Genomic DNA, 111,780 nt, shown 5'->3' with positions numbered 1-111,780 from the left:
GGGGTAGAGACGACGCGCGGCTACATCGGCGCGAAAAAGGTAGGCGTGGCGGTGGCCGGGTCGTCCTCGAAGGTCATGGCACATGCCGGGATGCGCCTGCCGATCGAGTCCCACGTCCTGCAAGCCTTTGTTTCCGAAGGTTTGAAGCCACTGATCGACGGCGTGATGACCTTCGGCGCGGGGCATTTCTACGTCAGCCAGTCCGACAAGGGCGGCCTTGTCTTCGGCGGCGACATCGACGGCTACAACTCTTATGCTCAGCGCGGCAATCTGCCGGTGATCGAGGACGTGGCCGAAGGCGGCATGGCGCTGATGCCGGCCATCGGGCGGGTGCGGCTTTTGCGCACCTGGGGGGGGATCATGGACATGTCGATGGACGGCTCTCCCTTCATCGACAAGACCCACATCGAGGGCCTCTATTTCAACGGTGGCTGGTGCTACGGCGGGTTCAAGGCGACACCCGCCAGCGGCTGGTGCTTCGCACACCTTATGGCAAAGGACGAGCCGCACAAGACCGCGACCGCCTATCGGCTCGACCGTTTCCTGAAGGGCCGGATGATCGACGAAAAGGGCCAGGGTGCCCAGCCGAACCTGCACTGAAGGCATGAACGAATGATCATTCACCATCCGATTCTCGGACCGCGCGACGCGCAGGAATTCGTCTATCTTGGCGACGCATCCCTGATCGACCGCCCCGACGGCATGACGGCAGGCATCGAGGAATTCCACGAATACCTGTACCAGCGCACCAACCCGGCGGGCGAACACCGGGAGCTCTGGTATCACGAACAAGGCGACCGGTCGTGGCTGGTGGTCACGCGCAACACGGTGACGCACGAGATCACGAAGGTCGAACTCGCCCGGGACGTGGCGCGCAGCAGGGGACGGTCGAAATGAGCCAGTCGCATCGCATTCCCGGCGGCCAGATCGACCGGACGAAGACGTTCCGGTTCACCTTTGATGGCTTGCCGTACACGGGCCATCCCGGCGACACCCTGGCTTCGGCGCTGCTGGCCAACGGTGTGCGGCTGATGGGGCGCAGCTTCAAGTATCACCGCCCGCGCGGCCCGATCTCGGCCGGGTCGGAGGAACCCAATGCCCTTGTGGAACTGCGCAGCGGTGCCCGGCAGGAACCGAATACGAGGGCCACGGTGGCAGAGCTGTTCGATGGCCTGACCGCCAACAGCCAGAACCGCTGGCCGTCGCTGCGCTTTGACGCCATGGCGATCAACGACCGGCTGAACGCTTTTTTCGCCGCGGGGTTCTATTACAAGACGTTCATGTGGCCGAAATCCTTCTGGGAAAAGCTGTATGAGCCGATCATCCGCCGCGCGGCCGGCCTTGGCTCGGTCACGCGGGAAGAAGACCCGGATGCCTACGACAAGGGCTTCCTGCACTGTGAGCTGCTGGTGATCGGTGCGGGGCCGGCCGGGCTGATGGCGGCGCTGACAGCGGGGCGCGCCGGCCGCCGGGTGATCCTGGCGGACGAGGATTTCCGCATGGGCGGGCGGCTGAACGCCGAGACTGTCGCGGTGGGCGGCATGCCGGGCGCTGACTGGGCGGCGGCCGTGGTGACCGAGCTGTCAGCGATGCCGAATGTTCGTCTGCTTTCCCGCACGACGGTCATCGGCGCCTTTGATCACGGCATCTACGGCGCGGTCGAGCGGGTGTCGGATCACCTGCCTGTCCCGCCTGCGGGTAAACCGCGACAGATCCTCTGGCGCATCTACACGCGGCGGGCGATCCTTTCCGGTGGGGCCACCGAACGCCCCATTGCCTTTGAAAACAACGACCGCCCCGGCATCATGCTGGCAGGTGCGCTGCGGGCCTATGCCAACCGCTGGGCGGTGAAGGTGGGCGAGAGGGTTGCCGTATTCACCAACAACGACGACGGCCTGCGTACCGCGACGGACCTGCAAGCCCGCGGCGTCGATGTCGTCGCGGTGATCGACAGCCGCGAGGGGGGCGAGATGCTGTCGGGCGTCCGCCACTTGCGCGGGGCGCAGGTGATCGACACCGCTGGCCGGCTGGGGCTGAAGGCGATTACGGTCCGCCAGGCGAATGGCGCGACCGAGACAATCGCGGTCGATGCCTTGGGCGTGTCGGGGGGCTGGAACCCGAACGTGAACATCCATTCGCATCATCGTTCGCGCCCGGTTTGGGATGCCGGGATCGCCGCCTTCATTCCAGGCCCCGAAGGCCCCCCCGGCCTTCTGGTCGCGGGTGCAACGGCAGGGCTTCTGTCCACCCATGCCGCGCTGCGCAGCGGTCGGGATGCGGCGCTGGCTGCGCTGGAGCTTACCTCCGGTCCTGACCTGCCTGAGGCCGAGGATGCCCCGGTGCGGATCACCCCGCTCTGGCACGTCTCCCACGGCAAGGGCCGGGCCTGGATCGACCAGCAGAACGACGTGACGGTGAAGGATGTCAAGCTGGCGAAGCAGGAAAATTTCACCAGCGTCGAACATCTGAAGCGTTACACCACGCTGGGCATGGCGACCGACCAGGGCAAGACTGGCAATGTCATCGGTCTGGCGATCATGGCAGAGCTGACCGGCCGTTCGATCCCCGAAACCGGAACCACGATCTACCGCCCGCCCTATACGCCGGTCGCAATGGGCGCGCTGGCCGGGCGGTCGCGCGGCAAGGAATTCAAACCCTACCGCCTGACCCCCAGCCATCACTGGGCCAGGGAACAGGGCGCGGTCTTCGTCGAGGTCGGCAACTGGCTGCGCACCCAGTGGGTGCCGAAACCGGGCGAGACGGAATGGCGCCAGTCTGTGGACCGCGAGGTTCTCGCCACGCGCCGCTCGGTCGGCATCTGCGATGTGACCACGCTGGGCAAGATCGACATCCAGGGCACCGACGCGGGGGCCTTCCTCGACCGGGTCTATGCCAACACCTTCTCTACCCTGCCCGTCGGCAAATGCCGCTATGGCCTGATGCTGCGCGAGGACGGGATCGTCTTCGACGACGGCACCACCGCGCGGATGGGCGAGCATGAATATGTGATGACCACCACCACGGCCAATGCCGTGACGGTGTTCCGGCACCTGGAATTCTGCCGCCAATGCCTCTGGCCCGAGATGGACGTGCAGCTCATCTCGACCACCGAGGCCTGGGCGCAGTTCTCGGTCGCGGGTCCCAATGCGCGGAAACTCCTGGAGAAAGTCGTCGATCAGGACATCAGCGATGCCGCCTTCCCCTACATGGGCGCGGGCAACATCACCGTCTGCGGCGGCCTGCGCGCACGGCTGTTCCGCATCAGCTTCTCGGGGGAACTGGCCTACGAGATCGCGGTGCCCACCCGCTATGGCGACGCGCTTCTGCGCGAGATGCTGGCGCGCGGGGCAGAATTCGATCCGGTCGTCTACGGCACCGAGGCCCTGGGCGTGATGCGCGTCGAGAAGGGCCATGTCGCGGGCGGCGAGTTGAACGGCCAGTCAACCGCGCTGAACATGGGTCTGGGCAAGATGGTGTCGAGGAAGAAGGACTCCATCGGCATGGTCCTGTCGCAGCGCGAGGGGCTGACCGACCCGGACGGCTACCGCCTGGTGGGCGTCAAGCCGGTGGATCCGAACGGCAAGCTGACCGCAGGCAGCCATTTCCTGGAAAAGGGCGCCGCGGCGGTTGCGGCGAACGACGGGGGATGGCTGACCTCCAAGGTCTATTCGCCGCATCTCGGCCACGATATTGCGCTGGGCTATCTGAAGGCAGGCGACCGCAAGATCGGCCAGCGGATGCGCGCGGTGAACCTGCTGACCGGGCAGGATACCGAGGTCGAGATCGTGAGCCCGCATTTCTTCGATCCTGAGGGAGGACGCCTCCGTGGCTAGTTTGCAGGCAATGACGGCGCTGGGCGCGCGTGAGGCGGCGATGGTGACAGTGGGTTCTGTCACGATCGCCGAACGGGTGGATGTGGCGCTGGCCTCGGTCGCGGCGCGGCGGGGGCATGATCTGCAGCCGGCTGCGAATGCGGCCGGTGTGCCCCTGCCGGGGCCCGCTCGGTACCAGAGTGGCACACCCTACAGCGGCTTCTGGGTCGCGCCCGACATGTGGTTCGTCGAGGCTCCCTTCGCTACGCATGAACTGATCGCAGACCATCTGAAAGCTGCCTTCGGTGCGGCGGCCAGCATCACCGAACAGACGGATGCCTGGGTGGTGTTCGATCTGGCCGCCCCTGACCTGGCGCCCTTGATGGAACGACTGTGCAATGTCGATTTTGCCGGGGTGAGCGATGGCCACGCCACCCGGACGGTGATCGAGCATCTGGGCTGCTACCTGGTCAGGCAATCGCGCGGCAATCTTCGCCTTTACGGGCCGCGATCGTCGGCGCAAAGCCTTCTGCATGCCCTGGAGGCTGCGGCACTATCGGCTTGCTGAGGGTTGCGCTTGATGTGAGGCGTGTTTCCCGGTAGTGAAAAAGCTGTATCAGTAACTTCCGGGAAGTGCCCATGTCAGACGGCAACGCCGGCCCCCCGCTTCCGCGCGGCAAGCCCGCCTTCGATCAGGATCCGCACCGTGTGCGTGAGATCAGCGAGCGCAATCTCGAGGCCGCGATCGGCCGCGAGGTGCGCAACTTCCGCCGTCAGCAGGGGATGACGGTGGCGGATCTGGCAGCCGTTACGGGCCTGTCGATCGGGATGCTGTCGAAGATCGAGAACGGCAATACCTCGCCGTCACTGACCACCCTGCAGGTTTTGAGCCATGCCTTCTCGGTGCCGCTGACTGCCTTCTTCCGCAGTTACGAGGAACGCCGTGACGCCCAGCATGTGAAGGCCGGAGAGCATCTGGAAATCGAGCGTCGCGGCACAAGGGCGGGTCATCAGTATCATCTTCTCGGGCATATCGGGTCGAACTCGTCCGGCGTGGTGGTCGAGCCCTACATCATCACGCTAAGCACGCAAAGCGACGTCTTCCCGACCTTCCAGCATGAGGGGCTGGAACTGCTCTACATGCTGGAAGGTGAAGTCGATTACCGCCACGGTGACCGGGTCTATCCGCTGAAGCCGGGGGACAGCCTGTTCTTCGACGCCGATGCGCCGCACGGCCCGGAGGTTCTGGTGAAACTGCCGGCGCGCTATCTGTCGGTGATCGCCTATCCGCAGGGGTAAGCCTGGTCGGAAGACAGTCCACTGGACTGTCTTCCCTGCAAGCGCCGTGGCAAGCTTGTCGGGGAGGGGGCGGCTTTGGGTGCGAGCACGTCTTGTCCCCGCAGAGCTTCAAGCCGCGACGGTAGCCGAGGTCATCCAGGATCGTTGCGGTGCTGCCAGACCGCATGGCGGATGCGGGCAACCTTGTAGGCATCCAGCACCGCCATCGCCCAGACGAACAGCGCGCCTGACACCTTGCCGACAAAGGATACATCCGGCGCTGCGGTCTTGAGCGTGAAGCCACCCAGAAGCACGGCGAAGCAGACGAAGATCAGCCCCCGCACCGGCTGGCGGTTCAGAACCTGGCCCATGCCGGGCAACAGCAGGGCAACGGCAAGAACGATGTAGGGGTGCAGCGGCGGTTTCATCGGGGCTCTCTCAATGCCAGCACATCTTCCCGGATCGTGGCCAGTCTGTCGAGCACCGGCGCCAGCCGGGCAGCGGGCAGGGGTGTGCGGCCCATCTCGGCCTCACGAAAGATGAGATAGCGGCCGCGGTCGGCCTCTTCCGCAAGGATCACGATACGCAGGCCGTTCGGAGAGATCAGCAGTTCCTTGACGCGCCGATCGTCAAACAGGTCGGCATGGCGACGGATCAGGCTTTCGGGCGGCACCTGGGCTGCGTCGTCGGTGCGGATCGCCACCTCTTTCGCCAGACCTGGCGGTGTCGGTAACGTCTGGGGCAGCGAGGCGAAGCGGGTGAAGGGTTCGTTCCCGGACGGGCGGGCCATCAGATCGATCGTTGCGTTCAACGGCAAAGCCTCGGGCAGGGTGACCATGACCCACAGCGCGGGCAGCTTGCGGAACGTCAGGGTGTCGGGCAGCGCCTGAAGGTCGAAGGTCAGGCCGTCACGGCGGCCGATCAGGCGGGCAAAGCCGGTAGGTTGCAGCTGCACTTGCCCGCCTTGGAACAGGGTTTTCACCGCGTCGAAATAGGCAGCGCGGGCCGAATCGCGGGCCCGGGTTTCGCGTATCAGACGAAGGGCGAGCCACAGGCCGAGGATAGCAAGGGCAATACCGAAAGGGATAAGCGGTGACATCGGAATTGGCCCGTCCCGTGGGGGCGGGCCGCGTCTCTCAGTAACCGCGGGGTTTTGGCCAGGGCATGGTGAATTGCGCCCCCCGGTTCACGAAGCGGTAACGCCAGAAGTGGAACCAGAGCGAAACCACGATGTAAAAGCCGATCATGGCCACCAGCTGCGTCCCGTAACCCAGGAACACCGCGAAGAAGGTCACGCCGCACAGAGTCAGCAGAGTGATGGCGGGGATCGGGTGGAACGGGTGTTCATAGCCGCGCTTGATCGTGTCGAGCGGCCACTTGCGGCGGAACAGGATGATGTTCAGCGGCATGAAGGTATACCCCAGCAGCCCCGACAGGATCGAGAAGGTGATGACCTGATCAAGCGGCGCGCCAAGTGCGAAGATCAGCGCAATCGGCACCAGGAACACGATCGCCCGATAGGGGGTGCGATAGCGTGGATGCACCGCGCCGAACCAGCCTGGCAGATACTTGTCACGGCCCATGGCGAACCAGGCGCGGCTGGCATCGTTGATGCAGCCGTTGGCGCTGGCCAGCGTGGCGAAGAGCGTTCCGAAGCCCAGAAGCCAAACGAGCGCATTGGACCCGGACAGTCGCGCTGCGTCGAACAGAGGCGCCACCGCCCCGTCCACACCATCGCCCAGATATTCCCATGGCAGGATGCCCGAGCAGACATACCAGGTCAGCGTGGCCGCGATCAGCAGCGTCATGATCCCCGCCAGCGTCCCGAACGGCAGCGCGCGGGCAGGCGAGCGGACTTCCTCGGCCGCCTGGGTGGTGCCTTCGATTCCAAGGTAATACCACAGCCCGAAATGCATCGCGGCAAGCACGCCAATCCAGCCATAGGGCAGTTCGTGGCCCTCGAACAGGGCTGCATGTTCCATGATCCCGCCGCCGAGGACGCCCGAGGTGGACAGGAACAATATGATGATGGCCGAGAAGGCGACGGCAGTAATGACCAGGTTGAAGGTCAGCGTCGCAAGAACCCCGCGATAGTTCAGCCAGGCCAGGAACATGATGACCAGGATGATGAAGGGCCGCTGGTCCAGTTCCGCCGCGTGCCCGGTCATCGAGGCCACGACCGAGATCAGGTAGCCTGCGGTGATGGCGTTCGCGGCCTCAAGCATAGTGTAGGCGAAGACGAGGTAGAGGCCGACGTTGAAGGCCATCAACGGCCCGATGATGTGCTTTGCCTGGGTGTATTGGCCGCCTGCCGAAGCGACGGTCGAGGTCACTTCCGAGTCGATCATCGCGACGCAGGAATAGAGGATCCCGGCGAACCAGCAGGCGATCAGCGCCGCGTAGGCACCGCCCTTTCCGACCGAAAAGTTCCAGCCCATGTATTCGCCGACCAGAACGATGCCGACCCCCAGCGCCCAGACATGGGCAGGGCCGAGGACGCGCAGAAGGCCGACCTTGGTGCCGTGCGGGCCCATGCCGTCCATCTTCTGCGAGGTGATGTCGAAATCAGCCATGGCGCGCCTCCCGTGCCTTGTGTTCCTCGGCGATGGCTTCGATCTCGCCCTCGCGGGACGACGTCAGCACATCTTCGGAGTAGGTGCTGTCGGTTCTCAGCCAGTCCACGACCATGTGCAGCGCCAGAAGCGCGGCGAGGCCCCAGGCCCCGTATTCAAGGTAGTTCCACAGGTCCATTGCGGCTCACTCCCCGAACTTTTCGGAAATGACCTCGCGGTATTCCACTTCGGAAAACCGCAGGATCAGGGCGTAGTAAAGGACGATGACCACGATCATCGTCACCAGCGCGCCGATCGAGAAGCTGTAGTCGAACCGGGCCAGGATCAGGTCATGGGCGCTTTCGGGCGTGTGGCCCAGCGCCTCGTATTTTGCGGCCTGGGCGGCATTCTGGCCAAGGGATTCCCAGGTCGGGTTCTCGACCGGAGCCGTGACGGACTTGGTCGCACCCGCAAGGTTGAGCCAGAGCGGCACGAACAGCGCGCCGACCGTCAGGACGACCAGAACGACGACATCGAACAGCTGGCTGGCCTTGCCCTGTCTGGGGGGGTGGTAATGCGCCATGGTCAATTCCTCCGCCCGCGGGCTTCGTCAAGGAACTTGATGTCGATGCCGTACATGAAGTCGCGGTCCTCGCGGTAATGCCGCAGCATCGCCAGGATCGCGGCCGTGTTCAGCACCAGGACAATGACGCCACCGATCAGCAGCAGGGTTCGGGCCTGCCCGTTCGGTGCCAGGGTCCATGTCGCAAAGGCTACGAAGATCACTGCGAACCACAGGCCGATCACGAACGCCCATGCCACGAGCATGTCGCGTTTGTGCATCGCCTCAATCCGCTGATTAAGGTCAACCACGATGTCCTCCCTTTGGGCTGTTGTGCTTGCCGCCCCCCGACGCAGCCCCGACGTCGTTTCCCTGCGCGGCAAAAATGTTTTCCGTAGGGAAAGGCAGCTGCGGCATTCTGTCAAGGAAAACTGAAGCTGCCTAATCCTTGTGCAGCACTTTTCCCGACAGGTGAAAAAAGTTTCTTACCAGTTGATACGCCGAAATCACGGTGCTAGCGTCATGCCAACATCGCAGAGGAGACGAATCCATGTGCGGCATCGTTGGACTGTTCCTGAAGGACCCGAAGCTTGAGCCGAAGCTCGGGGAAATGCTGACGGACATGCTGATCACCATGACCGACCGGGGCCCTGACAGTGCCGGAATCGCGATCTATTCCGGGGCGAAAGACGGGCTGGGCAAGATCACCATCCAGTCGGCCCACCCCGAGAAGGACTTCAAGGATCTGGATGGCGATCTGCACGACGCAATCGGCCAGCCGGTCGTCATGCTGGTGAAATCCACACATGCGGTTCTGGAAGTGCCGCTCGCGCAGATTGATGCGGCGCGCTCGGCTCTGGCGCATCTGCGCCCCGACGTGAAGGTGATGAGCGTCGGCGACTGCATCGAGATCTTCAAGGAGGTCGGCCTGCCGAAGGATGTGGCTGCCCGCTTCGAGTTGTCGAAGATGAAAGGCACCCACGGGATCGGACATACCCGCATGGCAACCGAATCGGCGGTCACGACGATGGGGGCGCATCCGTTCTCGACCGGGCCGGACCAGTGCCTGGTGCACAACGGCAGCCTGTCAAACCACAACGGCCTGCGGCGCGAACTGATGCGCAAGGGCATGACCTTCGAGACCCAGAACGACACCGAGGTCGCCGCCGCCTATGTCAGCCAGAAGCTGAAGGAGGGCGAGGATCTGGGCAAGGCTCTGGAATCGGGGCTGGAGGATCTGGACGGCTTCTACACCTTCGTCGTGGGCACCAAGAACGGCTTCGGTGTGGTGCGTGACCCGATCGCCTGCAAGCCCGCCGTCATGGCCGAGACCGACGACTATGTGGCCTTCGGGTCGGAATACCGGGCGCTGGTCAACCTGCCGGGGATCGAGAATGCCCGCGTCTGGGAACCGGAACCCGCAACCGTCTATTTCTGGGAGCGTTGAGGACATGCAGACCTTCGATCTGGGCAAGGAGGGCCTCAGGGCGCTCAATTCCGCGCTGCACGCGCTGAAGGGCCAGACCAACATGACCGACTGGGAGATCATCAATCCCAGGGGTGCGCATGCGATTGCCGCCGGGGTGGATGCCCCGGTCGACATCACTGTACGCGGATCGACCGGTTACTACTGCGCCGGCATGAACAAGCAGGCGACGATCCGCATCAAGGGTTCGGCCGGCCCCGGCGTGGCCGAAAACATGATGAGCGGCACGGTCATCGTGGATGGCGACGCAAGCCAGTATGCCGGCGCCACCGGGCGCGGCGGTCTTCTGGTCATCAAGGGCAATGCTTCCAGCCGCTGCGGGATTTCGATGAAGGGCATCGACATCGTGGTGCACGGCAACATCGGCCACATGTCTGCCTTCATGGCGCAATCCGGCAATCTGGTGGTCCTGGGCAATGCCGGCGAGGCGCTGGGCGACAGCCTTTACGAGGCACGGATCTTCGTGCGCGGCACGGTGAAGTCGCTGGGCGCAGACTGCATCGAGAAGGAGATGCGCGAGGAACACTACGTCATCCTCGAAGAGCTGCTGCGTCGCGGTGAGGCAGACGCAAAGGCGAAACCCGAGGAATTCCGCCGCTACGGCTCGGCCCGGAAGCTTTACAATTTCAACATCGACAATGCATCGTCGTACTGAGGCACAGGAATGACCGAATTCCCGAAAACCCCGCCCCGCTTCTCGGCCACCTTCACCCCGGCGGTGAATGCCGAAATCCGCCGCGCGGCTGCCTCTGGCATCTACGACATCCGCGGCGGTGGCACCAAGCGGCACCTTCCGCACTTCGACGACCTGCTGTTTCTCGGCGCGTCGATCAGCCGCTATCCGCTGGAAGGCTACCGCGAGAAATGCGCGACCGATGTCTGGCTGGGTACCCGCTTTGCGAAGAAGCCGATCCATCTGGACATCCCTATCACCATCGCCGGGATGAGCTTCGGCGCGCTGTCCGGCCCGGCGAAAGAGGCGCTGGGCCGTGGGGCGACGGCTGCGGGCACCTCGACCACCACCGGCGACGGCGGCATGACCGAGGAAGAGCGCGGCCATTCTAAGACGCTGGTCTATCAGTATCTGCCCAGCCGGTACGGGATGAACCCCGATGACCTGCGCCGGGCCGATGCGATCGAGGTCGTGGTGGGTCAGGGCGCCAAGCCCGGCGGCGGCGGCATGCTTCTGGGCCAGAAGATCAGCGACCGCGTGGCACAGATGCGCAACCTGCCAAAGGGAATCGACCAGCGCAGCGCCTGCCGCCACCCTGACTGGACCGGGCCGGACGACCTGGAGATCAAGATCCTCGAACTGCGCGAGATCACGGATTGGGAGAAGCCGATCTACGTCAAGGTTGGCGGGGCGCGTCCCTACTACGACACGGCGCTTGCGGTGAAGGCCGGGGCCGATGTGGTCGTGGTGGACGGCATGCAGGGCGGCACGGCGGCGACGCAGGACGTGTTCATCGAACATGTCGGCATGCCGATTCTGGCCTGCATTCCCCAGGCGGTGAAGGCGCTGCAGGATCTGGGCATGCACCGCAAGGTGCAGCTGATCGTCTCCGGCGGGATCCGGTCGGGCGCGGATGTGGCCAAGGCACTTGCGCTGGGGGCCGATGCGGTGGCCATCGGCACGGCGGCGCTGATCGCGCTGGGCGACAACGACCCGAAATGGGAAGAGGAATATCAGAAGCTCGGTACCACGGCGGATGCCTATGACGACTGGCACGAAGGCCGCGACCCGGCGGGCATTACCACCCAGGACCCCGAGCTGTACAAGCGGTTCGACCCGATTTTGGGCGGCCGGCGGCTCAAGAACTACCTGAAGGTGATGACGCTCGAGGCGCAGACCATCGCGCGGGCCTGCGGCAAGAGCCATCTGCACAACCTGGAGCCCGAGGATCTGTGTTCGCTGACCATCGAGGCGGCGGCCATGGCGGGGGTTCCGCTTGCGGGCACCAACTGGATACCGGGACGGAACGGCGGCTGGTAAGCCGCCGTTTCCCCATCATCACAAGAAAAGTCTACAGGGAGCGACAGTGATGGCGAAAGACCTTGCCAAATGGGCCAAGGAAAAGGGCGTCAAGTATTTCATGATTTCCTACACCGACCTGTTCGGTGCGCAGCGGGCCAAACTGGTGCCGACGCAGGCGATCAGCGACATGGCGGTGGACGGCGCAGGCTTTGCAGGCTTTGCGACCTGGCTGGATCTTACCCCGGCCCATCCTGACCTGATGGCGGTGCCTGACCCCGACAGCGTGATCCAGCTGCCCTGGAAGAAGGAAGTCGCCTGGGTCGCCGCGCGGGCGACGATGGAAGAGAAGCTGGTCGATCAGGCCCCGCGTAATGTTCTGGAAAGGCTGATCGCCGAAGCCGCGAAGGAGGGGCTTCGGGTCAAGACGGGCGTGGAGCCCGAATTTTTCATCCTGAACGCCGAGGGCACCGCCGCCTCTGACATCTACGACAATGCGGAAAAGCCCTGCTACGACCAGCAGGCGATCATGCGCCGCTATGACGTGATCAGCGAGATCTGCGACTACATGCTGGACATGGGCTGGGAGCCCTACCAGAACGACCACGAGGACGCGATCGGCCAGTTCGAGATGAACTGGAAATACGACGACGTGCTGGCCACGGCCGACAAGCACAGCTTCTTCAAGTTCATGGTCAAGTCGATTGCCGAAAAGCACGGCTTCCGCGCGACCTTCATGCCAAAGCCCTTCAAGGGGCTCACCGGCTCGGGCTGCCATGCCCATATCTCGGTCTGGACGCTGGACGGCAAGAAGAACGCCTTTGCCGACAGTTCGAAGGAGCTGGGTCTGTCCGATCAGGGCCGTCACTTCCTGGGCGGGATCATGAAGCACGCCAGCGCGCTGGCTGCGATCACCAACCCGACGGTGAACAGCTACAAGCGGATCAACGCTCCCCGGACCACCTCCGGTGCCACCTGGGCACCGAACACGGTGACCTGGACGGGCAACAACCGCACCCATATGGTCCGCGTCCCCGGGCCGGGCCGATTCGAGCTGCGCTTGCCGGACGGGGCGGCCAACCCCTATCTGTTGCAGGCGGTGATCCTGGCGGCCGGCCTTGACGGGGTGCGCACCAAGGCCGATCCGGGCAAGCGGCACGACATCGACATGTATGCCGAGGGCTGGAAGGTGAAGGGCGCGCCGAAACTGCCGTTGAACCTGCTGGATGCACTGCGTGAATACGACAAGGACAAGACCCTGAAGGCCATGATGGGCGAGGAGTTCAGCGCCGCCTACCTGAAGCTGAAGCACAAGGAGTGGAACGACTACTGCAGCCACTTCTCGGCCTGGGAAACCCATACGACGCTGGACGTCTGACCACTTACCTCAAGCCCCTGACTGGCCCCGGAGCGATCCGGGGCCCTTGTTCATTCCAGCGGAGTCTCTGCCGCAGAAATGTGGACGGCCAGCAGGCAGCCGGTCGGCGTGTAGGAATTGTGTTCGGTCCCATCGCGGTAAAACACCATGTCGCCCGCACGAAGGATCGTGCCGTCGCTTTCGTGCAGCTCTCCCTCGAGGATCAGGAACTGTTCGTGCCCGTTGTGGCGATGCCCGCGCGTCGTCATTCCCGGCGGCATGCGATAGACATGGAAGCCCTCGCCCGGCGGGCGGCTGTCATCCAACTGCAGGACCTCATCGCCCAGCGCAACCCCGTCAGGGTAGACAAAGGGCGTAAACTTGGCCGTGCGGATGTTTGCGATGCGTCGGTCATTCGGGTGGATCGGCTTCATTGGCGGCTCCGCTGTTTGCCTTTGAGTGAAAGAATTTTGACTCAAGTCAAGGCGACCGGCGTAGCTTCATGCCCTTTTCGGGGGCAAGTCAACGGATCAAAGGGGAGGTCGTGATGACCAAGAAGATACTTTGCCCGGTCGATGGCACCGATCATGCGGAAGTCGGTCTGATGCATGCTGCCGAACTTGCGAAACTGACCGGGGCACATCTGACGATCTGCGCGGTCAACCTGGCGCTCGGCGGCGCTCGTGGCCCGACGATCAACCAGTGGACCGATGAGGAGGCGCAGGCGCTTCTCGATAGGGCAGAGGCTGCGGCAAGGGCCGCGGGTGCCACCGACACCGCAACCGCCGTGCTGATTTCGCGTTCCGCGGCACCGGCGATCATCGCCTATGCCGAAGAAATCGGCGCCGACCAGATCGTGATGGGCACTGGCGACAAGCGCGGCGTCAAGCGGCTGGTGCTGGGTTCGGTTGCGGCCGAGGTCGCGGGGCAGGCCGGCTGCACGGTCACGGTTGCCCGCTGAAGCGGCATCTGCAGGTCTTGCACGCAAAAGTTGCGAATCGGCCCCACGGATGGGGCTTTCCTGGTCAGCGGGTTGTTTACCGGCAGGAAGAAGATTTGACACAGGCGCAACAATGCTTCTAGGCTTCGGCCCAAGACAACGCCGGCGAAGCGTTGCGGAACATGCCAACATCCGGAGGTTTACATGAAGAAAAGAGTAGCCGTCATTGGTGCGGGCCCCTCGGGCCTGGCGCAGCTGCGCGCGTTCCAGTCGGCCAGGCAGAAGGGCGAGGACATCCCTGAAGTGGTCTGCTTCGAGAAGCAGTCCAACTGGGGCGGGCTGTGGAACTACACTTGGCGGACAGGGCTGGATGAACACGGCGAGCCGGTGCATTGCAGCATGTATCGCTATCTGTGGTCGAACGGCCCGAAGGAGGGTCTGGAATTCGCCGACTATTCCTTCGAGGAGCATTTCGGCAAGCAGATCGCCAGTTATCCGCCGCGGGCCGTGCTGTTCGACTACATCGAGGGCCGGGTGAAGAAGGCCGGCGTGCGCGACTGGATCCGGTTCGAGACCACGGTGCGCATGGTCCGCTACAACCCCGAGAAAGGCAATTTCACCGTCACCGCGCATGATCTGAAGAACGACCGGATGTATGACGAGGAGTTCGACAACGTGGTGGTGGCCACCGGTCATTTCAGCGTGCCGAACGTCCCGGAATACCCCGGCTTCGACAAGTTCAACGGCCGCGTCCTGCATGCCCACGATTTCCGCGACGCGCGCGAGTTCGCGGGCAAGGACATTCTGCTCTTGGGCTCCTCCTATTCGGCCGAGGACATCGGCAGCCAGTGCTGGAAGTATGGTGCCAAGTCGGTGACGGTGGCCTATCGCCACGCGCCCATGGGTTTCAAGTGGCCGGACAACTTCAAGGAAGTGCCCAAGCTGGAGCGGGTGGACGAGAACACCGCCTACTTCGCCGATGGCAGCAGCAAGAAGGTCGATGCGATCATCCTGTGCACCGGCTACAAGCACCATTTCCCCTTCCTGCCCGATGATCTGCGGTTGAAGACGGCGAACCGGCTGGCGACGGCCGACCTCTACAAGGGCGTGGTCTGGGTCCACAATCCGAAGCTGTTCTATCTCGGGATGCAGGACCAGTGGTTCACCTTCAACATGTTCGATGCCCAGGCCTGGTGGGTGCGCGACGCGATCATGGGCAAGATCAAGATCCCCGAGGACAAGGCGGTGCTGCTGGCCGATGTCGAGGACCGCGTGGCGCGCGAGGATGCCTGCAAGGATGCCCATGACGCGATCCACTATCAGGGCGACTACGTGAAGGAGCTGATCGCCGAGACGGACTACCCCAGCTTCGACGTCGACGGCGCCTGCGAGGCCTTCTTCGAATGGAAGGAGCACAAGAAGCAGGACATCATGGGCTTCCGCAACAATGCCTATCGTTCGGTGATCACAGGAACGATGGCGCCGGTCCACCACACGCCGTGGAAGGACGCGCTGGAAGATTCGATGGAAAGCTATCTGCGGAACTGATCCGTTGCCCCTGCGCGCGAAGGCCCCGGCAGAGCCGGGGCCATTTTGTTTCTGATCAGGCAAAGATCGATGCGAAGATGGGCGGACTGTCTACCAAGCGCCCAATCAATAATCATTTCGTGTCCCGTTGTGCGTAGTTCCCGAAATAAAATTACCTTCGGCTGAGATTTGGGGCCCGGGCCTTTCGGGGTCGTGCTTAAGTCTTGTGTCAAGCCTCGGGGAAACATCGGGGCGGCGAGACATCTGGGGAGTGCAAGCATGGAAGAACAGATTGCCGCCCTTGCGGCGGAGTTGACCGCGCTGAGGGACGCGACGGCCGGGCTGAACCGGACGACAGCCGAGACCTTCTATTATCTGACGATCCCGCTGATGGTGCTGATCCATGCCGGGTTTCTGTCATACGAGATGGGTGCCTCGCGGGCAAAGAATGCGCTGGCCTCGGGGATCAAGAACATCCTGGCCTTCGCCTTCATCATTCCGACCTTCTACTATGCGGGCTGGTTCATCTACTGGGCCTTCCCGACCGGACTGTCGATGTCGGAGGGCCCGGCCGGAATTTCGGGCTGGGACTACGCAGTGGGTGCGGCCAGCCCGGTAGGTTCGGTCATGGGGCCGAGCGTCGCGGACAGCGCCACGGGCGTATTCTTCGGCGCCTTCGCCATGTTTGCGGCCACGACGGCCAGCATCATGTCGGGCAGCCTGATCGAGCGGATCCAGATCGTCGGGTTCACGATTCTGGCCATCGTGTTGGGCAGCTTCGTCTGGATTCTGGGCGCGGCCTGGGGCTGGCACGCGGACGGATGGCTGGTAACGACACTTGGCTACCACGACTTCGGCGCCTCGGGCGTGGTGCATGCGATTGCAGGCTTCTTCACGCTGGGCGTTCTGATCAACCTTGGCGCGCGGGTCGGCAAGTTCAACCCGGACGGATCGGCCAACTCAATCCCCGGCCATTCGCTTCCGGCGACGCTGGTTGGCCTCATGCTGATCATCGCAGGGTTCTGGGGTTTCCTCATGGCCTGCGTGATCTTCCCTGGCGAGCCGTGGTCCTGGGGGGCGGGCATCTTCGCCACGATCTATGGCACGCCCGTCACCCTGTCGGCGATGACCTTCAACATCCTTATGGGCTTTGCCGGCGGTGCCATTGCGGCATGGGTGGTCACGCATGATCCATTCTGGATGATGTCCGGCGCGCTGGGCGGCATCATCAGCGTTGCAGCGGGGCTGGATCTCTACTGGCCGCCAATGGCCTTCGTCATCGCAATGATCGGGGGCGTGATCATGCCCCTGGCCTCGCGCTTCATCGAGCGTCTGGGCATCGATGACGCAGTGGGTGCTGTGGCGCTGCACGGGGTTGTCGGTCTTTGGGGCGTGATCGCCGTGGGCATCTTCGCCAGCGGCTATCCGGCGCTGACCTCCGAAGGCGCCGCCACCATCTCGCTTGTCGGACAGATCACCGGGGCTGTGGTGATGGCGACGCTGGGCTTTGTGCCGGGCTACGTCGTTTCGCTGATCCTGAAGCAGCTGCGGCTTCTGCGGGTGCCGAAAGAGGCCGAGGTGCTGGGCCTAGACAAGGTGAAGGTTCCGGCAGTCGCCTATCCCGAAATCCTGGGTGAACCGGCGCGTGGGCCGGTGACCCCGGCGCAGTAAGAAAGGATGATGACGATGGTCGGAACCGATATCGCCGACTGGGCCGCGGTCGAAGGCCCGTATTATGCCGGGATGGGCAGCGAGGCCTTCTGGCTGGGCCTGTCGATGGTGCTGTGTGTTGCCGTTCTTGTGCTGGGCGCGCGGCACGAAAAAGCCGCCTACCGCAATACGAAATAGCGCAACAAGGCGGGCCCACCGGTCGGGCGGGCCCGACGCTTCCGGTCCCAAATTTTCTGCTGGAAGAAAAAAATTTCTTCGGGGGCAAAAATTGCTTTGTGACCTGCGCCAACTGCGCCAATCTGTCCGTACGGGCAAAACGCCCGACGTCAGGATGCTGGGTCACGCGGCGATGGTGTCGGGGCACCCGGTTCCTGCGTCAACAACAACGGGAACAGGGAGTATGACATGGAAAGCGAAACGATCGCATTCTATGCGGATCAGGTCAGCCTGAATTCGCTGGTCCAGAACGTCGTCTATGCCTCCGGCACCGTCGGGGCAATCCTCGTCGTTGTCGGACTTCTGCTGATCGACGCAGGCACCACACGGCGGAAGAGCCTCTTCAACTCGACAATCGAAAAGGTGATGGGCTTCTTTCTGGGCTTCACGGTCTATTACGTGATCGGCTTCGGATTCTGGGCCGCGCAATACTACATCATGGTGGACGGCACGCTGACCGACAGCCTGAAGGACTGGTGGATCGGTGGCGCGATGCTGAACGCGCTGGCACAGGAGGTTGACCCGGCGGTCTTCCCGGGGCTGAACTCGTTCCAGATCTTCGTGTTCTTCCTGGCGTGCTTCGCCGGGATCGTGAACATCCTGTTCCATTTCGCCGTGTCCGAACGGATGAAGGCCTCGGCCTACTATGTCATTTCGGTGGTGGCCGCCGTGGCCTCGTCGGTGCTCAGCTGGATCACCTGGGGTTCGGTCGGGCCGCTGACCAACGCGGGTTTCCACGACTTCTTCGGTGTCGGTTTCGTCTACATGTTCCCCGCTGGCATGGCGCTGGTTCTCGTGAACATGCTGCCCGCCCGCCCGGGCGTGTTCGAGGCACATCCCCGGGTGCCGGGCTATTATGCTCCGTCAATCGGGTTGGCGGCGACGGGCCTTCTGACGATCTTCGCCGGCTTGCCGATGATCATCATGTCCTGCCTGTTCTTCTTCGATCCCGAGGCGCTTGCGGTGTCGGTCACCATGGCCACGACCAGCGTCGGCGTGGCGCTGAACAACTACGCGCTGGCTTGGGCCGGGGGCGCGGTGTCGGGCATGATCATCGCCTATGCGACCCGGAAATATGCCTATCTGCTGCTGGGGCCCCTTGCCGGCTATGTTTCGGGGGCTTCGGGCTTTGACGTCTACATGCCGTGGCAGATGTTCCTTGTGTCTCTGGGCGCCCCGGTTGTTGCCTGGCTTGTGTATGAGTTCACGTTCAAGCGCAGGTTCGACGAGCACAAGCTGACGCCCCTGTTCATCGGGGCGGGCAGCTACGGTCTTATCATGCTGGGCATCTTCAAGTCCGGCACGCCGCGCGGAGGATACTTCGGCATCGAAGAGGGTGCCTACGCCTTCCAGCACGGCGAGATCAGCCTGATCATGCAGCTGGCAGGGATCGTCGTCTGCATCGGTGCCGGCGTGGTGACCGGCCTTGTCACGGCAGTCATCCTTAGGGCGACCATCGGACTCAGGGTCTCGGACGAGGACATGGCCGAGGGCCTGGATAGCCTGCGCTGGGGGGTCGAGACCGATGTGGTGACGAAAGAAGACCTGCCCCGCGCCTGACGGGAAGAAATGTGCACGTCCCATCCCCGGGCGCGGGACCAAGCGCCCGGGTGGTGGCAGCAGCCAATGGCCAACCTAGGGCCGACGGCATGCTAGAAGTCGGACGTGGTTTAGCCAGTGCAGCCCATCATTCATCCATGCCTGCGGCCTTGCAGGAGACTTTCAGATGACCTGGCCCAATCCTTTCCTGCTGCCTGTCCGGACCCTTCCGGCCATGCGCGTTGCGGCGATGGTCTGCCGCCGGTTCGGCACCAGCCGCCCGCTGCGTCGAGGTCCGCAGCACCGCAAGCTTGCCCAGCCGCCGCCAGGCAACACTGCCTGACACTGAGCTAGCGAAGAAAATCGAACCGATACGCGGACGCGGCCGGGGTGCATGGATGATTGCAACCTGCCCGTGACGCGGTGCGTGACAACAGGAGTCAAGGAATGACGATGGAAACTGGATCGGGCCAGATGGTCCGGGCGCTGAGCTGGAGGGGGGCCTTCTGGGTTGCCGCCGGCGTGCCGCCCCTGGTGCTGTTCTCGATCGGCGGTATAGCCGGGACGACGGGCAAGCTGGCCTTCGTGGTCTGGATGATCTCGATGGTGATGGGTTTTCTGCAAAGCTTCACCTACGCCGAGATGGCGGGGATGTTCGGCAACAAGTCGGGCGGCACCTCGGTTTATGGTGCGACGGCCTGGCTGCGTTATGGCAAGCTGATCGCGCCCCTGTCGGTCTGGTGCAACTGGTTCGCCTGGACGCCGGTGCTGTCCCTGGGCTGCGCCATTGCCGCGGGCTACATCCTGAATGCGCTGTTCCCGATCCCGCTGGCCGACAGCCAGCCGGTCATGGACTGGATGACGGCGAATCTGGCCAATTACACGGCCGAGACCCCCGCAGTCGCGGATTACATCGCCAATAACGCCGGCGCGACGGTCGAGCAGGCGATCCAGGCGGTCGCTTCTGCCGATGCCGTCTCGGCGCTGACGCCCTGGTTCCGCACCTACGAGGCGTTCCAGATCACCATTCCGGCGCTGGGGACGCTGCATTTCAACACCACCTTCCTGATCGGCGTGATCCTGATGCTGATCATCCTGGCGATTCAGGAAAAGGGCATCGCCAACACCGCGGCGGCGCAGAAGTGGCTGGCGATCATCGTGCTGGTGCCGCTTTTCCTGGTCGGGTTGGTGCCGATCCTGACCGGAGCGATCGACTGGATGAACGTCACCAACCTGGTGCCGCCCACGGCCGCCTATTCCGGCGTGGACGGCGAATGGAACATTGGCGGCTGGACGCTGTTCCTGGGCGGTCTCTACATCGCGGCCTGGTCCACCTACGGCTTTGAAACCGCGGTCTGCTATACGCGCGAACTGAAGGATCCCAAGCGCGACACCTTCCGGGCGATCTTATATTCCGGCCTTCTGTGCATGGTGTTCTTCTTCCTGATCCCGTTCTCGTTCCAGGGGGTGCTGGGCCAGGAAGGCATGCTGCAGCCTGGCATCGTGGACGGCACCGGTGTGGGCGAGGCGCTGGGCAACATGATCGGCGGCGGGCCGGTCGTCACCCAGATCTTCGTCATCCTGATGATCATGGCGCTGTTCCTGGCGATCATGACCGCCATGGCGGGGTCGTCGCGCACGCTCTATCAGGGTTCGCGCGACGGCTGGCTGCCGCGTTACCTCTCGAAGCTGAACGAGCATGGCGTGCCGCGACGCGCGATGTGGACGGATGTGGCCTTCAACATCTTCCTTCTGGCGCTGGCCTCGGACGCGGCGGGGTATTTCTACGTCCTCGCGATCTCCAATGTCGGCTACATCCTGTTCAACTTCCTGAACCTCAACGCCGGCTGGATCCACCGCATCGACAGCGCCCACATGGAGCGGCCCTGGAAGGCACCCTCCTGGCTGATCGGGCTGAACACGCTGCTGGCCTTCGTCAACGCCCTGTTCCTGGGCGCGGGCGCCAAGGTCTGGGGGTACGAGAATGCGCTGTGGTCGGGGCTGCTGTTTGCGGCCCTGATCTTTCCGGTGTTCTGGTATCGCCACTACATCGTGGACAAGGGCAAGTTCCCCAAGGAAGCCTATGACGATCTTGGCCTGCCCTATGGCGAGCTGGGCCAACGCAAGGCCGGGTTCCTGCCCTATCTGGCCCTGATCGCCGGGGCGGCCGTGGTGCTCTGGGCGAACTGGTTCTTCGTCCTGCCAGCCTGAAGTCCCTGATACGTGATGGAAAAGGCCGCCGGTTCGGGCGGCCTTTTTTCCTTGCATCTGTTTTCTGCCAAGAAATTTTGTTGCACTTCATTATTGCTTTCTGGCGGGAATCGCCTGACACTGGGCGAAAATGACAACCCACTGGGAGGGACTGCGCATGACGAATTCCTGGCGTTTCTCGGCACTGATGGACCGGCACCGAGCCCTCGGCTCCAACCTCGAAGACTGGAGCGGGATGGGCACGGCCTGGTCCTATTCCAAGGGCGACCCGAATGCCGAATACATGGCGATCCGCACCAAGGCGGGGCTCATGGATGTGTCGGGCCTGAAGAAGGTGCACATCACCGGCCATGCGGCGTCCCATATCATCGACCGGGCAACGACCCGCGATCCCGAGAAGATCGCACCCGGAAAGTCGCTTTACGCCTGCATGCTGAACGATGCCGGGAAATTCATCGACGACTGCATCATCTACCGCTTCGGGCCGAACACCTATACCGTGGTGCATGGGTCAGGCCAGGGCCATGAGCAGCTGACCATGGCCGCCACGGGGCGCGACGTCTCGATCCGCTTCGACGACAACCTGCACGACCTGTCGCTGCAGGGCCCGCTGGCAGTGGACTATCTGGAAAAGCACATCCCGGGCGTGCGCCAGCTGCCCTACATGGGTCACATGCCGGCGATGCTGTTCGGCAAGCCGATCACCCTTTCGCGCACCGGCTACACCGGCGAGCGGGGGTACGAGATCTTCTGCCGCGGGCAGGACGCGGTGGAAATCTGGGACCGCATCCTAGAGGAAGGCGCCAGCATGGGCATCATCCCCTGCCGCTTCACCACGCTCGACATGCTGCGGGCCGAAAGCTACCTGCTGTTTTACCCCTTCGACAATTCCGAGATGTATCCGTTCGAGAACGAGGGGCCGGGCGACACGCTGTGGGAGCTGGGCCTCGAGTGGACGGTAAGCAAGGGCAAGACCGGCTTCCGTGGTGCGGAAGAGCATTACCGCCTGCAGGGCAAGGAACGCTTCAAGATCTCGGGTCTGAAATTTGCAGACAAGACGAAGGTTCCGGGCAACGCGCCGATCTACAAGGACGGAAAGAAGGTCGGCGTGGTGACGCAGCCGATGTATTCGCCGCTGAACGACTGGGTCGTGGCGATTGCCCGCCTCGATGTGGATTGCGCCAACAACGGCACCGAACTCGAGGTGCGTTGCGGCACGCACGGCCCGCTGAAGGCCGTATCGGCCCCGCTGCCCTTCTACGACGTGGAAAAGAAGCGGCGCACCGCCAAGGATTGAGCTTCCGGGGGCCCGCGCTTCGTCGCGGGCCCCTGCCTGCCCAAGGGAACTGCCCTCGTGAAAGTGGAACTGACCCCGGTAAATGCCCCCTCGATGCGCTCGCGCCCGGTCTATGCGCCGCTCGAGCCGCGGCCCGGAAAGCTGCATGTGATCGTCGCCGACGATGAAGGCGCGAACGCCGTGACCGATATGTTGGCCAAGTCGAACAATCGTTCGGAAATCCTGGCGGACGCCCATGTGATGTATTGCCCGGGGCCGACCGGGACCGATCTTTCTGCTAAGCTCGAAGCCCTGGGTGCGGCCCAGTTCTTCCGTGCCCCGACCATTCCGGCGCTGTTGCCACGGCTCGTGCGGGTGCTGGCCGACGCGCATATGGGCACGCAGTTCTACCTTGCCGGGACCGAGGGCCTGATCGGCCAGGCCGAGCGCGAGATCATGGCGACCGGCTTCCCTCATGCCTCGATCCAGAAGGAACATCGCGGCTCGACCCTGCGCCGGGTGCAATGCGTCCATTGCAAGGGGATCACCGAGAACGTGGCGACGGACCCGTTCAAGTGCAGCCATTGCGGGCTGAACCTGTTCGTCCGCGACCACTATTCCCGGCGGATCGCCGCCTTCCAGGGCGTCAACATCGACGCCGAGGATCCCGGCCAGGTGCCGGAAAGCGTGGTGAGGTTCAAATGAGCGGGGGCGCCAAACTCCTGGTCCGCGTGGCCGAGGTGGTCGAGGTAAACGAGCTGATCAAGCGTTTCCGCTTCGTGTCACGCGACGGGTCGGAATTGCCGGCCTTTTCCGGCGGAGCGCATACCGTGGTCGAGATGGACGATCACGGAACCCGCCGCCTGAATCCCTATTCGCTGATGTCCGACCCGGAGGACCGCTCGGGCTATGAAATCAGCGTGCGGCGCGACGATCAGGGGCGGGGCGGGTCGCTCTACATGCACAGGCACGTCGTGCCGGGGATGGAGATGGTGCTGTCCCACCCCGTCAACCTGTTCCCGCTGGACAATCGGGCGCGGAAGCACCTGATGATCGCGGGTGGGATCGGGATCACGCCCTTCATCGCGCAGATCAAGCAGCTGACTCATTTCGGGGGGCGGTTCGAGCTGCACTATGCCGCACGCTCGAAGGCGCTGGGCGCCTACATGGACGAGCTTACAGCGGCGCATCCCGACAGGGTGCACTGCTATTTCGACGACCAGGGCCAGCAGATCGACCTGGCGCGGGTGCTGGCCAATCAGCCGATCGGCACGCATCTTTATGTCTGCGGGCCGAAGGGCATGATCGGCTGGGTGCTGTCCACCGCCGAGGCCATGGGCTGGCCGAAGCAGGCGCTGCACCACGAGGAATTCCTTGCCCCCGGCACCGGCCTGCCGTTCCAGGTGGAACTGGCCGCCAGCGGCAAGACCATCACCGTCGGCACGACGCAAAGCCTGCTCGAGGCGATGGAGGCCGCCGGGGTGGATGCCCCCTACCTCTGCCGCGGCGGGGCCTGCGGGCAATGCGAAACGACCGTTCTGAAATGCGATGGCACCATCCTGCACCGCGACCACTGGCTGACGCCCGAGGATCAGGCCTCGAACACCAAGATCATGCCCTGCGTCAGCCGCTTCGAGGGCAAGACCCTTGTCATCGACCGATAGGAGACGACCATGAGCCTTGATTTCAAGTTCGCTCCCGACGATTTCGGCGGTTTCTTCCGGGACGAGACCTTCCGCGACACCTTCACCTACCGCAACAGCGACCCGCGTCGATTCCCGTTCCCCTTCGACCGCGACGACTACATGTATTCCGTCAACATGGAGCCGCATGTGCCGGGCCGGAAGGGTACGGCCTTCGAGCACATGCTGGACGTGGACGAACACTACATCGCCGAGATGATCGACCGCGCCAAGGTGCTGGCCGAGGATCCGTTGCGCTGCCAGTCGCTGCCGCACATGACGCTGGCCGGCTGGGACGTGCTGGAACTGATCATGGAGGCGAAGGCGCGCGACTATCCGCAGTGGTTTTCGCTGACCAAGGACGGCAACCGCTGGCACTGGGTGAACCGGCCGCTGGGTATCGAACAATCGTTCACATTCCTGGACGAAAGCACGCTGCCCTATCCGCCCTTCGAATACATCATGCGCCAGACCCAGGGCGACTGGACGCTGCAGGACGAACGCGACGGGACGCTGTGGATGGATGCGGGGATTGCGACCAGCCAGGCCGACTGGTCGGTGGATTTCGACGTGGGCATGAATTTCCACGAATGGCACGCCCCGGTGCCGCTTGCGCATGAAAAGGGCGTGTTCGACCGGGCGCTGAAGTTCCTTCTCAAGCTTCAGCACGGCGCGCCGGTCCGGCGGTTCAACTGGACGATGACGGTGAATCCGCTGCTCGATACCGCGCCCGAGACCTATCCGAAATGGGGCCCGATGCGCACCACCCTGACGCAGGAGAACATGGGGCAGAAGATGCATCTGCGGGTCGAGCTGCAAAGCCTCTATCGCCTGCCCCGGTCGAACGCGATCGCCTTCGACATCCGCTGCTATCTGTGCAGCTTCGAGCAGATCGTCGAGGTGCCGAAATGGGCCCGCCGCCTGCACCGGGTGATCCGCGACCTGCCGGTAGAACTGGCGACCTACAAGGGCTTCATCCGCAACCGCGACGCGATGGTGGAGTGGCTGTCCAAGTATGACGATGGTGCCCCCACCAGCCCCGGCTGGTTCCCCGATGACTGAGCGCGGACCGCTGCGGCTGGGGTTCCTGATGTTCCCCGGCTTTCCGATGGCCTGTCTGACCTCGGCCATCGAACCCTTGCGTGCGGCGAACGAAATCACCGGTCAATGCGAATTCGTGTGGCGCCTGCTTTCCGAGACGGCCGGGCCGGTCCGGTGCAGCGCGGCCATCGGCTTCGATCCCGACGAGACCCTGCAGGAGGCCGAGGGTCTGGATCAGCTTTATCTGATTGCGCCGCCGACGGCCGAATTCGCAGATCCTCGCCGAAGCCCGGCGCGGCTGCGCTGGCTGGACCGGATCGGCGTGACGCTTGGTGCCTTTTCCGGCGGTATCTTCCCGCTTGCCCGCGCCGGGCTTATGGAGGGACGGCCCTGTTCGGTGCACTGGTGTTACGAGGCTGCCTTCAAGGCCGAATTTCCCAATGTGCCGGCCTCTGACAGCACGATCCTGCGCGACCGCCGGCGGAACACCGTCTCTGGCGCCGGGGCTGTCTTCGACCTGATGCTGAAGCTGATCGAGGAACGGTTGGGCCGCGAAGTGATGACCGAGGTTGCCTGCTGGTTCCAGCACCCCTTTGTCCGCGACGAGGCTGCGGCCCAGAAGGTGCCCGTCGCGCGCGGGCAGGGAACCGCCGACGACCTTTCCCCGCCGATCCGCGAGGCGATCCGGCTGTTCGAAACCCACATCGAGGATCCGCTTCGCATTCCCGATGTGGCCCAGGCGGTGGGCCTGTCGGGCCGGCATTTCGAACGCATTTTCAAGCGTGAGACGGGGCAAAGCCCCTTGCGCTATTACCACCACCTGCGGCTGATGAAGGCGCGGCAGCGGGTGCTGTATTCCAACGACTCGCTGCGCGAGATCGCCGCTTCGGTCGGTTACATGACCTCCAGTCCGATGATCCGGCATTATGTGCAGCTGTTCGGGGTATCGCCGCGGGATGAACGGCGGCTTACACAGTCGATGCGACGGTCGGGCCCGCCCCGGGTCGAGGCGGCGGAATAGGGCGGCCCGTCCGCTGCGCGGCGTCAGGCCCCTTGCAGGCCCAGGGTGGCGATCCCTGCAAAGACCGTGGCGATGCCCAGCCATTGAACGGGCCGGACGCGCTCTTTCAGGAACCAGGCTGCCAGCAGGATTGTGGCCACCCCGAACAGGGATGACGTGACTGATGCATATTCCGCCTGCGGCAACCCGCCCGAGGCGGTGACCAGACCCAGCGCTGCCGCGTCAAGGCAACCCATCAGGGCCAGAACGCCAAACTGCCACCGCTGCGGCGCCAGCGAGCCCCGATGCCAAAGAAGCAGGGCCACGATCACTGCCAGAGCCACCACGCGCCCGATCAGAGCCACAGGCAGCTCCGAGCCCTGTCGTGTCGCCTCTTGGCCAAATGCGAAAGTTGCTGCGAAACCGGCAGCCGAAAGCATGGCCCAGCCCATGGCCACCCCGGGTGACGACGCATAGCCTTCGGGTGCGTCGTCCCGCGCAGCGACGGCGACAATACTGATGCCGATGACGATGGCGCTGACGGCCAGCCAGTCTCCGGCTGTCACCGGCCGGCCCTGCGCAACCGCGATCAGCAGGGTAAGCATCGGGTAGGCCCCGATCACGGGCGAGACGACGCGGACCGGCGCCAGGCTGAAGGCCTTGTACAGCGTTCCGATCGCCAGCGCGAAAGCCAGACCCGAGGCAGCGGCCAGGGCAGCCGCCGCCCCGGTCATGGCTTGCCAGTCGCCTGCTGCAAAGGCGATCGGCAGCAGCGCCACGCAACCCGTCCCCACGACAATCGTCAGAAGTGGCAGGATCGCCGCCCCTTGGCTGAGCTTGCGCGCCAGCAGGTCATGAACCGCCCAGATCAGCGCCGCAGTCAGCCCGAAGCTCAATGCCAGCATTGCGCCACCTTCCCCTCACCCCGCGCTTGTGTCACGCTGACCCTGCCGCTATTCTTGTGAATGAACAAGTTTTATCCTTGTTAAACGGGCCCGACCTTGCCGCACCCGGCCCAGATGGGGAAGCCGATGCTCGACACGATCTATCCCGCCGTTATCCCAGGTCCACCGCGCCCAAGCCGGATTCTGACGCCGCACGGCTTTTCGCGACACCACGGACAAGAGCGTCATGTCGTTCCGGGCGGCGGTGCACTGGTTTTGCAAATCATGACAGGCGACCGACTGACCGTGCTGAACGACGAAGGTGGACAGCCGGTGGAGCTGGTTGCGGCCGCGAAAGATGGGCGCATCGACGCGGCAATCCTGGGCCATGCCGCCAATTCCACCGCCGAGGGGCTGAAGGCGCTGCTTGTGTCGGGAGATTCAAGTCTTGATCGGCTGCGCAAGGGGTTGGAGGGGCGCAGCATCGATCTTGCGTCGGCTGGCGCACTGCGCCTGTTCGGGCAGGAAACCCCGGCTGGCACGCGGGCCGACCTGACGGTGCTTGATGACGGCTGGCTGGTCGTGGCCGCACCCGGCCTTCCGATGGCCCCGGACGCGCAGGATACGGCAACGCCCATCACCCTGCTGCTGCAGCGGGCCCGCCCGAGGCTGGTGGGGCACTATGACCTTCCCGATCCGCTGGCCGACCCGATCCTGGACCTTAGGGTGAAATCCGCCACGGCGGAAAGCTATTTCGTGAAGGCGGGCGACTATATCCAGATCCTCGACGTGGACGGCCGGCAATGCACCGATTTCCAGTGCTTCGATGCGCGCAAGCTGGACAGGGGGATCCAGCATCCGCTTGACGTGACGACCAGCCGGACCCTCATGGGCCATGCCTATTCCATGCCCGGTCTGCATTCGAAATACTATGATCAGGATTGGGTGCCGCTGGTCGAGGTCGTGCAGGATACCGTCGGCCGCCATGACGCCTTTGCGATGGCCTGTGCCAGCAAATACTACGACGACATCGGCTATCCCGGTCACGTCAACTGTTCGGACAACTTCAACAAGGCGCTGGCGCCACATGGGGTTGACTCGCGTCCGGGCTGGATGGCGGTGAACCTTTTCTTCAACACCAGCATCGACGCCCACGGCGTGCTGATCAGCGATGAACCCTGGAGCCGGCCCGGCGACTATGTCCTGTTCCGCGCGCTGACCGACATCGTCTGCGTCAATTCTGCCTGCCCGGATGACACGTCGCCCGCGAACGGCTGGTATCTCAGCGACATCCACATCCGCACCTATTCGGGGGCGGAAAAGTTCAGCCGCGCCATTGCCTGGCGCCCAACGCCCGCCTCGGAGCCGAAGATGACCAAGGAAACCGCGTTCCACGACCGGATCAGCCAGAAGACCCGGCACCATGTGGAATACAAGGGCTACTGGCTGCCGCAGGTCTATTCGGCGAATGGCGCGCTGGAAGAATACTGGGCCTGCCGTCAGGCTGCGGTAGTGCTGGATCTGTCACCCCTGCGCAAGTGGGAGGTCACGGGGCCGGACGCCGAAGCCCTGATGCAATGGGTGCTGACGCGCGATGTGAAGAAGCTGAGCCAGGGTCAGGTGGTCTATTCCGCGATGTGCTACGAGCACGGCGGGATGATCGACGACGGCACGCTGTTCCGGCTGGGCCGCGACCAGTTCCGCTGGATCGGCGGCGACGATTATGGCGGCATCTGGATTCGCGAGCAGGCCGAGAAGCTGGGGCTGAAGGTCATGGTGCGGTCCTCGACCGACCAGCTGCACAATCTGGCGGTCCAGGGGCCGAACAGCCGCGAGATCATGAAGCGCATCATCTGGACCGCGCCGCACCAGCCGACGATCGAGGAGTTGGGCTGGTTCCGCTTCACGGTGGGCAGGATCGGCGGACCTGCCGGCGCCCCGGTTGTGGTGTCCCGCACGGGCTACACCGGCGAATTGGGCTACGAGATCTTCTGCCACCCGAAGGATGGCAATGCCGTCTATGATGCTGTCTGGGCCAATGGCGCAGACCTGGGGCTGCGTCCGATGGGGTTGCAGGCGCTGGACATGGTTCGGATCGAGGCCGGGTTGATCTTTGCCGGCTACGATTTCAGCGACCAGACCGACCCGTTCGAGGCCGGGATCGGCTTTACCGTGCCGCTCAAGACCAAGACCGACGATTTCATCGGCCGCGAGGCGCTGATCCGGCGGAAGGAGCATCCGAGCCGGAAGTTCGTGGGCCTGGAGATCGACGCGAATGTCGATGTGGGCCATGGCGACTGCCTGCATGTCGGGCGGGCGCAGGTGGGCGAGGTGACATCCTCGGTCCGCTCGCCGATCCTGGGCAAGAACATCGCGCTGGCGCGGGTGGATGTCGCGCACAGCGAAATCGGCACCGCGCTGGAGGTTGGCAAGCTGGACGGCCAGCAGAAGCGTCTGCCAGCGGTGATTGTGCCCTTGTCGCATTACGACCCGAAGAAGACCCGACCGCAAAGTTGATCGATGCGCGCGGGCGGAATTTTCGGAGATTCCGCACCGGAGCCATCGAAGGCTCCGGTTCCATTCCTTCAAAGAAATCGGTTTTTCCCTGTGGGTGACCGGCGCGTCACTTGGTGGAGGCTGCGATGAAACCGATGATCGACCGGATCGGGGGCGAAAAGCAGGTTCATCTGCTGGTGAACCACTTCTACGATCTGATCGAGACGCTGCCGCAGGGCCGCGCGATCATGGAGATGCATCTGAAGGGCCACGGGCTGGCCCACGTGCGGCCCGAACAGTTCGACTTTCTCTGCGGCTTCTTCGGTGGCCGGCGCTATTATCAGGAACGCCATGGCCACATGAACCTGCGCGAGATCCACGCCCATGTGGAGATTCGCCGTCAGGATGCCGAGGACTGGCTGGAGGTGATGGAGCGCGCGATGGTCGACACGGGCGTGGGCGAAGGCGAGCGGGCCGAGATCATGCAGACCTTCCGCCGGGCCGCGATGATGCTGGTGAACACCGGCTAGAGCTGGCCCTTCCGCAGCGCGTCAACCTTGTCGCGAAGGTGCAGGTCGGCAATCACCACCCGCCCCTGGCGCAGGAGGTCTTCCGCCAGATCCACCGAAAGCACCTGGGTTCGCAGGTAGAAATCGGCAATCTCGGCCGGGCTGGCCTTGCTGAGGAAGGCCTGCAATTCGGGCCTGAACTGATAGGCCCCCTTGGTCAGGCGGAACGGCAGCGCGGCCAGCCAGGCCGCCCGGTCCTGGGCGTGAAAGTGCAGGAGTTTCAACTCGGGGTGCCAGTCAGGCGTCGGCACATGGCTGCCGTCCAGCATCACCGTGTGGATCTTGGGCATGAGCTTCGGCCCCATGGTACGGAAGATCACCTTTCCGACCGTATGGCTGAGCATCCCGTCGCGGATGATCTTGCGGTAGTCGCCAAGCGCCTTGCGGCTGCTGGGCCAGAAGTCATGCCGGAGTGCCCCCCGAAACTGGCGCGCGGTATAGATGTCGTCGGGCAGCAGCGGATCGTGCATCGCCTCGAACGGCTCCAGCTTCATCACAAGGGTCTCGCCCGGCGTATCGTCCAGGATCGCCGCAAGCGGGCGCGGGGTATGGATGAACTCGTCGATGTCGATGTGGACCAGCCACTCCGTCCTCGCGCGCCGAGATGCGTGGCGGGCATTCCGCGTCTGCCGGCTCTGGTGCTGCTCCGGGCGGCTCTTGCCGGCGCTGGCCCAGTGCGCATCGTCGCAAAGCGTAACGCTGACCTTTGGGTGAGCGGCTAGAACGGAAGGTATGGCCGTGTCGGGGTCGTCGAAATAGAGCGCCAAATGGTCGGCGCCAATCGACAGGTGATGTGCGACAAACGCGAGGATCTTGTCCTCGGGTGCCTTGACCGTGGTGACAATGCCCCAACTTGCCATCACAGCTGGTCCAGCAAGGCCCGTGTCGGCCAACCATCTGCCGGCAGCCCGAGGCGGATCTGTTCCTTCTGGACCGCCGCCCGCGTGCCTGCGCCCAGGATGCCGTCGATCCTTCCGACATCATGGCCGCGCGCGGCAAGCCTTTCCTGCAGCGCCATCATCTGCTCCGTCTCAAGCGCGGGGCCTGGCTTCCCTGCCAGATAGGGTTCCGCGCCCTCGATCCGTGTGGCGAAGTAGGCGGCCGTGGTGACATAGACGAAGCTCTTGTTCCATTCGAACAGCACACGATAGTTCGGATAGGCAAGGAAGGCCGGTCCCTTCCGCCCCTGGGGCAGCAGGATCGAGGCCGAAAGGCCCGGCTCCAGCGCCCCCTGCCTCGGCGTGACGCCAAGGGCTGCCCATTCTTCGGTTGACCGTTCGGTTTCCAGCCCGGTCAACGCCCACTCGAAATCTGCGGGCAGGGTGATTTCGGTCAGCCAGGGCTCGTCCGCCCGCCAGCCGTGGTATTGCAGCATTCGCGCGCCCGACAGGATTGCGTCGGCTTCCGAAGACTTCAGCAGGATCAACCCGTCACCGTCGCCATCGACGCCGCGCTCCAGGATGTCCTTCGGCAGCATCTGGACCATGCCGATCTCGCCTGCCCAGGCGCCGGTGGTGTCCAGATCGAATTCACCCAGCGCATGAAGCTGGGCCGCGGCAAGAACCTGCGGCTGGAACAGATCGGGCCGGCGGCAGTCGTGCGCGAGGGTGAGGAGCGCGTTCCGCGTGTTGAAGTCGCCCTGCACCTGGCCGAAATCGGTCTCGAAGGCCCAGAAGGCCAGAAGGATGCCGCGGCTGACACCGTATTCGGCCTCGGCGCGGTCCAAGATTGCGTCGAGGCTTGCCGATTTCGCCCTGGCGGTGGCAAGGCGTTGCTTCGAGATCAGCGACTGCGAGAAGTCGAGAAAGGTCTTGCGGAACACTCCCTGCGAGCGGTCGGCCTTCAGAACCTTTTCGTCGATCCGGGCACCGGCGAAAAACCTGGCCGCGCTGTCGGCGGGTATCCCGCCGGCGATGGCTTCTGCCTGCATTGCGGCCAGGAAGGCGCCGAAATCGCCGCCGCAGGGCGCGGCAGCGGCAGGGGCGGCCAGAACGGCGGCAAGCAGGCTAGCGCGCATGAAGCCTCCTTTGCGCCTAGAAAAGCGCAAGAAGAACGGCAAAGGCAAGTAGCGCGGCCCAGACCCGCCAAAGCGCATCGGCCGCGGCGTCGATGTCGTCCGGTCCGGGGTCGCGGCGCCCTTCCGGCCAGACCCAGGGAAAGTCCTTGCGGACACCATTGTAGCTGCGCGGGCCGGACAGGGCCACGTTCAGTACCGGGGCCAAGGCCGATTCCGGCCAGCCGGCGTTGGGGCTGCGATGCTTGGGGGCGTCGCGCAGAATGGGTTGCGGGTCCACCCAGCCGTGGGTCAGGGCGATCAGCAGTGCGGTCAGCCGGGCGGGAACCAGGTTCAGCAGGTCATCAAGCCGTGCCGCGGCCCAGCCGAAATCGCGATACCGCGGGGTCATGTGGCCGATCATGCTGTCGGCCGTATTGATCAGCTTGTAGGCAACGATGCCCGGCAGGCCCGCGACCAGATACCAGAAGACCGGGGCCACCACCCCGTCCGACAGGTTCTCGGCCGCGCTTTCGATGGCGGCGCGGGCCACATCCGGCCCGGTCATGTCGGCCGTGTCGCGACCTACGATCATGGCAACGGCCCTGCGTCCTTCGGCCACCGAGCGGCGCAACGCCGTGGCGACGGCACGGACATGTTCGACCAGGCTTTTCTGCGCAATCAGGATCGCGACTGTCAGGGTTTCCAGCACACCGAAATCGGGAAGGATGCGAATGATCCAGCCGGACCCGAGGCCTGCGGCAAGCAGCACCACAACGGCAAGGACACCACGGGCCTTGCGCGCCTCTCCTTGGTTCAGATGACGGTCCAGCCAGTCCACCAGACGGCCCATGAGTACCGCGGGATGGGGAACGCGGTCCCAGATGGGCTTCGGTTCCCCGAAGACGGCATCAAGCAGAAGTGCGGCAATCAGCATCATGGCCCGGCTATCGGCGCGACGCAGGCGATTCGCAAGAGAGGTGCGACACTGCGCCAGGATTGCAGGAAGGATCGGTGGAACCGCACGGATTCAACCGGTGCGTGCGGGATTTTCCATGATGAGGTCGCATCCCGGTTACAATCAATCGATATGTTTGAAAAATATTGATTTTCTTCATGTCCGGTACAACAATTCCGTAACTGCTGCCAAAGAGCCCTGCGATGCTTGAGTTTCTGCCGAAAGAGATCCGCGAAGGGCTGGATGCCGCGCGGAAGAAGGATCTGAAGCGTCGCGCGCGACTTCGTGTTCAGGTGGGCGATGCGGTCTTTCCGGTGCTTCGCTTCTGGGACAGCGGCTTTGCCCTGGATGCCGACCTTTCGCCGGGCAAACTGCGTGGGCTGGTCGATGTGTACGATGGCTCTCGCCATGTGTTCCAGTGCCTGATCGTGGCCTCTTTCATCGAAAACGGCGAACTCGTCTGCGATTTCAAGCGGGCTACGGCAGTGCAGGACCGGGCGGCGCTGGACTTCTGGCGCGACGAGAATGCGCCCGTAGGCTATCTGCCACGCGCCTGACTTGCCAGGAATCCATGCTGCCAGTGTGTGATGGTGTGGCGGCGACCGAGGCACAGCCAGGCGTGCCGAAGACATTACCACGCGAATTCGGCTGACGCGCAACGCGGGCTTGGCACACCGGAAGGACCGGTTCAAGCTATCGGGGCTACAGTCAGCAATCGACAGACCGCGGCCGACCGGAAAGGGTGAACAGGCAGCCGGGCCACGGTGCTAGGGGCGGATCTCGACCTTGGTGCCGACCGGCGTGACCTTCCAGATTTCGCGCATCTCGGCGTTCGTCACCGCGATGCAGCCCGCAGTCCAGTCGCCACGCAGCTTGAACCCCTCGGGCAGGGCGTTCGGTTGGCCATGAATGAAGATGTCACCGCCCGGATCCGCCCCTGCTTCGGCTGCCCGTGCCCGATGGGTTCTCTGCGGGTAGTCCAGCCCGAGCGACAGATGGAAGGCGCTTTTTGCATTGCGCCGGTCGATGGTGAACTCTCCTTCCGGGGTTCGCCCGTCGCCCTGCCGTTCCTTGTCACCCTCGGGCGCGAAGCCGAGCGCGATCCGGTAGGTCCGCACCGGCTTGCCATTCTGGATCAGTTGCATGCGACGTGCGGCCTTTTCGATCACGATCCGATCGATCTGGCCCGCAAGCGGCGGGGGTGGGGGAAGGGCAACCTCTTCACGCGGCATGAAGAATGACGCGATCATCACACCGAACAGCGCGATCAGCACAAGCCAGGCAAGAAGGCGGTCAGGGCGGGTCATTGCAGGTCGGCAAAGGCCCTCTGCAGGCGCCGGATCGCCTCGGCCACCTGGGCGCGCGGGCAGGCGAGGTTGAAGCGCAGGAAGCTTGCGCCGCCCTTGCCGAAACTTTCGCCATGGTTCGTCGCAATCTTCGCCTGTTTCTCGACCCGCGCGATGAAATCCGCCGCGGCCATCCCGGTGCCCGAGAAATCGACCCAGGCCAGATAGGTGGCCTCCAGCGGGGTTGAGCGCAGTCCGGGGATCGTTGCGATGCCCTCGTCAAAGAGCCTCCGGTTGCCGTCGAGATAGCGCATCAGGTCATCGACCCAGGCCGCGCCTTCGGGCGAGTAGGCTGCGGTCGCCATGTGCATGCCGAAGGAATTGGGCGATATGCCCATGGCATTGATCGTATTGGCGAAGGTCTTGCGCAGTTTCGGGTCGGCGATGATGACGTTGCCGATATGGGCGCCGGCGATGTTGAAGGTCTTGGTCGTGGCGGTCATCATCACAAGTCGGTCGGCGATTCCGGGCGCGGCCTTTGCCATGACAGTGTGAGTGTGACCGGGATAGACCAGATCGTGGTGGATCTCGTCCGAGACAAGGATCAAGTCGTGCCTTTGGCAGAAGTCCGCCACTGCGCGCAGTTCGTCGCCACTCCACACCCGTCCGCCCGGATTGTGTGGGGAACAGAGGATCACCATCCTTTCGCGCCCGGTCAGCTGCGCCTCCCAGGCGGGGATGTCCAGTTGCGCCTTGCCCTCTGCCAGCGCCAGCGGACATTCCACCACCTCGCGTCCGGCCGCTTTGATGATCCGCGAAAAGGCGTGATACACGGGCGTCATCAGGATGATGCCGTCACCCGGCCGGGTGAAGCTGTGGATGCAAAGCGCGGTGCCGTTCACAAGGCCATGGGTGGTGAATATCCATTCCGGCGCCACGTCCCATCCGTGGCGATAGGCCATCCACCAGCGGATCGCCTCGAGATAGGCCCGGTCATCGCCGAAGTAACCATAGACACCGTGGGCCAGCATCCGCTCCAGCGCCTGCTGCACACAGGCAGGCGGGCGGAATTCCATGTCGGCTACCCACATGGCCAACCCCTCATCCGGGGCAAGGCCGTAGAGCGCCGGCATCATGTCCCATTTGACGCAATGGCTGCCGGTGCGGTCGATGGGGGTGTCGAAGGTCATGTCACCAGTCCTGAGTGGGGGATTTTTGTCCGAATAATGCAAAATTTTAAAAAATCATTCCAAAAAATAACACAAGAGCGAAAATGGATCCGCAGTATACGTTTGAGGCGGGAAAGTGTCCCGATTGTCGCAATGCGCCGCCGCAACCCTGCCGGATCACCCTCCCCTTGCCATGACGCATCGGCTTTCGTAGATCCCTTTCCATGATCCACCCTATCCTGATCCATCCCGATCCGCGCCTCAAGAAGGTCTGCGAGCCGGTGGCCGAAATCACCCCCGAGCTGAGGGCGCTTGCGGCCGACATGCTGGAGACGATGTATGACGCCCCCGGAATCGGTCTGGCTGCGCCGCAGGTCGGCGTAACGAAGCGGCTGATCGTGATGGACTGCATCAAGGACGGTCCACCCGAACCGCTGATCCTGTTCAATCCTCGGATCATCTGGGCTTCGGAGGATGTCTCGACCTTCGAGGAGGGGTGCCTGTCGATCCCTGACCAGTATGCCGAGGTGAAGCGCCCGGCCGAGGTGCAGGTCCGCTGGCTTGACGAGACGGGGACTGAGCAGGAGCGGCAGTTTTCGGGTCTTTGGGCGACCTGTGTGCAGCATGAAATCGACCATCTGGATGGCAAGCTGTTCATCGACTATCTGGGCCCGCTGAAGCGCCAGATGATCACCCGCAAGATGGAAAAGCTGAAGCGCGAGCGCGCCCGCGCAGTCTGATGCGGCTTCGGGCGCAAGATCTGGTCTTATCCTTGGTGCCTGACCATTTGGCCTGGTGATCCGGCAGTCCCGACGACCCGCCGCGGTCATGGACACGCGCCCCATCCTGCCCACAGGCCTTCCGGGGTGACTTTTCCGGCCGGGAAGGCTATGCCGCAGAGCTGACACAGAGGTATCCCGATGCTGCTGCCTATCCTGCGATGGCCAGATGCCCGCCTTTCCCGCCCCTGCGCACCTGCCGTGCCGGACGACGATCTGCGGCGGCTGGCGGCCGACATGCTGGAGACGATGTATGCGGCGCCGGGCCGGGGACTTGCGGCGCCGCAGGTTGGCCATCTCTTGCGGGTTTTCGTGATGGATGTGGGCTGGAAGTCAGGCAAGCCGTCCCCCATGGTCTTCGTGAACCCCGAGCTGCAGCCCTTTGGCGACCGCTTGACCGGGCCGGAGGGGTGCCTGTCGATCCCCGGCCCGGTGATCGAGGTCGAGCGGTACACGCAGGTGCATGTGCGCTGGACAGATCTGGATGGCGCCGCGCGGGAGGCGGCCTTTGACGGCTTTGCCGCGATCTGCATCCAGCACGAACACGACCACCTGGACGGCATCCTGACGCTGGACCGCGTGTCGCCCGAGATGCGCGCAAGGGCAGAGGCAGAGTTGCTGCGATGACCGTTCGCCGCTGTCTGCCGTGGCCGCATCCGGTGCTGCGGTCGCCTGCCTCGGACGTCGAGGCCGTCACCGACCAGATCCGCGCGATCTGGGCCGACATGATCGACACGATGGAGGCCATGCCGGGCTATGGGCTTGCCGCGGTGCAGATCGGCGTGCCCCTGCGGCTGGCGGTAGTGGATTGCTCCGAAACCCGGGGGCAGGCGGTGCGGATGGCCAACCCCGAGGTGCTGCATGCAAGCATTCAGTTGCGCGAACATGAGGAAGCCTCGCCGAATCTGCCGGGGGTGTCGGCGGTCATCGCGCGGCCGCGTGCGGTTACGGTGCGTTTCCTGAATGATCGGGGCGTGGTGGAAGAGCGCGATTTCGTGGGTCTGTGGGCCACCAGCGTGCAGCATCAGATCGACCATCTGGCCGGCAAGATGTATTTCGACCACCTCTCGCCTCTCAAACGGAAAATGCTTATCGCAAGGGCGGAAAAGGTGAGGCGTCAGAAATGAAAATCGTTTTCATGGGAACGCCCGAGTTCTCGGTTCCGGTGCTGGATGCCTTGCATCGGCGGCATGAGATCGCCGCCGTCTATTGCCAGCCGCCGCGACCGGCAGGTCGGGGGCGGGCGAACCGTCCAAGTCCCGTTCAGGCCCGGGCCGAGGCGCTTGGGTTGCCGGTGCGGCACCCGGTTTCGCTGCGCAGCGAGAAAGCCGCGCAGGATTTCGCTGCGCTGGGGGCGGACGTGGCCGTGGTGGTCGCCTACGGCCTTATCCTGCCTCCGCCGATCCTTGATGCGCCGCGCCATGGCTGCCTGAACATCCATGCCTCGCTTCTGCCCCGCTGGCGCGGTGCGGCACCGATTCAGAGGGCCATCATGGCCGGCGATGTCGAGACCGGGGTCTGCATCATGCGTATGGATGCGGGTCTTGATACCGGACCGGTGCTGCTGCGCGAGGCTGTGGCCATCGGCGCCGAGGACACGGCGGCCGACCTGCACGACCGGCTCAGCGCGCTTGGCGCGCGGCTGATCGTCGAGGCCCTGGCCCGGTTGCCGGAGCTGCGCCCCGAACCACAGCCAGAACAGGGTGTGACTTATGCCGCCAAGATCGACAAGTCCGAGGCGCGCGTGGATTTCACCCGCCCCGCAGTCGAGGTGGACCGGCTGATCCGTGGTCTTTCCCCCTTTCCCGGCGCGTGGATAGAGGTGCGGGGCGAGCGGGTGAAGCTGCTGCGGTCCCGCCTTGCCCCGGGCCGGGGGCAGCCGGGTCAGGTGCTTTCGGGCTTTACGGTCGCCTGCGGCGAGGGTGCCGTCGAGATCACCGAGGCACAGCGCGAGGGCAAGCGTCCGATGCCTGCCGCCGAGGTGCTGCGTGGTCTGAATCTTCCTGATCGGCTATAGTATACGGGGCAGGGGGTGCCCATATCACCCGCAGGATACGGGGGAGGGATCACATGCCGCTCATCTGGCTTCTGGTTGTGGGGGTTGCGGCCGGGTTTCTGGCCACCCGGATTCTTCGTGTCGATCTGGATACACCATCAACGATTGCGCTTGGTGTGCTGGGCGCGCTGATCGGCGGGATGGTGTTGCGCGGGTTGGTGATGCTTGTCGGAATGGGTGCCGGTTTCGTCGGTGCGCTGCTTGGGGCGCTTCTGCTGATCTGGGCGTGGAAGACCTGGGCTAGGTAAGCCGCTTGACAGCATCCTTCAGCCGGAATCCGTCATCACCAGCCGCTGCCCATAGGGCCTGTCCCTGCCAGGCGGCGAAAAGCAGTGCAGCGCCCTCTTTCGCCTTGCTGCCCGTCCCCAGACGCAGGGCTAGGGCCGCCTCGACCGTCGCGCGCCAAGCCGCGGCCCGCTGGGCGAGGTCGGGGTCACGCAGGTCCGAGGCGATCGCAGCGATGTCCACCGGCCCGATGGCCTTCAGCAGGGCTTGGGGCCCCTTGTTTGCTGTCGCGCTGATGGCTTCTGTCGTGCGGTTGCCCAGTTCGTCCCAGGCAGCCATGCGAGCCGCGCGCACCATCGCCTCGCGGCTGCCGTAGCGCTGGACCAATGTCGGCGGGGCCAGTCCGGTTGCCGCAGCAACGGTAGCAAAGCTGACTGCCCTTTCGCCGCCCTCGCCAAGCAGATGGCGCACGGCGGCAAGAACCTGACTGTCGGGAATGGTCCGGGTGCGTGGCATGGGACCAGCGTAAACGAATGTTCGTTCATCCGGCAAGCCTAGCGTTTCGGGGCTCCGGGTCTTGGGGGCCGCGACCTGTACACCGGCAGGCGCCATCCGAAGGCGATGGAACCCGCCCGGAGGATGAAGACGATGCCTGCGCAGATCGTCAGAGCCGCACCCGCAGGCAGATCTGCAAGACCGGCCAGCACCGCACCAAGCGCCCCGGCAAAGGCGCAGGTGACGTAAAGTTCGCCCTGCTTCAGCACCAGCGGTACCTCATTGCAGACCACGTCGCGCATCAGCCCGCCCATGCAGCCGGTAATCATTCCCATCACCAGCACGATCGGCCAGTCCTTGCCTTCGGCCAGCGCGACGGCCACGCCGGCAGGCACAGCAACCGCCAGGGCGAAGGCATCGAACCATAGAAGCGCACGGTATCGGCTTTCCAGCCGATGGGCCGTGAAAAAGACCACGATGGCGGCAGCCGAGGCGACCGCGATCACCACCGGATCGGCGACCCAGAAGACTTCGCGGTTCAGAATCACATCGCGGATCGTACCGCCCCCCACGGCGGTGAGGCACGCGATGAAGATGAAGCCCACGATGTCAAGCTGTGAACGGCTGGCCGCCAACGCGCCGGTCAGGGCAAAGATCAGGACCGAGGCATAGTCTAGCGCCGTGAGAAGCGTGAATGCCGGGGTCATGCCGTGGCCTTGAAGGGCGCCATTCCCGCACGGGCCAGTTCGTCGGCCCGTTCGTTCTCCGGGTGGCCCGCATGGCCCCTGATCCAGCGCCAGGTCACCTTGTGACGTGCCTGGGCGGCATCAAGCCTTTGCCAAAGCTCGACGTTCTTGACCGGGGATCCCCCGGCCGTCCGCCAGTTCTTGCGCTTCCAGGCATGAATCCATTCCGTCACCCCGTTCTTGACATAGGCCGAGTCGGTAACGATGACGATCTCTGACGGCCGCGACAGCGCCTCGAGGGCGGAAATCGCCGCCATCAGTTCCATGCGGTTGTTCGTGGTCAACGGCTCGCCGCCGGAGAGTTCGCGTTCCTTGACCACTGTGTTGCCCTCACGCGCCTGCATCAGCACGCCCCAGCCGCCCGGGCCGGGGTTGCCGGAACAGGCGCCGTCGGTAAAGGCGAAAAGTTCGGGCATCAGACTATTCCTGCAACGGGATGGCCAGGCAGGCCAGCACCACGATGGTCAGCATCACCCGCAGCCGCAGCCACCAGCGCGGGGCAAGTCCCCAGGCCGAATACATGGCATCCAGCAGCAACAGCCCCACAAAGCCGGCCGCCAGGAAGATCACCGAGTTCGCCGATGCATCGGTGACCATGAAGAAGACCCACAGCGCAGGGATGACGGACAAGGCGTAGGCGATGCCAGCCTCCGATCCATCTGCCCGGGTGGCAAAGCCCCAGAGCACGCCGGACATGAACGACAGGATGACCGTTCCGTAGGTGATGCCGACATAGGCGCCCAGGAACATTGGCGGCAGCCATTGCCCGGCCCAGGCCAGCAGCCCGGGTGACAGGTGTGTTGCGGCAGACCATAGAAACGGGATCAGCCCGGCAAGGCCAAGCAGCAGGGCAGGGCGGGGGATGCGGCGGTCGTCGGTCATTTGGCTGATCTAGCCCGATGCAGCGGCCAAGACCAGCGGGATCAATCGTCAAGGAAACGGTCGAAGCGGTCCGGGATCGCGGCCCGGATCGCGCGCATCACCCCGGACACGCGGTCCAAGTCGTCCTCGTGCACCTCTGCCGGCAGGTCGATCCGCTGGCCGTCCAGCCAGACCAGACCGCCGGTCATGGCGCCTCCGACCATCACCACCTCTGGCGGGCGCGCCGGTTTGTCGTGCAGGCCGCTGGTCTTGGCCGCTGCACGGATCGCCTCCAGAGCGTCGGCTCCGACCTTCGCCTTGCGGGTCTTGCAGGCCGGACCATCGGTTTCATAGCCCCTGCAGTGCCTCAGCGTCAGCTGCCCGTTGTCGTGGATCGTGACACCGGTTTCCCAGGCAAATTCCGGCGGCAGGCTGCCGTTGTTCGCCCACAGCTCTGCCAGAACAGGCGCGTCCTGGGCCAGTGCCGGGGTGGCAAGCAGGGCAGCAAGGGTCAGGCTGCGTGCCAGGCGGTTCATTCCGGGCCTTCCATGGGTTTCACGATGCGTTTCCGGCAGGTCGGTTCCGCCTGTCCACCGCGATCCCGTGTAGCAGGCCCCGCCACCTTTCGGAAGTAAGGCTTTCCCACGTCACCGGACCCCTGCCAGCTCCCCTCTGGGCGGCCCAGGCCCGAAGGTGCCGGACGGTGCGGGTTGCGCGGTCCGGTGGGGGCACTGCCATACGGCTGCCGCCCGCGAACGGGCGTGTCATGCCGGTTCGCGCAGGATGCGGGGAACCTTGAATTCAATGTCCTCGACGGCGGTTTCGACCTGCTCCACCGTCACGTCGAACCGGACGCGGAAGGCGTCGAGCACCTCGTTCACCAGCACTTCCGGCGCGCTGGCACCGGCGGTCAGGCCGATTGCACGGGCCCCACCCAGCGCGCGCCAGTCGATGTCGGCGGCGCGCTGGATCAGCATGGAATAGCCGCAGCCCGCCGCGGCGCCGACTTCGACCAGCCGTTTCGAGTTCGAGGAGTTCGGCGCCCCGATCACCAGAAGCGCATCAATCTTCGGCGCGATGGCCTTGACTGCCGCCTGCCGGTTCGTGGTGGCATAACAGATGTCGTCGTGTGCGGGTGCGTGGATCAGTGGAAAGCGTTCCTTCAGCGCTGCTGCGATTGCGGCGGTGTCATCGACCGAAAGGGTGGTCTGGGTGATGAAGGCCAGCTTCGCCGGGTCGCGGACCTGAAGCCTTGCCACATCCTCGACGGTTTCCACCAGCAGCACCTCGCCGGGCGGCAACTGGCCCATGGTGCCAACAGTTTCCGGGTGACCCGCATGGCCGATGTAGATCATCTGTACGCCATTTTCGTGGTGCCGCGCGGCCTCGTTGTGGACCTTGGTCACCAGTGGGCAGGTTGCATCGACGGCAATCATCTGCCGGCTTGCGGCCTCGAGCGGCACCGATTTCGGCACGCCATGGGCGGAGAAGACCACGGGCCGGTCGTCGGGGCATTCCGACAGTTCCTCGACGAAAACCACCCCCTTGGCCCGCAGGCCATCGACCACAAAGCGGTTGTGCACGATCTCGTGCCGGACATAGACCGGGGCGCCCCATTTCTCGATCGCCATCTCGACGATGCGGATCGCCCGGTCCACGCCCGCGCAAAAGCCGCGCGGGGCGGCGAGGTATAGGGTCAGGGGCGTTCTTTCGGTCATCTGACATCCTTCGCTTGGCCCAGAGGTAAGCCGCGCCGCGCCGCAGGTCCAGCCCGATCGGCGCTCAGACCAGCGACAGTGCCGTGCCCCCGGCCCAGGCCAGCGCAAGATAGCGCCCGGTCTTGGCGATGATCAGCAGCAGCAGCACCAACGGAAGAGGCGCCCGCAGAAGCCCGGCGACAAAGACGATCAGATCACCCCCGGGCGCCCAAGACAGCAGCAGCGAACACAGACCCCAGCGCGCGAACCAGCCTTCGGCGCGCGCAAGCTGCGCCGGGCGGACCGGAAACCGCGGGTGTTCGTGCAGGCCGCCAAAGCCTCGCCCCAGCGCGTAGGTCAGGCACGACCCCAACACGTTGCCGGACGAGGCGACCAGAACCAGTATCAAGGCCGGCCATCCCGCGGCCTGAAGGCCCAGGAACACGATTTCGGACTGGAAGGGAACCGGAGTTGCGGCCAGGAAGGCCGCAAGGAACAGTCCCGCCAGCGGGATCATCTGGGCGAAGGGGCCGGCGTCACTTTGCCTCGACCGCGATCTCTTCGTTCGTCACCGGGCGCGGCTCGCGTGGCGGGCGTCCGATCACCTCGCGCAGCTCGTCCAGTTCGATGAAGTTGTCGGCCTGACGGCGCAGTTCGTCCGCGATCATCGGCGGCTGGCTGCGGATCGTCGAAACGACCGAAACGCGAACCCCCTGGCGCTGCAGGCTTTCCACCAGCGGGCGGAAGTCGCCATCGCCCGAGAACAGCACCACATGATCCAGGCGCGGCGCAAGTTCCATGGCATCGACGCACAGTTCGATGTCCATGTTCCCCTTGACCTTCCGCCGCCCCTGACTGTCGGTGTATTCCTTTGCCGGCTTTGTCCGCATGGTGAAGCCGTTGTAATGCAGCCAGTCCACCAGCGGGCGGATGGGCGAGTATTCCTCGTTCTCCAGCAGCGCCGTGTAGTAGAAAGCCCGCAGAAGCTTGCCGCGGCGCATGAACTCCATCCGCAGAAGCTTGTAGTCGATGTCGAAGCCCAGAGCCTTGGCGGCTGCGTAAAGGTTCGATCCATCTATGAACAGCGCAAGCCGTTCGTCCTTGTAAAACATTATGGTCCCCTCAAAGCGCTGCGCCGAACGTGCTTTCGTGTCTGGATCACGTGGTGTAGTGAAGCTCGCCGACCAACTGCCCGTGAATATCAGGCCGGCGCGGGCGCGGACAAGTCAACTGTGAGACAATAAACGTGAATGTCGGGAAAAACGGGCAGCTTCTGGTTGCATTCGGCGCAAATCTGCCGTTCGACGGCGCGGGTCCGGCTGAGACGATCCTGAAGTCTGTGGCGGCCTTGTCCGGGGAAGGTCTGCAATTATTTGCACTTAGCCGGTTGTTCGCCACGCCCTGCTTTCCGGCGGGGGCGGGCCCTGACTATGTGAACGCCGCAGCGCTGCTGACTTGCAGCGAAGATGTTGACCTTACGTCAATTCTTGCGCGTCTTCATGCCGTCGAGGCCCGCTTCGGGCGCGAGCGCGCGCAGCGCTGGGGTATGCGGACGCTGGACATCGATCTTCTGGCTGTTGGCGATTCGGTTCTGCCCGATGCCGAAACCCAGGATCGCTGGCGTCTTCTGCCGCCCGAAGCGCAGGTGCGTACCACGCCCGACCGCCTGATCCTGCCGCATCCGCGTCTGCAGGACCGTGCCTTCGTTCTGGTTCCGCTTGCCGATGTCGCGCCCGACTGGGTGCACCCGCGGACGGGGCTCGGCGTGCTGCAGATGCTGGATGCCCTGCCACCGGAAGATCGCGCCGCCGTGAAACCGCTTTGATTTGCAGCGATTCCGCGCTTGTCAAGTCTGTCCGATGGGCATAAAGAGGCGACTTCCAGCGAAGCTTCGGTATGGAGTAGCCCATGGCCCGCGTGACGGTCGAAGATTGCGTTGACAAGGTTCCGAACCGGTTCGAACTGGTGATGCTGGCCGCCCATCGTGCGCGCGAGATCCAGGCCGGATCCCCGATCACCGTTGATCGTGACAACGACAAGAACCCGGTCGTCGCCCTGCGCGAGATCGCCGAGGAGACCCAGTCGGCCGATGCACTGCGCGAACGGATGATCGAAAGCTACCAGACCCAGATCGAGGTTGACGAACCGGAAGAAGACCAGATGGCGCTTCTGATGGGCGGCGAGATGGATCGTCCGGTGGTCGATGACATGTCGGAAGAAAAGCTTCTGCGCGCATTGATGGAAGCCCAGGGCGAGCTCTGAGGGTTACGGCCCGGGTGGGGCGCTGATGATCGACGTCGAAGACCTCATCGCCCTGGTCCGCAACTACAATCCGCGGTGCAACGCCGATCTGATCCGCAAGGCTTACGCTTACGGGCTCAAGATGCATGAGGGGCAGTTCCGCAAGTCGGGCGAGCCCTATTTCACCCACCCGGTCGCCGTTGCAGCCATCCTGACCGAACAGCGGCTGGACGATGCGACGATCATCACGGCGCTTCTGCACGACACGATCGAGGACACCCGTTCCACCTATTCCGAGATTGCCGCCCTGTTCGGCGAAGAAATCGCCGAACTGGTGGACGGGGTGACGAAGCTGACGAATCTGCAGCTTTCCTCGGCCGGCAGCCAGCAGGCGGAAAACTTCCGAAAGCTCTTCATGGCGATGTCCCGCGACTTGCGGGTGATCCTGGTCAAGCTGGGTGACCGTCTGCACAACATGCGGACGATCAAGTCCATGAGTCCGGAAAAGCAGGCCCAGAAGGCGCGCGAGACGATGGAAATCTTTGCGCCGCTCGCGGGCCGGATGGGCATGCAGTGGATGCGCGAGGAGCTGGAGGATCTGGCCTTCAAGGTCCTGAACCCGGAGGCGCGCAATTCCATTATGCGCCGCTTCCTGACGCTGCAACGCGAAACCGGCGATGTGGTCCACAAGATCACCGCCGATATCCGGCACGAACTGGAAAAGGCCCAGATCGAGGCCGATGTCTACGGACGGGCGAAAAAGCCCTATTCGATCTGGCGCAAGATGCAGGAAAAGGACCTGGCGTTCAGCCGGCTCTCCGACATCTACGGCTTTCGCGTCATCTGCGGCACGGTCGCCGACTGCTACCGGATCCTCGGTGTGATTCATCAGCGCTGGCGCGCAGTGCCGGGACGGTTCAAAGATTACATCAGTCAGCCGAAATCGAACGGCTACCGTTCGATCCATACCACCGTGTCGGGCCGCGACGGCAAGCGGGTCGAGGTGCAGATCCGCACGCGCGAGATGCACGAGGTGGCCGAGGCCGGGGTCGCCGCGCACTGGTCCTATCGCGAGGGCGTCCGTGCGGTTAACCCCTTTGCGGTCGATCCGGCCAAGTGGATCGCGACACTGACGGAACGTCTGGACGAGGGCGACACCGACGAGTTTCTGGAAAACGTCAAGCTCGAGATGTATTCCGACCAGGTGTTCTGCTTCACGCCCAAGGGCGACGTGGTGCAGTTGCCCCGGGGGGCGACGCCGCTGGACTTTGCCTATGCGATCCATACGAGGATCGGCAACTCCTGCGTCTCGGCCAAGATAGACGGCATCCGGGTGCCCCTGTGGACCCGGCTGAAGAACGGCCAGTCGGTCGAGATCATCACGGCCGAGGGCCAGCGGCCACAGGCCAGCTGGATCGACATCGTGACCACGGGCCGCGCCAAAGCCGCGATCCGGCGCAGTCTGCGGGAAGAGGACCGGGGGCGGTTCGTCAAGCTTGGCCAGGAACTGGCCCGCGCCGCCTTCGATCACGTCGGCAAGAAGGCGACGGACAAGGCCCTGCGCACGGCGGCAAAGATGCTGGGGCTTTCTGACGAGAACGACCTGCTCGCCCGCCTTGGATCTGCCGAACTGCCCGCGCGTCGCGTGGTCGAGACGCTTTATCCCGAACTTGCCCAGGCTGTGGCGGAAGAGGTGGACGCAAGGCGCCCCGTCGTCGGGTTGACCGCTGACCAGAGCTTTCGGCGCGCCCAGTGCTGTCAGCCCGTGCCTGGCGAGCGCATCGTCGGCATCACCTATCGCGGCCAGGGTGTCGTGGTTCACGCCATCGACTGCCCGGCGCTGGAGGAATTCGAGGACCAGACCTCGCGCTGGGTGGATCTGCACTGGCACTCGGGCCGTCACGCGCCGGTCTACACGGTGTCGCTGGACCTGACCATTTCCAATGACGCGGGCGTTCTGGGCCGGATCTGTACCCTGATCGGCGAGCAGAAGGCCAATATCTCGGATCTGCGATTCACCGACCGCAAGCCGGATTTCTACCGCCTTATCATTGATGTAGACTTGCGCGATGTGGAACACCTGCACATGGTGATGACTGCCCTTGAAGCCGAAACCGATGTTGCGCAGATCGCACGCCATCGCGATTTGACACGGCGTCCTTAAGGCGGCACAGCGGGCAGGCGACCCGGGCAGAGAGGCACGCGAATTGGTCTTCAAGCGCAGGGAACCGTTGGGCTGGAGTGCGTGGCTGCGCGAGCAGGTCTATCCGCGCGGCGGCTTCAAGCGCGCGACCCGGTATGTCGTCCACCGCATGCGCCGCCTGCCGGACCAGCCGCACCGTGTGGCGCGGGGGGTCTTTGCGGGGTCGCTGATCGGCTTCCTGCCCCTGCCCGGCCTGCAATTCCTTGCCGCCTGGGGGGCGGCGCGCCTGGCGCGGGGCAATGTGCTTGCCGCGCTTCTGGCGACCTTCAACACCAATCCCGTCACCACGCCCTTCTTCGCTGTCCTGGCCATGACACTGGGCCACTGGATCCTGGGGATCGAGGCGCCGCTCAATGCCGATTACATCGGTCATGCCTTCGCTGGCGCGGGCAGCGATCTGTGGTTCAACTTCACCTCGATCTTCGGCCCCGAAAAGGCCCGCTGGGACGGTCTGATCCAGTTCTGGCACGAAATCTACCTGCCCTATTTCATCGGTGCCCTTGGGCCGGGGATCGTGATCAGCGCGATTGCCTACTACGTCACGATCCCCCTGGTGGAGGCCTACCAGAAGGCCCGAGCCGCCACTGCGCACGAACGGGGCGAGCGGCGGCGCAAGATGCGGGCCAAGCTGGCCGAGGCCGCCGCCGCAATCTCGCGGCGCGACGAGGTTCCCGGTGACGAAGCGGGTGACGACGGCCCGGGCGCGCCCTAGACTGAACGGATGACAAGCGGGTGAGGACGGAACCATGACATTGCCATTGCGCGCTCCGGGCAGGTTGCGGCTTGGGGTCAACATCGACCATGTGGCCACCGTGCGGAATGCGCGCGGCTCTGCCTGGCCCGATCCGCTGCGCGCGGCGCTCTTGGCCGAAACGGCCGGGGCAGACGGTATCACCGCCCACCTGCGCGAGGATCGCCGCCACATCCGCGATGCCGACATCGAGGCGCTTATGGCGGGGATTGCCATTCCGCTGAACTTCGAATGCGCCGCCACGGCAGAGATGCAGGCGATCGTGCTGCGCCATCGGCCCCATGCCGTCTGCCTGGTGCCGGAAAAGCGCGAGGAACGCACGACCGAAGGCGGGCTGGACGTGGCCGGCGACATTCCGCGCCTGACAGATTACATCGCCCCGCTGCGTGAGGCCGGCTGCCGTGTCAGCATGTTCATCAGCCACGACCCGCGCCAGATCGAGGCCAGCGCGGCCATCGGTGCGGCAGTGGTGGAACTTCACACCGGGCTTTATTCCGACCTGCTGGCGGAAGGCCACGGCGAACTGGCCGAGCGTGAACTGGCCGCGTTGCGCAAGGGCGCGGAACGTGCCGCCGCCCTGGGGCTTGAGGTGCATGCCGGTCACGGGCTGACCTACGACAATGTCGAAGCCATCGCCGCAATTCCGGAACTGACCGAACTGAACATCGGCCATTTCCTGGTGGGCGAGGCGATCTTCCGCGGGTTAGGTCCCGCGATCGAGGAAATGCGCCGTCGCATGGACCTGGCGCGCGGGGTGGCCGCGTGACAGCGGAATCCGGCATGAATTCCGGACCGCAAATCGGCGGCGGCTGTCGGAAGGGCCTCCCTCGATGATCCTGGGCATCGGCACCGATCTTGCAAACATCGACCGGATCGAGGCGACGCTAACCCGGTTTGGCGACCGTTTCCGCGATCGCGTCTTCACCGAACGCGAACAGCGCAAGGCCGAAGGCAGGCCGCGCGCGGTCGCAGCAACCTATGCCAAGCGCTGGGCAGCGAAAGAGGCTTGCTCCAAAGCGCTGGGCACGGGCCTGCGCATGGGCATAGCCTGGAAGGACATGGCGGTGACCAACCTTCGCTCGGGCCAGCCGGTGATGCATGTGACCGGCTGGGCCGCCGACCGCCTGCGCGCAATGACGCCCGAAGGGCATGAGGCAGTGATCCATGTTACCTTGACTGACGACCACCCATGGGCGCAAGCTTTCGTCATCATCGAGGCAAGGCCCATCACCCGGAGGTGAAGCATGTCCCAGCCGCAATACTCGCCCCGGATCGAGGCGCTGGTGGCGGCGGGTGTTGCGGTGGCGGCGCTGGGTGTGGCGGGCTGGCTGGGATGGATGATCGGCTGGCCCGGAAGCTTCGATACCTCCGACCCGGATTTCGTCAATCCGATCTCGATCATGATCCTGGGGCTTCTGGGCGCTGCGGTCTGGTTCGGGATCAAGGCCGTGGGCCACGAACGCCGGCACCGCGCCTTCGGGAATGGTCATCTGAACCTTGATCCACCCGGCCATCTGCGACTGGGCGGGGCGCTCAGCGGCCGGCTGAAGGTGCAGCGGCCGGTTGCTGCCGCCGGACCTTTCCACATGGTGCTGACCTGTTTCGATGTTCACGAATTCGAGGACAACGGGCGCTTCAAGACCGTGGATTTTCCGGTGTGGACCGATGAAAGGACACTGCCACGCGAAACCGATGCCACCCAGGGCCTTGCCTTCCGTTTCGTTCTTCCCGCCTCGGTGGGCCTCGACCCTGTGCCTTCCGGCATCCTGCCAGGGCAAGCGTCGCGTCACCGGCTAACAGTGCATGTCCCGGGAATGAAGCAGGTCGTTGCCAGCAACACCCCGCCCGTGGGGCGCTACTGGAAGCTCGTCGTAACGGCCCCGACGGCGGGCCCTGAGTTCCGTGCCGAGGTCGTCGTTCCGACCGACCGTCCGCGCGGTAACAGCCGGTTGCCTTGACTTCCCCCGACGCTTGCGCGCAAGAAGCGCGAGACCGTGAAAGGGCAAGGGGCAGGGCAGATCATGGCGAAGGCAAAGTCCGACGGCGGTATTGTCGAGACGATCAAGACCGTCTTCTGGGCGCTGGTTATCGCAGGTGTCTTCCGCACGCTGTTCTTTCAGCCCTTCTGGATTCCCTCGGAATCGATGAAGGACACGCTGCTGATCGGCGACTTCCTGTTCGTCAACAAGATGGCCTATGGCTATTCGAAATATTCCTGCCCATTCGCAATGTGCCCCTTCGAAGGCCGCATCTTCGCCAGCGAACCCAAGCGCGGCGATGTCGTGGTGTTCCGCCACCCGGTGAACGGGTCGGATTTCATCAAGCGCCTGATCGGCCTGCCGGGGGACCGGATCCAGATGAAGGACGGGATCCTTTACATCAACGGTGTTGCCGCCCCGCAGGAACCGGCCGGCGTGTTCGAAGAGGTCTATGAACCCCAGGGCCCGATGCGGAACCTGCCGCGCTGTGAGAATGGCGCTGTCGGGGCCGGGGGCATCTGCAAGAAGTCCCGTTTCATCGAAACCCTGCCCGAGGGCCGCCAGCATCATGTCCTGAACATCGACACGAACGGCTTCGGCGACAACACCGATGTCTTCACTGTGCCGGAGGGGCATTACTTCTTCATGGGTGACAACCGCGACAACAGCCAGGACAGCCGCTATGCCCAGGCCGTGGGCGGCGTGGGATTTGTTCCAGCAGAATATCTGATCGGCCGCGCCGACCGTATCATCTTTTCCTCTGCCGGAACCCGGATGCTGTATTTCTGGACCTGGCGGTCCGACCGTTATTTCAAGGCGATCGAGTGAGGCTTTCGGCCGAACTTGTCGCCTTCCAGGCCCGGCTCGGACACCGTTTCCGGCAGCCCGAGCTTCTTCTGCGTGCTGTAACGCATGCCTCGATCGGAACGGCCACCCGACCCGACAACCAGCGTCTGGAGTTCCTGGGCGACCGCGTGCTGGGTCTTGTCATGGCCGAGGCGCTGCTTGCGGCCGACGAAAGCGCGCGCGAGGGCCAGCTTGCCCCCCGCTTCAACGCTCTGGTGCGCAAGGAAACCTGTGCTGCCGTGGCGCGCGAGATCGGTCTTGGCGATGTGCTGAAGCTTGGCCGGTCCGAGATGCTGACCGGCGGGCGCCGGAAAGATGCCCTGCTGGGTGACGCCATGGAGGCGGTGATTGCCGCCGTCTATGTGGACGCAGGCTTCGAGGCCGCGCGCGCGCTGGTCCTGCGGCTGTGGGGCGACCGGATCGCCGCTGTGGAGCCCGACGCGCGCGACGCGAAGACCAGCCTTCAGGAATGGGCGCAGGCGCGCGGCATGCCGCCGCCCGTCTATGAGGAGGCCGGGCGTTCCGGCCCGGACCATGCGCCGGTCTTCACCGTGCGGGTCAAACTGGCCAGCGGCGAGACGGCCGAGGCCTCTGCCGGGTCGAAACGGGTGGCCGAACAGGCCGCGGCCAGAGCACTCCTAGATCGGGTGGCGGACTCGGGGGGCTGAGCAGCCGCTTGTCCAGGATTGCGTGCAATCTTCGCGGGGGCTTGCCCGCACGCGAACGCAGTTCATGATCAGGCCTGCTTGGCGTTGCAGGGAAATCTGGCCTTTTCTGCCGGTTTGGCCTATGGGTTCGGGTCAAGGAAAGGGTGCCATCACATGACCACACGCGCGGGCTTCGTTGCCCTGATCGGCGAGCCGAATGCCGGGAAATCGACGCTTCTGAACCGGATGGTGGGCGCCAAGGTCTCGATCGTCACCCACAAGGTGCAGACGACCAGGACGCGCATCCGCGGGATCGCCATGGCGGGCGACACGCAGATTGTCTTCGTGGACACCCCCGGCATCTTCCGGCCGCGGCGCAGGCTGGACCGCAGCATGGTCAAGGCCGCCTGGGGCGGGGCTTCGGATGCCGATGTGATCGTTCTGCTGATCGAGGCGCACCGCGGGCTGACTGAAGGTGTCATGGCAATCATCGAGCGCCTGCGCGACGAGATGCCCAAGGGCAAGCCCGTGGCGCTGGCGATCAACAAGATCGACCGGGTGAAGGCTGAAACCCTGCTTGCGCTGGCCGAAGAGGCGAACCGGGCCTTCCCCTTTGTCCGCACCTTCATGATCAGCGCAGAGCGAGGACATGGGGTCGATGATCTGCGCGACTGGTTGGGTGCGACCCTGCCTGAGGGCCCGTGGTTCTACCCCGAGGACCAGATCGCCGACCTGTCGATGCGGATGATCGCCGCCGAGATGACGCGCGAGAAGCTGACCCTGCGCCTGCATGAAGAGCTGCCCTACCAGCTGACGGTCGAGACCGAGAAATGGGAGGATAGGCCCGACGGATCGACCCGGATCGACCAGGTGGTCTATGTCGCGCGGGAAGGGCACAAGGGGATCGTGCTGGGCCACAAGGGAGAGACGATCAAGGCCATCGGCCAGGCGGCCCGGGCCGAGATCGCCGAATTCCTGGGCCGGCCGGTTCACCTGTTCCTTCAGGTCAAGGTGCGGCCCAACTGGCTGGACGAACCCGAACGCTATTCGGAAATGGGCCTCGACTTCAGGGATGGCGATGCCTGATCTGTACGGAACGAATCGAAAACTCTGGCGGGGAACCTTCGGGCAACTCCGGTGGCCCGAGGGTAAATGATGGTGCCGCGTCTGGCAACCCACATCTGGGTCTCGGCCTATCTCAAGCGGCTGGAGCTTGCCGGAATCCCCGCCTATGTCACCGCCAGGGGCGATCCAGAGGCCGGGGCGGTGCTGGTCAAGGTTGCGCTCATGGACGGGATGGCGAGGGCGTGGGAGCGGCGGTCGGACATCCTGACCGGAGCTAGGGCGTGGTTCCTGCTGGCCGAGGGGCCGGAAACCGATGTCGATGCTCTGGTAGGCAGGACGCGGGCGCGCGACCCCGACCTATGGGTGATCGAGCTGGAAGACCGGCAGGGGCGCACATTGCTGGACGAGGAAGGCCTTTCGGAGTGAGTTGCACGGCCCGCAGCCGCGAAGGATAGTCGGCGCATGGACTGGCGCGACGAAGGCATCCTTCTGTCCATGCGGCCGCATGGAGAAAGTGCCGCGATCATCGAGGTGCTGACCGCAGTGCATGGCCGTCACGCCGGCGTTGTGCGGGGCGGTGCGTCGCGGAAGATGGCCGCCACGCTGCAACCCGGTACAGGGCTGATGCTGGACTGGCGCGCGCGGCTTGACGATCATCTGGGCAGCTTCACCGTCGAACCCATCCGAAGCCGGGCCCATCTGCTGTCGGACCGTCTGGCACTGGCCGGCCTTCTGTCGGCCTGCGCGTTGCTGCGTATCGCCCTGCCCGAGCGCGAGCCCCAGCCCGGGCTGTGGCCGGTCACACTGGCCCTGTTCGATACGCTGGGGCAGGGGGACTGGACCTCTGCCTATCTGCGCTGGGAACTGCACTTGCTGGAGAGCCTGGGCTACGGTCTGGACCTGTCCAGTTGCGCTGTAACCGGTGCTACTGAGGGACTGGCCTATGTCAGCCCGAAATCCGGCCGGGCAGTGACGGCCGAAGGCGCTGGCGACTGGGCCGACCGGCTCTTGCCGTTGCCCGAGGGGCTGGCAGGCACCGGCCCGCTGAACCGCGAGGCTGTCAACCTTGGGCTGAAGCTGACCGGGCATTTCCTTGACCGGGGCCTGCGCCCGGTTCTGCATGACAAGCCCCTGCCCGAGGCGCGGTCGCGGTTTCTGGACCTTCTGGCCCGCCCGACGTGAAGCGACACCGGATGTCGCGCCCGTGACAGACGGACCCTGGCTTCGGGCATCGAAGTTGGGGCATGGCCACCCGATACCTGCCCCTGGCGCTGAAGCACAGCCCCACGCCCCGCATCGAGCATTTCGCATTGCTGGCCGGCCTTGATGCCGCGATCCGCGGGGTTCTGATCTCGACCATGCCGTTGGTGGTCTATGATGCGCTGAAGGATGCGCAGACCACGTCGGTCGTCTATTTCGTCTCTGGCATCGTGGCGCTGGTCTGGGGGCTGATGGTCCCTTGGGCCACGCGCCGGGTGCCGCGCCGCTGGGCCTATACCGGCGGGGTCGTCCTTTACCTTGTGGGCAATGCGCTGGGCGCGGTCGGAACAGGCTGGTCAGTGCCGCTGGCGCTGGTGTGCAATGCCATGGCGACAGTGACGATCTTCGTCTGTCTGAACGCCTATGTGCTGGATTATGTGGACCGCGCCAACCTCGGGCGCAGCCAGTCGGTGCAGATGGCCTATGCCGCCGCCGCCTGGACGCTGGGGCCGATGGCCGGGGTCTGGCTGTATCATACCTGGGCGCCGCTGCCCTTTGTTGTGGCGGGGGGCTTCGCGCTGGTGTTGCTGGTCAGCTTCTGGGTTCTGCGGCTGGGCAATGGAAAGCAGATTGCGCGGGCCCGGCGGCCGGCAGTGAACCCCCTGGGCTATCTGGGGCGGTTCTTCAGCCAGCCCCGGCTGATCGCTGGCTGGACCTTTGCGGTGATGCGCAGCTGCGGCTGGTGGGTCTATGTTGTCTACTTGCCGATCTTCTGCATCGAGGCGGGCCTGGGCGACAAGGTCGGTGGCATTGCGCTTTCGATCACCAACGCGCTGCTGTTCGCCGCGCCTGCCCTGAACCGGCTGGGCCGACGCCTGTCGGTGCGCCGGTCGGTGCGGCTTGCCTTCGGTGCCTGTGGAGGGCTGTTTGTCGCCGCGGGACTGCTGGCATTCCTGCCCTGGGTCACTGTGGGGCTGATCATGAGCGCTTCGGTCTTTCTGGTGATGCTTGATGTGGTGGGGGGCTTGCCCTTCCTGATGTCGGTCAAGCCCAGCGAGCGCACCGAGATGTCGGCGGTCTATTCCAGTTTCCGCGATGTGTCGGGCATCCTGACGCCAGGGGCGGCCTGGGCGATCCTGCTGGTCGCGCCCTTGCCCGGCATCTTCGCGGCCGCAGGGGTGGGGCTGCTGGTGTCATGGGGCATCGCCGGACGGCTGCATCCCAGGCTGGGGGTCCAGCGCCCGTCGCGCGGGGGTCTGGGGCAGGGCTCGTCGATGATGTCGAACCACGCGCCATGTGAGACATCATCGCGACGAGGAGACGCAGTCGAACGAGGAGCGGTCGCTGTCACCCCCTCGCCGTCGCGTGGCTGACCAGCCACTCTGCCGCAGCGATTGTCGCCGCCTGAGGCGAAATGAGCTGCGTCCCCAGTTCCAGCGCGGCGCGAGCATTCTGCAGACTGTCGGTATGGCCCAGCCGGGGCAGGATCGTGCGTATGTCTTCATCCAACAGCGACAGCTGACGGAGCACCGGCTTCGGCGCCTCGCGCAAATCGACGATTGCCAGCCCCATCGGCGGCACCATCGCACCGCGACCCTTCAGGAAACGCTCCACCAGCCCCAGCGAAGATCCGTGATGTCGGTCCGGCGGCGGGCCCGGGATGAAGCCGGGGCTGATCACCGTCAGGTTCAGGCCGCGTTCCTTGGCAATCTCCCACGCCTTGTGTTCGACCGGGGTCTTCGACTTTTCGCAGGCGGTGGCCAAGGGCTTTGCCGGATCGTATCAGTCCAACGCGTCATGCAGGTGTGTGCCTTTCGACAGGTCCAACACCGCAGCGATCGATGAGGTCAGAACGACCCGCTTCACCCCGGCATTTGCCGCAGCCTCCATCACCCGGCAGGCGCCTTCGACTGCGGGGCGGATCAGATCGGTGGGATCCTTCGGTTGGGCAATCGGTTAGGGTGAGGTGGTTTGGACAACCGCAGCCACCCCGGACATTGCCGCGGACCAGCCGGCATCCGCTTCCCGATCGGTCTCGATCAGACGCGGCCTGCCCGCTCCCCGGGCCAGATGCGCAGCAATGGCGGCGCGCACTTCGTCGGCTGGTCCTGCCGCCGCACCGTGCCGCGCACATCGAACCTTGCATTCGGCAGTTTCAGGACAACGTGTCTGGCGATGAGCCCCCAAAATCTCGTCAGAACTGCAAGCATCATCGCCATCTCCACACCCATCTTTCCACTGCAAGGGTGGGTGTGCGGGGCGGAAGTCAACCTGTCAGTCGAACAGCCGCCGCGCGATGACCTGGGCCTGGATTTCGGCGGCACCCTCGAAGATGTTCAGGATGCGCGCATCGCAAAGGATGCGGCTGATCCGGTATTCCAGCGCAAATCCGTTGCCGCCGTGGATCTGCAGGGCGTTGTCGGCAGCGGCCCAGGCGACGCGGGCACCCAGAAGCTTGGCCATCCCGGCCTCCAGATCGCAGCGCTTGTCGTGATCCTTCTGCCAGGCGCTGAAATAGGTCAGCTGCCGGGCGATCATGATTTCCACAGCCATCATCGCCAGCTTGCCGGCGACCCGGGGAAACTCGATCAGCGACTTGCCGAACTGCTTGCGGTCCTCAGCATATTGCATCCCCGTCTCAAGCGCCGATTGCGCCACGCCCACGGCGCGGGCGGCGGTCTGGATGCGGGCGGATTCAAAGGTCTGCATCAGTTGCTTGAAGCCCTGCCCCTCGACGCCGCCCAGCAGGTTTTCGCCCTTGACCCGGAAATCGTCGAAGTTGACGGTGTATTCCTTCATGCCGCGATAACCCAGCACCTCGATCTCGCCGCCCGACAGGCCGGGATCTACGAAGGGCGTCTCGTCTGTGCCGGGAGTCTTTTCCGCCAGGAACATCGAAAGGCCGCGCCAGTCGGTCGTGCCTTCGACGCTGCGCGCCAGTACCGTCATCACATGGGTCCGCGCGGCATGGGTGATCCAGGTCTTGTTGCCGGTGATGATCCAGTCGTCGCCATCGCGCCGCGCCCGCGTGCGCAAGCTGCCAAGGTCAGACCCCGTGTTCGGTTCGGTGAAGACGGCGGTCGGCAGGATTTCGCCGCTGGCCAGCCCCGGCAGCCATTTCGCCTTCTGCTCCTCGGTGCCGCCGCAGAGGATCAGTTCGGCCGCGATCTCGCTGCGGGTGCCCAGGCTGCCCACGCCGATGTAGCCGCGGCTCAGCTCCTCGGACACCACGACCATCGAGGCCTTCGACAGACCGAATCCACCGTATTCCTCGGGAATCGTCAGGCCGAAGACGCCCATCCCGGCAAGCTCGGTGATGACATCCATCGGGATCAGTTCGTCCTTCAGATGCCAGTCGTGCGCGAACGGGATCACCTTTTCATCGGCGTAGCGGCGGAACTGGTCGCGGATCATCTCCAGTTCCTCGTCAAGGCCTGTCGCGCCAAACGTCGCCCGTCCCTGATTGTCGCGCATCAGCCGCACGAGTGCATCACGCGCCGCCGGCGTGTTTCCGCCCGCGATCAACCGCGCTGCGGCCTCGCCCGGCGTCCAAGCCTGCCCCAGATCGGCGAGCCGTGCCATTTCGCCCTGGCTCATCGGGATGCCGCCCGCGATCTGCGCGAGATATTCACCGAAGCCGATCTGCAGGATCAGCGCCTCCATCTCGCCGAAGCTGCCCGTCGCAGCGAGGCGCCCCGCCCAGGCATCCAGCTGCCGCAGCGCCTCGACATAAGTAGCCAGCCAGGCCAGCGCATGGGCCTGGAACTGACGTTCCTCAAGCGCCGGTCCCGACAACTTGCCCGCCACCGTGACCTGGGCCCGCAGCCCGTCACGCGCAGAGGCAAACAGCGCCTCCACCTCGGGCAGGGCGGCGGTGGTCAGGGCGCGCAGATCGGCAAGGATCGGGGTCTGGGTCATCGGTTGTCCATCATGCGGCATTTCGGGGCTCCGGGCGAGATTCTGCACCTGCGAAGACCTAGCGCCTTCGCAATCGCAGAGCAACAAGATTTCAAATGAAGTTCACTACAAGACTGAAAATGTCGCGATGAACTTATGAGGTCGCGCCGCAGGCCTGGGCGATTTCGGGCAGGGCTTCGGCGGGAACCACCTCGAACTCTGCCGAAAACAGTTGGGTAGCGCCATCCCAGCCCTCGAAGCGCCACGACCCGGGGACAAGCTCTGTATCATGGTCGAAACGGAAGAAATTGACCGAACCGCCCATGTCGCCGAAGGCCGAATCCCAGACCTCCGGCCGGTCGCTGCCGGGCCGCCAGACCCGCATCTCGCCCATGGCGACGAAAGCGCCCGGCACCAGTTGCGCCCTGACGCCGAAGGCGATGCCCAGTTGTGCGGGCACCACCTGGCGGTCGGGCCAGTGAAAGGTGATCTCGCCTTCGGGTACATGGATCCAGCCCGACATGGTGCCCGGCGCAGGGCGCTGGTTCAACGGGTCCAGCGAACAGAAGACGCCGACCTGCAGCCGGGCCACCAGCGGTCCGGCGGCAGGCGGCGCGGGGTCGGCTGCGGCAGCGTCGGCCAGCAGCAGGGCAAGGGCGAGGCGGTGCATCGGTCCCCCATCTTGATGCGGAAGTCACTTCCCCCCACCCTTTCACTGCGCCACAAGGACGGGGAAAGGGCAAGTCATGCATCAATTCGTCCCGGTTGGGTTGAGCCTTGCGGAATTCGCTGTTGCGCTGGCGATCACGCTGTTCGCGGGCTTCGTGAAGGGTGCGGTCGGCTTTGCCATGCCGATGATCCTGATTTCCGGCTTTGCGGTCTTTCTGCCGCAGGACCTGGCCCTTGCGGGGCTTATGCTGCCGACGCTGGTCACCAACCTAAGCCAGGCCTTCCGGCAGGGCATGGGCCCGGCGATCGAGACGGCGTGGACCTACCACAGGTTCCTTGTCGCCACGGTCGTCTGCATCGCGGTCTCAGCCCCCTTTGCAGATACGATCCCGCGCGCGGCCTATCTGCTCTTGCTCGGCATCCCGATCACCGCCTTCGCTGCGCTGCAACTGATGGGCCGCAGCCTTGCGATCCGGCTTGAACACCGCGACCGCGCCGAATGGGCACTGGGGGCGGTCGGCGGGCTGTATGGCGGGGTCTCCGGCATCTGGGGACCGCCGCTTCTGGTTCTTCTTCTGTCCACCGGCGCGGGGAAGCTGCAGATGATCCGCGCCCAGGGTGTCGTCTTCCTGATCGGGGCAGTGGCGCTGATCGGCTCGCATCTGGGCACGGGGCTGGCGAATGCGCAAAGCCTGGGTTTTTCCGCAGCGCTGTGTCTGCCGGCGCTGATCGGGCTTCACGCGGGCTATGCCGTGCAGGACCGGTTGGACCAGAAGCGCTTTCGCCGCTGGACCCAGGCGCTGTTGGTCCTGACCGGCCTGAACATGGTGCGCACGGCACTTTTTTGAGGCAGGATCTTCGTGCTGGCGTCGCCGCCCGCCGGTGTTGCCGACGAGGCGACGACGATGCACGACGAGGCCTCAGCCGATTGCCGCCGCCCTGACGTCGGCATCGATATGCGGTACATACTGGGCGAAGTTCTTCTGGAACATCGCCACCAGTTTCGCCGCCTGCGCGTCATAGGCGTCAGGGTCGTCCCATGTGAAACGCGGATCCAGAAGCGCCGAGTCGACGCCCGGCACCTCGATCGGCACCTCGAAGCCGAAGACCGAATCCTTGCGGAAATCGACACTGTTCAGCGAGCCATCCAGCGCCGCTGCCAACAGCGCCCGCGTCGCCTTGATCGGCATCCGCCGCCCCGTTCCATAGGCCCCCCCCGTCCAGCCAGTATTGACCAGCCAACAGGAAGCGCCGGTCTTGGCAATCTTGGCTTGCAGCAGCTTGCCATAGACTTCGGGCCGACGCGGCATGAATGGGGCACCGAAGCAGGTGGAGAAGGTGGGCTGCGGCTCGGTGATGCCGCGTTCGGTCCCGGCGGCCTTCGAGGTGAAGCCCGACAGGAAGTGATACATCGCCTGCGCGGGTGAAAGCCGCGCGATGGGCGGCAGCACGCCGAAGGCATCGCAGGTCAGCATCACCACATGCCGCGGCGGCCCGCCCAGACCCGTGGCGCTGGCGTTCGAGATCGCCTCGAGCGGATAGGCGCAACGGGTGTTTTCGGTTAGGGAGCGGTCGGAAAAGTCCAGTTCCAGGGTATCGGGGTTGTAGACCATGTTTTCCACCACCGTGCCGAAGCGGTGGGTGGTGGCATAGATCTCGGGTTCGGCCTCGGGCGACAGGTCGATGGTCTTGGCGTAGCAGCCGCCCTCGAAGTTGAAGATGCCGCGATCCGACCAGCCGTGTTCGTCATCCCCGATCAGCGTGCGGTCGGGCGAAGCGGACAGCGTGGTCTTTCCGGTGCCCGACAGGCCGAAGAATACGGCGGCATCGACCGGATTGCCGATGGCGTGGTTGGCGCTGCAATGCATCGGCATGACGCCGCTTTCCGGCAGAAGGTAGTTCAGGACCGTGAAGACCGCCTTCTTGTTTTCCCCGGCATAGGCCGTGTTCGCGATCAGCACGGTCTTTTCATCAAAGTTCAGCACGATCGCGGTTTCGGTCCTGCAGCCGTGGCGGGCCGGGTCGGCCTTGAAGGACGGAAGATTGATGATCGTCCAGTCCGGGGTGAAGCTGTCCAGCTCTTCCCGCGCCGGGCGGCGCAGGAGGTGGCGGATGAACAGGCCATGCCAAGCAAGCTCGGTCACAACGCGCACATCCAGCCGGTGCATCGGATCGGCCCCGGCATAGAGATCCTGAACGAAGACCTCGCGACCTTTCACATGCTCCAGCATGTCGGCCTTCAGCCGGGCATAGGCGTCTGGCGTCATAGCGGCATTGTTTTCCCACCAGATGGTGTTTTCGGTCGTGGCGGTGCGGACAACGAACTTGTCTTTCGGCGACCGGCCGGTGAACTGGCCCGTTGTACACAGAAACGCGCCGCCCTGGCCCAGACGACCTTCGCCACGCGCGACGGCCGCTTCGACCAGTGCCGCCTCGACATAGTTGTAATGGGCGACCGCCACACCCGAAATACCCTGGTGTTCCAGCTGGTGAACCGGGTTCACGCGTCCGCGGGTCGTTCCATCCGTCATCCTGCAAGCTCCGAAAGCCGCGGCACATGGGCGGCGGCAGTTTCCGTTCATGGCATCCGCAAGACCGGATGCCCCGACACCCCCATGAACGGGGAAGCCATGAAAGGGCTATAGCATGACGGTTTCAGCCCAGAATAGCCTATTTTCAATGCGTTAGCGCAATCATCCCGACGTTAGCGCCACCATTTCGGAAAGCCTGCCGGTTCCGGTGCCCTGTGGCAGAACTGTCGGCGAAATTGCCACCCTTTGCCGTAGTTCTGCCAAGGTGATTCGCTTTACTGTTGATTATCCGTGTTCAACGCCTGACAATGTGAGAAAAATATTGATCGGGCAGCAGCAGTTACAGGGAGGTCGAAGATGTCGCGCATCGCCCTTGTGGACGACGACAGAAACATTCTGACTTCGGTCTCGATGACCCTTGAGGCTGAGGGCTTTGAGGTCGAGACCTACAATGACGGCCAGTCCGCGCTTGAGGCGTTCAACCGCCGAATGCCCGACATGGCCGTGCTTGATATCAAGATGCCGCGCATGGACGGCATGGACCTGTTACAGCGCATGCGCCAGAAAAGTTCGATCCCCGTGATCTTCCTGACCTCGAAGGATGACGAGATCGACGAGGTGCTCGGCCTGCGCATGGGTGCGGACGACTATGTGAAGAAGCCGTTCAGTCAGCGCCTACTGGTCGAACGGATCCGTGCCCTGCTGCGCCGTCAGGAGGCAATAAATACCGGAGAAGCCGCGGCGACCGAGGAAACCCGGATGATGGAGCGCGGCAACCTGCGGATGGATCCGCTGCGCCATTCGGTGACCTGGAAGGGAAGGGAGGTCTCTTTGACCGTGACCGAATTCCTTCTGCTGCAGGCGCTGGCCCAGCGGCCGGGGTTCGTGAAATCCCGCGACCAGCTGATGGATGTAGCCTATGACGACCAAGTCTATGTCGATGACCGCACGATCGACAGCCACATCAAGCGGCTGCGCAAGAAGATGCGCTCGGTTGACGAGACATTCTCGGCGATCGAGACGCTCTATGGCATCGGCTATCGCTACAATGAAGAGTGACACTGCCCCAAAATGACCTCGGCCCCGCGCCTGTCCAGCATGGAGGACCAGCCGCCGAAGCGCTCGGGTGATGTGCTTCTGGGCGAAGACTGGGTGTCGCCCGATGCGACCGTAGAACGGCTGAAGGAAGGCCGCGGCGCGCGCAGCATCGTCGCGCTGAACCGCTCGCCCCTGGCCCGCAAGATCGTCGTCTTCAACCTGATGGCGCTGGTCATGCTGGTGGTGGGCATCCTGTTCATGAACCCGTTCCGCGACAGTCTGGCGTTGCAGCGCCAGCAGGCGATGGCGCGCCAGGCAGAGCTGATCGCGCAGATCTACGAAGCCCGGCTTCGCCCCGGCTCTGCCGGTTTCGATTTTCGTCAGCCGCTGGAAGGCATGAACATCGATCCGTTCCTTGAAGTGTTCGTCTTCGATCCGACGGGGCGCATCGTGGCGTCGAAATCCGGCCAGGGAACCGACACGCTGGTGACCGACCCCGGCCGGCCGACCATTCTTGCGGATTTTCTTGAAGGGGTCTGGAACGGGGTGACCGTGCTGCTGCGTCAGGGGCGCGGAGTGCGGACCGAAACGATCGACCCTGCACAACGGGCCCTTGCCGCATTCGAAGGCGCGCGCGCAGGCGACACGTTCAGCCGCACCACGAAGGACAGCGAAGGCAGCCTGCTGTTTTCCGTCGCCTCGCCGATTGTCGTTTCGGGCGAGGTGGTGGGAGCGGTCGCGATCACCTCGACCTCGGCCGAGATCGACCGCCTTGTGCGCTATGAGCGCGAACAGATCCTGCAGATGTTCCTGCTGGCTGTTGTCGTTTCGATCGGACTTAGCCTGATGCTGGCCTCGACAATCTCGAATCCGCTGTCCGACCTGGCCGCGGCTGCCGAAATCGGGCGGGACCGCGACGCCCGCCGGGTTGCACCCAGCCGGGTCCGCATCCCAGACCTTGCTGCCCGACCGGACGAGATCGGTCGGCTTTCGGTCGCGATGCGCGGGATGGTCGCAGCGCTCTACGACCGGATCGACGCCAACGAACAGTTTGCAGCTGATGTGGCGCACGAGATCAAGAACCCGCTGGCCAGTCTTCGGTCGGCAGTAGGCTCGCTGCGCTTCGTGAAGAAGGACGAACAGCGCGAGAAGCTTCTGGATGTCGTGGAACACGATGTCCGCAGACTGGACCGGCTGGTCAGCGACATTTCCAACGCCTCGCGGCTGGACAGCGAACTGGTGAAGGAGGAGGAGGAAGAGTTCAACCTTCTCAAGACCGTATCCAATCTTTGCCAGTATCTGTCGCAGCAGGCAGGTGAGAAGGGGGTCGACTTCATCATCGACCTGCCCTCTGAACCGATCATGATTCACGGACTGGAGGCGCGGCTGGCGCAGGTCTTCGTCAACCTCGTGACCAACGCGATTTCCTTCTGCGAGGAAGGCGATGCCGTGCGGGTCTGGGCACGGCGCCGGGAAAACCGCGTGCTTGTCGTGGTCGAGGATACCGGCCCCGGCATCCCCGAACAGGCGCTGACCAAGGTCTTCAAGAGGTTCTACTCTGAACGGCCAAAGGATGACTTCGGCAACCACTCGGGCCTTGGCCTTGCGATCTCGAAGCAGATCGTCGAGGCCCATGGCGGCGTGATCTGGGCCGAAAACATCCGCCCGACCGCCGCGGACCCGACCTCTGAACCCCTTGGCGCGCGCTTCGTCGTCGGCCTGCCGGTGTGAACGCGACGATCCTGCATGCCTCGTGCATTTCGGTTGACGGGCGAGGACTGCTGATCCTTGGCCCGTCAGGTTCGGGCAAATCCTCCCTCGCGCTGCGGCTTATTGCGCTTGGCGCACGGCTTGTGGCCGATGACAGAACCGAAGTCGTCGCCATCGACAACCGGCTGATTGCCCGCTGCCCTCCTGCGATTCGCGGTCTGGTCGAAGCGCGCGGCGTAGGGCTGCTGCGGGCCGAGGCATCGGGCGAGGTGCCGGTCGTCCTGGTCGCCGATCTTGGCCGGACCGAAGAGCAGCGCCTGCCCCCATATCGTCGGATAACGCTGATGGGATGCGAGCTGGACCTTGTGCTGCATCCGCGAAACGACCATTTTCCCGAAGCGCTGTTGCTCTATCTTCGCAACGGTCGGCAGGCATGATGCCTCCGGAGACCCAGGAATGACCAACGTGTCTGACCACCGCCTGATCCTCGTTACCGGCCCCTCCGGCGCCGGACGGTCGACGGCGATCCGCGCGCTTGAGGATCTGGGTTACGAAGGCATCGATAACATTCCGCTCAACCTTGTGCCCCGCCTGACCGAGGGTCCGCCGCTGGACCGGCCGATTGCGCTGGGCCTTGATGTCCGCAACCGCGATTTCAACGCCACGGCCCTGATCGAACTGATCGAGACCCTTACCCGAAATCCGCGCGTATCCCTTGAAGTTCTCTACCTGGATTGCGAACCCTCGGTCCTGATCCGCCGCTTTTCTGAAACGCGCCGCCGCCATCCGCTGGCCCCCTCTGAAACGCCGACACAGGGCGTCGAGCAGGAAATCGACATCCTGGCCCCGATCAAGGTCAGGGCCGATCATCTGATCGACACGACCGACCTTACCCCGCACGACCTGAAGGCAGAGATTGCCAGCCGTTTCGAGGCCGGTCCCTCTGGTCGCATGTCGGTTTCGGTGCAGAGCTTCAGCTATACCCGCGGCATCCCGCGCGGGGTAGACATGGTCTTCGACTGCCGTTTCCTTGCCAATCCCCATTGGCAACCTGACCTGAGGCCACTGGACGGCCGCGACGCGACCGTTGCGGCCTTCATTCGCAAGGATCCGCGTTTTGCGGAATTCTTTCAGAAATTGTGTGACCTGCTGCTGTTTCTGCTGCCGGCGCATCTGGCCGAGGGAAAGGCGCATCTGGCCATCGGCTTTGGCTGCACCGGCGGGCAACACCGGTCGGTTGCGGTGACCGAACTTGTGGGTAATGCGCTTGCAGAGGCGGGCTGGGCGGTGTCAAAACGACACCGTGAACTGGAACGACGGGCAGCCACCGGGCTGTCCGACGCAGGGAAGGTGGCTCAGGCTTGATCGGGATCGTGATCGTGGCTCATGGCGGTCTTGCGCGCGAGTATCTCTCGGCGGTGGAACATGTCGTGGGCAAGCAGAGCGGGGTCATGGCGATCTCGATCGAGGACGATCATGACCGTTCGGCCAAGCAGGCCGAGATCTGTGCCGCGGCTGATGCGGTGGACACGGGGCAGGGCGTGGTCCTGGTGACCGACATGTTCGGCGGATCGCCGTCGAACCTTTCACTTCCGGCCTGCGCGGCCAGCGGGCGGCGTATCCTTTACGGTGCGAACCTGCCCATGCTGATCAAGCTGGCCAAGTCGCGCGACCTGGCCGTATCCGATGCCGTGGCTGCCGCGCTGGACGCAGGGCGAAAGTACATCAACAGTCTTGATCTTGGGGGCGGAGCCTGAGGGATGGAAATCCGCACGTTGAAGATCGTGAACGAAAAGGGCTTGCATGCCCGGGCCAGCGCGAAATTCGTCGAGGTGGTCGAGGCACATGACGCCGATGCCGAGGTCTCGAAGGACGGCATGACGGTGTCGGGCGACAGCATCATGGGGCTTTTGATGTTGGCAGCCTCGCGCGGAACCACTATTGAGGTCCGAACCTCCGGCGCCGAAGCGGGGAAGCTCGCCGATGCCCTGGAAGCCCTGGTTGCGGCCCGCTTCGGTGAGGAGTATTGAAGCGCGCTGGGGATGAAGGCAGTCGCTTCGTGTCAGAACAGTCGCAGATCGATGGGACGGTTGAGCCGCTGGAGGTCACGCAGATCCGGCGGGCCGAGCGCAAGTATGACATGCGCCGCCTCAGTTATGCGGGCACGTTCAAGAACCCGGTCAAGGCCAACACGATTCGCACCATCGAATGGTTGACCGCTAAGGTCCAGCTTCTGCGGCTGATCCGCCAGTTCGAGAAGTCAGGTGCCCCTTTCGGCCCGCCATTCTGGCCGAAGGCGATCCGCCATATGGGCATCCGCATAGACACCCCAGCCGAGGAAATCGCCCGAATCCCCAGGACCGGCCCCCTGGTCGTGGTGTCGAACCATCCGTCGGGGCTGGTGGACGGCATGGTGCTGGCCGAGATGGTCAACCGGGTCCGTTCCGACTTCAAGATCCTGACCCGTTCGCTTCTGACCGGGATCCCCGAGGTCGAGGAGTTCATGATCCCCGTGCCCTTCCCGCACGAGGACAACGCCCGCGAGCTGGGTCTGCAGATGCGGGAGGAGACGATGAAGCACCTGAAGGCCGGGGGGGTGATCATCCTGTTTCCGGCCGGCAAGGTGGCGATGTCCGAAGGCTGGTGGGGGCCTGCGGTCGAGGGTGAGTGGAATCTCTTCACGCACAAGATCGTGAAGTCCACCGGGGCCACGATCCTGCCGATCTACTTTCCAGGGCAGAACAGCCGCTGGTTCCAGATCGCCAATCAGATCAGCGACACGCTGCGGCAGGGGCTGCTTCTCTATGAAATCAAGCGCTGCCTGTTCAAACCGACGCGCCCCGTGGTCGGCGAGCCGATCCTGCCGGATGAGCTGAAGAACTGGGAAGGCAATCCGCGCGGGTTCCTGGCCTGGCTGAGAGAGCACACGCTGGCCCTGGGGAAGTCGTGACCCCTGAAGGAGCCGGCGTCGCGGTACATGAATATTTAGCCAAAGTCGCGCTAAGCGAACCTGCTTTTCGGGCCCCGCCTCTGGGCGCTATCCTCTGCCTTTGCCCGACGGACGCCGGAGGCATCCGGAAAACCCGATGGCCCGGGAAACCCGGCCTTTGGCGCAAGTGAGGGCCCGGCCCGACCGCCCGGCGCATTGCGGCCCCGTGGCGCATCGTCCGCTCTTCCCATGTCTTTGACCGATCACCAGACAAGACACGACCCACCCGTTGCCGGGCGGGTCGCATTGGATCTTCTTCCGTGAACCGAACGGGTCAGCGGGCGAAGCGCTTGTATTTCACCCGCTTCGGCTCCAGCGCGTCGGGCCCAAGGCGGCGGATCTTGTCGGCCTCATATGCCTCGAAGTTGCCCTCGAACCATTCCACATGCGCGTCGCCCTCGAAGGCAAGGATATGAGTGCAGAGCCGGTCGAGGAAGAAGCGGTCGTGGCTGATGATGATCGCACAGCCGGCGAAGTCTTCGATCGCAGCCTCGAGTGCCTGGAGCGTTTCCACGTCGAGGTCGTTGGTCGGTTCGTCGAGAAGCAACACGTTGCCGCCGGATTTCAGGAGCTTCGCCATGTGCACGCGGTTGCGTTCGCCGCCCGAGAGAAGACCGACCTTCTTCTGCTGGTCGGTGCCCTTGAAGTTGAAGGCGCCGGTATAGACACGGGAGTTCATCTGCATGTCGCCCAGATGGATGATCTCGGCCCCGCCCGAGATTTCCTCCCACACCGTCTTTTCGGGGTCGAGCGCGTCGCGCGACTGGTCCACATAGGCCAGCTTCACCGTCTCGCCGATCCTGATCGTGCCCGCATCGGGCTGTTCCTGGCCTGTGATCATGCGGAAAAGGGTCGATTTTCCGGCCCCGTTCGGCCCGATCACGCCGACGATGGCACCCGGCGGGATGGTGAAGGACAGATCCTCGATCAGAAGCTTGTCGCCCATCGCCTTGCGCAGGCCCTCGACCTCGATCACCCGGTTGCCCAGGCGTTCGCCGTTCGGGATGATGATCTGCGCAGTCGAGGCACGTTCCAGGACGGTCTGGCCGGCCAGTTCGTTGTAGCGCTGGATACGGGCCTTCTGCTTGGCCTGGCGGGCCTTGGCGCCCGAGCGGATCCATTCCAGTTCCTTCTCCAGCGCCTTCTGGCGCGATTTGTCTTCGCGCGCTTCCTGTTCCAGCCGCTTGGCCTTCTGCACCAGCCAGGCCGAATAGTTGCCCTCGTAGGGAATGCCGCGTCCGCGGTCGAGTTCCAGGATCCAGCCGGTTATGTCGTCCAGGAAATAGCGGTCGTGGGTGACGATCAGGATCGTGCCCTTGTAGTCGATCAGGTGCTTTTGCAGCCAAGCGATCGATTCCGCGTCAAGGTGGTTCGTCGGTTCGTCGAGCAGCAGCATATCCGGCTTTTCCAGCAGCAGCCGGCACAGCGCCACCCGGCGCTTTTCGCCGCCCGAAAGCGTGGTCACGTCGGCATCGTCCGGCGGGCAGCGCAGCGCATCCATGGCGACACCCACGGTGGCTTCGAGTTCCCACAGGTTTTCGGCGTCGATCTTGTCCTGCAGGGCGGCCATCTCGTCCGCCGTTTCGTCGGAATAGTTGACGGCAAGTTCGTTGTAGCGGTCCAGGATCGCCTGCTTGTCGGCGACGCCCAGCATGACGTTGCCCTTCACGTCGAGCGTCGGGTCAAGCTGTGGCTCCTGGGGCAGATAGCCTACGCGCACGCCCTTGGCGGCCCAGGCTTCGCCTTTGAAATCCTTGTCGATGCCCGCCATGATCTTCAGCAGCGTGGATTTCCCCGCGCCGTTCACGCCGACGACACCGATCTTCACCCCGGGCAGGAAGTTGAGACTGATGTTCTCGAAGCATTTCTTTCCGCCGGGATAGGTCTTGGAGACATTCTCCATGTGATAGACGTATTGGTAGCTGGCCATGGGTAGGGTTCCTGAATTCGGGGGTTGGCGCGTATGTAGCGGTGAAGGGGCGTCGCTGCAACGGGAAGCGGGTTGTGCAGGCGCAGCGCTTCGGGTTTTCTGGCCGTGAGGGATGGAGAGTGCCGATGCGGGCGGGATTTCCGGTGGCCAGCCGGGGGATGGTGATCGGTCTCTTGGGCGGATCCTTCGATCCGGCACACGAGGGCCACGTCCACATCACCCGAGAGGCATTGAAACGCATGGGGCTGGATCAGGTATGGTGGCTTGTCACGCCGGCAAACCCGCTGAAGGCGCGGCAGCCCGCGCCGATGGCGGACAGGCTGGCGCGGGCCAGAAAGTTGATGCGGCATCCGCGTGTCAGGATCACGGCGCTTGAAGCGGAGTTGGGAACGCGGGCGACAGCGGACACGATTGACCGGCTGCGGGCCATCTATCCCGGTGTCACCTTTGTCTGGCTGATGGGGGCGGACAATCTGGTGCAGTTCCATCACTGGGGACGCTGGCGCGACATCCTTCGCAGCGTTGCGGTGGGGGTGCTGGCGCGGCCGGGGTCCGGCGTTGCCGCTCGGCTCAGCGTCGCGGCCCGGGCCTTCCGGGTGCATCGCGTGGCACGCGGTGAGACGTTGCGGGGGCACAAGCCTCCGGTCTGGGCTTTCGTGAACGTGCCAATGAACGATGCCTCTTCGACCGAGATCCGCGCCCGCGGCGGTTGGAGATCGGGGCGCTGAACGCCTTGTGAACGGCAGCGCAGCATCGTCATGCTGGAGGAATCGCCCGGATCGGCGCTATGAGCGGGGTGATGGAGGATGGATCGGTGCTGACGCGGCGGATGATGCTGGCCGGACTGCTGGCGGGGGCAGCCTTCCCCGGCTGGGGCGAGGTCATGGACAGCTCTCCCCGGCCCGTGCCCCGCGGTGGAAAGGCCGCGGCGGCGGTCGGTGCCTCGGCCGGTGATGCCGCGGCGCTGGTCGCCGCGGCGAAGCTGGGTGGCGAAGTTGCCTATGCGGTAGCCGATGCCCGGACGGGAACGATCCTCGAGTCGCGGCAACCCGATCTGCCTCTGCCGCCCGCGAGTGTCATCAAGGCGGTCACCGCCCTTTATGCGCTGGACCGGCTGGGCGCGGGCCACCGGTTCACGACCCGGGTACTGGCGACAGGGCCGGTTCAGTCGGGAATCGTGCAGGGGGACATCGTGCTTGTCGGGGGCGGCGACCCGACCCTGCAGACAGATCAGCTAGGCGATCTGGTGGCGCGGCTGGCCGGATCCGGCTGCAAGGGCGCGACCGGGCGTTTCCTGTATTGGGACGGCGCGCTGCCCGTCATGAAGGAAATCGCCGAGGATCAGCCGGTGCATGTCGGTTACAACGCTGCTGTCTCGGGGCTGAATCTGAATTTCAACCGCGTGCATTTCGAATGGAAACGTGCCGGAAGCGACTGGCAGGTGGCCGTGGATGCCCGGGGCGAAAGGTTCCGGCCCGAAGTCGGCATGGTGAGCGTGGCCATTGCCCGCCGTGATGCGCCCATTTTTACCTATGCCCCGGGCCTGGTCGAGGAATGGACGGTGGCTTCGGCGGCACTGGGCAAGGATGGCAGCCGCTGGCTGCCCGTTCGAGACCCCGGCCGATATGTGGCCGATGTGTTCAGGACGCTGGCCCTGGCGCAAGGAATCCGGCTGGAGCCGGGGGGTCGCGTCGATGCGCTGCCGGGGGGAACCGAACTCGGCCGCGTGGAAAGTGAGCCGCTTACCGTCGTCTTGCGCGACATGCTGCGCTTTTCCACCAACCTGACAGCGGAATGCGTCGGGCTGGCCGCATCGGGACGACACAATCTTGCATCCTCTGGGCAGGCCATGGCGGATTGGGTGCAGGGCAGCTTCGGTGTTCGGATGGCAATACGCGATCATTCGGGCCTTGGCGGCGCCTCGCGCGTGACGGCCTCGGCGATGATAAGCATACTTGCCCAGGCCGAACGCGAGGGACGCGGGCTGAAGCCGATCCTGCGCGATGTCGGCATGAAGGACGACAAGGGAAAGATGGTCGAACGACACCCAGTGAAGGTGCTTGCCAAGTCGGGAACGCTGAATTTCGTCTCCGGGTTGGCCGGCCATATTGTTCCGCCATCGGGGCGAGAACTTGTCTTTGCCATCTTCACCGCTGACCCGGCGCGCCGCGATGCGGTTCCTGTTGCCTTACGGGAATCGCCGGAAGGCGGAAAGGCCTGGATAGGCCGTTCCCGTCGCCTGCAGGGACAGCTGATCAACCGCTGGAGTGCGCTCTATCTCTGACCTGGCAGCGCCACGCGCCCTGATCGCCCGCAAAGAGGGGGGTCTTGCGGCAAATCGCGGGTTTTGGATCAGAGGCAGCCGTCCGGCGTCATGCGTGCGGCTGCAAGGCAGATTCGATGCGGTGGGAAAGGGAAGCCAACTTCCCTGCTAGCGGGACAGATCCAGCAGACCCAGAACCTCATCGGCAAGGCGCGCGACCTCTTCGGCTGCCCGGCTGCGTACCTCGACGGCGCCGAGCCCCTGCCCAAGTGTTTCGGCATAGACGACACGCTGACCCAGGCTTGCCTTTGCCACACCGCCAACCTCTGCCGCGGCTGCGGCAACCTGGTCTTGCAGTCTGGTTCCCGACTTGACCCGGTTCAGGACGATGACCGCGCGCCTGCCTTCCCGTTCGATCAGGTCAAAGACGCCATCCGTTGCCCACAGGTCCACCATCGACGCTGCAACCGGGACCAGAACAAGATCTGCCTCTCTCAATGCAGGTCGCAGATCGGCATCCACTTTGGGGGGCGTATCGACAATTACCAGATCGGCCTGCCGTTTCAGTTTCTCGCATTCGTATCCGACGCCCCAGGCAGAGGCTGTGGAAAGTTCCATGCCAGCCTCGCCCAACCGCTCACGTCGTGACAGGAACCAGCGGCCAAGGCTGCCCTGGGGATCGGTGTCAAGAAGCGCGATGCCGAGACCTCGGCGGCGTAGTTCGACCGCGAGGTTGACGGCAATCGTCGTCTTGCCTGAGCCGCCCTTCTGTTGCGCCACGGTCAAGACCTTGCCCATTGCGAATCCCTCTTTTGCCGCAGTGCAGCATAGCGTTTTTCGTGCGCATGGCACAGTCTGAAACGGCCCTGAGCGGCCGGGACTGTGGAAGCTCTTGGAACTCTGGGTGAAATGTGCGATGTTATGACTGCGACGTTATCTTTTCGACCACTGTCTCCGACCTTCGGCCACAGCAATCGACTTCAAGCTGACGGGGCCGGGCCGCCGCACTTCCGCGGGCGGCAGACTAGACAGGAGACTTCACGATGGCCAAAGGCACCGTGAAATGGTTCAATGAAACCAAAGGCTACGGCTTCATCGCCCCGGAAGGTGGCAAGAAGGACGTATTCGTTCACATCACCGCTCTGGAGCGCGCGGGACTGCGCAGCCTGAAGGATGGCCAACCGGTCACCTTCGACATCGAGGCAGGTCGTGACGGGCGCGAATCCGCCACCAATCTTGCCCTGGCCTGAGCCGACGACAATGGCCGGGGGCAGTGAACTGCCCCTGGTCTTCTACATGTAGGTCACGGTTGCCCTGTCGCGCAGAACGTGGTCGAAGCCGAAACGGAACGCCTCCTCCGAGACGACTTCCGGAAGGCAGACGGCAGCGCGGCGCCCCAGCGGATAGGCTGGTTCATCAAACTCGCAGCTGACCAGCATCACCCGCATCCGTGCATCGGCGGCAATCAGCGTGGCAATCGCCCGTTCGGCAGCCGCGACGCCGCCGAACCCGTCACAATCCATCACGAAAAGATCGTAGCCGAGCGGATCGCCCAGAAGCGTGTTCAGGGCCGTGTCGAAGGTAGTCTCGATGTCAAGAAGGCTGCCATATTGGGCAAGACGCCTTGCTGTGGCACCCTCGGTCTGGTCGGTAAGAAGCAGCACACGAACGCCGGGCGCAGCGGCATGAAGCGGCTTCTGGCCTGTCCCGATCAAGATGTGCACGCGCGTTGCCTCCACCAAACCTCATCATTGTCTGGACCAGCAATGCGCCTAGCATCAGCCGGAAAAAAGGAAAGTCACAGGCATTTTAGGGCGTCCGGGCCACATTCCCGTCTTGGTTGCCCAATTGGCCGTGTCTACCCTCGCTTGGGTTGCATCTGCGGCCCGTCGCGACCTTCCGGCTATTCTTGGTCACCTTGATAAACCATTTTGCGACCGATTGCAGCCCTTCCTGCGCTACAGTGACACAAGTGTGATTCGGAGCCTGCGCCATGAACCAGCACGCGAACCTGACCCACTGGAGCCTTCGCCAGGATCTTGCCGTCGCCTTTCGCTGGACTGCGCGTCTGGGGATGCATGAAGCAGTGGCCAATCACTTCTCGCTGGCCTTGAACCCGGAAGGCACACGTTTCCTGATCAATCCGAACGGGCGCCATTTCTCGCGGATCACCGCATCATCGCTGATCGAGATCGATGCGAACGACCCCGAAACCCTCTCGCGCCCGGATGCACCTGACCCTACCGCCTGGGGCCTGCATGGGTCGATCCATCGCACCTGTCCGCATGCTCGCTGCGTGATGCATGTCCATTCCATTCATGCCACGGTGCTGGCCAGCCTTGCGGACAGCCGCCTGCCGGCCATCGATCAGAACACGGCGATGTTCCATAACCGGCTGGTCGTTGACGAGCACTTCGGGGGCATGGCTTTCGAGGAAGAGGGCAAGCGATGCGCGTCTATGCTGTCCGATCCACGGATAACCACGATGGTTATGGGCAACCACGGTGTCCTGGTCATCGGCGCGACCGTTGCTGAAGCGTTCAACCGGCTCTACTATTTCGAACGTGCGGCCGAGACCTATATCCGCGCGCTGCAAACCGGGCGGCCCCTGCGCGTCCTTCCCGAGGAGATAGCCGAAAAGACGGCGCGCGAATGGGAAACCTACCCCGGCTTTGCCGATGCGCACCTGCGCGAGTTGCGCGCCATCCTGGATGAAGAAGACCCCGGCTACGCGACCTGACCGCAGGCCATCGCCGGACCCAGCTGCAGCGGAGCCGAGCATTGAGGTGCCAGAAGTGCCCGAATTTCCGTGGCAAGTCGGGTCGCGAGACCCGCTTCGGTCGTCTGACTTGGCAGGCAGGACGTTTGCATCCTGGCGCTGTCATCCCCCGCCGGCCCGGCGCCCCAAGCTTCGCAGTTGGGGGTGACCAGTTTCAGCGAACCGGCATGCCTGCTGCGCAGGGCCTCCTGCAAGGGGCGATCCACCATGTATGGGTCTGTTTCACCGCACGCAGATGGGGGGGGCGGCCATCCCGGTGAAAGCAGTATTCGCGGGGCTGTAAGACGGTCCAGCATCTCGCCCATCCGGAGCAGCCAAGTGTTGTGGACGCTGCGGGCAACCTGTGCATGCCTGCCGGCATCCATCCGTTCCAGAACCTGATGCAGATGCCGGACATAGTGGATTTCGGCAAGCTCGACCTCGGGAAACAGCGCGCGCAGGGCGGGCGTTGTGGCCACAACGCGATCGTTTCGGCGGCTGTGGACCCTATAGTACGGATTCGTAAGCGCCCCCGGCCATGGCAGCAGGATGACGACAAGCACGGCCCGGGCAGCAGTCTCAAGCAGCGCAGGGTTGGAAAGGTAGTAATCCGGCCCTGCATGCGGCGCGGCAAGGTTGACAGTCTTAAGACCCGCCGCAGACCCGACAAGTTCTGCGAAGGATTGCGCCGGATCCTCGCCAGCCAATTGCAGGCCACCCAGAAGGGCGATGAAGGGTCGTGAAGGATCGACCGGTCGCCCGGACACGGCCGGTCGTGAACATTGGTCATTGTCTGCAGCATGCTCATGCACCGTCGCACCCGCATGGATTGGCAGCATGGCCCCCCCCCCGTTCGCCATTCACCCGCCGCAAAGCCTGCCCAAGGGTGGTTGCCGAATGGCTAAAATCGGGCAGATGCCTAAACTTCTTGGCATTTCTCGCCGGCTTGCACGACTGCCGGGCAGCAGGCATAACCTGGGACGGCAGAAGGAGACGTGCGATGGAGATCAGGCAGGTGGGCGTGGTGGGCGCGGGGCAGATGGGTAACGGCATTGCCCATGTCTTCGCCTTGGCAGGCTATGACGTACTGCTGAACGACATCTCGGAAGAGAGCCTTGCAAAGGCTTTGGCCACGATCGAGCGGAACATCGAACGTCAGGTGGCGCGGGGCAAGGTGTTGCCGGCCGACAAGCGCGCGGCGATGGAGCGGATCCGTACCACACTGAAACTGTCCGATCTGGGGCAATGCGATCTGATCATCGAGGCCGCGACCGAACGTGAAACGGTGAAGCAGGCAATCTTCGAGGATCTCATCCCGCATCTGAAGCCCACGACGATCCTGACCTCTAACACCTCGTCGATCTCTATCACCCGGCTGGCCAGCCGTACCGACCGGCCGGAAAAGTTCATGGGCTTCCATTTCATGAACCCCGTCCCGGTGATGCAACTGGTGGAACTGATCCGCGGCATAGCCACCGATCAGGAAACCGTCGATACCCTGCACGAGGTCGTCCGTCGCCTGGGCAAGACCGCCGCCCATGCCGAGGATTTCCCTGCCTTCATCGTCAATCGCATCCTGATGCCGATGATCAACGAGGCGGTCTATACGCTGTATGAGGGCGTGGGCTCGGTGCAGTCGATCGACCAGTCGCTGAAGCTGGGCGCCAACCATCCGATGGGCCCGCTGGAGCTTGCCGATTTCATCGGGCTGGACACCTGCCTTGCGATCATGAACGTGCTGCACGAGGGGCTGGCGGATACCAAGTATCGACCCTGCCCGCTGCTGACCAAATATGTCGAGGCCGGCTGGCTGGGCCGCAAGACGCAGCGGGGGTTCTACGATTATCGCGGCGAGGTGCCGGTGCCGACGCGGTGATCCTGACGGTCGGGTTCCAGCGCACCTCATTTCAGGCTGTCTGACTGAACCAGACGCTTGATGGCGACAGCCCCGTGATCAGGCCCGGAGGCCCGGACAGGGCGGCCGCAAGCCTTCCCGGCAAGGATTCATGGCAAACCGTGCGACGCCAACTGGCCCGCCCCGACCCGACCATACGGATACTGCACTGCCGCACCTGGGCCGCGTGCGGTCTGGCTGCCGTCCGAGATGCCGAAGGACACGGAGACAAGTGCTGCGTTCCGGGCTCAAGGCCCCCAGCACCCGGGATCGAAACCCGCGATCGGGTTACAGGACCATGTGCCGCACCCTTGCCCCCCATTCGATGGCGGCGGCGTGGAGGCGGTCGATCCTCAGTTCGTGGCGCACCTCTTCCAGCATCCGAAGCTCGACCTGGCTGTGCCGACCGTCAGCGGTGACGACGTCGCAGGCCAGCGCATAGGCAGTCTCGTAAAGGCGCTCGGGCAGGGCCTCGCGGATCAGGCCGAAGAGGGCGTCGAGGCCGTCTTCCTCTTCGAACAGGTCGAACACCGTTCGGGTGACGCGCTGGATCCGATCGGGGTCATATTCGGCGAAGATCGGCATGTGGTTGACCATGCGGGTAATGGCCACCAGTTCGGCCGTCCGCACATCCTGATCGGCGGCGGAACAGGCGACCATCACGGCGACGAGCGCGTCTTGCGGAGACATGGCGGGTGTGTCGGACATTGGGGCCTCGGCTGCGGTTTGCGGCAGATTATTGACGGGGGGGCGGTGGGGCAATAGAGGACGGCGGGTCACGGGCACAGGGTCCGGGGCGTTTCAGGAGTGGCGGACATGACTTCCCTGCGCGATGCGGCGATGAATTCGAAGGCCTGGCCTTTCGAGGAGGCGCGCGCCGTGCTGAAACGCTATGGCGGCAAGGAGCCTGAAAAGGGCTATGTGCTGTTCGAGACGGGCTATGGCCCATCGGGCCTACCGCATATTGGCACTTTCGGGGAAGTGGCCCGGACGACGATGATCCGCCGCGCCTTCGAGATCATCAGCGACATTCCGACCCGGCTGATCTGTTTCAGCGATGACGTGGACGGGATGCGCAAGGTGCCTGACAATGTTCCGAACCAGGAAATGCTGCGGCAGCACATGCAGAAGCCGTTGACCAGTGTTCCCGATCCTTATGGGGAGTTCGAGAGCTTCGGCCACCACAACAACGCGATGCTGCGGCGGTTTCTGGATACGTTCGGCTTCGAATACGAGTTCATCAGCGCGACCGAGTTCTACAAGTCGGGCCGGTTCGACGACACGCTGCGGCTGGCGGCGGAGCGGTATGAGCAGATCATGGAGATCATGCTGCCGTCCTTGCGGGAGGAGCGGCAGCAGACCTACAGCTGCTTCCTGCCGATCCACCCCGAGACGGGGCGCGTGCTTTACGTGCCGATGAAGCATGTGGACAAGCGCGACCACACCATAACCTTCGACGACGAGGAGGGGCGCGAGTGGACGCTGCCCGTCACCGGGGGCCATGTGAAGCTGCAGTGGAAGCCGGACTTCGGCGCCCGCTGGGCCGCGCTTGGCGTGGATTTCGAGATGTACGGCAAGGACCACAGCACGAACACGCCGATCTACGACGGGATCTGCGAGGTTCTGGGCGGACGGAAGCCGAACCATTTCACCTATGAGCTGTTCCTGGATGAGAAGGGACAGAAGATCTCAAAGTCGAAGGGCAACGGGCTGACCATCGACGAATGGCTGACATATGCGGCGACGGAAAGCCTGTCCTATTTCATGTATCAGAAGCCGAAGACGGCCAAGCGGCTGTGGTGGGACGTGATCCCGAAGGCGGTGGACGAATATCACCAGCAGCTCAAGGCCTTTCCGGAGCAGAGCCTGGAGCAGCAGGTGAACAATCCGGTCTGGCACATCCACAACGGCAAGCCGCCGGAAAGTCGGATGGTGGTGAGCTTTGCCATGCTTCTGAACCTGGCCTCGGTCGCGGCGGCAAAGGACGCGGCGGGGCTGTGGAAGTTCATCCGCCGCTATGCCCCGGAGGCGAGCCCCGAGACGCATCCCGACCTGGATGCCGCGGCGGGCTATGCCGTCCGCTACTTCGCAGACAAGATCGCGCCGAGCCGTCATTTCCGGCTGCCCACCGAAAGGGAACGTGCGGCAATGGAGGATCTGGTGGCGCGGCTGAAGGTCTGGGACGGGGGGCTGGACGACGAGGCCTTGCAGTCGATGGTCTTCGCGGTTGGCAAGGATCACGGGTTCGAGCCGCTGCGCGACTGGTTCAAGGCGCTTTACGAGGTGTTGCTGGGCGCGTCGGAGGGTCCGCGTTTCGGAGGCTTCATCGCGCTTTACGGCGTGGAGGAAAGCGTGGCGCTGATCGAGCGCGGTTTGCGGGGCGAACTTGTCGGCTGAGCCGAAACACGCGCGAGGCTGATATGCCGCTTTCCGACCCGGATCAGCGGGACCGGTGCCAGAGCTTGAGCCACGCAACCCAGGTATCAGCCATGGCTTCCGGGTCGCCGGCCAGAAGGCGGTCGCTGGCGGGGAATGCCCTGGCCAGGATGTCCGACCGGGCCTGGTCGATCTGCGCCTGAACCAGATCGCGCGCCGGGCCGGGCAACAGATCCTCGGGCAGGACGGCCAGATGGTTGGCCAGGATGGCCAGATCGTTATGGTTGCCTAGCGCCTCGCCCAGGGCGTCGGCCTCTGCCGTGAGAACGCGGAAGAGGTCGGGCCATACCGGAACGACCAGGCGGGTCTGATACCAGAGATCCTTCACGCGCTTGCGCCACTCGTGGACAAGATCGGCGCGTTCTGGCGCCTTGCGCGCGGCGTCGCAGGCCTGACGCGCCTTCCGGCGGGTGCGGGCGAGGCCATCCTTCAGCGCGCGATGCGGTTTGCCCTGCAGCCGCCAGGTGGCCGCCTGATCCCTGAGGTCCGACAGCCTTTCGGAAAGACCGTGCGGGATGTCCTGTGCAGGGGCGAGACTGTCGGCGACGAGGCGGATGCGCAAGGGCTGCAGGGCTTCGGGCGGTTCCGGGAAGAGGCGGTCGAACGTTGCCAGACGCACGGCCGCGTCACGCCGGGCAGAGAGTGCGGCCGCCACCTCGCGCAGGACGGCGTTGGCGGCGGGCTGTTCGGGCAGGGCCGAACGGAAGAGCCGTAGCAGGGCACGGGTCTTCTTCAGATTCTTGCGGATGCCATGAATGGCCTCGGGCGCAGGGACAGCCTCGAAGCGGTTCAGCGCTGTCGAAAGTTCCTCCGTCGCGATCCGGCGAAGGCTGTGATCGGGCGAGCGGTCGTCGCGGTGGAAGGCATAGGCCATGTAGTGGCTCCTGCGGCGGTTGGTCAGGCGGTCTTGCGGTCGATGTGGGGCCAATCCGCCGCCGTCGCAAGCAGGGCTTGGCAGGTCGTGGTTGCAGCCTAGCTGACAGGTACGCAGTCCGGAGGGCCCGATGATGCGATCCCTTATTCTTGGATCCACCCTTGTCCTGGGCCTGAGCCTGGCCGCAGATGCGCAGGAGGGCCCGATCCGCGAGACGATCCGGCGACAGATAGAGGCGTTTCAGGCCGACGATTTCGCCCGCGCCTTCACATTCGCCAGCCCGACGATCAAGGGCATCTTCGGCACGCCTGAGAATTTCGGCGAAATGGTAAAGAACGGCTATCCCATGGTCTACCGCCCGGCCCAGGTCGAGATGGGAGAGCTGCGCACTGTTGCGGGAAATCTCTGGCAGCGGGTGCACATCGTCGATCAGGCGGGGCGCGCCTGGGCGCTGGACTACATGATGGTCGAGACGCCCGAGGGCTGGCAGATCAATGCCGTGCACATCCTTCCGGCGCCGGAGGTTGGCGCCTGAGGCGGTCAACCTTGCCCCGCTCGTTGCCCCTCTCCCCACAAGGGGGAAGGGCGTCACCGGGATGGAACGGCGTTGCGCGGCAGTCGCGCTGGCGCGCGGCGGTCTGAGAGTGGCTTAAGCCTTCCCTGCTACCTCGTCATGCCCAAGGCGGCGCGGTTACCGGGGTCTTTCCCTCCCGCTTCGCCCTTGGCATGGCGCAGAGCGAGGCGAGGGAATTCTCAGATGAACAAGGCAATCACCGACGGGCTGGTCCTGATGCCGCCGCCGTTCTCGGCCGGGCTGAACCTGTGGTCGCGCGAGGACGGGACGCCCGGATCGGCGTCGTATCAGGGCCAGCCAAACGCAGCGCTGGTAACGAATGACCAGGATTTCGCGGGCTGTCTGGAATTGCAGAAGACCGAAGCAACGCAGCGGCTGCGCAGCTTTGCCCAGACGCCGATCCAGCCGGGTCTGTATCTGCGTGTCTCGGCGCGGGTCAAGGCGGTGTCGGGGAACCTGCCTTCGGTGCGCATCGCCGCCTGGGCGGGGGATGTGAACGGGCAGAATGTGGCGACTGTCGTGCAGGAGGGATCCTCGGTCGCGCTGACAGGCTATGGCGAGGTTGTGACGGTCAGCGCGATCATCTCTCCGGCCAGGCGGACGGGCGTGGATCTGGCATGGACCACCCAGGTTGCATATGCCCATGTCGGGCTGGATCTGACCGGGCCGAACGGCGGGGTGGTGCGGATCGACGATCTGGTGGTCGAGGATGTGACGAACATCTTCATCCGCAAGCTGATGGACTGGGTCGATGTGCGCGACTACGGCGCGCTGGGCAACGGGACAGCGAATGACAGCGCGGCCTTCCTGGCTGCCGATGCAGATGCGCAGGGACGGGCGATCCTGGTGCCTTCGGGTGTATTCCGGTTGAACAGCAACGTCACGATCAACAGCCGGATCCGGTTCGAGGGAACGGTGTCGATGCCGTCGAACCGTCGGCTGGTCCTGACGCGGAATTACGACCTGGACACCTACAGCCAGGCCTTCGGGTCCGAGGTCGAGGGGTTCCGCCGCGCGATGCAGGCGCTGTTCTACTTCACCGACCATGTGACACTTGACCTGTCCGGGCGCCGGGTCGATCTGACCGAACCGCTGGACGTTGCAGCAGTGGCGGGGCTGACCAACTTCAGCACCCGCAGGGTGGTGCGCAACGGGTCGCTGAATGCCGTTCCCGGGCCGGGGTGGCAGACAGAGGAATTCACGTCGGTCGCGACCTATTCGCCGGCGAACAACCTGGTCCTGACCGGTGTGGCGAACGTCGCCAGCATCCCTGTCGGTTCGCTGGTGATCGGAACGGGCGTCGGGCGAGAGGTCTATGTGCGGTCGAAGAACGTGGCCGCGGGAACGATCGAGCTGAGCCAGCCCCTGTGGGGCGCAGCGGGGACGCGGCCCTACACCTTCCGCCGGTTCAAGTACATGCTGGATTTCAGCGGCTTCGATCTGTTGTCCCGCTTTGAACTGGAGGATATCGAGTTCTTCGGGCAGGGGGTCTGTTCGGGGGTCATGCTGCCGGTGACCGGGGCGACCATGCGCTTCGTGTCGTGCAGCTTCAACCGGCCGCGGGATCGCGGAATCACCTCGATCGGCACGGGCTGTCAGGGCATGTTCGTGGACATGTGCCAGTTCCTTTCGAACGAACAGGCACTGAACGCGGTGGACCGGACCACGATCGCGCTGAACATCAATGCGAACGATACCAAGCTGCGCAACAATCGCGTGGTGCGGTTCGCGCATTTCGCGGTTGTGAACGGCACGGGCCATCTGATCCATGCCAACCACTTTTTCCAGGGCGACGAGAATCCCGCCGGCCTGCGCCGTGCCGGACTGATCTTCACGCAGACCAATGTCTCGACAGTGGTGACGGGCAACTACATCGACAACTGCTTCATCGAATGGGGCAACGAGCATGATTCGGCGCCCGAATGGGATGGCGAGTTCTCGTTCGGCGGGCTGAACATCGTGGGCAACGTGTTCATCGCGTCGAACACCAGCAGTTCCTTTCGCTGGCTGGTGGTGCGTCCCTACGGGCCGGGGCACTATCTGAACGGCTTCTCGCTGGTGTCCAACAGCTTCCGCGTGTTCAATGCCACGATCGATCGGGTCGAGATGGTCGATACCAGCCTTGCCATGCTGGATTTCGCCAGGTCGCGCAACGTGCGGGTCGAGGGGAACAGCTTCAACAACGTGGCGCAGGGCATTCTGAACCCGGTGATCGTGACCCATACACAAAACACCGCAGCCGAGACCTGGAATGTCAGCGCGGGCGGGTTCATTCCGTTTGGCGCGCGGATCAGGATGGTCGAATCGGTGCAGCCCGAAGGCACGATCAGCACAAGCTCCAACGCGGCGCGTTACATGTTTCCGAACGCGACCCCCGGAACCGGCACCCAGGGCAACGAGGCGCAACTGCGCTGGGGCGAGGCGGTTCGCGGCAAGGCGATCGTGACAATGCGGATGGACATGCCGGCCTGAGCGAAGTGTCGAGGCTCGGGATGCCTGACCGGGTCATCGGACGGTGCCGGTGCACCGGCTTGACCTTTTCGAACACGGGCGGTCCTTCGGGGCCGCCCGAGCCACATCACAGATCCTCAGGTGCCAGTCGGAAGGCCCGGGCGAAGCCGCCGTTCAGAAGTGCCGAGACCGGGGTCAGCCGGAAGAAGGCAAAGTCGGGCAGGTCGATATAGGCCCGGGCCTTCGGGTTGCGGTCCAGCCAGCGGGCGCGGATCGCGGGCAGGGCCGGATCGTCTGGCGCAACGCAGGCCGCGCGGGCGCGGATCATCAGACGGGGATGGGTCAGAGGATCACCCTTGGGCCCGACCTCGCCCAGCATCAGCGCACAATCGGGCCGGTCGCGCAGGGCGCGGAAATGCGGCGCGAGGCCCGAGACAAGGGTCAGCATCCCGGCCTCGGGGTCGCGGGCGAAGGCGATACGGCTGATTCCGGGCATCCCGGTGTCGGGGTCGGTCCATGCAAGGGCGGCGTGAGCCAGCGACAGAAGGTCGCGCGCCAGCCGCAGCGCCTCGGCATCGGCGGGCTGCACGGGATCGGTACGGGTGGGGTGGTCGGACATCGGGGCTTATCGCGGTTGACAAGGTGCGGGTCGAAGAGTCTGATGCGCTCATTCACACTGACATGTCAGCGATTACTGGCGCCATCCTTCGCCCGGACACGATCATGACCCACGCCCCTTCCGGCCGCAATGACCGGACCGAATTCCTGCCGAAGCTTTGGACCGTCTGGCGCGAGGGCTATGGTCTTGCCGACCTGCGGGCCGATGTGATGGCCGGCCTGACGGTGGCGATCGTGGCCCTGCCCCTGTCGATGGCAATTGCCATCGCCAGCGGGGTCGGGCCGGAGCGGGGGTTGTACACGGCCATCGTCGGCGGGTTCCTGGTCAGCGCGCTGGGCGGTTCGCGCTATCAGATCGGGGGGCCGGCGGGGGCCTTCATCGTGCTGGTTTCGGCCTGCGTCATGACTATCGGGCTGCAGGGGCTGATCCTGGCGACCTTCCTGTCGGGTTTTGTGCTGATCGCGGCGGGGCTGCTGCGGTTTGGCACCTATATCCGTTACATCCCCTATCCGGTAACGGTGGGCTTCACCGCCGGCATCGCGGTCATCATCTTCGCCAGCCAGCTGCGCGAGATGTTCGGGCTGAGCCTGTCCGGAGGGGAGCCGGCCGAGATCCTGCAGAAGGTGCAGGCGCTATGGGCTGCAAGGGGGACGGTGACCCCGTCGGCGGTTGCAGTGGCGGCGCTGACGGTGGCGGCGATCGTGGGGCTGAAGCGGCTGCGTCCCGGCTGGCCGGGCATGCTGGTTGCGGTGGCGCTTGCCTCGCTTGTCGTGGCCGTGCTGGACCTTCCGGTGGAAACCATCGGCACCCGGTTCGGGGCGCTGCCGAACATGCTGCCCATGCCGGCACTGCCAGACCTGGGCTGGGCCGAGGTGCAGGCGGCGCTGCCCTGGGCGATGAGTTTCGCGTTGCTGGGTGCGATCGAGTCGCTGCTGTCAGCGGTAGTCGCTGACGGCATGAGCGGGGCGCGGCACCGGTCCAACGCAGAACTGGTGGCGCAGGGCGTGGCCAACATCGGCTCGGCCGTGTTCGGCGGGTTCTGCGTGACCGGCACCATCGCGCGGACGGCGACGAACGTGCGGGCGGGCAGCCGGGGGCCGGTCTCGGGCATGCTGCATGCACTGTTCATTCTGGCGTTCATGCTGGTCGCGGCACCGTTGGCAGCTTACATCCCGCTTGCCGCCTTGGCGGGCGTGCTGGCAGTGGTGGCCTGGGGCATGGCAGAGCGGCACGAGTTCGTGGCCCTTCTGCGGTCGTCGCGCGGGGATGCCATGGTGGTCAGCGTGACCTTCCTGCTTGTCGTCTTCCGCGATCTGACCGAGGGCATCATCGTCGGCTTTGCGCTTGCCGGGATCGTGTTCATCAAGCGGATGTCCGAGGGCACGGCGATGCGCCCCCTTGCGGAACATCAGGTCACTGCGCGCGAGGATCGTGTCGTCTATTTTCTTGAGGGGCCCTATTTCTTCGGTGCGGCCGCGCAGCTGGGCGGCGTGCTGGACCGGATAGCCGAGGCCCCGCGCGCCCTGGTTCTGGACATGTCAGGCGTGCCGCTGATCGACAGTTCGGGGGCGCGGAGCTTCCATACGCTGGCCGCCCGGGTGCGACGGCGGGGCGGGCAGCTTTATCTTGTGGGCCTCCGCGACAGCCTGCGGCGGCAGCTGGAGGCACAGGGCCTGGGCGAGCCGGAAGTGCGCTTCCTGCCCGATGTCGCGGCGGTGGACCGGATCCTGGATCGGGCGGTCGAATCAAACTGACCCAGACAGAAGGCGAGCGCGCCGCGTCCGAACCTTTCCGGGACGGGAATGGCCCCTTCACGCCGCCGTGAACGGCAGGCATTTGAAATTGAACGCATTCCCCGACGCGATTTTCACGAATTTGCAGAATTGACGATGATTCCGTCAAGTAATTTACAGAATTATTCATGATAATTATGGGGTTACGATTTTCTTTACGAAGTGCTATCCTGCTTGCGGTAGAGAGCATTCCGCGCCTCGCGGAGCGACGCAGAGCGATGGGGTCTTTGGCCGGACCCCGTCGAGAGGAGGACCGCCATGACCGACCAGACTGCCCTGAAATCCGTCTACCCGGCTTCGCCCGACTTCGTGGCGAAGGCGCATGTGGATGCCGCCACCTACGAGGCACTCTATGCAGAGTCGGTGCAGGATCCGGACGTGTTCTGGGGCCGGGAGGGGCTGCGGCTGGACTGGATAAAGCCCTACACCAGGGTGAAGAACACCTCGTTTGCGCCTGGCAACATCAGTATCAGGTGGTTTGAGGACGGGGTGCTGAACGTCAGCGCCAACTGCATCGACCGCCACATGCTGACCCGCGCCAACCAGACCGCGATCATCTGGGAGCCGGACGATCCGAAGGAACCCGCCCAGCACATCACCTATGCGCAGCTGCTGGAAAACACCTGTCGCGTTGCTAACGTGCTCAAGGCGCACGGTGTAGGGAAGGGCGACCGGGTCATTCTCTACATGCCGATGATTCCCGAAGCAGCCTATGCGATGCTGGCCTGCACCCGGATCGGGGCGATCCATTCGGTGGTGTTCGGCGGCTTCTCTCCCGATGCGCTGGCCAACCGGATCAACGACTGCGAGGCGAAGGTCGTCATCACCGCCGACTGGGCCCCGCGTGGTGGCAAGAAGACGGGGTTGAAAGACAATACCGACAAGGCGCTTCTACACTGTTCGGACAAGGTCAAGGTGCTGGTGGTCAAGCGCACCGGCGACCAGACCAGCTGGGTCGAGGGGCGCGACTTCGACCTGACGGCGGAGATGGCCGCGGCCAAGCCCTATTGCCCCTATGTCGAGGTCGGAGCGGAAGACCCGATGTTCATTCTTTACACCTCGGGTTCGACCGGCAAGCCGAAGGGTGTGGTGCATACGACGGGGGGGTATCTGGTCTATGCCTCGATGACGCACCAGATCACCTTCGACTACCATGATGGCGACATTTTCTGGTGCACGGCGGACGTGGGCTGGGTTACCGGGCACAGCTACATCGTCTATGGCCCCTTGGCCAACGGAGCGACGACGCTGATGTTCGAGGGCGTGCCGACCTACCCCGATCCGGGCCGGTTCTGGGAAGTCTGCGCCAAGCACAAGGTCAACCAGTTCTATACCGCGCCGACAGCGATCCGGTCGCTGATGGGCCTTGGCGCGGAGTGGGTTGAAAAGCACGACCTCTCCAGCCTGAAGCTTCTGGGCTCGGTGGGCGAGCCGATCAACCCGGAAGCGTGGAGCTGGTACAATACCCATGTCGGCAAGGGCAAATGCCCGATCGTCGATACCTTCTGGCAGACGGAAACCGGCGGGCACATCATCACGCCCATTCCAGGCGCGATCCCGCAGAAGCCGGGTTCTGCGACAAAGCCCTTCTTCGGCGTCAAACCCGAGGTTCTGGATCCTGCCACAGGCAAGGTGCAGGGCGAAACCGCGACGGAAGGCGTGCTTTGCATCACCGACAGCTGGCCCGGGCAGATGCGCACGCTGTGGGGCGACCATCAGCGGTTCGAGGAAGCCTATTTCAGCCAGTACAAGGGCTATTACTTCACCGGCGACGGCTGCCGCCGCGACGAGGATGGCTATTACTGGATCACCGGGCGGGTCGATGACGTGATCAACGTCTCGGGCCACCGGATGGGCACGGCCGAAATCGAAAGCGCGCTGGTGGCGCACGAGGCTGTGGCCGAAGCTGCCGTCGTCGGCTATCCGCACGACATCAAGGGGCAGGGCATCTATGCCTATGTCACGCTGATGAAGGGGATCGAGCCCAGCGAGGATCTGCGCAAGCAGCTGGAAGCCTGGGTGCGCCAGGAGATCGGCCCGATCGCCAAGCCCGACCTGATCCAGTGGGCGCCGGGCCTGCCCAAGACGCGTTCGGGCAAGATCATGCGCCGCATCCTGCGCAAGATCGCCGAGAACGACTTCGGGTCGCTGGGCGATACCTCGACGCTGGCCGATCCGTCGGTGGTGGACGATCTGATCGCCAACCGGATGAACCGGGGCTGACGATGGCGCCGGTGATCATCCTTCTCGGACCGCCCGGAGCGGGCAAGGGCACCCAGGCACGGATGCTGGAAGAGGACTTCGGTCTCGTCCAGCTTTCCACGGGTGACCTTCTGCGCGCCGCGGTGGCGGCCGGAACGGAAGCGGGCAACAGGGCGAAGGCGGTGATGGAGGCCGGGCAGCTGGTGTCGGACGACATCGTGCTGGCGATCCTGAAGGACCGTATGGCGCAGCCCGATGTGGCCAAGGGCATCATTCTGGACGGCTTTCCGCGCACTACGGGTCAGGCCGCAGCGCTGGATCGGCTTCTGGCCGAGACCGGGCAGAAGGTGACTGCCGCGATCAGCCTTGAGGTGGACGATGACGCGATGGTTGCCCGTGTGTCCGGCCGCTACACCTGCGCTGCCTGCGGTGAGGGCTATCACGACGAGTTCAAGCAGCCCGCGCAAGCCGGGGTCTGCGACAAATGCGGCGGCACAGCGTTCAAGCGCCGCGCCGACGACAATGCCGAAACGGTGCGCGAAAGGCTGCAAGCCTATCACGCCCAGACGGCACCGCTGATCGTGCATTACGAGTGCCAGTCAGTGCTGGAACGGGTGCCGGCGATGGGATCCATCGACGGCATCCGTGCCATGCTGGCCGACATCGTGGGGCGCGTCTCAGCCTGACGGGAGGGGCCGTTCCCCTGGATCCCCCGGGGGTGCGGAAAACAAACAAGGGAGAGTACTCATGGCAGACAAATCATCTGCCAACGCCTATTGGGCAGCGAACGTCCGGATCATCCTGATTTCTCTGGCGGTCTGGTTCATCTGCTCCTTCGGGCTTGGCATCCTGCTTCGGCCTGCGCTGAAGGGCATCATGGTCGGCGGCGCCGACCTGGGCTTCTGGATGGCGCAGAACGGGTCGATCTACGTCTTCATCGCGCTGATCTTCATTTATGCGAAGATGATGAACAAGGTCGACCGCGAACACGGCGTGGAAGAATAGGGGGAACGGGACAGATGGATCAGTTTACCCTCAACCTGATCGTCGTTGGCATCACCTTTGCCATCTACATCGGGATCGCGATCTGGGCCCGGGCGGGCTCGACCGCGGAATTCTATGCAGCCGGTCAGGGTGTGAACCCGATCATGAACGGCATGGCGACGGGCGCGGACTGGATGTCGGCGGCCTCGTTCATTTCCATGGCGGGGATCATCGCCCTGGCCCCCGTCGGCGGCTACACGCAGTCGGCCTTCCTGATGGGCTGGACCGGCGGCTATGTGCTGCTGGCCATGCTGCTTGCACCCTACCTGCGCAAGTTCGGCAAGTTCACCGTGCCGGAATTCGTCGGTGACCGTTTCTATTCCAAAACGGCACGACTGGTGGCGGTGCTCTGCCTGATCGTGATCTCGGTCACCTACGTTATCGGCCAGATGCGCGGCGTGGGCGTGACCTTCTCGCGCTTCCTGGAAGTCTCGACCGATATGGGCCTCTACATCGGCGCTGCCGTGGTGTTCGCCTATGCCGTGCTTGGCGGCATGAAAGGGATCACCTACACCCAGGTTGCCCAGTACATCGTGCTGATCATCGCCTACACGATCCCGGCGATCTTCATCTCGCTGTCGCTGACCGGCAACTTCCTGCCGCAGCTTGGCCTGATCGGCGGCTATGCGCCGCAGGGTGGCGAAATCTCGATGCTGGCCAAGCTGGACCAGGTGGTCACGGAACTGGGCTTCACCGCCTATACCGCCGACACGACGAACATGTTCAACATGTTCCTCTTCACCATGGCCCTGATGATCGGGACCGCGGGCCTGCCGCACGTTATCGTGCGCTTCTTCACCGTGCCGAAAGTGGCTGACGCGCGGTCGTCCGCCGGCTGGGCGCTGGTGTTCATCGCGCTCTTGTACACCGTGGCTCCGGCTGTGGGCGCGATGGCCCGTCTGAACCTGACCACCACCTTCTGGCCCGGCGCCAAGGAAGGCTCGGCCCTGTCGGCCCCGGCCCTGTCGCTGGCCGACATCGACAGCAAGCCGGAGCTGAGCTGGATCAACACCTGGAAGGCGACCGGCCTGCTGGAGTTCAGCGACAAGAACGGCGACGGGATGATCCAGTACTTCAACGAGCCGAAGGCGGTGGCGGACGCCAACAAGAAGCTGGCCGAGGCCACCAAGGCCCTGGCGGATGCCCCTGCGGATGCCGACAAGACCCCGCTGGAAGCCGCCGTTGCCGAAGCCACCACGGCGCGTGACGCCGCGCTGGCCGAAGCGAAGCTGGGCGACAAGACCCTGGCCGAACTGGGCTTTGTCGGGAACGAAGTCACCAAGGTGGACAACGACATCATGGTGCTGGCGAACCCGGAAATCGCGGCCCTGCCGGGCTGGGTCGTGGCGCTGGTCGCCGCGGGTGGTCTTGCCGCCGCGCTGTCCACCGCCGCGGGCCTGCTGCTGGCCATTTCCTCGGCCGTCAGCCACGACCTGATCAAGGGTGCGATCAACCCGAACATCAGCGAGAAGGGCGAACTTCTGGCCGCCCGGATCTCGATGGCCTTCGCCATCGCCCTGGCCACCTACCTTGGCCTCAACCCGCCCGGCTTTGCCGCGCAGGTGGTGGCCCTGGCCTTCGGTCTGGCGGCAGCCACGATCTTCCCGGTCCTGATGATGGGGATCTTCTCGAAGCGCGTGAACACCGCCGGGGCCATCACCGGGATGCTGGCCGGTCTGGTCTTCACCTCGGTCTACATCTTCCTCTACCTGGGCTGGTTCTTCATCCCCGGCACGAACGTGTATCCGAACACGCCCGACCAGCACTTCTTCGGCATCTCGCCCCTGTCGATCGGCACGATCGGCGCCGTGGTGAACTTCGTCGTCGCCTATGTGGTCTCGATGGCCACCAAGGCTCCGCCGCAGCATGTGGTGGACCTGGTGGAATCGATCCGCGTGCCGAAAGGCGCCGGCAAGGCCGTGGCCCACTAAGCCCTCTGCGCCTCCGGGGAAACCCGGGGGCGCACCCCTTCAACCGGGCGCAGGATCATGGATCAGGACAGCAATCCGCTTCTGGCCTTCCTGGAGACGGTGCATCCCTACGACAGCCTGCCGCGGGACGAGATGGCGCGCGTCGCCGCCTCCTTCAGCCGCAGGCATTACGACGACGGCGCAATGATCTACACCGCCGGCGAACCGCTGACCGGGATCTTCCTGATCCTCGAAGGTTCGGTCGAGGTGCTGGAACCTTCGGGCGGCCTGGTCTCGCTGCTGGGCCCGCGCAACAGTTTCGGCGAACGCGGTCTTATGCGCGACGGCATGGCGGTGACGACGGCGCGCGCCAACGGCGGGGCAGAGATCCTGATGCTGCCCGCGGCAGAGTTCCGCCGCCTGATCGCTTCCTATCCTGCCTTCGAACGCTTTTTCCACCGTGGCCGGCATCAGGAAAGCCGCGAGGCTGACATCTCGACCCGCAAGGTGGGCGACCTGATCGCCCGCACACCGATCTCGGTGCCCCCCGAAACGACGATCCGGGCGGCCGCCGAACGGATGCGGGCGGCGCATATCTCCTGCCTCGCCATCACCGAGGGCGAGCAACTGGTCGGCATCGTCACCGCGCGGGATTTCGTCAACAAGGTGCTGGCCGAGGGGTTGGACCCGGCCGCGCCAGTCAGCGCGGTCATGGCGCGCGATCCGATGGTGCTGACGCCGGACAGCCTGGGGTCGGACGTGCTGAACCGGATGCTGGAGCACCGGATCGGGCATCTGCCGGTGGTCGAGGACGGCCGGCTGGTCGGCATGATCACCCAGACCGATCTGGTGCGGTTCCAGGCGGTCAGCTCGGCGCTTCTGGTGCGGGATGCGGCCACGGCGCAGAGCGTGGCCGAACTGGCCGAGACCACCGCCCGCATCCCGCGGCTCCTCGTGCAGCTTGTGGGCGGCGGGTCGGCGCATGAGGTGGTGACGCGGCTCATCACCGACATCGCCGACACGGTGACGCGGCGGCTGCTGGCCATGGCCGAGGCCGAGCTTGGCCCGGCCCCTGTGCCCTACCTGTGGCTCGCCTGCGGGTCGCAGGGGCGGCAGGAGCAGACCGGCGTTTCGGATCAGGACAACTGCCTGATGATCGACGACGCCGCGACCGAGGCCGACATGGGCTATTTCGCCAGGCTGGCGAAGATTGTCTCGGACGGGCTGAACGCCTGCGGCTATGTCTACTGCCCCGGCGACATGATGGCCACCAACCCCCAATGGTGCCAGCGCATGGCAGTCTGGCGTGGCTATTTCCGCAAATGGGTGAACGCACCCGACCCGATGGCGCAGATGCTGGCCTCGGTCATGTTCGACCTGCGTCCCATTGGCGGGACGGCGAACCTTTACAGCGACCTGCAGGCCGAGGTGCTGGAGATGGCGGCGAAGAACTCGATCTTCGTCGCGCACATGATTTCCAACAGCTTGAAGCACACCCCGCCCCTGGGCCTTCTGCGCGGCTTCGCCACCATCCGGTCGGGGGAATACAAGAACCACATCGACCTCAAGCACAACGGCGTGGTGCCGGTGGTCGATCTGGGGCGGGTCTATTCGCTGATCGGGCAGCAGGGGGTGGTGAACACCCGCGCCCGGCTGGAGGCGGCGGTGGAGGCGGGGGTGATCTCGGACAGCGGCGGGCGCGACCTGATCGAGGCCTACGACCTGATCGCCCAGACCCGGCTGGAACACCAGGCGCGGCGGGTGAAGGCGGGCGAGAAGCCCGACAATTTCATCGCGCCGTCGGAACTTTCGGATTTCGAGCGCAGCCATCTGCGCGACGCCTTTGTCGTCGTGCGCACCATGCAATCCGCCGTGGGCCAGGCCCGCGGCGCACGGAGTTGACGCGATGGCCCTGGAACTGATCGGAGCCCTGATCGCCGCCGCCACGCTGGGCCTTCTGGCCTGGGCGCTGCGCCGCTGGCGGCCGGGCCTGCCGCGCTGGCTGGTCCCGTTTGCTGCCGCCGTCGGCCTGATCGGCGCGACCCTGGTGCTGGAATACAGCTGGTACGACCGCGTCGTGGCCGAGCTGCCGCCGGGGATCGAGGTGGTCCGCGTCGAGGAAGAAGCCATGCCCCTGCGGCCCTGGACCTATCTGAAACCGATCCGCATGCGGTTCTGGGCCATCGACCAGCGCAAGCGCATGATCCATCCCCAAGTCGGCAGCCTGCGCATGGTCCCGGTCCTGAAATTCGCCCGCTGGCGGCCGGTGGAGGACGGGCTGATCGCGGTCGATTGCGCGGGCGGACGGCAGGTGCCGGTCGTCGAAGGGGTGAAGATTTCCGAGACGGGAGAATTGACGGGGGCCGACTGGCAGCCGGCCCCCGCGGGCGACCTGTTGCAGGCTGCCGCGTGCAGGGAGGGGTAGGGCATGGACCGCAAGCCGCGCATCCTTGTGGTGGAGGACGAGGACAACATCGCCGTGGCGCTGGATTACCTGATGACGCGTGAGGGCTATGACCACGACCGCGTCGCCAATGGCGCCGAGGCGCTGCCCCGGATCCGCGAAACCCACCCCGACCTTGTTCTGCTGGACGTCATGCTGCCCGAGGTTTCAGGCTACGAGATCTGCGAGGGGATCCGCACCGACCCCTCGCTTGCGGATGTGAAGGTGCTGATGATGACGGCACGGGGCTCGGCAATCGAACGGCGCAAGGGCCTGGCGCTTGGCGCGGATGGGTTCATCTCGAAACCCTTCGAGCTGAAGGACCTGCGCGACGAGGTGCGCCGTCTGTTGGGCGGGGCGGGCTGAGGCCGTGACCGGGGCGCGACAGGGGCGTGCGGCGCTTCCCGCCCCCCCTTGTGGGGGAGGAAGAGGGAGCGGGGTCTTGACGCCCGCACCCCGGGCCCAACGCCTCCGACCGGGCGCGCCCCACCTTCGACATGGTGCCCCCCGCCTCCCGCCCCTCTCCACGGGGGGCAGGGGTGGAGCGGCAGCGGCCCTGTTGCGTCCGTGGCCAGTCGGGGGCTCATCATGCTGACGCGTCTCAGCCTGCGCCTGCGCATCTTTCTGATCTTCGCCGGTCTTGCCGGGGCGATCGTTGTCGCCACCACCCTCGGCCTCTGGCTGGGTTACAGCCGGCTGGGTGAACCGGGCGCGCTGCAGGGCTTCGTGCAGGCCGGGGTGCTGGCTGGTTTCGCGGCACTGGGGCTGGTGGCCTGGGTCTGGTATCTGTTCGACCTGCATGTGGCCAAACCCATCGAGACGCTCGCAGGTGCCTTGCGCGCCCGTGCCCATTCCGACGTGACGGCCGAGATGGACGCAGCCATCGCCCGCTATCTGGGCGATCTGGCCCCCGCCGCCCAGGCCGCCGCCCAAAGCCTGGCCGAGACGCGCAGCGCGCTGGCCGAGGCGGTGGCGCGCGAGACCCTACGGCTGGGGTCAGAGAAGGCCCGGCTGGAGGCGCTGCTGTCGGACGTGCCGGTTGGGGTGATCCTGTGTTCGGCCGACCATGCGCTGGTGTTCTACAATGGCCCGGCCGCCGACATCATCGGCACCGGACGGGCGGGGGGGCTTGAGGCGGGGCTCGACCGCAAGCTTTTCGACTACATTCATGCCGCGCCGCTGCGCCATGCACATGAGCGGCTCATGGCCACAGGCGACCCCGACGCGGTGTCGGACCTTCTTTGCACCACCACCGCAGGTGCCAGGGTGCTGGCCGCGCGGATGCGGCTTCTGGGCGAAGGCGGGGACGGCGGCTATGTGCTGACCCTGCGCGACATTACTGCCGACATGGCCGCTGATGCCCGGCGCGAAGCGATGCTTGAGGGCGCGCTCGACAGCCTGCGCCGCCCGGCCGCCGCGCTGTCCACCATCGTCGGCGTGATGCCCGAGGATGCGCTGCCCGCGCCGATGCAAGCCGCGCTGCGGGAAGAGGTCGCGCGGCTGGCGCAGGCCGTTACCCGGTTTGGCGCCGCGCGGGAGGAGGGTCAGGCCGAGGCCGCCGCCCTGCCGCAGACCCGCGCCTCGGACCTGGCGGAAGGGCTGGTCGCGCGCCTGGCCGCGCAGGGGCTGATCGTGACGGTCGAGACGGCCGACCTGATCCTGCGCTGCAACGGCTATGAGATCATCACGGTGCTTGAGCATCTGGCCCGGCACCTGGCTGACCGCGCGGTGGGCCGGCTGCACCTTTCCATCGAGGAAGAGGACAGCGGCGCGACCATCCGCCTGTCCTGGACCGGCCCCCGGATCGGCGTGGGCGAGCTGGACAGCTGGCTGGCCCTGCCCCTGTCAGAGGAAACCGCCGAACGCCCGGCGCGCGCGGTCCTGTCGGCTCATGCCACCGAGATCTGGCCCGAGACGGCGGCAGACGGCCGTCACGCGCTTTGTCTGCCGATCCGCCAGGCCCGTCGCGCGGTTGCCCGCCCGAAGCCCGTGGTGCGCAAGGTGATCTATGACTTCGATCTCCTATCCCCCGCGCGCACCGATGCGCTGGCCGATCGTCGGCTGGACCGGCTGACCTATGTCGTCTTCGACAGCGAGACGACAGGCCTCAACCCCCGTCAGGGCGACGAGATCGTGCAGCTGGCAGCCGTGCGCATCGTCAACGGCCGCCGGGTCGAGGGCGAGGTCTTCGACACGCTTGTCAATCCGGGCCGGCCGATACCTGCGGTCTCGACCGCGGTGCATGGCATCACCGATGCGATGGTTGCCGATGCGCCGCGAGTGGAAGATGTAGTGCGCCGGTTTCACAAGTTCGCTGAAGGCGCGGTGCTGATCGCGCACAATGCGCCCTTCGACATGGAATTCCTCCGCCGGCAGGAGGGGACGCTGGGCCTGCGCTTCGACATGCCGGTGCTGGACACGGTGCTTCTGTCGGCGGTGGTCTATGGCCAGCACGAGGTGCACAGCCTCGACGCGCTGGCGCACCGGCTGGGCATCGCCATCCCGGAAGAGGCGCGCCATACCGCGCTGGGCGACACGATCGCCACGGCCGATGCCTTCCTGAAGCTTCTGCCCATGCTGGCGGGCCGGGGTCTGGCTACGTTCGGCGCGGTCCTGACCGAGGTTCGCAAGCATGGCCGGCTGCTGAAGGACCTTAACTGAGCCTTCCTGTTCGACTTCGTCTGCTCATCAGGGCACCCTCGTGAGGGGGGATGCAGTCCCGAGCCTTACCCGGCGAAGGGATCGACCGGATAGCACACCCCCACCAGATACAGGCCCTGCGGCGGCGCCACGGGTCCGCAGGCCGCGCGGTCTCGCGCCTGAAGCGCAGCGCGCACATCGGCAGGGGACCAGGCGCCCGTGCCGACCCGTTCCAGCGTTCCGACGATCGAGCGGACCTGATTGTGCAGGAAGGACCGTGCGGCAAGATCGAAGCGGTATTCAATGCCGCCGGGATAGGGGTGTTCGGTAATGTCGATCCTGTCCAGCGTCTTCACCGGGCTTTTCGCCTGGCAAAGCGTTGAGCGGAAGGTGGTGAAATCATGATGCCCCACCAATTCCGCCGCGCCGGCCCGCATCGCCTGCAGATCCAGACGGTTCAGCACCTGCCAGACCAGGCCCCGGTCATGGGTCACCGGCGCGCGGCGCGCGACCAGGCGGAAGGCATAGCGCCGCCCGGTGGCCGAGAAGCGGGCATGAAAGTCGTCCGGAACGCGCGCGCAGGCGGTGATCGCCACCGGGGCGGGCCGAAGGTGCGCGTTCAGCGCCTCGGATAGCCGGAAAGGATCCCAGTCTCGGCGCAGGTCGGCATGGGCGACCTGCGCCGTGGCATGCACACCGGCGTCGGTCCGCCCGGCGGCAGCGATGCTGTGCGGGCCGGGCTCCAGCTTGGCCAGGGCCTGCTCGATGGCGTCCTGAACCGAGGGCAGGCCGCCGGCTTGGCGCTGCCAGCCCGCGAAGGGGCCGCCGTGATAGTCGATACGAAGGGCATAGCGTGGCATGCGCCCCACCTATACCGGATGGCGTGCCATGTGAATGCGCCTCGACGGCCTGCGGCCGGGCCCCCGCGTCAGCCGATCCGGTAGCTTGACGCAGTGACGCCGCCAAACAGGTCGGTGTCGTGATAGACCATGGTGGCCGGCTCGTCCTCGGCCGCGCCAAGGGCGGCAAAGAGGGGAACGAAGTGATCTTCCTGCTTGTGGCAGACGCGGGCATAGGGCGCGCTTTCCCAATGCAGAAGCCGGTCCGTGCGCTCTGCGGGCGGGGCGGCCATGGTTTCGGCCAGCCATGCATCGAAGGCTTCGGAGGGTTCCTTCGCGCCGGGGCCGAACAGGCGCAGGTTGTGGTAGGACAGGCCAGAGCCGATGATCAGCACACCCTCGTCGCGCAGCGGGGCGAGGGCGCGGCCAAGAGCGAAGTGCTCTTGCGGGTTGTAGCCCTTGCGCAGCGAGACCTGGAACAGTGGTGTGCTGGCATCGGGATACATCACATAGGCAGGCACGAAGGTGCCATGGTCGAAGCCCTGCTTGTCGTCCAGCCGAACCGGCAGGCCGGCGGCGCCGATCAGTTCGGCTGCGCGACGGGCAAGGCCGGGGGCACCGGGGGCAGGGTAGGTGATCTGGAAGGTATGAGGCGGAAAGCCGTGGTAATCATAGACCATCGGCGGCCTGGGCGAGGACATGACGGCAAAGCCATCGTCCTCCCAATGCCCAGAGATCATGAGGATCGCCCTCGGCGGTTGCGGCAGATCCTTGACCATCCGGACAAACGAGGCCTCGAGGTTCGCGAACATCGCCCGCCAGTCGGGCATCCACGGCCACGGGCCGCCGCCGTGGCTGATGAAATAGGTGGGCATGCGGGTCATGTCAGGCTCCGTCCTTCGGGTCTATCCAAGATGTCATTCTGTGACCCTTCGCGCAATTAGGCATAAATAACGTATTGAAGTGCAATTATGCACAATACTTTTCTGTCGCAGGCCGGCTGCAGTACGGGATCTGGCGCTGTTGCCGAAGGATCGGGCAGCGACATGATTCGTCCCATTCGTTCCGGCCCCGGGCCAGGCGGGCCCGCTTGCATCGGCGGGGCGGAATGGCATAGTCGGCCCCTGACCATTCAGCCGGGAGCATGACCGATGAAATCCACCCTCGCCGCCCTTCTGGGCCTCAGCCTTCTTGCCGCGCCCGCCCTTGCGCAGGATCTGCCCGATCTGGGCGGCCGCGAGGTCGTGGTGGTGACGGAAAACGCCTATCCGCCGCTGCAGTTCCTCGACAAGTCGGGTGCCGCTGTGGGCTGGGAATACGACGCGATGGCGGAAATCGCCAAGCGGCTGAACATCACCGTGAAATACGAGAACATCAGCTGGGACGCGATGATCCCGGCAGTGTCGGAAGGCCAGTACGACATGGGGATGACCGGGATCACCATCCGCGACGACCGCAAGGAGCAGGTTGATTTCTCGGACAGCTACATGACCAGCGAGATGGTGATGATGGTGCGCGGGGATGAGGAGCGCTTTTCCGATGCGGCATCGTTCGCGGCCAATCCCGACCTGCTGATGGCGGCGCAACCCGGTACGACGCCCTTCTATGTCGGGGTCTATGATGTGCTGGACGGGAACGAGGCAAACCCGCGGATCAAGCTGTTCGAGACCTTCGGCGCGGGGGTCGAGGCGCTGAAGGCGGGCGACGTCGATCTGGTGTTGACCGATGGCACCTCGGGCCAGGGCTATGTCGACGCGTCGAACGGCGGGCTGAAGATCGTGGGCGAGAAGCTGGGGACCGAGGATTTCGGCTTCATCTTCCCCAAGGGCAGCGACCTGGTCGCGCCGATGAACGCGGCGATTGCCAGCATGAAGGCGGATGGCACGATCGACGCGCTGAACAAGAAGTGGTTCCTCGAATACAAGATGGGCGAGTAAGGGCCGCCGGTCCGGGCCGTTCGGCCCGGGCCCTCTAGCATGACGCCCAACCCCAAGCCTGATGCCGACTTTCCCTGGTGGCTGGTGATCGTCGCGATCACCGGCCTGTGGCTGTTCTACGAGGTGCTGGCGGACGACGTCTATTCGGCGTCTCTGGCCGTCCTGGCCAAGGGAATCTGGATCACCGTGATCGTCACGCTGGTCGCCTATTTCGGGGCCTGCCTTCTTGGCCTTGGACTCGCGCTGGCGGGGCTGTCGCGCTGGGTCGTGCTGCGGCAGGCGGCGCGGCTGTATATCGAGGTGATGCGGGGCATCCCGATCATCGTGCTGCTTCTTTATGTTGCGTTCGTTCTGGCGCCCGCGCTGGTAACGGCCTGGAACTGGGCGTTCGTGCCGCTCGGGTTCGAGGAGGTGCGGGGGCGGGACTTTCCGCTGCTCTGGCGGGCGGTCATCGCGCTGATGCTGGCCTATTCGGCCTTTCTTGCCGAGATCTTCCGGGCAGGGCTGCAGGCAGTGGACAAGGGCCAGATCGAGGCGGCAAAGTCGCTGGGCCTGAACGGATGGCAGCGGTTCCGCCACATCGTCTTTCCGCAGGCCTTCCGCATGGTGCTGCCGCCGCTCGGCAACGATTTCGTGGCCATGGTGAAGGATTCTTCGCTGGTCAGCGTGCTGGGGGTGACGGATATCACCCAGCTGGCCAAGGTCACGGCGGCCGGCAATTTCCGCTATTTCGAGACCTACAACGTCGCGGCGCTGTTGTATCTGACGATGACCATCGGTCTTTCGCTGCTGCTGCGCCGGCTGGAGGCGCGGCTGCGCGGGCATGAGGCGCGGCAGCCTTAGTGAGCGGCCTTGTGGCCGCATGCCATTTGTCTCGTCGTGGGGCCTGCGCCCTCCTCCTCGGTTGCCGGGGGCGCTTCGGCCCCCGGACCTTTCCGAGAGTATTTGCGCAATAGCAATCCGGGGTTGCGGGGTGGACCTTGGCGAGACGGGGGCCTAGCTTCCGTCGAAAAGGAGATCTGCGATGAACGTGCTTCTGGACCGCTGGGATACCCCGTTCGGCCTGCCACCATTTGCGGCCATCCGGGACGAGGATTTCGGACCGGCCTTCGACGAGGCGTTGGCGCGGGCGCGGGCAACCATTGCAGCGATTGCCGAGGGGCCGGGCACTTCCTTTGCCGAGGTGATCGAGGCGCTGGAACTGGCGGAGGGCGATCTCGATCGGGTGGCGGGGGTATTCTACAACCTGGCGGGTGCGGACAGCAACGATGCGCGCGAGGCACTGATGCGCGATCTGGCGCCGAAGATGTCGGCCTTCTCGTCCGAGGTTACCAACAACAAGGCGCTCTGGGCCAAGATCGAAGCATTGTGGCAGGGGCGCGATGGTCTGGATCTGACGGCAGAGCAGGCGCGGGTACTGGAGCTGTATCGGCGGATGTTCCTGCGGTCGGGCGCGGCGCTGGAGGGGGCGGCGGCCAAGCGGCTGACCGAGGTCAAGGCGCGGCTTGCGGTGCTTGGGACACAATTCGCGCAGAACCTGCTGGCCGAGGAGCGGGGCTGGCACATGGAGCTGGCCGAGGCCGATCTGGCCGCCTTGCCGGCCTTCGTGCAGGATGCTGCTCGGGCGGCGGGGGCCGAGCGGGGCCTTGGCCCGGTGGTGACGCTGAACCGCAGCCTGATCGTGCCGTTCCTGCAGTTCTCGCCCAACCGCGCGTTGCGCGAACGGGCCTACGAGGCGTGGGTGGCGCGCGGGGCGAACGGCGGCGAAACGGACAACCGGGCGATTGCAGCGGAAATCCTGGCCTTGCGGGCAGAGCGCGCGCAGCTTCTGGGCTATCCCGACTTCGCGGCCTTCAAGCTGGAACCGGAGATGGCGAAGACCCCCGATGCGGTGCGCGAACTGTTGCTGCGGGTCTGGCAGCCGGCGCGGGCCAGGGCGCTGGCGGATGCGGCTGTGCTGGAAGCGATGCTGCATGCCGACGGGTTCACCGGGCCGCTGGAACCCTGGGACTGGCACTATTACAGCGAGAAACGGCGGAAGGCAGAGCATGACCTGGATGAGGCGGCGCTGAAGCCCTACCTGTCGCTGGAGGCGATGCTGCGGGCGATGTTCGACTGCGCGACGCGGCTGTTCGGGCTGGAGTTCCGCGAGATCGAGGGGCCATTCTATCACCCCGATGTGAGCGGCTGGGAGGTCACGCGCGATGGCCGCCATGTCGCGGTCTTCCTGGGGGATTACTTTGCCAGGGGATCGAAACGCTCGGGCGCCTGGTGTTCGGCGATGCGGTCGCAAAGGAAGCTTGGGGGCGATCAGCGGCCGATCGTGGTGAACGTCTGCAACTTCGCCAGGGGCGAGCCGGCCTTGCTGTCCTGGGACGATGCGCGGACGCTGTTCCATGAATTCGGCCATGCGCTGCACCAGATGTTGTCGGACGTGACCTACGGCTTCATCAGCGGGACATCCGTGGCGCGCGACTTCGTCGAACTGCCGAGCCAGCTTTACGAACACTGGCTGGAGGTGCCGCAGGTGCTGGAGGCCCATGCGCGGCACCATGAGACCGGCGAGCCGATGCCCGCCGAAATGTTGAAGCGGCTTCTGGACGCGGGCACCTATGACCAGGGCTTTGCCACGGTGGAATTCGTGGCTTCGGCCATGGTGGACCTCGAGTTCCACACCGGCCAGCCGCCCGCCGACCCGATGCAGCGCCAGGCCGAGGTGCTGGAGGCGCTGGGCATGCCGCGCGCGATCCGCATGCGCCATGCGACACCGCATTTCGCGCATGTGTTCAGCGGCGACGGCTATTCCGCCGGCTATTACAGCTACATGTGGTCGGAGGTGATGGATGCCGATGCCTTCGCGGCCTTCGAGGAGGCGGGCGATCCCTTCGACCCCGCAACCGCGGCGCGGCTGGAGCGGTACATCCTGTCGGCGGGCGGCTCCGAAGAGGCCGAGGCGCTTTATCTGAAGTTCCGCGGCAGGATGCCGGGGGTCGAGGCGCTCTTGAAGGGGCGGGGTCTTCCGGACGCGGCCTGAAGGGGCATCCGACGGTGCCCGGGCCCCCGCAACCCGGCGATGAGTTCAATGCAGCCTTGACCCCCGGGTGGACGGCTGCGTCGCCCGGGACGTGCTGGCGCTTCAGATCTGGCGCCTCAGGGCGCCGGGTGGCTGGCCGAACCGTGCGCGGAAGGCGCGGGACAGGGTCGAGGGGCTGGAAAAGCCTGTGCGCAGCGCGACCTCTGCCAAGGGGTGCCGCGTATCGGTCAGCATCCGGCGGGCGGCCTGCAGGCGCAGATCAAGTGCATGGGCCGCGGGCGTCGTGCCCAGGCTTGCCCGGAACAGGCCTTCCAGGCGGCGTGGCGAAACGCCGACCGCGCGGGCCGTGGCCGAGGCAGGTTCGGGCGCGTCGATCCGCGCCTCCATCCGCGCAAGCGCCGCAGCCACGCGGGGATCGAGGTCGGGATCGGGGCCCCGACCGATCTGCGGTTCAGACCCCTTGCGCACCGTTGCCAGAAAGCTGGCCGCAACCTGCCGTGCCAGCGCCGCGCCGTGGCGGGCGCGGATCAGATGCAGCATGAAGTCCGCAGCCGGTGCGGCACCGGAAATCGTCACCCGGTTACGGTCGATCACGAAACGGTCGGGAACCACGTCGATTTCGGGATGGGCCGCGGCGAGATCCTCCAGATCCTCCCAGTGGACAGTGGCGCGGTATCCGTCAAGAAGCCCCGCCCTGGCCAGCACCCAGGGGGCAGCATCGATGCCGCCGACCAGCCGAAAGCGCGGTGCGATCCGTCGCAGTTCGCTGATCAGCGGGCGGGTGGCCACCTCGTTCAGCCGGTATCCCGCAATAACGATCAATGCCTCGGCCCCGGCGGCATGCGCGAGGGGGCCGGAGGAGGGCAGTTCTAGCCCGCATGTCAGCGGCGCGGGACGGCCGTCCGGGGTGACGACACGCCAGCGATAGGCTTCGTTGCCGAGATGGCGATTGGCGTTGCGCAGCGGGTCGAGGGCACTGGCAACCTCCAGGATCGAGGCTTGCGGCAGCACGAACAGCGCTATCGTCAGGCTCTGGTCCGAAGGCAGAAAGATAGCGTTTTCCGTCATGAATATTTCGTAATACGCAAAGCGTGGGCTGGCAAGGCGGCTATGGTGTCGCCAACCTTTTGGGAGAAAGCCATGCCGCTGACCATGAATCGTGAGGTCTTCATCACCTGTGCCGTGACCGGATCGGGCGGAACGCAGGACCGCAGCCCGAATGTGCCGCGCAGCCCGAAGCAGATTGCCGAAAGTGCCATCGCAGCGGCCAGGGCGGGGGCTGCTGTGGTGCATTGCCACGTCCGCGACCCGGAAACCGGCAAGCCCAGCCGCAAGCTGGAATACTACCGCGAAGTGACCGAGCGCATCCGCGACAGCGACACGGATGTGGTACTGAACCTGACCGCGGGCATGGGCGGCGACATGTATTTTGACGGCACCGAGGCCATGACCCGGATGGCCGACAAGTCCGACATGTGCGGCGCGGAAGAGCGCGTGGCCCATGTCGTGGAATGCCGGCCCGAGATCTGCACGCTGGACTGCGGCACGATGAACTTCAACGAGGCCGACTATGTGATGGTCAACACGCCCGGCATGCTGCGCGACATGGCCCGGCGGATGACGGCCGCAGGCGCGCGGATCGAGATCGAGGCCTTCGACACTGGCCATCTGTGGCTGGCCAAGGAACTGGTGAAGGAAGGTGTGATCCCCGAGCCGGTGCTGGTACAGCTTTGCATGGGTGTGCCGTGGGGCGCGCCGGATGACCTGAATACCTTCATGGCGATGGTGAACAACGTTCCGCAGGGCTGGCACTGGTCGGCCTTTTCGTTGGGACGGCATCAGATGCCCTATGTTGCCGCGGCCGTGCTTGCAGGTGGCAATGTGCGGGTGGGGCTGGAAGACAACCTGTGGCTGGAAAAGGGGGTGCTGGCCACCAATGCCCAGCTGGTAGAACGTGCGGCTAACATCATCGAGAACCTTGGCGCGCGGGTCATCACCCCGGCCGAGGTGCGGGCGCGGCTGAAGCTGGAAAAGCGCGCACCGCTGGCAAGGTAGCCGCGGAACCGATCGCGGATCGGCTCCCCTCCCTTTCCCTCTTCAACGCGGGGGCGAGCGCGGAGCGGGTGCCCACGGCCTGCCATCGGAAGGTAAGAACTGCCCTTCCCCGCTTGCCGGGGATGGGCCGGGATGGGGGAACCGCAATGGGACGGGACAAATGGCGCGCAAGGTAGCGATCATCGGTGGCGGGGTCATCGGCGGCGGCTGGGCCGCGCGGTTCCTGCTGAATGGCTGGGACGTCGGGGTGTTCGATCCCGATCCCGAGGCAGAGCGCAAGATCGCCGCGGTGTTGTCGAACGCGCGGGCGGCCCTGCCCGCGCTGTCGGATGTCCCGATGCCACCCGAAGGCAAGCTCAGCTTCCACGGCACCATCGGCGAGGCGGTCGAAGGGGCGGAGTATGTGCAGGAATCGGTCAGCGAGCGGATCGAACTTAAGCACAAGGTATATGCCCAGCTGCAACAGGCCAATCCCGGCGTCCTGATCGGATCGTCGACCAGCGGGTTCAAGGCAAGCGACCTGCAGAAGGGTTCTCCTGCGCCCGAAAACATCATCGTCGCGCATCCGTTCAACCCGGTCTATCTGCTGCCGTTGTCGGAAGTCTCGGGTAGCCCGGCGAACCCGCCCAAGGTGGTCGATCGCACCGTGCAGATCATGCGCGACATCGGGATGTTCCCGCTGGTGATCCGGCACGAGATCGACGCCTTCATCGGCAACCGGTTCCTCGAGGCGGTGTGGCGCGAGGCGCTGTGGATGCTGAAGGACGGCATAGCCACGACCGAAGAGATCGACGATGCGATCCGCATGGGTTTCGGTCTGCGCTGGGGGCAGATGGGCCTGTTCGAAACCTACCGCATCGCGGGCGGCGAGGCAGGGATGCGACATTTCATGGCCCAGTTCGGCCCGGCGCTGAAATGGCCCTGGACGAAACTCATGGACGTGCCCGAGTTCAATGACGAACTGGTGGATCTTGTGGCCAGCCAGTCCGACGCGCAGTCCGGCATGTATGGCATCCGGGAGCTTGAACGCATCCGCGACCGCAACCTGGTGGGCTTCCTGCGCGCGCTGAAGGAGCGGAACTGGGGTGCGGGGAAGGTGCTGAAGGAACACGATGAACGCCGTGCCGCGGCCTTCCTTGCCGAGATGCAGAAGGGGTTGGACACGGGCCCGCAACCTGCGCCCCTGGTCATGTGGCAGGGGCAGGTGCTGCCGGGCTGGATCGACTACAACGGCCACATGACCGAAAGCCGCTACTATTTCTGCAATTCGGAAACTGTGGACAACTTCCTGCGGATGATCGGCGCGGGCATGGACTATGTAGCTGCCGGTCACAGCTACTATTCCGCCGAAACCCACATCCGCCATCTGGGCGAGGCAAAGCTCGGCGACCAGCTGCGGGGAGAATTGCAGATCATCGGCGCCGACGAGAAGCGCTTCCGCAGCTTCGTGCGGATCATGAAGGGCGAGGACTGCGTGGCGACGGTCGAACAGCTGTGCCTGCATGTCGACATGCGGGCGGGCAAGACCGTGCCGGCGTCGGTCGAGGTCTGGAAGAACCTGAAGGCCATTGCCGACGCCCACGCCGCGCTGCCGATGCCGGAAGGTGCGGGCCGGGCGGTCGGGCAGAAGAAGTGAACCGCCGGGTGCTCATCACCGCGGGCGCGAACGGAATCGGGCTGGTCATGGCCCGGGCCTTCGCCGCGCTGGGCGACCGGGTCCGGGTGACGGATGTGGACGAGGCCGCAGTGGCCGCACTGCCGGCGGGGATCCGGGGCACGGTCTGCGATGCGGCCAGCGAGGCGGCGATGGACCTCCTCTTTGCGGACATTGCGCAGGAGTGGGGCGGCCTCGCCATCGCTGTCGCCAATGCCGGGATCAAGGGTCCGACCGCCGCCATCGAGGAAATGCCGCTGGAAGGCTGGCACCAGTGCCTCGGGGTGAACCTGGACGGGGCGATGCTGCTTGCGCGCGGTGCGGCGCGGCTGATGAAACCGGCACGGCAGGGGGTCATCATCTTCATCTCCTCGACCTCGGGCCTTTACGGCACCCCGTTCCGTGCACCCTATGTGGCGGCGAAATGGGGGGTCATCGGGCTGATGAAGACCGTGGCGATGGAACTTGGGCCGCACGGCATTCGCGCCAACGCGATCTGTCCGGGTTCGGTGAACGGCCCCCGGATCGACCGGGTGATCGAGGCGGAAGCGGCGGCCAAGGGAATGACCCCGCAAGCGGTGCGGCAGGGCTATGCCTCGGGCACGGCGATGAAGCGGCTGACCGAGGCTCAGGATGTGGCCGATATGGCGGTCTTTCTGGCGTCCGATGGCGCGCGCATGGTTACAGGACAGGCGCTGGCGGTGGACGGCATGACCTACAACGTGGACCCGTGAGGACAACATGGATTTCGGACTGACCGAAGAACAAGCGATGATCGTCGCCACGACGCGGGCCTTTGTCGAGGCAGAGCTGTATCCGCACGAGCAGATGGTCGAACGCACCGGCCACCTTCCCCTGGAGCTGATCCGCGAGATCCAGCAGAAGGCGATCGCCGCCGGGCTTTACGCCGCCAACATGCCGGTCGAGGTCGGCGGGGCGGGGCTGGATACGCTGTCCTGGCTTCTATACGAAAAGGAACTGGGTCGGGCCAACTATGCCCTGCACTGGACCTGCGTCGCGCGGCCCTCGAACATCCTTCTGGCCGGCAACGCCGAACAGCGCGAGCGGTATCTGATGCCCTGCATCCGGGGCGAGACGTGGGATTGCCTGGCGATGACCGAACCCGGCGCAGGGTCGGACCTGCGGGGGATGAAGGCATCGGCCCGGCGGGAGGGCGGCGACTGGGTGTTGAACGGCACCAAGCATTTCATCAGCCATGCCGATCTGGCCGGCTTCGCCATCGTCTTCATGGCCAGCGGCGAGGAACAGACCCCGCGGGGCCCGAAGAAGCTGATCACCGCCTTCTTCGTGGACAAGGGCACCCCCGGGTTCACCGTGCGCGAGGGCTATCGCAACGTCAGCCATCGCGGCTACACCAATTCGGTGCTGGAGTTCGACGATTGCCGGGTGCCGGCTGAAAACGTGCTGGGCGAGGTCCACAAGGGGTTCGAGGTGGCCAATTCCTGGTTGGGCGCGACGCGGCTGCAGGTGGCCTCTACCTGTCTGGGCAGGGCAGAGCGGGCGCTGGCCCTTGCGATTTCCTATGCGGCCGAGCGGAAGCAGTTCGGCCAGCAGATCGGCAAGTTCCAGGGGATCAGCTTCAAGCTTGCGGACATGGCGATGGAGCTGAAGGCGGCCGAGTTGCTGACGCGCGAGGCGGCCTGGAAGTACGACCAGGGCACGGTGACCGATGGCGACATGGCCATGGCCAAGCTGAAGGCGACCGAGGTGCTGGCGATGATCGCGGACGAGGCGATCCAGATCCATGGCGGGATGGGCCTGATGGACGAGCTGCCGCTCGAGCGCATCTGGCGCGACGCGCGGGTGGAGCGGATCTGGGAAGGCACCTCGGAGATCCAGCGCCACATCATCAGCCGCGAACTTCTGCGGGCGGTCGGGGGTTGAACGGTCGCACCGGGGGCGCTTCGCCCCCCGGACCCCCAGAGGATATTTGAGAACGGAAGAAGCAACGGAATGTTAACTTCGAATCGCCACAGTGGCGCCACGGTACAGGCGGGGACGCCGATGACCGTAACGGGAGAAGGCGCCCCGTCCGGCCTTTCCGGGCGGGGCGTTGCCATGGTCTGCCCCTTCTTCCGTTCCCAAATATCCTCGGGGGTCCGGGGGCAGACAGCCCCCGGGGCCGATGCCACAGCGCGAGGCCAGAGATGAGCCGCTTGGACCGTCTTCTGCGACCACGCCACATTGCCGTTCTGGGTGGCGGCTGGGCTGTGAACGTGATCGAGCAATGCCGCAAGATGGGCTTTCAGGGCCTGGTCTGGCCGGTGCATCCGACCCGATCCGAGATCGGAGGGCTACGGGCCTATCCCAGCCTTGCCGATCTGCCGGAACCGCCGGATGCGGCATTCATCGGGGTAAACCGCTTTGCCACTCTAGAGGTGGTCGCGGAACTGGCTGCGATGGGGGCGGGGGGCGCCATCTGTTTCGCCTCGGGCTGGACCGAGGCCGGAGAGCCTGGTCTGCAGGACCGGCTTGTCGCAGCCGCAGGCGAGATGCCGATCCTCGGGCCGAACTGCTATGGGGTGATCAACTATCTGGATGGCGCGCTTCTGTGGCCCGATCAGCATGGCGGGGTGCGCGTGGATAGGGGTGTGGCGCTGGTAAGCCAGTCCTCGAACATCGTGATCAACCTCGGCATGCAGCAGCGCGGATTGCCCGTGGCCTATGTCGCCTGTCTGGGTAATGCTGCGGTGGTGGGGCTGGCGGAACTGACCGGGGCGCTGCTGGATGATCCCAGGGTGACCGCCGTGGGGCTGTACATCGAGGGAATCGACGATGCCCCGGCCTTTGCCGAGCTGGCCGAGCGGGCACGCGCCATGGGCAAGGGCATGGTGGCGATCAAGTCCGGCAAGACCGAACTTTCCCGCAGTGCGGCCGCCTCGCATACGGCTTCACTGGCCGGCGGCGGGGCAGCTTCCAGTGCCTTCCTGCGCCAGACGGGGGTGGCGGAGGTGAATACTCCGGCCGAACTGATCGAGACGCTGAAGATCTTCCATGTGCATGGGCCGGGGCTTGGCAGGCGTCTCTGTTCGCTGTCCTGCTCGGGTGGCGAGGCAGGTCTGGTTGCCGATCTGGCTGCGCCTTTCGGGCTGGAATTTCCGCCGGTGCCGCAGCCGACGCACGACCGGCTTTTCGCCGTGCTGGGAGAGATTCCGACCATCTCTAACCCCTTGGACTACCACACCTTCATCTGGGGCGACGGGCCGAAGACGACCGAGGTCTTCAGCGCAATGCTGGAGGCTTATGACGCCGGCCTTTACATCATCGACGCGCCACGGGCGGACCGGTGTGATCCCTCGGGCTACGACCCGGCCTTCCGGGCGATTGTCGATGCCCAGAAGGCTGCGGGCAAGCCGGCCTTCCCGGTGGCATCGCTGCCCGAAAACTTCGGCGAGGCGCGTGTGCAGGCGATGATGGAGCAGGGCATCTGTCCCCTTCTGGGGATCGAGACGGCGCTTGCGGCAATTCGGGCGGCGCAGACCCCTGCGGGGCAGCCGGGATGGCGGCCCTTGGACAGCCTGCCCCAGCGCGAAACCCGGTTGCTGGACGAAGCCGAGGCCAAGGCGCTTCTTGCCGCGGTGGGGGTGGCAGTGCCGAAATCCACGACGGCTGCAACGCTTGCCGGTCTCGACCTTGCGGGACTGGTGCCGCCCTTCGTGCTGAAGGGGCTTGGATTTGCGCACAAGACGGAGGCAGGCGCGGTGCGGCTGGGGCTTGCCACGCTGGAGGGGCAGGCAGAGATGCCGGGGGCGACCGGCTATCTGGTCGAGGAGATGGTGACGGGCGCGGTGGCCGAGGTGCTGCTTGGACTGCGCCGCGATCCGGTCTATGGCATCACGCTGACCCTGGGGCTGGGCGGCGTCACGGCCGAGGTGCTGGCCGATACGGTGACGCTCGTCTGGCCCGTCGGCGAGGCCGAGGTGCTGGAGGCGGCGAAGGGGCTGCGGCTCTGGCCGCTGCTCGACGGCTATCGCGGACGGCCGAGGGCGGACATGGGGGCCGTCGCGGCGCTGGCGGTGCGGCTGGGCGCGCTGATGGCGGCCGACGAGAGCCTGGAGGAAATCGAGATCAACCCGGTCATGGTGCGCGAAAAGGGCGCCGTGGCGGTGGATGCGCTGGCAAGGAGGGCGACATGATGCAGATGCGGACCGAGGGGCCGATCCTGACCCGGCGCGAGGGCGCCATTCTGGAGGTCACGCTCGACCGACCCAAGGCCAATGCGATCGACCTCGCCACTAGCCGGATCATGGGTCTGGTGTTCCGCGACTTCCGCGACGACGACAGCTTGCGCGTCTGCATCCTGCGCGCGGCGGGCGAGAAGTTCTTCTGCCCCGGCTGGGACCTGAAGGCCGCGGCCGCGGGCGATGCGGTGGACGGCGACTATGGCGTGGGCGGCTTCGGCGGCCTGCAGGAGCTGCCGAACCTCAACAAGCCCGTCATCGCCGCAGTGCAGGGCATCTGTTGCGGGGGCGGGCTGGAGCTGGCGCTGTCGGCCGACCTTATCCTCTGTTCCACGAACGCCACCTTCGCGCTGCCGGAAATCCGGTCGGGCACGGTGGCGGATGCGGCCAGTATCAAGCTGCCCAAGCGCATTCCCTATCATGTGGCGATGGACCTGCTGTTGACCGGGCGCTGGTTCGACGCGGAAGAGGCGCATCGCTGGGGGCTGGTGAAGGAGATCTGCGCGCCCGAGGATCTCATGGCGAAGGCCTGGGATCTGGCGCGGCTGCTCGAATCCGGTCCCCCCCTTGTCTATGCCGCGATCAAGGAAATCGTGCGCGAGGCCGAAGACATGCGATTCCAGGACGCGCTGAACCGGATCACGAAGCGCCAGTTCGCGACGGTGGACCGACTTTATTCCAGCGAGGACCAGCTGGAAGGCGCCCGCGCCTTTGCCGAAAAGCGCGATCCGGTCTGGAAGGGGCGGTAGGCTGGCCCGGGGTGGGGTTGATGTTGACACCCCCCGCGATTCCCCCTACACGCCCGCCAACCCGAAGCCCGAGGTCTGTCCTCTGGTGTCGGGGTCAGAGCGCTTGAAGTGGTCATGATCCGGGCCTTCCGCCCCGATCCTCTGGAAGTCCACCGCGGCATCGCCGGGAACGGCGGTGGTTGCGGCTTTCGTGTTTTGCGATTCGCGCAAGACACGGTCGAGAAGCGGCGTCGGGGTGGCACCCGGCGAGTATCGAAACGAGGAACGTGAATGCCGACGATTCAACAGCTGATCCGGAAGCCCCGGGAAGCAGCGCCGCGGAAATCCAAGTCTCAGCACCTGGAGTCCTGCCCGCAGAAGCGTGGGGTCTGCACCCGCGTCTACACCACCACCCCGAAGAAGCCGAACTCGGCCATGCGGAAGGTCGCCAAGGTGCGCCTGACCAACGGGTTCGAGGTGATCAGCTACATCCCCGGCGAAAAGCACAACCTGCAGGAACACTCGGTCGTCCTGATCCGTGGCGGCCGGGTCAAGGACCTTCCGGGTGTGCGTTACCACATCCTCCGCGGCGTTCTGGATACCCAGGGCGTGAAAGAGCGTCGTCAGCGTCGTTCGAAATACGGCGCCAAGCGTCCGAAGTGAGGAGATAAGGAATGTCCCGTCGTCACGCCGCCGAAAAGCGCGAGATCCTGCCCGATGCCAAGTTTGGCGACCGGGTGGTCACCAAGTTCATGAACAACCTGATGCTCGACGGCAAGAAGTCGGTCGCTGAACGTATCGTGTATGGCGCGCTTGATCGCGTGCAGAACCGTCTGAAGCGCCCCGCCGTCGAAGCCTTCCATGAGGCGCTCGACAATGTGAAGCCTTCGGTCGAGGTCCGTTCCCGCCGTGTGGGCGGTGCGACCTATCAGGTTCCGGTCGAAGTCCGGGCCGAACGCCGTGAGGCGCTGGCGATCCGCTGGTTGATCCAGGCCGCCCGCAAGCGCAACGAGAACACGATGGAAGAGCGTCTGGCCGCCGAGCTGGCCGATGCCGTGCAGAACCGCGGCACCGCCGTGAAGAAGCGCGAAGACACCCACAAGATGGCCGACGCGAACAAGGCGTTCAGCCACTACCGCTGGTAAGGAGCGCAGATCATGGCACGCGAATATCCGCTGCACCTCTACCGCAACTTCGGGATCATGGCCCACATCGACGCGGGCAAGACCACGACGACCGAGCGGATCCTGTACTACACTGGCAAGTCCCACAAGATCGGCGAAGTCCACGACGGCGCCGCGACCATGGACTGGATGGAGCAGGAGCAGGAGCGCGGGATCACCATCACCTCGGCTGCCACCACCACCTTCTGGGAGCGCACTACCGACGGCAAGACCGCCGAGGGGCCGAAGCATCGCTTCAACATCATCGACACTCCCGGCCACGTGGACTTCACCATCGAGGTCGAACGCTCGCTTGCGGTTCTTGATGGTGCGGTGTGCCTTCTGGATGCCAACGCCGGCGTCGAGCCGCAGACCGAAACGGTCTGGCGTCAGGCCGACCGCTACAAGGTGCCGCGGATCGTGTTCGTCAACAAGATGGACAAGATCGGTGCCGACTTCTTCAAGTGCGTCCAGATGATCAAGGACCGCACCGGCGCGACCCCCGCCCCGATCGCCCTGCCGATCGGTGCCGAGGACAAGCTGGAAGGCATCATCGACCTGGTGACGATGAAGGAATGGGTCTACCAGGGTGAAGACCTGGGCGCGACCTGGGAAATCCGCGACATCCGTGACAGCCTGAAGGCCGAAGCCAACGAATGGCGCGGCAAGCTGATCGAACTTGCCGTCGAACAGGACGACGAGGCGATGATGGCCTATCTCGAAGGCCAGGAGCCGGACGTGGACACGCTGCGCAAGCTGATCCGCAAGGGCTGCCTCAGCATGTCCTTCGTGCCGGTGACCGCGGGCTCGGCGTTCAAGAACAAGGGCGTCCAGCCGGTCCTGAACTCGGTGATCGACTATCTACCCTCGCCGCTGGATATCCCGCCCTACATGGGTTACGCCCCCGGCGACGAGACCGAGACCCGCAACATCGAGCGCAAGCCCGATGATGCCGAGCCCTTCTCGGCGCTGGCGTTCAAGATCATGAACGACCCCTTCGTCGGCACGCTGACCTTCACCCGCATCTACTCGGGCACCCTGAAGAAGGGCGACCAGATGCTGAACTCGACCAAGGGCAAGCGCGAGCGCGTGGGCCGCATGATGATGATGCATGCCGCCAACCGTGAAGAGATCGAAGAGGCTTTCGCGGGCGACATCATCGCTCTGGCCGGACTGAAGGAAACCACCACCGGCGATACGCTGTGCGATCCGAACAAGCCGCTCGTGCTGGAAACCATGACCTTCCCCGAGCCGGTGATCGAGATCGCGGTGGAGCCGAAGTCGAAGGCCGACCAGGAAAAGATGGCGCTGGCGCTGCAGCGTCTGGCGGCCGAGGATCCGTCCTTCCGCGTCGAGACCGATCTGGAATCGGGCCAGACGATCATGAAGGGCATGGGCGAACTTCACCTCGACATCCTCGTCGACCGCATGCGGCGCGAGTTCAAGGTCGAGGCGAACATCGGCGCTCCGCAGGTGGCCTACCGCGAAACCATCTCGCGGCCGACCGAGATCGACTACACCCACAAGAAGCAGACCGGCGGCACGGGCCAGTTCGCCCGCGTCAAGCTGGAGATTACCCCCACCGAACCGGGCGAGGGCTTCAGCTTCGAAAGCCGCATCGTTGGCGGCGCGGTGCCGAAGGAATACATCCCCGGCGTTGAGAAGGGCATCAAGTCGGTCATGGACTCGGGCCCGCTGGCCGGCTTCCCGGTCATCGACTTCAAGGTGGCGCTGGTGGACGGTGCCTTCCACGATGTCGACTCGAGCGTCCTTGCCTTCGAGATCGCGACCCGTGCGGCGATGCGTGAGGGCCTGAAAAAGGCCGGCGCCAAGCTTCTGGAACCGATCATGAAGGTCGAGGTGGTGACGCCGGAGGAATACACCGGCAGCGTCATCGGCGATCTGACCTCGCGGCGCGGCATGGTGACCGGGCAGGACAGCCGCGGCAACGCCAACGTGATCAACGCGATGGTCCCGCTGGCCAACATGTTCGGCTACATCAACAACCTGCGCTCGATGACCTCGGGCCGGGCAGTGTTCACGATGCTCTTCGACCACTATGACGCGGTGCCGGAGAACATCAGCCAGGAAATCCAGAAGAAATACGCATGACGGTGCGGCGGGGAGAACCCCGCCCTACCACCCCGTAGGGTGCGCACCCGCGCACCGCAACCGAGAACCGGATGAGGAGAAGCCATAATGGCGAAGGCAAAGTTTGAACGGACGAAACCGCAC

At 64.7% G+C, this 111,780-nt stretch carries 115 protein-coding genes (1 of these 115 only partly in view); 78 read left to right on the top strand and 37 right to left on the bottom strand.

From position 1 onward, the window contains the following. The 5 genes from EZM81_RS09985 to EZM81_RS09965 all read left to right on the top strand — a co-directional run. A protein-coding gene (locus EZM81_RS09985) for a sarcosine oxidase subunit beta family protein (protein WP_136645608.1) crosses the window boundary here: on the top strand, positions 1-600 show its 3' end. 651 nt of this gene lie to the left of the window's left edge; only the last 600 of its 1,251 coding nucleotides appear in the window; the start codon falls outside the window, past its left edge; the stop codon is at positions 598-600. A 12-nt stretch (positions 601-612) separates the two neighbouring features. Continuing rightward, a complete protein-coding gene (locus tag EZM81_RS09980) occupies positions 613-897 on the top strand; it encodes a sarcosine oxidase subunit delta (protein WP_135449674.1) in 285 nt (94 codons plus the stop codon). Next, entirely contained in the window at positions 894-3,833 is a 2,940-nt protein-coding gene (locus EZM81_RS09975; protein WP_136645607.1) for a sarcosine oxidase subunit alpha family protein, read from the top strand. The genes EZM81_RS09980 and EZM81_RS09975 overlap by 4 nt, the downstream gene beginning before the upstream one ends. Continuing rightward, a complete protein-coding gene (locus EZM81_RS09970) occupies positions 3,826-4,380 on the top strand; it encodes a sarcosine oxidase subunit gamma (RefSeq protein WP_135449678.1) in 555 nt (184 codons plus the stop codon). Before EZM81_RS09975 ends, EZM81_RS09970 begins: the two co-directional genes overlap by 8 nt. A gap of 71 nt (positions 4,381-4,451) precedes the next feature. After that, a complete protein-coding gene (locus EZM81_RS09965) occupies positions 4,452-5,111 on the top strand; it encodes a helix-turn-helix domain-containing protein (RefSeq protein WP_135449680.1) in 660 nt (219 codons plus the stop codon). Between the two features lie 131 nt (positions 5,112-5,242). Here EZM81_RS09965 and EZM81_RS09960 read toward each other — a convergent pair whose 3' ends face one another. The 6 genes from EZM81_RS09960 to EZM81_RS09935 are packed head-to-tail and all read right to left on the bottom strand — an operon-like array spanning position 5,243 to position 8,515. Beyond that, on the bottom strand, positions 5,243-5,518 hold the full coding sequence (locus EZM81_RS09960; protein ID WP_135449682.1) for a hypothetical protein: 276 nt from the start codon (positions 5,516-5,518) through the stop codon (positions 5,243-5,245). Next, positions 5,515-6,189, bottom strand: a complete 675-nt coding sequence (locus EZM81_RS09955; protein ID WP_136645606.1) for a hypothetical protein — start codon at positions 6,187-6,189, stop codon at positions 5,515-5,517. The genes EZM81_RS09960 and EZM81_RS09955 overlap by 4 nt, the downstream gene beginning before the upstream one ends. 37 nt (positions 6,190-6,226) lie before the next feature. Further along, on the bottom strand, positions 6,227-7,663 hold the full coding sequence (locus EZM81_RS09950; RefSeq protein WP_248298186.1) for an APC family permease: 1,437 nt from the start codon (positions 7,661-7,663) through the stop codon (positions 6,227-6,229). Further along, on the bottom strand, positions 7,656-7,841 hold the full coding sequence (locus EZM81_RS09945) for a hypothetical protein (RefSeq protein WP_135449686.1): 186 nt from the start codon (positions 7,839-7,841) through the stop codon (positions 7,656-7,658). The genes EZM81_RS09950 and EZM81_RS09945 overlap by 8 nt, the downstream gene beginning before the upstream one ends. Before the next feature lie 6 nt (positions 7,842-7,847). Beyond that, positions 7,848-8,225: a hypothetical protein gene (locus EZM81_RS09940; RefSeq protein WP_135449687.1), complete on the bottom strand. Its 378-nt coding sequence runs from the start codon at positions 8,223-8,225 to the stop codon at positions 7,848-7,850. Positions 8,226-8,227: 2 nt separating this feature from the next. After that, positions 8,228-8,515 (bottom strand): hypothetical protein, encoded by a 288-nt coding sequence (locus EZM81_RS09935; protein ID WP_240784045.1) that lies wholly within the window; start codon positions 8,513-8,515, stop codon positions 8,228-8,230. A gap of 239 nt (positions 8,516-8,754) precedes the next feature. Here EZM81_RS09935 and EZM81_RS09930 point away from each other — a divergent pair, with 239 nt between their 5' ends. Genes EZM81_RS09930 through glnT form a run of 4 tightly spaced genes read left to right on the top strand, consistent with a single transcriptional unit; the run spans position 8,755 to position 13,040 of the window. Then, the gene (locus EZM81_RS09930) at positions 8,755-9,651 is read left to right on the top strand and encodes a glutamine amidotransferase family protein (RefSeq protein WP_135449689.1); all 897 of its coding nucleotides are present in this window, start codon (positions 8,755-8,757) and stop codon (positions 9,649-9,651) included. A gap of 4 nt (positions 9,652-9,655) precedes the next feature. Next, complete coding sequence (locus tag EZM81_RS09925) at positions 9,656-10,345, top strand: GXGXG domain-containing protein (RefSeq protein ID WP_136645605.1); 690 nt, start codon at positions 9,656-9,658, stop codon at positions 10,343-10,345. Between the two features lie 9 nt (positions 10,346-10,354). Next, the gene (locus EZM81_RS09920; protein ID WP_135449692.1) at positions 10,355-11,683 is read left to right on the top strand and encodes an FMN-binding glutamate synthase family protein; all 1,329 of its coding nucleotides are present in this window, start codon (positions 10,355-10,357) and stop codon (positions 11,681-11,683) included. 49 nt (positions 11,684-11,732) lie between these two features. Then, positions 11,733-13,040, top strand: a complete 1,308-nt coding sequence (gene glnT, locus EZM81_RS09915; protein WP_136645604.1) for a type III glutamate--ammonia ligase — start codon at positions 11,733-11,735, stop codon at positions 13,038-13,040. 50 nt (positions 13,041-13,090) lie between these two features. Here the strand turns inward: glnT and EZM81_RS09910 are convergent, their stop codons facing one another. Further along, positions 13,091-13,453 (bottom strand): cupin domain-containing protein, encoded by a 363-nt coding sequence (locus EZM81_RS09910; protein WP_135449696.1) that lies wholly within the window; start codon positions 13,451-13,453, stop codon positions 13,091-13,093. A 113-nt stretch (positions 13,454-13,566) separates the two neighbouring features. Here EZM81_RS09910 and EZM81_RS09905 point away from each other — a divergent pair, with 113 nt between their 5' ends. From EZM81_RS09905 to EZM81_RS09860, 11 genes are all read left to right on the top strand, one after another. Next, a complete protein-coding gene (locus EZM81_RS09905; protein ID WP_136645603.1) occupies positions 13,567-13,980 on the top strand; it encodes a universal stress protein in 414 nt (137 codons plus the stop codon). Between the two features lie 183 nt (positions 13,981-14,163). Next, positions 14,164-15,507 carry an NAD(P)-binding domain-containing protein gene (locus tag EZM81_RS09900; RefSeq protein WP_136645602.1) on the top strand — a complete coding sequence of 448 codons (1,344 nt, stop codon included), beginning with the start codon at positions 14,164-14,166 and terminating at the stop codon, positions 15,505-15,507. A gap of 258 nt (positions 15,508-15,765) precedes the next feature. After that, entirely contained in the window at positions 15,766-17,157 is a 1,392-nt protein-coding gene (locus EZM81_RS09895; protein WP_136645601.1) for an ammonium transporter, read from the top strand. A 15-nt stretch (positions 17,158-17,172) separates the two neighbouring features. Beyond that, a complete protein-coding gene (locus EZM81_RS18295) occupies positions 17,173-17,334 on the top strand; it encodes a hypothetical protein (protein WP_169052348.1) in 162 nt (53 codons plus the stop codon). A gap of 228 nt (positions 17,335-17,562) precedes the next feature. Then, complete coding sequence (locus EZM81_RS09890) at positions 17,563-18,933, top strand: ammonium transporter (RefSeq protein ID WP_135450745.1); 1,371 nt, start codon at positions 17,563-17,565, stop codon at positions 18,931-18,933. A gap of 426 nt (positions 18,934-19,359) precedes the next feature. Beyond that, positions 19,360-21,123, top strand: a complete 1,764-nt coding sequence (locus tag EZM81_RS09885) for an APC family permease (protein ID WP_136645600.1) — start codon at positions 19,360-19,362, stop codon at positions 21,121-21,123. A 157-nt stretch (positions 21,124-21,280) separates the two neighbouring features. Then, positions 21,281-22,420: an aminomethyltransferase family protein gene (locus EZM81_RS09880; protein WP_135450747.1), complete on the top strand. Its 1,140-nt coding sequence runs from the start codon at positions 21,281-21,283 to the stop codon at positions 22,418-22,420. Between the two features lie 93 nt (positions 22,421-22,513). After that, the gene (locus tag EZM81_RS09875) at positions 22,514-23,104 is read left to right on the top strand and encodes a dimethylamine monooxygenase subunit DmmA family protein (protein ID WP_136645697.1); all 591 of its coding nucleotides are present in this window, start codon (positions 22,514-22,516) and stop codon (positions 23,102-23,104) included. Continuing rightward, entirely contained in the window at positions 23,101-24,063 is a 963-nt protein-coding gene (locus EZM81_RS09870; protein WP_136645599.1) for a PDR/VanB family oxidoreductase, read from the top strand. The genes EZM81_RS09875 and EZM81_RS09870 overlap by 4 nt, the downstream gene beginning before the upstream one ends. 9 nt (positions 24,064-24,072) lie before the next feature. Then, positions 24,073-25,143 (top strand): DUF3445 domain-containing protein, encoded by a 1,071-nt coding sequence (locus EZM81_RS09865; RefSeq protein WP_135450749.1) that lies wholly within the window; start codon positions 24,073-24,075, stop codon positions 25,141-25,143. Next, entirely contained in the window at positions 25,136-26,143 is a 1,008-nt protein-coding gene (locus tag EZM81_RS09860) for a GlxA family transcriptional regulator (protein WP_136645598.1), read from the top strand. The genes EZM81_RS09865 and EZM81_RS09860 overlap by 8 nt, the downstream gene beginning before the upstream one ends. Before the next feature lie 23 nt (positions 26,144-26,166). On the opposite strand, the gene EZM81_RS09855 is transcribed toward EZM81_RS09860, so the two are convergent. Next, positions 26,167-27,027, bottom strand: coding sequence for a DMT family transporter (locus tag EZM81_RS09855; protein ID WP_136645597.1), 861 nt, complete (start codon positions 27,025-27,027; stop codon positions 26,167-26,169). Positions 27,028-27,153: 126 nt separating this feature from the next. Between EZM81_RS09855 and EZM81_RS09850 the strand changes: the two genes are divergently transcribed. Beyond that, on the top strand, positions 27,154-29,523 hold the full coding sequence (locus tag EZM81_RS09850; protein ID WP_136645696.1) for an aminomethyltransferase family protein: 2,370 nt from the start codon (positions 27,154-27,156) through the stop codon (positions 29,521-29,523). 125 nt (positions 29,524-29,648) lie between these two features. Next, positions 29,649-30,032: a group II truncated hemoglobin gene (locus EZM81_RS09845; protein ID WP_136645596.1), complete on the top strand. Its 384-nt coding sequence runs from the start codon at positions 29,649-29,651 to the stop codon at positions 30,030-30,032. On the opposite strand, the gene EZM81_RS09840 is transcribed toward EZM81_RS09845, so the two are convergent. Genes EZM81_RS09840 through cbiB form a run of 3 tightly spaced genes read right to left on the bottom strand, consistent with a single transcriptional unit; the run spans position 30,029 to position 33,004 of the window. Continuing rightward, positions 30,029-30,931, bottom strand: a complete 903-nt coding sequence (locus EZM81_RS09840; RefSeq protein WP_136645595.1) for a glycosyltransferase family 2 protein — start codon at positions 30,929-30,931, stop codon at positions 30,029-30,031. The genes EZM81_RS09845 and EZM81_RS09840 overlap by 4 nt on opposite strands. Then, the gene (locus EZM81_RS09835) at positions 30,931-32,088 is read right to left on the bottom strand and encodes a lytic murein transglycosylase (protein ID WP_136645594.1); all 1,158 of its coding nucleotides are present in this window, start codon (positions 32,086-32,088) and stop codon (positions 30,931-30,933) included. The genes EZM81_RS09840 and EZM81_RS09835 overlap by 1 nt, the downstream gene beginning before the upstream one ends. A gap of 16 nt (positions 32,089-32,104) precedes the next feature. Continuing rightward, the gene (gene cbiB / locus EZM81_RS09830) at positions 32,105-33,004 is read right to left on the bottom strand and encodes an adenosylcobinamide-phosphate synthase CbiB (RefSeq protein ID WP_135450755.1); all 900 of its coding nucleotides are present in this window, start codon (positions 33,002-33,004) and stop codon (positions 32,105-32,107) included. Positions 33,005-33,225: 221 nt separating this feature from the next. On the opposite strand from cbiB, the gene EZM81_RS09825 reads away from it, so the two are divergent. Continuing rightward, the gene (locus tag EZM81_RS09825; protein ID WP_135450756.1) at positions 33,226-33,579 is read left to right on the top strand and encodes a hypothetical protein; all 354 of its coding nucleotides are present in this window, start codon (positions 33,226-33,228) and stop codon (positions 33,577-33,579) included. A 210-nt stretch (positions 33,580-33,789) separates the two neighbouring features. Here EZM81_RS09825 and EZM81_RS09820 read toward each other — a convergent pair whose 3' ends face one another. Next, complete coding sequence (locus EZM81_RS09820) at positions 33,790-34,329, bottom strand: murein L,D-transpeptidase family protein (RefSeq protein WP_136645593.1); 540 nt, start codon at positions 34,327-34,329, stop codon at positions 33,790-33,792. After that, entirely contained in the window at positions 34,326-35,498 is a 1,173-nt protein-coding gene (locus tag EZM81_RS09815; RefSeq protein WP_136645592.1) for a MalY/PatB family protein, read from the bottom strand. The genes EZM81_RS09820 and EZM81_RS09815 overlap by 4 nt, the downstream gene beginning before the upstream one ends. Before the next feature lie 203 nt (positions 35,499-35,701). Here EZM81_RS09815 and def (EZM81_RS09810) point away from each other — a divergent pair, with 203 nt between their 5' ends. The 5 genes from def (EZM81_RS09810) (at position 35,702) to EZM81_RS09790 (ending at position 38,560) form a co-directional block, all read left to right on the top strand. Then, the gene (gene def, locus EZM81_RS09810; RefSeq protein WP_136645591.1) at positions 35,702-36,217 is read left to right on the top strand and encodes a peptide deformylase; all 516 of its coding nucleotides are present in this window, start codon (positions 35,702-35,704) and stop codon (positions 36,215-36,217) included. Positions 36,218-36,397: 180 nt separating this feature from the next. Further along, positions 36,398-36,883, top strand: coding sequence for a peptide deformylase (gene def, locus EZM81_RS09805; protein ID WP_136645590.1), 486 nt, complete (start codon positions 36,398-36,400; stop codon positions 36,881-36,883). Beyond that, a complete protein-coding gene (gene def, locus EZM81_RS09800) occupies positions 36,880-37,383 on the top strand; it encodes a peptide deformylase (RefSeq protein ID WP_136645589.1) in 504 nt (167 codons plus the stop codon). Before def (EZM81_RS09805) ends, def (EZM81_RS09800) begins: the two co-directional genes overlap by 4 nt. Beyond that, entirely contained in the window at positions 37,380-38,273 is an 894-nt protein-coding gene (gene fmt, locus EZM81_RS09795; protein ID WP_135450762.1) for a methionyl-tRNA formyltransferase, read from the top strand. The genes def (EZM81_RS09800) and fmt overlap by 4 nt, the downstream gene beginning before the upstream one ends. Positions 38,274-38,326: 53 nt before the next feature. Beyond that, the gene (locus tag EZM81_RS09790) at positions 38,327-38,560 is read left to right on the top strand and encodes a GlsB/YeaQ/YmgE family stress response membrane protein (protein ID WP_136645588.1); all 234 of its coding nucleotides are present in this window, start codon (positions 38,327-38,329) and stop codon (positions 38,558-38,560) included. Here the strand turns inward: EZM81_RS09790 and EZM81_RS09785 are convergent. The 8 genes from EZM81_RS09785 to EZM81_RS09750 form a co-directional block, all read right to left on the bottom strand. Further along, positions 38,553-39,053: a TetR family transcriptional regulator gene (locus EZM81_RS09785; protein WP_136645587.1), complete on the bottom strand. Its 501-nt coding sequence runs from the start codon at positions 39,051-39,053 to the stop codon at positions 38,553-38,555. The two genes, EZM81_RS09790 and EZM81_RS09785, sit on opposite strands and share 8 nt — an antisense overlap. Before the next feature lie 38 nt (positions 39,054-39,091). Next, the gene (locus EZM81_RS09780) at positions 39,092-39,739 is read right to left on the bottom strand and encodes a trimeric intracellular cation channel family protein (RefSeq protein WP_136645586.1); all 648 of its coding nucleotides are present in this window, start codon (positions 39,737-39,739) and stop codon (positions 39,092-39,094) included. After that, positions 39,736-40,194, bottom strand: a complete 459-nt coding sequence (rnhA, locus tag EZM81_RS09775; protein WP_136645585.1) for a ribonuclease HI — start codon at positions 40,192-40,194, stop codon at positions 39,736-39,738. The genes EZM81_RS09780 and rnhA overlap by 4 nt, the downstream gene beginning before the upstream one ends. Before the next feature lie 4 nt (positions 40,195-40,198). After that, a complete protein-coding gene (locus EZM81_RS09770; RefSeq protein WP_135450767.1) occupies positions 40,199-40,660 on the bottom strand; it encodes a DUF3429 domain-containing protein in 462 nt (153 codons plus the stop codon). A 41-nt stretch (positions 40,661-40,701) separates the two neighbouring features. Next, positions 40,702-41,175: a hypothetical protein gene (locus EZM81_RS09765; RefSeq protein WP_136645584.1), complete on the bottom strand. Its 474-nt coding sequence runs from the start codon at positions 41,173-41,175 to the stop codon at positions 40,702-40,704. Between the two features lie 228 nt (positions 41,176-41,403). Beyond that, positions 41,404-42,357, bottom strand: coding sequence for a 4-hydroxy-3-methylbut-2-enyl diphosphate reductase (ispH, locus tag EZM81_RS09760; RefSeq protein WP_136645583.1), 954 nt, complete (start codon positions 42,355-42,357; stop codon positions 41,404-41,406). Between the two features lie 64 nt (positions 42,358-42,421). Then, positions 42,422-42,853 (bottom strand): YqaA family protein, encoded by a 432-nt coding sequence (locus EZM81_RS09755; RefSeq protein ID WP_136645582.1) that lies wholly within the window; start codon positions 42,851-42,853, stop codon positions 42,422-42,424. A 19-nt stretch (positions 42,854-42,872) separates the two neighbouring features. Then, positions 42,873-43,448, bottom strand: coding sequence for an NYN domain-containing protein (locus EZM81_RS09750; protein WP_135450771.1), 576 nt, complete (start codon positions 43,446-43,448; stop codon positions 42,873-42,875). Between the two features lie 134 nt (positions 43,449-43,582). Here EZM81_RS09750 and folK point away from each other — a divergent pair, with 134 nt between their 5' ends. The 13 genes from folK to EZM81_RS09685 all read left to right on the top strand — a co-directional run bounded on the left by folK (position 43,583) and on the right by EZM81_RS09685 (position 54,641). After that, complete coding sequence (folK, locus tag EZM81_RS09745; protein WP_248298185.1) at positions 43,583-44,161, top strand: 2-amino-4-hydroxy-6-hydroxymethyldihydropteridine diphosphokinase; 579 nt, start codon at positions 43,583-43,585, stop codon at positions 44,159-44,161. An 83-nt stretch (positions 44,162-44,244) separates the two neighbouring features. Continuing rightward, a complete protein-coding gene (rpoZ, locus tag EZM81_RS09740) occupies positions 44,245-44,598 on the top strand; it encodes a DNA-directed RNA polymerase subunit omega (protein WP_135450773.1) in 354 nt (117 codons plus the stop codon). Positions 44,599-44,623: 25 nt separating this feature from the next. Beyond that, positions 44,624-46,741 (top strand): bifunctional (p)ppGpp synthetase/guanosine-3',5'-bis(diphosphate) 3'-pyrophosphohydrolase, encoded by a 2,118-nt coding sequence (locus EZM81_RS09735; RefSeq protein ID WP_135450774.1) that lies wholly within the window; start codon positions 44,624-44,626, stop codon positions 46,739-46,741. Positions 46,742-46,808: 67 nt separating this feature from the next. Next, positions 46,809-47,492, top strand: coding sequence for a DUF2062 domain-containing protein (locus EZM81_RS09730; RefSeq protein WP_248298184.1), 684 nt, complete (start codon positions 46,809-46,811; stop codon positions 47,490-47,492). A 46-nt stretch (positions 47,493-47,538) separates the two neighbouring features. Beyond that, a complete protein-coding gene (locus EZM81_RS09725; RefSeq protein WP_136645695.1) occupies positions 47,539-48,297 on the top strand; it encodes a pyridoxine 5'-phosphate synthase in 759 nt (252 codons plus the stop codon). Positions 48,298-48,361: 64 nt separating this feature from the next. Next, positions 48,362-48,772 carry a holo-ACP synthase gene (gene acpS / locus EZM81_RS09720; RefSeq protein WP_135450776.1) on the top strand — a complete coding sequence of 137 codons (411 nt, stop codon included), beginning with the start codon at positions 48,362-48,364 and terminating at the stop codon, positions 48,770-48,772. Between the two features lie 3 nt (positions 48,773-48,775). Then, positions 48,776-49,489, top strand: a complete 714-nt coding sequence (locus EZM81_RS09715; protein WP_135450777.1) for a hypothetical protein — start codon at positions 48,776-48,778, stop codon at positions 49,487-49,489. Positions 49,490-49,549: 60 nt separating this feature from the next. Next, the gene (gene lepB, locus EZM81_RS09710; RefSeq protein ID WP_136645694.1) at positions 49,550-50,338 is read left to right on the top strand and encodes a signal peptidase I; all 789 of its coding nucleotides are present in this window, start codon (positions 49,550-49,552) and stop codon (positions 50,336-50,338) included. After that, the gene (gene rnc / locus EZM81_RS09705; protein WP_136645579.1) at positions 50,335-51,024 is read left to right on the top strand and encodes a ribonuclease III; all 690 of its coding nucleotides are present in this window, start codon (positions 50,335-50,337) and stop codon (positions 51,022-51,024) included. Before lepB ends, rnc begins: the two co-directional genes overlap by 4 nt. Before the next feature lie 153 nt (positions 51,025-51,177). Further along, entirely contained in the window at positions 51,178-52,089 is a 912-nt protein-coding gene (gene era / locus EZM81_RS09700) for a GTPase Era (protein ID WP_136645578.1), read from the top strand. Between the two features lie 69 nt (positions 52,090-52,158). Beyond that, the gene (locus EZM81_RS09695) at positions 52,159-52,494 is read left to right on the top strand and encodes a DUF1491 family protein (RefSeq protein ID WP_136645693.1); all 336 of its coding nucleotides are present in this window, start codon (positions 52,159-52,161) and stop codon (positions 52,492-52,494) included. A gap of 36 nt (positions 52,495-52,530) precedes the next feature. Beyond that, entirely contained in the window at positions 52,531-53,250 is a 720-nt protein-coding gene (gene recO, locus EZM81_RS09690; RefSeq protein ID WP_135450780.1) for a DNA repair protein RecO, read from the top strand. 62 nt (positions 53,251-53,312) lie between these two features. Then, positions 53,313-54,641, top strand: a complete 1,329-nt coding sequence (locus tag EZM81_RS09685) for an MFS transporter (RefSeq protein ID WP_136645577.1) — start codon at positions 53,313-53,315, stop codon at positions 54,639-54,641. Here the strand turns inward: EZM81_RS09685 and EZM81_RS09680 are convergent. The 4 genes from EZM81_RS09680 to EZM81_RS09665 form a co-directional block, all read right to left on the bottom strand. Next, the gene (locus EZM81_RS09680; RefSeq protein WP_136645576.1) at positions 54,616-55,032 is read right to left on the bottom strand and encodes a hypothetical protein; all 417 of its coding nucleotides are present in this window, start codon (positions 55,030-55,032) and stop codon (positions 54,616-54,618) included. The two genes, EZM81_RS09685 and EZM81_RS09680, sit on opposite strands and share 26 nt — an antisense overlap. A gap of 18 nt (positions 55,033-55,050) precedes the next feature. Further along, positions 55,051-55,191: a hypothetical protein gene (locus tag EZM81_RS18765; RefSeq protein ID WP_371685738.1), complete on the bottom strand. Its 141-nt coding sequence runs from the start codon at positions 55,189-55,191 to the stop codon at positions 55,051-55,053. Positions 55,192-55,542: 351 nt separating this feature from the next. Further along, positions 55,543-57,207 carry an acyl-CoA dehydrogenase family protein gene (locus tag EZM81_RS09670; protein WP_136645575.1) on the bottom strand — a complete coding sequence of 555 codons (1,665 nt, stop codon included), beginning with the start codon at positions 57,205-57,207 and terminating at the stop codon, positions 55,543-55,545. A 112-nt stretch (positions 57,208-57,319) separates the two neighbouring features. Next, positions 57,320-57,835: a DUF3859 domain-containing protein gene (locus tag EZM81_RS09665; RefSeq protein ID WP_136645574.1), complete on the bottom strand. Its 516-nt coding sequence runs from the start codon at positions 57,833-57,835 to the stop codon at positions 57,320-57,322. Positions 57,836-57,911: 76 nt separating this feature from the next. Between EZM81_RS09665 and EZM81_RS09660 the strand changes: the two genes are divergently transcribed. After that, complete coding sequence (locus tag EZM81_RS09660; protein ID WP_136645573.1) at positions 57,912-58,682, top strand: sulfite exporter TauE/SafE family protein; 771 nt, start codon at positions 57,912-57,914, stop codon at positions 58,680-58,682. A gap of 72 nt (positions 58,683-58,754) precedes the next feature. Here EZM81_RS09660 and EZM81_RS09655 read toward each other — a convergent pair whose 3' ends face one another. Beyond that, entirely contained in the window at positions 58,755-60,365 is a 1,611-nt protein-coding gene (locus EZM81_RS09655; RefSeq protein WP_136645572.1) for a phosphoenolpyruvate carboxykinase, read from the bottom strand. A 357-nt stretch (positions 60,366-60,722) separates the two neighbouring features. Between EZM81_RS09655 and EZM81_RS09650 the strand changes: the two genes are divergently transcribed. Genes EZM81_RS09650 through EZM81_RS09620 form a run of 7 tightly spaced genes read left to right on the top strand, consistent with a single transcriptional unit; the run spans position 60,723 to position 66,063 of the window. After that, positions 60,723-61,424, top strand: a complete 702-nt coding sequence (locus EZM81_RS09650; RefSeq protein ID WP_135450787.1) for a response regulator transcription factor — start codon at positions 60,723-60,725, stop codon at positions 61,422-61,424. 12 nt (positions 61,425-61,436) lie between these two features. Next, positions 61,437-63,134 carry a sensor histidine kinase gene (locus EZM81_RS09645; RefSeq protein WP_136645571.1) on the top strand — a complete coding sequence of 566 codons (1,698 nt, stop codon included), beginning with the start codon at positions 61,437-61,439 and terminating at the stop codon, positions 63,132-63,134. After that, positions 63,131-63,550 carry an HPr kinase/phosphorylase gene (locus tag EZM81_RS09640; protein WP_136645570.1) on the top strand — a complete coding sequence of 140 codons (420 nt, stop codon included), beginning with the start codon at positions 63,131-63,133 and terminating at the stop codon, positions 63,548-63,550. Before EZM81_RS09645 ends, EZM81_RS09640 begins: the two co-directional genes overlap by 4 nt. Before the next feature lie 19 nt (positions 63,551-63,569). Beyond that, a complete protein-coding gene (gene rapZ, locus EZM81_RS09635) occupies positions 63,570-64,478 on the top strand; it encodes an RNase adapter RapZ (RefSeq protein WP_135450790.1) in 909 nt (302 codons plus the stop codon). Next, positions 64,475-64,870 (top strand): PTS sugar transporter subunit IIA, encoded by a 396-nt coding sequence (locus EZM81_RS09630; RefSeq protein ID WP_135450791.1) that lies wholly within the window; start codon positions 64,475-64,477, stop codon positions 64,868-64,870. Before rapZ ends, EZM81_RS09630 begins: the two co-directional genes overlap by 4 nt. A gap of 3 nt (positions 64,871-64,873) precedes the next feature. After that, positions 64,874-65,143: an HPr family phosphocarrier protein gene (locus EZM81_RS09625; protein WP_135450792.1), complete on the top strand. Its 270-nt coding sequence runs from the start codon at positions 64,874-64,876 to the stop codon at positions 65,141-65,143. A gap of 29 nt (positions 65,144-65,172) precedes the next feature. Continuing rightward, complete coding sequence (locus EZM81_RS09620; protein WP_248298183.1) at positions 65,173-66,063, top strand: lysophospholipid acyltransferase family protein; 891 nt, start codon at positions 65,173-65,175, stop codon at positions 66,061-66,063. Between the two features lie 313 nt (positions 66,064-66,376). Here the strand turns inward: EZM81_RS09620 and ettA are convergent, their stop codons facing one another. Continuing rightward, positions 66,377-68,032 carry an energy-dependent translational throttle protein EttA gene (ettA, locus tag EZM81_RS09615; protein WP_135450793.1) on the bottom strand — a complete coding sequence of 552 codons (1,656 nt, stop codon included), beginning with the start codon at positions 68,030-68,032 and terminating at the stop codon, positions 66,377-66,379. Between the two features lie 125 nt (positions 68,033-68,157). Here ettA and EZM81_RS09610 point away from each other — a divergent pair, with 125 nt between their 5' ends. Together EZM81_RS09610 and dacB are read left to right on the top strand one after the other, a co-directional pair. Further along, positions 68,158-68,760 (top strand): nicotinate-nucleotide adenylyltransferase, encoded by a 603-nt coding sequence (locus tag EZM81_RS09610; RefSeq protein ID WP_135450794.1) that lies wholly within the window; start codon positions 68,158-68,160, stop codon positions 68,758-68,760. Between the two features lie 59 nt (positions 68,761-68,819). Then, complete coding sequence (gene dacB / locus EZM81_RS09605; RefSeq protein ID WP_248298182.1) at positions 68,820-70,316, top strand: D-alanyl-D-alanine carboxypeptidase/D-alanyl-D-alanine-endopeptidase; 1,497 nt, start codon at positions 68,820-68,822, stop codon at positions 70,314-70,316. Between the two features lie 147 nt (positions 70,317-70,463). Here dacB and parA read toward each other — a convergent pair whose 3' ends face one another. Next, positions 70,464-71,093: a ParA family partition ATPase gene (parA, locus tag EZM81_RS09600; protein WP_135450795.1), complete on the bottom strand. Its 630-nt coding sequence runs from the start codon at positions 71,091-71,093 to the stop codon at positions 70,464-70,466. A 245-nt stretch (positions 71,094-71,338) separates the two neighbouring features. Here parA and EZM81_RS09595 point away from each other — a divergent pair, with 245 nt between their 5' ends. Continuing rightward, complete coding sequence (locus EZM81_RS09595) at positions 71,339-71,545, top strand: cold-shock protein (RefSeq protein ID WP_103258321.1); 207 nt, start codon at positions 71,339-71,341, stop codon at positions 71,543-71,545. A 42-nt stretch (positions 71,546-71,587) separates the two neighbouring features. Here the strand turns inward: EZM81_RS09595 and EZM81_RS09590 are convergent, their stop codons facing one another. Then, positions 71,588-72,019, bottom strand: coding sequence for a hypothetical protein (locus EZM81_RS09590; protein ID WP_136645569.1), 432 nt, complete (start codon positions 72,017-72,019; stop codon positions 71,588-71,590). Between the two features lie 269 nt (positions 72,020-72,288). Between EZM81_RS09590 and EZM81_RS09585 the strand changes: the two genes are divergently transcribed. Next, positions 72,289-73,035 carry a class II aldolase and adducin N-terminal domain-containing protein gene (locus tag EZM81_RS09585; protein WP_136645568.1) on the top strand — a complete coding sequence of 249 codons (747 nt, stop codon included), beginning with the start codon at positions 72,289-72,291 and terminating at the stop codon, positions 73,033-73,035. Here EZM81_RS09585 and EZM81_RS18760 read toward each other — a convergent pair. Further along, positions 73,023-73,892, bottom strand: a complete 870-nt coding sequence (locus EZM81_RS18760; protein ID WP_371685737.1) for a DUF6473 family protein — start codon at positions 73,890-73,892, stop codon at positions 73,023-73,025. The two genes, EZM81_RS09585 and EZM81_RS18760, sit on opposite strands and share 13 nt — an antisense overlap. Before the next feature lie 161 nt (positions 73,893-74,053). Here EZM81_RS18760 and EZM81_RS09575 point away from each other — a divergent pair, with 161 nt between their 5' ends. Then, positions 74,054-74,929, top strand: a complete 876-nt coding sequence (locus EZM81_RS09575) for a 3-hydroxybutyryl-CoA dehydrogenase (protein WP_135450799.1) — start codon at positions 74,054-74,056, stop codon at positions 74,927-74,929. A 306-nt stretch (positions 74,930-75,235) separates the two neighbouring features. Here the strand turns inward: EZM81_RS09575 and EZM81_RS09570 are convergent, their stop codons facing one another. Beyond that, entirely contained in the window at positions 75,236-75,655 is a 420-nt protein-coding gene (locus tag EZM81_RS09570) for a tellurite resistance TerB family protein (protein WP_136645566.1), read from the bottom strand. A gap of 108 nt (positions 75,656-75,763) precedes the next feature. Between EZM81_RS09570 and EZM81_RS09565 the strand changes: the two genes are divergently transcribed. Then, entirely contained in the window at positions 75,764-77,344 is a 1,581-nt protein-coding gene (locus EZM81_RS09565; protein WP_135450801.1) for a lysine--tRNA ligase, read from the top strand. 43 nt (positions 77,345-77,387) lie between these two features. Here the strand turns inward: EZM81_RS09565 and EZM81_RS09560 are convergent, their stop codons facing one another. Then, entirely contained in the window at positions 77,388-78,257 is an 870-nt protein-coding gene (locus tag EZM81_RS09560) for a CHAD domain-containing protein (protein ID WP_135450802.1), read from the bottom strand. A 130-nt stretch (positions 78,258-78,387) separates the two neighbouring features. Between EZM81_RS09560 and EZM81_RS09555 the strand changes: the two genes are divergently transcribed. After that, on the top strand, positions 78,388-78,792 hold the full coding sequence (locus EZM81_RS09555) for a DUF4864 domain-containing protein (protein ID WP_371685735.1): 405 nt from the start codon (positions 78,388-78,390) through the stop codon (positions 78,790-78,792). A 222-nt stretch (positions 78,793-79,014) separates the two neighbouring features. After that, complete coding sequence (locus EZM81_RS09550; protein ID WP_136645565.1) at positions 79,015-81,303, top strand: glycosyl hydrolase family 28-related protein; 2,289 nt, start codon at positions 79,015-79,017, stop codon at positions 81,301-81,303. Positions 81,304-81,409: 106 nt separating this feature from the next. On the opposite strand, the gene EZM81_RS09545 is transcribed toward EZM81_RS09550, so the two are convergent. After that, positions 81,410-81,901 carry a pyridoxamine 5-phosphate oxidase gene (locus tag EZM81_RS09545; RefSeq protein ID WP_136645564.1) on the bottom strand — a complete coding sequence of 164 codons (492 nt, stop codon included), beginning with the start codon at positions 81,899-81,901 and terminating at the stop codon, positions 81,410-81,412. A gap of 104 nt (positions 81,902-82,005) precedes the next feature. Between EZM81_RS09545 and EZM81_RS09540 the strand changes: the two genes are divergently transcribed. The 9 genes from EZM81_RS09540 to EZM81_RS09500 all read left to right on the top strand — a co-directional run bounded on the left by EZM81_RS09540 (position 82,006) and on the right by EZM81_RS09500 (position 93,954). Then, the gene (locus EZM81_RS09540; protein WP_136645563.1) at positions 82,006-83,655 is read left to right on the top strand and encodes a SulP family inorganic anion transporter; all 1,650 of its coding nucleotides are present in this window, start codon (positions 82,006-82,008) and stop codon (positions 83,653-83,655) included. 297 nt (positions 83,656-83,952) lie between these two features. After that, positions 83,953-85,917: an acetate--CoA ligase gene (acs, locus tag EZM81_RS09535; protein ID WP_136645562.1), complete on the top strand. Its 1,965-nt coding sequence runs from the start codon at positions 83,953-83,955 to the stop codon at positions 85,915-85,917. Between the two features lie 2 nt (positions 85,918-85,919). Further along, a complete protein-coding gene (locus EZM81_RS09530) occupies positions 85,920-86,582 on the top strand; it encodes an adenylate kinase (RefSeq protein ID WP_136645561.1) in 663 nt (220 codons plus the stop codon). Positions 86,583-86,643: 61 nt separating this feature from the next. After that, complete coding sequence (locus EZM81_RS09525) at positions 86,644-86,901, top strand: DUF4212 domain-containing protein (RefSeq protein WP_135450808.1); 258 nt, start codon at positions 86,644-86,646, stop codon at positions 86,899-86,901. A gap of 14 nt (positions 86,902-86,915) precedes the next feature. After that, positions 86,916-88,871, top strand: a complete 1,956-nt coding sequence (locus EZM81_RS09520) for a sodium:solute symporter family protein (RefSeq protein ID WP_136645560.1) — start codon at positions 86,916-86,918, stop codon at positions 88,869-88,871. A 57-nt stretch (positions 88,872-88,928) separates the two neighbouring features. Further along, the gene (locus EZM81_RS09515; RefSeq protein ID WP_136645559.1) at positions 88,929-90,752 is read left to right on the top strand and encodes a DUF294 nucleotidyltransferase-like domain-containing protein; all 1,824 of its coding nucleotides are present in this window, start codon (positions 88,929-88,931) and stop codon (positions 90,750-90,752) included. 4 nt (positions 90,753-90,756) lie between these two features. After that, positions 90,757-91,275, top strand: coding sequence for a hypothetical protein (locus EZM81_RS09510; protein WP_135450811.1), 519 nt, complete (start codon positions 90,757-90,759; stop codon positions 91,273-91,275). Between the two features lie 3 nt (positions 91,276-91,278). Continuing rightward, entirely contained in the window at positions 91,279-91,659 is a 381-nt protein-coding gene (locus tag EZM81_RS09505; RefSeq protein ID WP_135450812.1) for a response regulator transcription factor, read from the top strand. Between the two features lie 222 nt (positions 91,660-91,881). Continuing rightward, a complete protein-coding gene (locus EZM81_RS09500; protein WP_136645558.1) occupies positions 91,882-93,954 on the top strand; it encodes an exonuclease domain-containing protein in 2,073 nt (690 codons plus the stop codon). Between the two features lie 65 nt (positions 93,955-94,019). On the opposite strand, the gene truA is transcribed toward EZM81_RS09500, so the two are convergent. Together truA and EZM81_RS09490 are read right to left on the bottom strand one after the other, a co-directional pair. Beyond that, entirely contained in the window at positions 94,020-94,793 is a 774-nt protein-coding gene (gene truA / locus EZM81_RS09495; RefSeq protein ID WP_136645557.1) for a tRNA pseudouridine(38-40) synthase TruA, read from the bottom strand. A 68-nt stretch (positions 94,794-94,861) separates the two neighbouring features. Then, complete coding sequence (locus EZM81_RS09490) at positions 94,862-95,656, bottom strand: class III extradiol ring-cleavage dioxygenase (RefSeq protein WP_136645556.1); 795 nt, start codon at positions 95,654-95,656, stop codon at positions 94,862-94,864. Between the two features lie 267 nt (positions 95,657-95,923). Here EZM81_RS09490 and EZM81_RS09485 point away from each other — a divergent pair, with 267 nt between their 5' ends. The 3 genes from EZM81_RS09485 (at position 95,924) to EZM81_RS09475 (ending at position 99,743) form a co-directional block, all read left to right on the top strand. Then, positions 95,924-96,709 carry a transporter substrate-binding domain-containing protein gene (locus EZM81_RS09485; RefSeq protein WP_136645555.1) on the top strand — a complete coding sequence of 262 codons (786 nt, stop codon included), beginning with the start codon at positions 95,924-95,926 and terminating at the stop codon, positions 96,707-96,709. A 39-nt stretch (positions 96,710-96,748) separates the two neighbouring features. Beyond that, positions 96,749-97,552: an amino acid ABC transporter permease gene (locus EZM81_RS09480; RefSeq protein ID WP_136645554.1), complete on the top strand. Its 804-nt coding sequence runs from the start codon at positions 96,749-96,751 to the stop codon at positions 97,550-97,552. A gap of 181 nt (positions 97,553-97,733) precedes the next feature. Then, positions 97,734-99,743, top strand: coding sequence for a M3 family metallopeptidase (locus EZM81_RS09475; protein ID WP_136645553.1), 2,010 nt, complete (start codon positions 97,734-97,736; stop codon positions 99,741-99,743). Positions 99,744-99,845: 102 nt separating this feature from the next. Here the strand turns inward: EZM81_RS09475 and EZM81_RS09470 are convergent, their stop codons facing one another. Then, entirely contained in the window at positions 99,846-100,811 is a 966-nt protein-coding gene (locus EZM81_RS09470) for a GlxA family transcriptional regulator (protein WP_136645552.1), read from the bottom strand. A gap of 72 nt (positions 100,812-100,883) precedes the next feature. Here EZM81_RS09470 and EZM81_RS09465 point away from each other — a divergent pair, with 72 nt between their 5' ends. The 6 genes from EZM81_RS09465 (at position 100,884) to EZM81_RS09440 (ending at position 108,403) form a co-directional block, all read left to right on the top strand. Then, positions 100,884-101,798: a 3-keto-5-aminohexanoate cleavage protein gene (locus EZM81_RS09465; RefSeq protein ID WP_136645551.1), complete on the top strand. Its 915-nt coding sequence runs from the start codon at positions 100,884-100,886 to the stop codon at positions 101,796-101,798. A 160-nt stretch (positions 101,799-101,958) separates the two neighbouring features. Further along, on the top strand, positions 101,959-103,434 hold the full coding sequence (locus EZM81_RS09460) for a carnitine 3-dehydrogenase (RefSeq protein ID WP_136645550.1): 1,476 nt from the start codon (positions 101,959-101,961) through the stop codon (positions 103,432-103,434). Then, on the top strand, positions 103,431-104,186 hold the full coding sequence (locus EZM81_RS09455; protein ID WP_136645549.1) for an SDR family oxidoreductase: 756 nt from the start codon (positions 103,431-103,433) through the stop codon (positions 104,184-104,186). Before EZM81_RS09460 ends, EZM81_RS09455 begins: the two co-directional genes overlap by 4 nt. A 7-nt stretch (positions 104,187-104,193) precedes the next feature. After that, complete coding sequence (locus EZM81_RS09450) at positions 104,194-105,357, top strand: acyl-CoA dehydrogenase family protein (protein ID WP_135450823.1); 1,164 nt, start codon at positions 104,194-104,196, stop codon at positions 105,355-105,357. Positions 105,358-105,620: 263 nt separating this feature from the next. Beyond that, positions 105,621-107,609, top strand: coding sequence for an acetate--CoA ligase family protein (locus EZM81_RS09445; RefSeq protein WP_136645548.1), 1,989 nt, complete (start codon positions 105,621-105,623; stop codon positions 107,607-107,609). Then, positions 107,606-108,403, top strand: a complete 798-nt coding sequence (locus tag EZM81_RS09440) for a carnitinyl-CoA dehydratase (RefSeq protein ID WP_136645547.1) — start codon at positions 107,606-107,608, stop codon at positions 108,401-108,403. The genes EZM81_RS09445 and EZM81_RS09440 overlap by 4 nt, the downstream gene beginning before the upstream one ends. Positions 108,404-108,448: 45 nt before the next feature. On the opposite strand, the gene EZM81_RS18290 is transcribed toward EZM81_RS09440, so the two are convergent. Further along, positions 108,449-108,613 (bottom strand): hypothetical protein, encoded by a 165-nt coding sequence (locus EZM81_RS18290; RefSeq protein WP_169052347.1) that lies wholly within the window; start codon positions 108,611-108,613, stop codon positions 108,449-108,451. A 60-nt stretch (positions 108,614-108,673) separates the two neighbouring features. Between EZM81_RS18290 and rpsL the strand changes: the two genes are divergently transcribed. Genes rpsL through fusA form a run of 3 tightly spaced genes read left to right on the top strand, consistent with a single transcriptional unit; the run spans position 108,674 to position 111,657 of the window. Beyond that, a complete protein-coding gene (rpsL, locus tag EZM81_RS09435; protein ID WP_125325006.1) occupies positions 108,674-109,045 on the top strand; it encodes a 30S ribosomal protein S12 in 372 nt (123 codons plus the stop codon). 11 nt (positions 109,046-109,056) lie between these two features. Continuing rightward, complete coding sequence (rpsG, locus tag EZM81_RS09430; RefSeq protein WP_135450826.1) at positions 109,057-109,527, top strand: 30S ribosomal protein S7; 471 nt, start codon at positions 109,057-109,059, stop codon at positions 109,525-109,527. Between the two features lie 12 nt (positions 109,528-109,539). Next, the gene (fusA, locus tag EZM81_RS09425; RefSeq protein ID WP_135450827.1) at positions 109,540-111,657 is read left to right on the top strand and encodes an elongation factor G; all 2,118 of its coding nucleotides are present in this window, start codon (positions 109,540-109,542) and stop codon (positions 111,655-111,657) included. Positions 111,658-111,780 lie beyond the last annotated feature (123 nt).

The sequence above is a fragment of the Tabrizicola sp. YIM 78059 genome (assembly GCF_004959785.1).
Lineage (GTDB): Bacteria > Pseudomonadota > Alphaproteobacteria > Rhodobacterales > Rhodobacteraceae > Tabrizicola > Tabrizicola caldifontis.
Note: the sequence above shows the minus strand (reverse complement) of the source record. Positions and strands in the feature narration are given on the sequence as shown.

Bases quoted from the DNA above. Each gene is read 5' to 3' on its own strand.
- ettA (WP_135450793.1), bottom strand. From the start codon at position 68,032: ATGGCCAGCTACCAATACGTCTATCACATGGAGAATGTCTCCAAGACC.
- EZM81_RS09965 (WP_135449680.1), top strand. From the start codon at position 4,452: ATGTCAGACGGCAACGCCGGCCCCCCGCTTCCGCGCGGCAAGCCCGCC.
- fusA (WP_135450827.1), top strand. From the start codon at position 109,540: ATGGCACGCGAATATCCGCTGCACCTCTACCGCAACTTCGGGATCATG.
- ispH (WP_136645583.1), bottom strand. From the start codon at position 42,357: ATGACCGAAAGAACGCCCCTGACCCTATACCTCGCCGCCCCGCGCGGC.
- rpsL (WP_125325006.1), top strand. From the start codon at position 108,674: ATGCCGACGATTCAACAGCTGATCCGGAAGCCCCGGGAAGCAGCGCCG.
- EZM81_RS09715 (WP_135450777.1), top strand. From the start codon at position 48,776: ATGTCCCAGCCGCAATACTCGCCCCGGATCGAGGCGCTGGTGGCGGCG.
- EZM81_RS09980 (WP_135449674.1), top strand. From the start codon at position 613: ATGATCATTCACCATCCGATTCTCGGACCGCGCGACGCGCAGGAATTC.
- EZM81_RS09875 (WP_136645697.1), top strand. From the start codon at position 22,514: ATGCGCTCGCGCCCGGTCTATGCGCCGCTCGAGCCGCGGCCCGGAAAG.
- EZM81_RS09625 (WP_135450792.1), top strand. From the start codon at position 64,874: ATGGAAATCCGCACGTTGAAGATCGTGAACGAAAAGGGCTTGCATGCC.
- EZM81_RS09825 (WP_135450756.1), top strand. From the start codon at position 33,226: ATGCTTGAGTTTCTGCCGAAAGAGATCCGCGAAGGGCTGGATGCCGCG.
- EZM81_RS09765 (WP_136645584.1), bottom strand. From the start codon at position 41,175: ATGAACCGCCTGGCACGCAGCCTGACCCTTGCTGCCCTGCTTGCCACC.
- EZM81_RS09670 (WP_136645575.1), bottom strand. From the start codon at position 57,207: ATGCCGCATGATGGACAACCGATGACCCAGACCCCGATCCTTGCCGAT.
- EZM81_RS09945 (WP_135449686.1), bottom strand. From the start codon at position 7,841: ATGGACCTGTGGAACTACCTTGAATACGGGGCCTGGGGCCTCGCCGCG.
- fmt (WP_135450762.1), top strand. From the start codon at position 37,380: ATGAAAATCGTTTTCATGGGAACGCCCGAGTTCTCGGTTCCGGTGCTG.
- EZM81_RS09645 (WP_136645571.1), top strand. From the start codon at position 61,437: ATGACCTCGGCCCCGCGCCTGTCCAGCATGGAGGACCAGCCGCCGAAG.
- EZM81_RS09470 (WP_136645552.1), bottom strand. From the start codon at position 100,811: ATGACGGAAAACGCTATCTTTCTGCCTTCGGACCAGAGCCTGACGATA.
- EZM81_RS09465 (WP_136645551.1), top strand. From the start codon at position 100,884: ATGCCGCTGACCATGAATCGTGAGGTCTTCATCACCTGTGCCGTGACC.
- EZM81_RS09940 (WP_135449687.1), bottom strand. From the start codon at position 8,225: ATGGCGCATTACCACCCCCCCAGACAGGGCAAGGCCAGCCAGCTGTTC.
- EZM81_RS09440 (WP_136645547.1), top strand. From the start codon at position 107,606: ATGATGCAGATGCGGACCGAGGGGCCGATCCTGACCCGGCGCGAGGGC.
- EZM81_RS09960 (WP_135449682.1), bottom strand. From the start codon at position 5,518: ATGAAACCGCCGCTGCACCCCTACATCGTTCTTGCCGTTGCCCTGCTG.
- EZM81_RS09910 (WP_135449696.1), bottom strand. From the start codon at position 13,453: ATGAAGCCGATCCACCCGAATGACCGACGCATCGCAAACATCCGCACG.
- EZM81_RS09905 (WP_136645603.1), top strand. From the start codon at position 13,567: ATGACCAAGAAGATACTTTGCCCGGTCGATGGCACCGATCATGCGGAA.
- acpS (WP_135450776.1), top strand. From the start codon at position 48,362: ATGATCCTGGGCATCGGCACCGATCTTGCAAACATCGACCGGATCGAG.
- EZM81_RS09930 (WP_135449689.1), top strand. From the start codon at position 8,755: ATGTGCGGCATCGTTGGACTGTTCCTGAAGGACCCGAAGCTTGAGCCG.
- parA (WP_135450795.1), bottom strand. From the start codon at position 71,093: ATGGGCAAGGTCTTGACCGTGGCGCAACAGAAGGGCGGCTCAGGCAAG.
- EZM81_RS09480 (WP_136645554.1), top strand. From the start codon at position 96,749: ATGACGCCCAACCCCAAGCCTGATGCCGACTTTCCCTGGTGGCTGGTG.
- EZM81_RS09920 (WP_135449692.1), top strand. From the start codon at position 10,355: ATGACCGAATTCCCGAAAACCCCGCCCCGCTTCTCGGCCACCTTCACC.
- EZM81_RS09845 (WP_136645596.1), top strand. From the start codon at position 29,649: ATGAAACCGATGATCGACCGGATCGGGGGCGAAAAGCAGGTTCATCTG.
- EZM81_RS09665 (WP_136645574.1), bottom strand. From the start codon at position 57,835: ATGCACCGCCTCGCCCTTGCCCTGCTGCTGGCCGACGCTGCCGCAGCC.
- EZM81_RS09890 (WP_135450745.1), top strand. From the start codon at position 17,563: ATGGAAAGCGAAACGATCGCATTCTATGCGGATCAGGTCAGCCTGAAT.
- recO (WP_135450780.1), top strand. From the start codon at position 52,531: ATGGACTGGCGCGACGAAGGCATCCTTCTGTCCATGCGGCCGCATGGA.
- EZM81_RS09780 (WP_136645586.1), bottom strand. From the start codon at position 39,739: ATGACCCCGGCATTCACGCTTCTCACGGCGCTAGACTATGCCTCGGTC.
- EZM81_RS09855 (WP_136645597.1), bottom strand. From the start codon at position 27,027: ATGCTGGCATTGAGCTTCGGGCTGACTGCGGCGCTGATCTGGGCGGTT.
- acs (WP_136645562.1), top strand. From the start codon at position 83,953: ATGACCGACCAGACTGCCCTGAAATCCGTCTACCCGGCTTCGCCCGAC.
- EZM81_RS09695 (WP_136645693.1), top strand. From the start codon at position 52,159: ATGGTGCCGCGTCTGGCAACCCACATCTGGGTCTCGGCCTATCTCAAG.
- EZM81_RS09865 (WP_135450749.1), top strand. From the start codon at position 24,073: ATGAGCCTTGATTTCAAGTTCGCTCCCGACGATTTCGGCGGTTTCTTC.
- EZM81_RS09750 (WP_135450771.1), bottom strand. From the start codon at position 43,448: ATGTTTTACAAGGACGAACGGCTTGCGCTGTTCATAGATGGATCGAAC.
- EZM81_RS09900 (WP_136645602.1), top strand. From the start codon at position 14,164: ATGAAGAAAAGAGTAGCCGTCATTGGTGCGGGCCCCTCGGGCCTGGCG.
- EZM81_RS09500 (WP_136645558.1), top strand. From the start codon at position 91,882: ATGCTGACGCGTCTCAGCCTGCGCCTGCGCATCTTTCTGATCTTCGCC.
- EZM81_RS09525 (WP_135450808.1), top strand. From the start codon at position 86,644: ATGGCAGACAAATCATCTGCCAACGCCTATTGGGCAGCGAACGTCCGG.
- EZM81_RS09515 (WP_136645559.1), top strand. From the start codon at position 88,929: ATGGATCAGGACAGCAATCCGCTTCTGGCCTTCCTGGAGACGGTGCAT.
- EZM81_RS09570 (WP_136645566.1), bottom strand. From the start codon at position 75,655: ATGTCCGACACACCCGCCATGTCTCCGCAAGACGCGCTCGTCGCCGTG.
- EZM81_RS09840 (WP_136645595.1), bottom strand. From the start codon at position 30,931: ATGGCAAGTTGGGGCATTGTCACCACGGTCAAGGCACCCGAGGACAAG.
- EZM81_RS09885 (WP_136645600.1), top strand. From the start codon at position 19,360: ATGACGATGGAAACTGGATCGGGCCAGATGGTCCGGGCGCTGAGCTGG.
- EZM81_RS09610 (WP_135450794.1), top strand. From the start codon at position 68,158: ATGCGGGCGGGATTTCCGGTGGCCAGCCGGGGGATGGTGATCGGTCTC.
- EZM81_RS09790 (WP_136645588.1), top strand. From the start codon at position 38,327: ATGCCGCTCATCTGGCTTCTGGTTGTGGGGGTTGCGGCCGGGTTTCTG.
- cbiB (WP_135450755.1), bottom strand. From the start codon at position 33,004: ATGATGCTGATTGCCGCACTTCTGCTTGATGCCGTCTTCGGGGAACCG.
- def (WP_136645589.1), top strand. From the start codon at position 36,880: ATGACCGTTCGCCGCTGTCTGCCGTGGCCGCATCCGGTGCTGCGGTCG.
- EZM81_RS09490 (WP_136645556.1), bottom strand. From the start codon at position 95,656: ATGACCCGCATGCCCACCTATTTCATCAGCCACGGCGGCGGCCCGTGG.
- EZM81_RS09520 (WP_136645560.1), top strand. From the start codon at position 86,916: ATGGATCAGTTTACCCTCAACCTGATCGTCGTTGGCATCACCTTTGCC.
- EZM81_RS18295 (WP_169052348.1), top strand. From the start codon at position 17,173: ATGGTCGGAACCGATATCGCCGACTGGGCCGCGGTCGAAGGCCCGTAT.
- EZM81_RS09475 (WP_136645553.1), top strand. From the start codon at position 97,734: ATGAACGTGCTTCTGGACCGCTGGGATACCCCGTTCGGCCTGCCACCA.
- EZM81_RS09975 (WP_136645607.1), top strand. From the start codon at position 894: ATGAGCCAGTCGCATCGCATTCCCGGCGGCCAGATCGACCGGACGAAG.
- rapZ (WP_135450790.1), top strand. From the start codon at position 63,570: ATGACCAACGTGTCTGACCACCGCCTGATCCTCGTTACCGGCCCCTCC.
- EZM81_RS09755 (WP_136645582.1), bottom strand. From the start codon at position 42,853: ATGATCCCGCTGGCGGGACTGTTCCTTGCGGCCTTCCTGGCCGCAACT.
- EZM81_RS09485 (WP_136645555.1), top strand. From the start codon at position 95,924: ATGAAATCCACCCTCGCCGCCCTTCTGGGCCTCAGCCTTCTTGCCGCG.
- EZM81_RS09770 (WP_135450767.1), bottom strand. From the start codon at position 40,660: ATGACCGACGACCGCCGCATCCCCCGCCCTGCCCTGCTGCTTGGCCTT.
- EZM81_RS09735 (WP_135450774.1), top strand. From the start codon at position 44,624: ATGATCGACGTCGAAGACCTCATCGCCCTGGTCCGCAACTACAATCCG.
- EZM81_RS09880 (WP_135450747.1), top strand. From the start codon at position 21,281: ATGACGAATTCCTGGCGTTTCTCGGCACTGATGGACCGGCACCGAGCC.
- rpsG (WP_135450826.1), top strand. From the start codon at position 109,057: ATGTCCCGTCGTCACGCCGCCGAAAAGCGCGAGATCCTGCCCGATGCC.
- EZM81_RS09540 (WP_136645563.1), top strand. From the start codon at position 82,006: ATGACCCACGCCCCTTCCGGCCGCAATGACCGGACCGAATTCCTGCCG.
- EZM81_RS09815 (WP_136645592.1), bottom strand. From the start codon at position 35,498: ATGACCTTCGACACCCCCATCGACCGCACCGGCAGCCATTGCGTCAAA.
- EZM81_RS09860 (WP_136645598.1), top strand. From the start codon at position 25,136: ATGACTGAGCGCGGACCGCTGCGGCTGGGGTTCCTGATGTTCCCCGGC.
- def (WP_136645591.1), top strand. From the start codon at position 35,702: ATGATCCACCCTATCCTGATCCATCCCGATCCGCGCCTCAAGAAGGTC.
- EZM81_RS09820 (WP_136645593.1), bottom strand. From the start codon at position 34,329: ATGACCCGCCCTGACCGCCTTCTTGCCTGGCTTGTGCTGATCGCGCTG.
- EZM81_RS09650 (WP_135450787.1), top strand. From the start codon at position 60,723: ATGTCGCGCATCGCCCTTGTGGACGACGACAGAAACATTCTGACTTCG.
- EZM81_RS09655 (WP_136645572.1), bottom strand. From the start codon at position 60,365: ATGACGGATGGAACGACCCGCGGACGCGTGAACCCGGTTCACCAGCTG.
- EZM81_RS09575 (WP_135450799.1), top strand. From the start codon at position 74,054: ATGGAGATCAGGCAGGTGGGCGTGGTGGGCGCGGGGCAGATGGGTAAC.
- EZM81_RS09550 (WP_136645565.1), top strand. From the start codon at position 79,015: ATGAACAAGGCAATCACCGACGGGCTGGTCCTGATGCCGCCGCCGTTC.
- EZM81_RS09585 (WP_136645568.1), top strand. From the start codon at position 72,289: ATGAACCAGCACGCGAACCTGACCCACTGGAGCCTTCGCCAGGATCTT.
- era (WP_136645578.1), top strand. From the start codon at position 51,178: ATGACCACACGCGCGGGCTTCGTTGCCCTGATCGGCGAGCCGAATGCC.
- EZM81_RS09450 (WP_135450823.1), top strand. From the start codon at position 104,194: ATGGATTTCGGACTGACCGAAGAACAAGCGATGATCGTCGCCACGACG.
- EZM81_RS09565 (WP_135450801.1), top strand. From the start codon at position 75,764: ATGACTTCCCTGCGCGATGCGGCGATGAATTCGAAGGCCTGGCCTTTC.
- EZM81_RS09660 (WP_136645573.1), top strand. From the start codon at position 57,912: ATGCATCAATTCGTCCCGGTTGGGTTGAGCCTTGCGGAATTCGCTGTT.
- EZM81_RS18760 (WP_371685737.1), bottom strand. From the start codon at position 73,892: ATGCTGCCAATCCATGCGGGTGCGACGGTGCATGAGCATGCTGCAGAC.
- EZM81_RS09505 (WP_135450812.1), top strand. From the start codon at position 91,279: ATGGACCGCAAGCCGCGCATCCTTGTGGTGGAGGACGAGGACAACATC.
- EZM81_RS09545 (WP_136645564.1), bottom strand. From the start codon at position 81,901: ATGTCCGACCACCCCACCCGTACCGATCCCGTGCAGCCCGCCGATGCC.
- EZM81_RS09835 (WP_136645594.1), bottom strand. From the start codon at position 32,088: ATGCGCGCTAGCCTGCTTGCCGCCGTTCTGGCCGCCCCTGCCGCTGCC.
- rpoZ (WP_135450773.1), top strand. From the start codon at position 44,245: ATGGCCCGCGTGACGGTCGAAGATTGCGTTGACAAGGTTCCGAACCGG.
- EZM81_RS09895 (WP_136645601.1), top strand. From the start codon at position 15,766: ATGGAAGAACAGATTGCCGCCCTTGCGGCGGAGTTGACCGCGCTGAGG.
- EZM81_RS09510 (WP_135450811.1), top strand. From the start codon at position 90,757: ATGGCCCTGGAACTGATCGGAGCCCTGATCGCCGCCGCCACGCTGGGC.
- EZM81_RS09850 (WP_136645696.1), top strand. From the start codon at position 27,154: ATGCTCGACACGATCTATCCCGCCGTTATCCCAGGTCCACCGCGCCCA.
- EZM81_RS09530 (WP_136645561.1), top strand. From the start codon at position 85,920: ATGGCGCCGGTGATCATCCTTCTCGGACCGCCCGGAGCGGGCAAGGGC.
- rnhA (WP_136645585.1), bottom strand. From the start codon at position 40,194: ATGCCCGAACTTTTCGCCTTTACCGACGGCGCCTGTTCCGGCAACCCC.
- EZM81_RS09685 (WP_136645577.1), top strand. From the start codon at position 53,313: ATGGCCACCCGATACCTGCCCCTGGCGCTGAAGCACAGCCCCACGCCC.
- truA (WP_136645557.1), bottom strand. From the start codon at position 94,793: ATGCCACGCTATGCCCTTCGTATCGACTATCACGGCGGCCCCTTCGCG.
- dacB (WP_248298182.1), top strand. From the start codon at position 68,820: ATGAGCGGGGTGATGGAGGATGGATCGGTGCTGACGCGGCGGATGATG.
- EZM81_RS09445 (WP_136645548.1), top strand. From the start codon at position 105,621: ATGAGCCGCTTGGACCGTCTTCTGCGACCACGCCACATTGCCGTTCTG.
- EZM81_RS09870 (WP_136645599.1), top strand. From the start codon at position 23,101: ATGAGCGGGGGCGCCAAACTCCTGGTCCGCGTGGCCGAGGTGGTCGAG.
- EZM81_RS09460 (WP_136645550.1), top strand. From the start codon at position 101,959: ATGGCGCGCAAGGTAGCGATCATCGGTGGCGGGGTCATCGGCGGCGGC.
- EZM81_RS09595 (WP_103258321.1), top strand. From the start codon at position 71,339: ATGGCCAAAGGCACCGTGAAATGGTTCAATGAAACCAAAGGCTACGGC.
- EZM81_RS09955 (WP_136645606.1), bottom strand. From the start codon at position 6,189: ATGTCACCGCTTATCCCTTTCGGTATTGCCCTTGCTATCCTCGGCCTG.
- EZM81_RS09560 (WP_135450802.1), bottom strand. From the start codon at position 78,257: ATGGCCTATGCCTTCCACCGCGACGACCGCTCGCCCGATCACAGCCTT.
- EZM81_RS09925 (WP_136645605.1), top strand. From the start codon at position 9,656: ATGCAGACCTTCGATCTGGGCAAGGAGGGCCTCAGGGCGCTCAATTCC.
- glnT (WP_136645604.1), top strand. From the start codon at position 11,733: ATGGCGAAAGACCTTGCCAAATGGGCCAAGGAAAAGGGCGTCAAGTAT.
- EZM81_RS09785 (WP_136645587.1), bottom strand. From the start codon at position 39,053: ATGCCACGCACCCGGACCATTCCCGACAGTCAGGTTCTTGCCGCCGTG.
- EZM81_RS09555 (WP_371685735.1), top strand. From the start codon at position 78,388: ATGATGCGATCCCTTATTCTTGGATCCACCCTTGTCCTGGGCCTGAGC.
- def (WP_136645590.1), top strand. From the start codon at position 36,398: ATGCTGCTGCCTATCCTGCGATGGCCAGATGCCCGCCTTTCCCGCCCC.
- EZM81_RS09950 (WP_248298186.1), bottom strand. From the start codon at position 7,663: ATGGCTGATTTCGACATCACCTCGCAGAAGATGGACGGCATGGGCCCG.